This window comes from Capnocytophaga catalasegens (assembly GCF_026005215.1).
GTDB classification, from domain to species: Bacteria; Bacteroidota; Bacteroidia; order Flavobacteriales; family Flavobacteriaceae; genus Capnocytophaga; species Capnocytophaga catalasegens.
In genome coordinates this window covers 1-115,343 of record NZ_BPMA01000014.1, presented here as the reverse complement: position 1 = coordinate 115,343, position 115,343 = coordinate 1, and the positions used below count along the sequence as shown (strand labels likewise).

Annotated in this window: 106 protein-coding genes and 1 pseudogene (1 of these 107 running past the window's edge); 32 read left to right on the top strand and 75 right to left on the bottom strand. The window is 32.5% G+C overall.

Annotated elements, in window-relative coordinates:
- The 4 genes from OO775_RS04175 to OO775_RS04160 all read left to right on the top strand — a co-directional run.
- On the top strand, positions 1-1,959 hold the 3' portion of the coding sequence (locus OO775_RS04175; protein ID WP_264845759.1) for a patatin-like phospholipase family protein. Its footprint begins 267 nt before the window's first position; only the last 1,959 of its 2,226 coding nucleotides appear in the window; its start codon lies off the left edge, out of view; the stop codon is at positions 1,957-1,959.
- 110 nt (positions 1,960-2,069) lie between these two features.
- Positions 2,070-2,555: a lipocalin family protein gene (locus OO775_RS04170; RefSeq protein ID WP_264845758.1), complete on the top strand. Its 486-nt coding sequence runs from the start codon at positions 2,070-2,072 to the stop codon at positions 2,553-2,555.
- A 29-nt stretch (positions 2,556-2,584) separates the two neighbouring features.
- Positions 2,585-3,280, top strand: coding sequence for a YiaD family glycine zipper/OmpA-like lipoprotein (locus OO775_RS04165; protein ID WP_264845757.1), 696 nt, complete (start codon positions 2,585-2,587; stop codon positions 3,278-3,280).
- A 708-nt stretch (positions 3,281-3,988) separates the two neighbouring features.
- Entirely contained in the window at positions 3,989-7,177 is a 3,189-nt protein-coding gene (locus OO775_RS04160; protein ID WP_264845756.1) for a cytochrome c biogenesis protein, read from the top strand.
- A 448-nt stretch (positions 7,178-7,625) separates the two neighbouring features.
- On the opposite strand, the gene OO775_RS04155 is transcribed toward OO775_RS04160, so the two are convergent.
- Positions 7,626-7,775 carry a helix-turn-helix domain-containing protein gene (locus OO775_RS04155; RefSeq protein WP_264845755.1) on the bottom strand — a complete coding sequence of 50 codons (150 nt, stop codon included), beginning with the start codon at positions 7,773-7,775 and terminating at the stop codon, positions 7,626-7,628.
- A 90-nt stretch (positions 7,776-7,865) separates the two neighbouring features.
- On the opposite strand from OO775_RS04155, the gene glmM reads away from it, so the two are divergent.
- Positions 7,866-9,248 carry a phosphoglucosamine mutase gene (gene glmM / locus OO775_RS04150; protein WP_264845754.1) on the top strand — a complete coding sequence of 461 codons (1,383 nt, stop codon included), beginning with the start codon at positions 7,866-7,868 and terminating at the stop codon, positions 9,246-9,248.
- Between the two features lie 107 nt (positions 9,249-9,355).
- Here glmM and gpmI read toward each other — a convergent pair whose 3' ends face one another.
- From gpmI to OO775_RS04100, 10 genes are all read right to left on the bottom strand, one after another.
- On the bottom strand, positions 9,356-10,873 hold the full coding sequence (gene gpmI, locus OO775_RS04145; protein ID WP_264845753.1) for a 2,3-bisphosphoglycerate-independent phosphoglycerate mutase: 1,518 nt from the start codon (positions 10,871-10,873) through the stop codon (positions 9,356-9,358).
- A 145-nt stretch (positions 10,874-11,018) separates the two neighbouring features.
- Complete coding sequence (gene recN, locus OO775_RS04140; protein WP_264845752.1) at positions 11,019-12,674, bottom strand: DNA repair protein RecN; 1,656 nt, start codon at positions 12,672-12,674, stop codon at positions 11,019-11,021.
- Between the two features lie 28 nt (positions 12,675-12,702).
- Positions 12,703-13,179 carry an S-ribosylhomocysteine lyase gene (locus OO775_RS04135; RefSeq protein ID WP_264845751.1) on the bottom strand — a complete coding sequence of 159 codons (477 nt, stop codon included), beginning with the start codon at positions 13,177-13,179 and terminating at the stop codon, positions 12,703-12,705.
- 21 nt (positions 13,180-13,200) lie between these two features.
- A complete protein-coding gene (locus tag OO775_RS04130) occupies positions 13,201-13,665 on the bottom strand; it encodes a DUF2750 domain-containing protein (RefSeq protein ID WP_264845750.1) in 465 nt (154 codons plus the stop codon).
- A 5-nt stretch (positions 13,666-13,670) separates the two neighbouring features.
- Positions 13,671-14,129, bottom strand: coding sequence for a DUF2750 domain-containing protein (locus OO775_RS04125; protein ID WP_264845749.1), 459 nt, complete (start codon positions 14,127-14,129; stop codon positions 13,671-13,673).
- 9 nt (positions 14,130-14,138) lie between these two features.
- On the bottom strand, positions 14,139-15,485 hold the full coding sequence (gene ffh / locus OO775_RS04120) for a signal recognition particle protein (RefSeq protein WP_264845748.1): 1,347 nt from the start codon (positions 15,483-15,485) through the stop codon (positions 14,139-14,141).
- 71 nt (positions 15,486-15,556) lie between these two features.
- Positions 15,557-16,270, bottom strand: coding sequence for an SAM-dependent methyltransferase (locus OO775_RS04115; RefSeq protein ID WP_264845747.1), 714 nt, complete (start codon positions 16,268-16,270; stop codon positions 15,557-15,559).
- Positions 16,271-16,294: 24 nt separating this feature from the next.
- Positions 16,295-16,750, bottom strand: coding sequence for a pantetheine-phosphate adenylyltransferase (gene coaD / locus OO775_RS04110; protein WP_264845746.1), 456 nt, complete (start codon positions 16,748-16,750; stop codon positions 16,295-16,297).
- Positions 16,751-16,795: 45 nt separating this feature from the next.
- On the bottom strand, positions 16,796-17,767 hold the full coding sequence (locus tag OO775_RS04105) for a D-alanine--D-alanine ligase (protein ID WP_264845745.1): 972 nt from the start codon (positions 17,765-17,767) through the stop codon (positions 16,796-16,798).
- A 52-nt stretch (positions 17,768-17,819) separates the two neighbouring features.
- A complete protein-coding gene (locus tag OO775_RS04100) occupies positions 17,820-19,373 on the bottom strand; it encodes a lipopolysaccharide biosynthesis protein (protein WP_264845744.1) in 1,554 nt (517 codons plus the stop codon).
- 51 nt (positions 19,374-19,424) lie between these two features.
- Between OO775_RS04100 and tgt the strand changes: the two genes are divergently transcribed.
- Positions 19,425-20,555 (top strand): tRNA guanosine(34) transglycosylase Tgt, encoded by a 1,131-nt coding sequence (gene tgt / locus OO775_RS04095; protein WP_264845743.1) that lies wholly within the window; start codon positions 19,425-19,427, stop codon positions 20,553-20,555.
- A 105-nt stretch (positions 20,556-20,660) separates the two neighbouring features.
- Here tgt and speB read toward each other — a convergent pair whose 3' ends face one another.
- From speB to lnt, 18 genes and pseudogenes are all read right to left on the bottom strand, one after another.
- Positions 20,661-21,515 (bottom strand): agmatinase, encoded by an 855-nt coding sequence (gene speB, locus OO775_RS04090; protein WP_264845742.1) that lies wholly within the window; start codon positions 21,513-21,515, stop codon positions 20,661-20,663.
- Positions 21,516-21,530: 15 nt separating this feature from the next.
- Complete coding sequence (locus OO775_RS04085; protein WP_264845741.1) at positions 21,531-22,922, bottom strand: type III PLP-dependent enzyme domain-containing protein; 1,392 nt, start codon at positions 22,920-22,922, stop codon at positions 21,531-21,533.
- Between the two features lie 362 nt (positions 22,923-23,284).
- On the bottom strand, positions 23,285-24,532 hold the full coding sequence (locus OO775_RS04080; RefSeq protein WP_264845740.1) for a type IX secretion system plug protein: 1,248 nt from the start codon (positions 24,530-24,532) through the stop codon (positions 23,285-23,287).
- A gap of 411 nt (positions 24,533-24,943) precedes the next feature.
- The gene (locus OO775_RS04075; RefSeq protein ID WP_264845739.1) at positions 24,944-25,423 is read right to left on the bottom strand and encodes an ABC transporter ATPase; all 480 of its coding nucleotides are present in this window, start codon (positions 25,421-25,423) and stop codon (positions 24,944-24,946) included.
- A gap of 58 nt (positions 25,424-25,481) precedes the next feature.
- Positions 25,482-25,661 (bottom strand): annotated as a pseudogene (locus OO775_RS14110) (YqhG/Tai3 family protein); the annotation flags it as partial.
- Positions 25,662-25,719: 58 nt separating this feature from the next.
- Positions 25,720-25,956 (bottom strand): hypothetical protein, encoded by a 237-nt coding sequence (locus tag OO775_RS04070; RefSeq protein WP_264845738.1) that lies wholly within the window; start codon positions 25,954-25,956, stop codon positions 25,720-25,722.
- Positions 25,956-26,114, bottom strand: coding sequence for a hypothetical protein (locus OO775_RS04065; RefSeq protein ID WP_264845737.1), 159 nt, complete (start codon positions 26,112-26,114; stop codon positions 25,956-25,958). The genes OO775_RS04070 and OO775_RS04065 overlap by 1 nt, the downstream gene beginning before the upstream one ends.
- Before the next feature lie 125 nt (positions 26,115-26,239).
- A complete protein-coding gene (locus OO775_RS04060; protein ID WP_264845736.1) occupies positions 26,240-26,446 on the bottom strand; it encodes a hypothetical protein in 207 nt (68 codons plus the stop codon).
- A gap of 5 nt (positions 26,447-26,451) precedes the next feature.
- Positions 26,452-26,835, bottom strand: coding sequence for a hypothetical protein (locus OO775_RS04055; RefSeq protein ID WP_264845735.1), 384 nt, complete (start codon positions 26,833-26,835; stop codon positions 26,452-26,454).
- A complete protein-coding gene (locus tag OO775_RS04050; RefSeq protein WP_264845734.1) occupies positions 26,832-27,383 on the bottom strand; it encodes a hypothetical protein in 552 nt (183 codons plus the stop codon). Before OO775_RS04050 ends, OO775_RS04055 begins: the two co-directional genes overlap by 4 nt.
- Before the next feature lie 60 nt (positions 27,384-27,443).
- Positions 27,444-27,710, bottom strand: a complete 267-nt coding sequence (locus OO775_RS04045; RefSeq protein ID WP_264845733.1) for a hypothetical protein — start codon at positions 27,708-27,710, stop codon at positions 27,444-27,446.
- A 208-nt stretch (positions 27,711-27,918) separates the two neighbouring features.
- Positions 27,919-28,710, bottom strand: coding sequence for a (Fe-S)-binding protein (locus OO775_RS04040; protein WP_264845732.1), 792 nt, complete (start codon positions 28,708-28,710; stop codon positions 27,919-27,921).
- A gap of 62 nt (positions 28,711-28,772) precedes the next feature.
- A complete protein-coding gene (locus tag OO775_RS04035; RefSeq protein ID WP_264845731.1) occupies positions 28,773-29,273 on the bottom strand; it encodes an aminotransferase class IV in 501 nt (166 codons plus the stop codon).
- Positions 29,274-29,374: 101 nt separating this feature from the next.
- Positions 29,375-30,331, bottom strand: coding sequence for an aminodeoxychorismate synthase component I (locus OO775_RS04030; protein ID WP_264845730.1), 957 nt, complete (start codon positions 30,329-30,331; stop codon positions 29,375-29,377).
- 8 nt (positions 30,332-30,339) lie between these two features.
- Positions 30,340-31,464 carry a nucleoid-associated protein gene (locus OO775_RS04025; protein ID WP_264845729.1) on the bottom strand — a complete coding sequence of 375 codons (1,125 nt, stop codon included), beginning with the start codon at positions 31,462-31,464 and terminating at the stop codon, positions 30,340-30,342.
- A 49-nt stretch (positions 31,465-31,513) separates the two neighbouring features.
- On the bottom strand, positions 31,514-32,260 hold the full coding sequence (gene gpmA, locus OO775_RS04020; protein ID WP_264845728.1) for a 2,3-diphosphoglycerate-dependent phosphoglycerate mutase: 747 nt from the start codon (positions 32,258-32,260) through the stop codon (positions 31,514-31,516).
- A 17-nt stretch (positions 32,261-32,277) separates the two neighbouring features.
- Positions 32,278-32,787: an IS1096 element passenger TnpR family protein gene (locus OO775_RS04015; protein ID WP_264845727.1), complete on the bottom strand. Its 510-nt coding sequence runs from the start codon at positions 32,785-32,787 to the stop codon at positions 32,278-32,280.
- 228 nt (positions 32,788-33,015) lie between these two features.
- Positions 33,016-34,617: an apolipoprotein N-acyltransferase gene (gene lnt / locus OO775_RS04010; protein ID WP_264845726.1), complete on the bottom strand. Its 1,602-nt coding sequence runs from the start codon at positions 34,615-34,617 to the stop codon at positions 33,016-33,018.
- Positions 34,618-35,219: 602 nt separating this feature from the next.
- On the opposite strand from lnt, the gene capA reads away from it, so the two are divergent.
- From capA to panB, 5 genes are all read left to right on the top strand, one after another.
- On the top strand, positions 35,220-36,212 hold the full coding sequence (gene capA, locus OO775_RS04005; RefSeq protein ID WP_264845725.1) for a cysteate synthase: 993 nt from the start codon (positions 35,220-35,222) through the stop codon (positions 36,210-36,212).
- Between the two features lie 99 nt (positions 36,213-36,311).
- Positions 36,312-36,851 carry a GNAT family N-acetyltransferase gene (locus tag OO775_RS04000; RefSeq protein ID WP_264845724.1) on the top strand — a complete coding sequence of 180 codons (540 nt, stop codon included), beginning with the start codon at positions 36,312-36,314 and terminating at the stop codon, positions 36,849-36,851.
- A gap of 174 nt (positions 36,852-37,025) precedes the next feature.
- The gene (capB, locus tag OO775_RS03995) at positions 37,026-38,288 is read left to right on the top strand and encodes a cysteate-C-fatty acyltransferase (protein WP_264845723.1); all 1,263 of its coding nucleotides are present in this window, start codon (positions 37,026-37,028) and stop codon (positions 38,286-38,288) included.
- Between the two features lie 299 nt (positions 38,289-38,587).
- Complete coding sequence (locus OO775_RS03990) at positions 38,588-40,750, top strand: glycoside hydrolase family 32 protein (RefSeq protein ID WP_264845722.1); 2,163 nt, start codon at positions 38,588-38,590, stop codon at positions 40,748-40,750.
- Positions 40,751-40,793: 43 nt separating this feature from the next.
- The gene (gene panB / locus OO775_RS03985) at positions 40,794-41,612 is read left to right on the top strand and encodes a 3-methyl-2-oxobutanoate hydroxymethyltransferase (RefSeq protein WP_264845721.1); all 819 of its coding nucleotides are present in this window, start codon (positions 40,794-40,796) and stop codon (positions 41,610-41,612) included.
- A 63-nt stretch (positions 41,613-41,675) separates the two neighbouring features.
- On the opposite strand, the gene OO775_RS03980 is transcribed toward panB, so the two are convergent.
- Together OO775_RS03980 and OO775_RS03975 are read right to left on the bottom strand one after the other, a co-directional pair.
- Positions 41,676-42,470: a TerC family protein gene (locus OO775_RS03980; RefSeq protein WP_264845720.1), complete on the bottom strand. Its 795-nt coding sequence runs from the start codon at positions 42,468-42,470 to the stop codon at positions 41,676-41,678.
- A 77-nt stretch (positions 42,471-42,547) separates the two neighbouring features.
- Positions 42,548-42,985 (bottom strand): helix-turn-helix domain-containing protein, encoded by a 438-nt coding sequence (locus OO775_RS03975; protein ID WP_264845719.1) that lies wholly within the window; start codon positions 42,983-42,985, stop codon positions 42,548-42,550.
- A gap of 281 nt (positions 42,986-43,266) precedes the next feature.
- Between OO775_RS03975 and OO775_RS03970 the strand changes: the two genes are divergently transcribed.
- From OO775_RS03970 to OO775_RS03950, 5 genes are all read left to right on the top strand, one after another.
- The gene (locus OO775_RS03970) at positions 43,267-44,364 is read left to right on the top strand and encodes a M14 family zinc carboxypeptidase (RefSeq protein ID WP_264845718.1); all 1,098 of its coding nucleotides are present in this window, start codon (positions 43,267-43,269) and stop codon (positions 44,362-44,364) included.
- Positions 44,365-44,416: 52 nt separating this feature from the next.
- Entirely contained in the window at positions 44,417-44,902 is a 486-nt protein-coding gene (locus OO775_RS03965; protein WP_264845717.1) for an Lrp/AsnC family transcriptional regulator, read from the top strand.
- A 372-nt stretch (positions 44,903-45,274) separates the two neighbouring features.
- Positions 45,275-46,171, top strand: coding sequence for a CPBP family intramembrane glutamic endopeptidase (locus OO775_RS03960; RefSeq protein ID WP_264845716.1), 897 nt, complete (start codon positions 45,275-45,277; stop codon positions 46,169-46,171).
- 14 nt (positions 46,172-46,185) lie between these two features.
- Positions 46,186-47,271, top strand: coding sequence for an AMP-binding protein (locus OO775_RS03955; RefSeq protein WP_264845715.1), 1,086 nt, complete (start codon positions 46,186-46,188; stop codon positions 47,269-47,271).
- 119 nt (positions 47,272-47,390) lie between these two features.
- The gene (locus OO775_RS03950) at positions 47,391-47,960 is read left to right on the top strand and encodes an outer membrane beta-barrel protein (protein ID WP_264845714.1); all 570 of its coding nucleotides are present in this window, start codon (positions 47,391-47,393) and stop codon (positions 47,958-47,960) included.
- A gap of 171 nt (positions 47,961-48,131) precedes the next feature.
- Here OO775_RS03950 and OO775_RS03945 read toward each other — a convergent pair whose 3' ends face one another.
- Complete coding sequence (locus OO775_RS03945) at positions 48,132-48,899, bottom strand: DUF2797 domain-containing protein (RefSeq protein ID WP_264845713.1); 768 nt, start codon at positions 48,897-48,899, stop codon at positions 48,132-48,134.
- A gap of 82 nt (positions 48,900-48,981) precedes the next feature.
- Between OO775_RS03945 and OO775_RS03940 the strand changes: the two genes are divergently transcribed.
- Together OO775_RS03940 and OO775_RS03935 are read left to right on the top strand one after the other, a co-directional pair.
- Entirely contained in the window at positions 48,982-50,493 is a 1,512-nt protein-coding gene (locus OO775_RS03940; RefSeq protein WP_264845712.1) for a GH3 auxin-responsive promoter family protein, read from the top strand.
- Positions 50,494-50,566: 73 nt separating this feature from the next.
- The gene (locus OO775_RS03935; protein ID WP_264845711.1) at positions 50,567-51,148 is read left to right on the top strand and encodes a hypothetical protein; all 582 of its coding nucleotides are present in this window, start codon (positions 50,567-50,569) and stop codon (positions 51,146-51,148) included.
- 249 nt (positions 51,149-51,397) lie between these two features.
- Here OO775_RS03935 and dapA read toward each other — a convergent pair whose 3' ends face one another.
- Together dapA and OO775_RS03925 are read right to left on the bottom strand one after the other, a co-directional pair.
- Positions 51,398-52,285: a 4-hydroxy-tetrahydrodipicolinate synthase gene (dapA, locus tag OO775_RS03930; RefSeq protein ID WP_264845710.1), complete on the bottom strand. Its 888-nt coding sequence runs from the start codon at positions 52,283-52,285 to the stop codon at positions 51,398-51,400.
- Positions 52,282-52,797: a DUF6913 domain-containing protein gene (locus OO775_RS03925; RefSeq protein ID WP_264845709.1), complete on the bottom strand. Its 516-nt coding sequence runs from the start codon at positions 52,795-52,797 to the stop codon at positions 52,282-52,284. Before OO775_RS03925 ends, dapA begins: the two co-directional genes overlap by 4 nt.
- An 82-nt stretch (positions 52,798-52,879) precedes the next feature.
- Here OO775_RS03925 and OO775_RS03920 point away from each other — a divergent pair, with 82 nt between their 5' ends.
- Together OO775_RS03920 and OO775_RS03915 are read left to right on the top strand one after the other, a co-directional pair.
- Positions 52,880-53,635, top strand: coding sequence for a 5'-nucleotidase C-terminal domain-containing protein (locus OO775_RS03920; protein ID WP_264845708.1), 756 nt, complete (start codon positions 52,880-52,882; stop codon positions 53,633-53,635).
- 11 nt (positions 53,636-53,646) lie between these two features.
- Positions 53,647-54,546 carry a bifunctional metallophosphatase/5'-nucleotidase gene (locus OO775_RS03915; protein ID WP_264845707.1) on the top strand — a complete coding sequence of 300 codons (900 nt, stop codon included), beginning with the start codon at positions 53,647-53,649 and terminating at the stop codon, positions 54,544-54,546.
- A gap of 62 nt (positions 54,547-54,608) precedes the next feature.
- Here OO775_RS03915 and proS read toward each other — a convergent pair whose 3' ends face one another.
- A complete protein-coding gene (gene proS / locus OO775_RS03910; RefSeq protein ID WP_264845706.1) occupies positions 54,609-56,087 on the bottom strand; it encodes a proline--tRNA ligase in 1,479 nt (492 codons plus the stop codon).
- Positions 56,088-56,180: 93 nt separating this feature from the next.
- On the opposite strand from proS, the gene OO775_RS03905 reads away from it, so the two are divergent.
- Both OO775_RS03905 and OO775_RS03900 read left to right on the top strand, forming a co-directional pair.
- The gene (locus OO775_RS03905; RefSeq protein ID WP_264845705.1) at positions 56,181-57,161 is read left to right on the top strand and encodes a hypothetical protein; all 981 of its coding nucleotides are present in this window, start codon (positions 56,181-56,183) and stop codon (positions 57,159-57,161) included.
- A gap of 223 nt (positions 57,162-57,384) precedes the next feature.
- Entirely contained in the window at positions 57,385-59,085 is a 1,701-nt protein-coding gene (locus tag OO775_RS03900; protein WP_264845704.1) for an OmpP1/FadL family transporter, read from the top strand.
- A gap of 78 nt (positions 59,086-59,163) precedes the next feature.
- Here the strand turns inward: OO775_RS03900 and OO775_RS03895 are convergent, their stop codons facing one another.
- From OO775_RS03895 to OO775_RS03875, 5 genes are all read right to left on the bottom strand, one after another.
- Complete coding sequence (locus tag OO775_RS03895; protein WP_264845703.1) at positions 59,164-59,400, bottom strand: hypothetical protein; 237 nt, start codon at positions 59,398-59,400, stop codon at positions 59,164-59,166.
- 85 nt (positions 59,401-59,485) lie between these two features.
- Positions 59,486-60,181 (bottom strand): ComF family protein, encoded by a 696-nt coding sequence (locus OO775_RS03890; protein WP_264845702.1) that lies wholly within the window; start codon positions 60,179-60,181, stop codon positions 59,486-59,488.
- A gap of 94 nt (positions 60,182-60,275) precedes the next feature.
- A complete protein-coding gene (cysK, locus tag OO775_RS03885; protein ID WP_264845701.1) occupies positions 60,276-61,202 on the bottom strand; it encodes a cysteine synthase A in 927 nt (308 codons plus the stop codon).
- Between the two features lie 31 nt (positions 61,203-61,233).
- Positions 61,234-62,058: a serine O-acetyltransferase gene (locus OO775_RS03880; RefSeq protein WP_264845700.1), complete on the bottom strand. Its 825-nt coding sequence runs from the start codon at positions 62,056-62,058 to the stop codon at positions 61,234-61,236.
- Between the two features lie 266 nt (positions 62,059-62,324).
- Positions 62,325-63,563, bottom strand: a complete 1,239-nt coding sequence (locus tag OO775_RS03875; protein ID WP_264845699.1) for an NAD(P)/FAD-dependent oxidoreductase — start codon at positions 63,561-63,563, stop codon at positions 62,325-62,327.
- A 137-nt stretch (positions 63,564-63,700) separates the two neighbouring features.
- Between OO775_RS03875 and flxA the strand changes: the two genes are divergently transcribed.
- Positions 63,701-65,224, top strand: a complete 1,524-nt coding sequence (gene flxA / locus OO775_RS03870) for a flexirubin biosynthesis tyrosine ammonia-lyase FlxA (protein ID WP_264845698.1) — start codon at positions 63,701-63,703, stop codon at positions 65,222-65,224.
- Positions 65,225-65,352: 128 nt separating this feature from the next.
- On the top strand, positions 65,353-66,867 hold the full coding sequence (locus OO775_RS03865; protein WP_309297238.1) for an ABC transporter substrate-binding protein: 1,515 nt from the start codon (positions 65,353-65,355) through the stop codon (positions 66,865-66,867).
- 1 nt (position 66,868) lies between these two features.
- On the opposite strand, the gene OO775_RS03860 is transcribed toward OO775_RS03865, so the two are convergent.
- The 13 genes from OO775_RS03860 to ccoG form a co-directional block, all read right to left on the bottom strand.
- Entirely contained in the window at positions 66,869-67,477 is a 609-nt protein-coding gene (locus OO775_RS03860; protein ID WP_264845696.1) for a Maf family nucleotide pyrophosphatase, read from the bottom strand.
- A 147-nt stretch (positions 67,478-67,624) separates the two neighbouring features.
- The gene (locus tag OO775_RS03855) at positions 67,625-68,311 is read right to left on the bottom strand and encodes an RluA family pseudouridine synthase (RefSeq protein WP_264845695.1); all 687 of its coding nucleotides are present in this window, start codon (positions 68,309-68,311) and stop codon (positions 67,625-67,627) included.
- Positions 68,312-68,452: 141 nt separating this feature from the next.
- On the bottom strand, positions 68,453-69,337 hold the full coding sequence (gene porD / locus OO775_RS03850) for a type IX secretion system protein PorD (RefSeq protein ID WP_264845694.1): 885 nt from the start codon (positions 69,335-69,337) through the stop codon (positions 68,453-68,455).
- Positions 69,334-70,536 carry a bifunctional phosphopantothenoylcysteine decarboxylase/phosphopantothenate--cysteine ligase CoaBC gene (gene coaBC / locus OO775_RS03845; RefSeq protein ID WP_264845693.1) on the bottom strand — a complete coding sequence of 401 codons (1,203 nt, stop codon included), beginning with the start codon at positions 70,534-70,536 and terminating at the stop codon, positions 69,334-69,336. Before coaBC ends, porD begins: the two co-directional genes overlap by 4 nt.
- A 3-nt stretch (positions 70,537-70,539) precedes the next feature.
- Positions 70,540-70,875, bottom strand: coding sequence for a DNA-directed RNA polymerase subunit omega (locus OO775_RS03840; protein ID WP_264845692.1), 336 nt, complete (start codon positions 70,873-70,875; stop codon positions 70,540-70,542).
- Positions 70,876-70,881: 6 nt separating this feature from the next.
- Positions 70,882-71,679, bottom strand: coding sequence for an outer membrane protein assembly factor BamD (locus tag OO775_RS03835; protein WP_264845691.1), 798 nt, complete (start codon positions 71,677-71,679; stop codon positions 70,882-70,884).
- Positions 71,680-71,767: 88 nt separating this feature from the next.
- Positions 71,768-72,841, bottom strand: a complete 1,074-nt coding sequence (gene corA, locus OO775_RS03830) for a magnesium/cobalt transporter CorA (protein WP_264845690.1) — start codon at positions 72,839-72,841, stop codon at positions 71,768-71,770.
- A 501-nt stretch (positions 72,842-73,342) separates the two neighbouring features.
- Complete coding sequence (locus tag OO775_RS03825) at positions 73,343-73,822, bottom strand: META domain-containing protein (protein ID WP_264845689.1); 480 nt, start codon at positions 73,820-73,822, stop codon at positions 73,343-73,345.
- Positions 73,823-73,898: 76 nt separating this feature from the next.
- A complete protein-coding gene (locus OO775_RS03820; protein WP_264845688.1) occupies positions 73,899-74,546 on the bottom strand; it encodes a hypothetical protein in 648 nt (215 codons plus the stop codon).
- Positions 74,547-74,566: 20 nt separating this feature from the next.
- Positions 74,567-75,916: an MFS transporter gene (locus tag OO775_RS03815; protein WP_264845687.1), complete on the bottom strand. Its 1,350-nt coding sequence runs from the start codon at positions 75,914-75,916 to the stop codon at positions 74,567-74,569.
- Positions 75,891-76,997 (bottom strand): Wzz/FepE/Etk N-terminal domain-containing protein, encoded by a 1,107-nt coding sequence (locus tag OO775_RS03810; protein WP_264845686.1) that lies wholly within the window; start codon positions 76,995-76,997, stop codon positions 75,891-75,893. The genes OO775_RS03815 and OO775_RS03810 overlap by 26 nt, the downstream gene beginning before the upstream one ends.
- 1 nt (position 76,998) lies before the next feature.
- Positions 76,999-79,428 carry an SLBB domain-containing protein gene (locus OO775_RS03805; RefSeq protein ID WP_264845685.1) on the bottom strand — a complete coding sequence of 810 codons (2,430 nt, stop codon included), beginning with the start codon at positions 79,426-79,428 and terminating at the stop codon, positions 76,999-77,001.
- 164 nt (positions 79,429-79,592) lie between these two features.
- Complete coding sequence (ccoG, locus tag OO775_RS03800; protein ID WP_264845684.1) at positions 79,593-81,008, bottom strand: cytochrome c oxidase accessory protein CcoG; 1,416 nt, start codon at positions 81,006-81,008, stop codon at positions 79,593-79,595.
- 198 nt (positions 81,009-81,206) lie between these two features.
- On the opposite strand from ccoG, the gene OO775_RS03795 reads away from it, so the two are divergent.
- Positions 81,207-83,381 (top strand): endonuclease MutS2, encoded by a 2,175-nt coding sequence (locus OO775_RS03795; protein WP_422851671.1) that lies wholly within the window; start codon positions 81,207-81,209, stop codon positions 83,379-83,381.
- Between the two features lie 109 nt (positions 83,382-83,490).
- Here OO775_RS03795 and OO775_RS03790 read toward each other — a convergent pair whose 3' ends face one another.
- The 4 genes from OO775_RS03790 to OO775_RS03775 form a co-directional block, all read right to left on the bottom strand.
- Complete coding sequence (locus tag OO775_RS03790) at positions 83,491-83,748, bottom strand: DUF6952 family protein (RefSeq protein WP_264845683.1); 258 nt, start codon at positions 83,746-83,748, stop codon at positions 83,491-83,493.
- Entirely contained in the window at positions 83,729-84,040 is a 312-nt protein-coding gene (locus OO775_RS03785) for a thioredoxin family protein (RefSeq protein WP_264845682.1), read from the bottom strand. Before OO775_RS03785 ends, OO775_RS03790 begins: the two co-directional genes overlap by 20 nt.
- Before the next feature lie 2 nt (positions 84,041-84,042).
- Entirely contained in the window at positions 84,043-84,678 is a 636-nt protein-coding gene (locus tag OO775_RS03780; RefSeq protein ID WP_264845681.1) for a peroxiredoxin, read from the bottom strand.
- Between the two features lie 322 nt (positions 84,679-85,000).
- Entirely contained in the window at positions 85,001-85,681 is a 681-nt protein-coding gene (locus OO775_RS03775; protein ID WP_264845680.1) for a PQLLE family protein, read from the bottom strand.
- Positions 85,682-86,263: 582 nt separating this feature from the next.
- On the opposite strand from OO775_RS03775, the gene OO775_RS03770 reads away from it, so the two are divergent.
- From OO775_RS03770 to OO775_RS03760, 3 genes are all read left to right on the top strand, one after another.
- On the top strand, positions 86,264-86,437 hold the full coding sequence (locus OO775_RS03770; RefSeq protein ID WP_264845679.1) for a hypothetical protein: 174 nt from the start codon (positions 86,264-86,266) through the stop codon (positions 86,435-86,437).
- Between the two features lie 75 nt (positions 86,438-86,512).
- A complete protein-coding gene (locus OO775_RS03765; RefSeq protein ID WP_264845678.1) occupies positions 86,513-87,856 on the top strand; it encodes a UDP-N-acetylmuramate--L-alanine ligase in 1,344 nt (447 codons plus the stop codon).
- Between the two features lie 27 nt (positions 87,857-87,883).
- Positions 87,884-89,098, top strand: coding sequence for a Gfo/Idh/MocA family protein (locus tag OO775_RS03760; protein ID WP_264845677.1), 1,215 nt, complete (start codon positions 87,884-87,886; stop codon positions 89,096-89,098).
- Positions 89,099-89,114: 16 nt separating this feature from the next.
- Here OO775_RS03760 and OO775_RS03755 read toward each other — a convergent pair whose 3' ends face one another.
- The 4 genes from OO775_RS03755 to OO775_RS03740 form a co-directional block, all read right to left on the bottom strand.
- Positions 89,115-90,167, bottom strand: coding sequence for an ABC transporter permease (locus OO775_RS03755; RefSeq protein ID WP_264845676.1), 1,053 nt, complete (start codon positions 90,165-90,167; stop codon positions 89,115-89,117).
- A 28-nt stretch (positions 90,168-90,195) separates the two neighbouring features.
- Positions 90,196-90,852: a class I SAM-dependent methyltransferase gene (locus tag OO775_RS03750; protein WP_264845675.1), complete on the bottom strand. Its 657-nt coding sequence runs from the start codon at positions 90,850-90,852 to the stop codon at positions 90,196-90,198.
- Positions 90,822-91,304, bottom strand: a complete 483-nt coding sequence (locus tag OO775_RS03745) for a hypothetical protein (protein ID WP_264845674.1) — start codon at positions 91,302-91,304, stop codon at positions 90,822-90,824. Before OO775_RS03745 ends, OO775_RS03750 begins: the two co-directional genes overlap by 31 nt.
- A gap of 92 nt (positions 91,305-91,396) precedes the next feature.
- Positions 91,397-92,362 (bottom strand): KpsF/GutQ family sugar-phosphate isomerase, encoded by a 966-nt coding sequence (locus OO775_RS03740; RefSeq protein ID WP_264845673.1) that lies wholly within the window; start codon positions 92,360-92,362, stop codon positions 91,397-91,399.
- 86 nt (positions 92,363-92,448) lie between these two features.
- Between OO775_RS03740 and recQ the strand changes: the two genes are divergently transcribed.
- Both recQ and OO775_RS03730 read left to right on the top strand, forming a co-directional pair.
- A complete protein-coding gene (gene recQ, locus OO775_RS03735; protein WP_264845672.1) occupies positions 92,449-94,638 on the top strand; it encodes a DNA helicase RecQ in 2,190 nt (729 codons plus the stop codon).
- A gap of 79 nt (positions 94,639-94,717) precedes the next feature.
- On the top strand, positions 94,718-94,981 hold the full coding sequence (locus OO775_RS03730; protein ID WP_264845671.1) for a TM2 domain-containing protein: 264 nt from the start codon (positions 94,718-94,720) through the stop codon (positions 94,979-94,981).
- A 56-nt stretch (positions 94,982-95,037) separates the two neighbouring features.
- Here OO775_RS03730 and OO775_RS03725 read toward each other — a convergent pair whose 3' ends face one another.
- Positions 95,038-95,745 (bottom strand): LrgB family protein, encoded by a 708-nt coding sequence (locus OO775_RS03725; protein WP_264845670.1) that lies wholly within the window; start codon positions 95,743-95,745, stop codon positions 95,038-95,040.
- Positions 95,729-96,085 carry a CidA/LrgA family protein gene (locus tag OO775_RS03720; RefSeq protein ID WP_264845669.1) on the bottom strand — a complete coding sequence of 119 codons (357 nt, stop codon included), beginning with the start codon at positions 96,083-96,085 and terminating at the stop codon, positions 95,729-95,731. Before OO775_RS03720 ends, OO775_RS03725 begins: the two co-directional genes overlap by 17 nt.
- A 105-nt stretch (positions 96,086-96,190) precedes the next feature.
- On the opposite strand from OO775_RS03720, the gene OO775_RS03715 reads away from it, so the two are divergent.
- Positions 96,191-96,643 carry a hypothetical protein gene (locus tag OO775_RS03715; protein ID WP_264845668.1) on the top strand — a complete coding sequence of 151 codons (453 nt, stop codon included), beginning with the start codon at positions 96,191-96,193 and terminating at the stop codon, positions 96,641-96,643.
- Positions 96,644-96,836: 193 nt separating this feature from the next.
- Here OO775_RS03715 and metK read toward each other — a convergent pair whose 3' ends face one another.
- From metK to OO775_RS03675, 8 genes are all read right to left on the bottom strand, one after another.
- On the bottom strand, positions 96,837-98,087 hold the full coding sequence (gene metK / locus OO775_RS03710; protein ID WP_264845667.1) for a methionine adenosyltransferase: 1,251 nt from the start codon (positions 98,085-98,087) through the stop codon (positions 96,837-96,839).
- A 253-nt stretch (positions 98,088-98,340) separates the two neighbouring features.
- Positions 98,341-99,642, bottom strand: a complete 1,302-nt coding sequence (locus OO775_RS03705) for a quinol:cytochrome C oxidoreductase (protein WP_264845666.1) — start codon at positions 99,640-99,642, stop codon at positions 98,341-98,343.
- 2 nt (positions 99,643-99,644) lie between these two features.
- Positions 99,645-100,235, bottom strand: coding sequence for a c-type cytochrome (locus tag OO775_RS03700; protein WP_264845665.1), 591 nt, complete (start codon positions 100,233-100,235; stop codon positions 99,645-99,647).
- 12 nt (positions 100,236-100,247) lie between these two features.
- Positions 100,248-100,769 carry a DUF3341 domain-containing protein gene (locus OO775_RS03695; protein ID WP_264845664.1) on the bottom strand — a complete coding sequence of 174 codons (522 nt, stop codon included), beginning with the start codon at positions 100,767-100,769 and terminating at the stop codon, positions 100,248-100,250.
- A 3-nt stretch (positions 100,770-100,772) separates the two neighbouring features.
- Positions 100,773-102,173, bottom strand: a complete 1,401-nt coding sequence (nrfD, locus tag OO775_RS03690) for an NrfD/PsrC family molybdoenzyme membrane anchor subunit (RefSeq protein ID WP_264845663.1) — start codon at positions 102,171-102,173, stop codon at positions 100,773-100,775.
- A 25-nt stretch (positions 102,174-102,198) separates the two neighbouring features.
- Entirely contained in the window at positions 102,199-102,423 is a 225-nt protein-coding gene (locus OO775_RS03685) for a hypothetical protein (protein WP_264845662.1), read from the bottom strand.
- Positions 102,424-102,601: 178 nt separating this feature from the next.
- A complete protein-coding gene (locus OO775_RS03680) occupies positions 102,602-105,670 on the bottom strand; it encodes a TAT-variant-translocated molybdopterin oxidoreductase (RefSeq protein WP_264845661.1) in 3,069 nt (1,022 codons plus the stop codon).
- Positions 105,671-105,710: 40 nt separating this feature from the next.
- A complete protein-coding gene (locus tag OO775_RS03675) occupies positions 105,711-107,003 on the bottom strand; it encodes a c-type cytochrome (protein ID WP_264845660.1) in 1,293 nt (430 codons plus the stop codon).
- A gap of 203 nt (positions 107,004-107,206) precedes the next feature.
- Between OO775_RS03675 and OO775_RS03670 the strand changes: the two genes are divergently transcribed.
- Complete coding sequence (locus OO775_RS03670) at positions 107,207-107,560, top strand: rhodanese-like domain-containing protein (protein ID WP_264845659.1); 354 nt, start codon at positions 107,207-107,209, stop codon at positions 107,558-107,560.
- Between the two features lie 13 nt (positions 107,561-107,573).
- Here OO775_RS03670 and lpxK read toward each other — a convergent pair whose 3' ends face one another.
- From lpxK to OO775_RS03650, 4 genes are all read right to left on the bottom strand, one after another.
- Entirely contained in the window at positions 107,574-108,584 is a 1,011-nt protein-coding gene (gene lpxK, locus OO775_RS03665) for a tetraacyldisaccharide 4'-kinase (RefSeq protein ID WP_264845658.1), read from the bottom strand.
- A gap of 10 nt (positions 108,585-108,594) precedes the next feature.
- Positions 108,595-109,914: an anaerobic C4-dicarboxylate transporter family protein gene (locus OO775_RS03660; protein ID WP_264845657.1), complete on the bottom strand. Its 1,320-nt coding sequence runs from the start codon at positions 109,912-109,914 to the stop codon at positions 108,595-108,597.
- Positions 109,915-110,091: 177 nt separating this feature from the next.
- On the bottom strand, positions 110,092-112,407 hold the full coding sequence (locus OO775_RS03655) for a WG repeat-containing protein (protein ID WP_264845656.1): 2,316 nt from the start codon (positions 112,405-112,407) through the stop codon (positions 110,092-110,094).
- A gap of 52 nt (positions 112,408-112,459) precedes the next feature.
- Positions 112,460-114,880: a WG repeat-containing protein gene (locus OO775_RS03650; RefSeq protein ID WP_264845655.1), complete on the bottom strand. Its 2,421-nt coding sequence runs from the start codon at positions 114,878-114,880 to the stop codon at positions 112,460-112,462.
- Between the last annotated feature and the right edge of the window lie 463 nt (positions 114,881-115,343).

Sequence of the window (115,343 nt, the reverse complement as noted above, 5' to 3'; positions counted from 1 at the left end):
TCTATTTTTCAAAAAATTGATTTTGAAAAACTTATACAAGACGATGTTTCACGTTCTTCACAGACTTTTTATGAAAAAGAAAACAGAGACCGATATATGCTATCTCTTCCTTTTGATAAAGGAAAGATAGGTGTTCCTGTGTCTTTTACCAAAGGGAATAATTTGTATAATTTATTAGCACAACTGACCTATCCTGCGCGACATATTGATGATTTTTCTCAATTTCCGATACCTTTTCTATGTATAGCTACTGATATAGAAAAAGGGCAAGAAGTTATCTTAGAAAATGGAGACCTTGCTCACGCTATAATGGCAAGTGGCTCATTTCCAACACTTTTTTCACCTGTTGAAATAGATGGACAATTACTAACAGACGGAGGAGTTTTAAATAATTATCCCATTGATGAAGTCCGTGCCAAAGGAGCTGATGTTATTATAGGAGTTGATATTCAAGCCCCACTTCATAAACGAGACAAACTAAATTCAGCAATGGGGATACTGTTACAAATAACAAGTTTCAAAATAGCTAATGATATGACTGAAAAACGGATAAAAACCGATATTTACATAAAACCTAATATGGCTAACTACAATGTAATTTCTTTTGCTGAAGGACAAGCTATTATTGACTCTGGACGAGTTGCCATCGCTAAAGAATATTCTAAATTAGAAGCATTAGCCAAGAAACAAATTCCTCGTGTATTACCTCCTGTACAACTAACAGATTCACTACATATTACTGATATTACTTTTTTAGGAAATAATCATTTCTCAAATGCGTATTTACGTGGGAAATTACGATTCAAATGGGGCGAAACCATTTCTTTTAACAATTTGAAAGAAGGTGTTCAAAATCTTATAGCTACACAAAATTTTCAATCAATTCGTTATCAGATTTGCTCAAACGAACAAGGAGATGATATTAACTTTCGATTGATTGAAAATCCATACAGAACACATCTGAAAATGGCACTTCATTATGATAATCTATTCAAATCAGGAATACTTTTCAATTTTACCAAACGTGGATTTTTTCAAGGAGATAATATTCTTTCGGTAGATTTTGTAGCAGGCGACAATATTCGTTATAAAGTTGATTACTATGTAGATAAAGGTTTTTATACAAGTTATGGATTACGTTCTGTTTTAAATCAATTTACGCGTGAAGTATCGTACGAACAATTTCGTCATGCAAGTGGAGTCAATCTAAACGAGGTAGCAGAAATAAATGCCCAAACTTTTGATATAAATAATCAAATATATATTCAATCTATTTTTAGAGAAAAATTTTTGATTGGACTTGGTTTGGAACATCGTTATATTCGTTATCGTACCAATACATTACAAGATAATCAATTGTTTGAAAATACCCACTTTGCAAGTCCATACGGATACATAAGATATGATTCTTTTGATGACAAACTAGTTCCAACTACCGGATTTTATTTCGATGCCGATGCTCATTGGTATTTGCTCTCTTGGGGGATGAAAGAAAAACAAAATCCATTGATTTTGACAAAAGCAATGGTAGGTGGCGCTATCCCGATAACGTCTCGACTTTCGAGCAGACTAATGTTTTCTTCTGGGTTTAATATCGGAAATCCTGATACCAGTTCGCTTGCTTTTATTTTGGGTGGCTATGGAGAAAATTTGTTTGGAAATTTGATTCCTTTTGTAGGATATGATTATTTGAGCTTTGGTGGATATAATTTTTTAAAGGCAGAAGCCGTGTTTAATTATCGTTTTTACAAGAAAAATTATATAAACTTTACGGCTAATTATGCCAATCTGAGCAATGAGTTTTTTTATTTGAACAATTGGATTTCTTTGCCTCGTTATTCAGGTTATGCACTGGGAATTACCTCACGAACAATCATTGGACCTATTGAGATAAAATACAGCTATTCTCCTGAAATAAAACGTTCTTTGTGGTTCTTGAATTTGGGATTTTGGTTTTAAAAAATTCTTTTCTTTATATAAATTATTGTTAAATAACTTTGAGATGTATGTTAATTGAATAAAATAACTTAATTTTACCCCCGTTAAACAAAATTCTTAATTAAAAGAAAATGAGAAAAATTGTAGCTTTATGTTTCGCTGTGATGCTCCTTGCATCTTGCGGAGGAAATGTGGTAAAAAACACCAAAGGGACTCGAACTGCTAACAAAGTAATCAAAGGAGAATGGACGCTTTCTTCTATTACTTACAATCAGTCTGGAAAGTATGATATTACTTTGTTACGAGACACTTCTAAGGAATGTTTCGAAGGTAGCTATTGGAAATTTGTTCCAAATAATTATCGAGGGACATACACCATCAACAACGTAGGTTGTGCTGACGGACAACGTCATTTTATATTCGTGGTACAAGAAGTTGACAGAACTACGGGGTATTATGACTTTTTGTTAAAACCTACCAATGAGAAATATCAGTCTTCAAATAATGAGGGTATTCGCTTACATTTGGCTTATTTGACTGATAATGAAATGCGATGGGAACAAACTGTTCACGTTGACGGAAAACCGTTTGTCATTTCAATGAACTTTACAAAATAATTTAATTCGTATAATAAAACATTGACATAATGAGAAATATTTTAAAAAGAATAGGCATTTTAAGCCTTGCTGCTTCGTTTTTAATTAGTTGCGAAGCATATAATAATTCTAACAAAGCGCAGAGAGGAGCTGTCATAGGTGTTGCAAGTGGTGCATTGCTTGGGGCAATTCTGGGCAATAACGTTGGAAGTGGCGACAATAGTGAGTTAGGAGCGGTACTTGGTGGTGTTGTTGGTGGCGCTGCGGGGGCTATTATCGGTAACCAAATGGATAATCAAGCAAAGAAAATTGAAGAAGAAATACCTGGTGCTGAAGTAAAACGCGTTGATGAGGGTATTGTTGTTACCTTCGATGAAAACAGCGGTGTTACGTTTGCAACTGGGAAAGCAGATCTTACTACCGAAGCAAAAGGACTTCTTGATAAATTCGTGAAAATTCTAAAAGAATATCCCGATACGAATGTTCTTGTAGTAGGACATACCGATAGTACAGGAAGTGATACTTTCAATATGACGCTCTCTGAAAAAAGAGCAAACTCGGTTACAAGATATTTCACTACAAACGGACTTTCTGCTTCACGATTTACAACTAAATGGTATGGCGAAACACAGCCTGCTTACGATAACTCAACACCAGAAGGTCGTTCTAAAAACAGACGCGTGAATATTGCTATTGTTCCGAATGAAAAAATGAAAGAACAAGCTAAACAACAAGCTGGACAATAAACAGACATTAAGAAAATTTTGTGTCATTTATAAATAAAGTGAAAAAAGGTACGTAAATTCGTACCTTTTTTTTATAATAACCAGTGCTTTGTATAATAAAATTGGTGAAAGATAAATAAAAAGAATTGATTTGTAATAAAAATTTATAAAAAGTATAGACAAATCATCATATTTTATTTATTTTATTTGTGAATGAAAAATAAAAAAATAAACTATTTAATCAAACTTGTACATACTTTTTTTAAATATAGATTTTAGATATTATCTTTTATATAAAGTAAATTAAAAGTAAAAAATAATAACTATATAATTTATTAGTTTTATGAGAATAATTTATTTTTGCTATCAAATCTATCTATTTGTAAATAAAAATATATAATATTTTAAATTATTTATGATTGAGTTAATATAAAATAGAGATATTTGTAATAAACTTTGTATTGATTTTTATAGAAATTGTAATATTTTAATTCTATTCATAGTTGTATTTTTATAAAATAATGTGCATTGTAATAAACTCATACTTGAGTTTATTTAAAATAAGTGTATTTCAAATGAATTCAACAATGAATTTGTTTAAAATATAGTAATAAATAATACTATTAAGTGATATAAATTAAAAATTTATTTTTCTCCATAAAGAACTTGTCATATTTTATTTAAATATTGTATCTTTGTTGAGTTTTCAATTGAAAAATTTTGTTTCTGATGATGTTAAGATTATTAAAAGGAATGTTTTCGACCAAAATGTCTCTACTTTTGCTACTAATTTTAATTGTATCAATGGCAGTAGCTACTTTTATAGAAAACGATTATGGAACATTGGTTGCACGTACAGCTGTGTATGAAGCCTGGTGGTTTGAATTGATTTTAGTATGGCTTTCGGCTAATTTCTGTTTTCATATTCGAAAATACAAGCTGCTCAGTAAGAACAAATTGTCCATTGGGTTGTTTCACTTGGCGTTTGTTGTAATTGTTATCGGTGCAGGAATTACACGATACATAAGCAAAGAAGGTATCATTCATATGCGTGAAGGTCAAGTAGTTAGCCAATATACTACCAATGAAAAATATATGCTCTTCAAGTCGCCAACCAATATATACGAGAGACAAGTACAGCCCATTCCGTATCGTTTTGAACAAGAAACACTGCATATTGATGACCAAAACGAATCATTCGATTGTATTTTGACCGAATATATTTCTAATGCAACCCTAAAATATGTTGATGGCAATCAAACTTTTGTCGATATTACCACTTCTTTTCAAGGACAAGAGCAAAGAAAGTACGTGTATGAAAATTCGTATATTGTCATGGACAATTTTCATATACATTTTGCACAAAATAATTCGCTTCCGCTTCTTGATGAGCTGCACTCTATAAACGAAGAACCTTTTTACGACATTTATATAAACAAAAGAGATGATTTGTGGCAATTTTTCAGTGAAACTTATTTGCATAGCATTCAGCCACATGCGCAACAAATGGCAACAATTCCCAGCAAAACCTGGACAGATATAAAACCCAATACATTATACAAATGGGGCGAAAATTCATTTGTCATCAATGGAATTTATGAACGAAAGAAAATGATATATGTTTCTGATAATCAAAATAAAAAAACACAGAACGATACTGATAAAGTAAAATTAGAAATATACAAAGAAGGGCAGTTGCTCTCTCAAAAATATTTTGATGCTAAAAGCCAAGAACCTCAATGGGAAACATTTCATTACAAAGATAAAGAATATGCATTTGCGTATGCTTCTAAACAGGTTCCGCTTCCGTTTGCGTTGAAGTTAAATCGTTTTGAATTGAAACGTTACCCAGGTAGCCAGAGCGCTGAGAGCTACAAAAGTTATGTACAAGTGATTGACAAACATACAAATGGTACTAATGATGAAGATAAATTTGATTATCAGATATATATGAATAATGTTCTTGACTATAAAGGATATAGATTTTATCAATCTTCGTATGATTCTGACGAAAAAGGAACACTTTTGGCAGTAAATAAAGACCGAATAGGTACGTGGCTTACTTATTTTGGGTATGCATTGCTTTTTGTTGCTATGTTTTGGACATTGTTTAGCAAAGCAAGTCGCTTTCAATACATAAATAGACGTTTGCAGCGTATTAAAAAACATTTGTTAGTTGCCTTTGTACTAATCAGTTTTGCAGGATATAGTACTGAAAAAAGCAAAACGGCTTCTTTGAATACAATAGCAGAAGAACCAGCTCCTTATTTTGTTCCATTGGACAAAGCGCAAACATACGGAAGACTCATTGTGCAAGGGGCTGATGGACGTATGAAACCACTGACTACACTTGCTTACGAAATTACTCGCAAACTAACTGGGAAAACGTCTGTTATGGTTGGAAAACGACTATTGACACCAGAACAATTTCTCTTGGCGATACAACTTGACCCTGAGTTTTTCAGCCAACAACCATTGATTCAAGTAAATAAAGACAAATCAACTTTGATTGTTCAAAAATTGAATCTACCGAAAGTTAGCGTACTTCGTTTTGTTGATTTTTTAGATGAAAATGGAACATATCGACTCAAAAATGATGTAGAGCAAGTCAATCAATTGAAACCTTCGCAGCGTTCCGAATTTGAGAAAGAACTCTTGAAGGTTGATGAACGATTTAATATCTTGTATGCACTTTTCTCAGGAAATTTCTTGCGTTTGTTTCCCAATGCGAAGGCAGAAAATAATCGCTGGTATGCCGCCAAAGATTTTATGGAGTTTGCTGATGAAGATGCCAATTTCGTTAAGGATATTCATGCGTATTACCTGCAAGGAATTGCCGAAGGAATCGCTACAAATAACTTCTGGCAAGCCGATGAAGCGTGGTCTTATATGGATACTTTTCAGAAAAAAATGGGCAATAAGGTATATCCGACCGAAAATGAAATACGCGCTGAGTTATTCTATACTCGAACCCGAGTGGGCAATTATCTTTTTGCGGTGTGTATCGTGTTGGGAGCTATTTTGCTTGCAGTTAGTATATTACATTTGTTTTTACAGCGACAAATTTTTGCTCATATACTGCGAGTTGGTGCTATTCTGACATGGATTTTACTACTTGCTTTCACCTTTGACCTGCTTTTGCGTTGGTACATAGCCAAACATCCACCTTGGAGTGATGGTTTTGAGATGCTTTTGTTTGTTTCGTGGGGAGTTTTAGCCTTCGGATTGTTTTTCTGGCGCAAATCATCATTTACTTTGCCACTTGGGTTATTATTTTCAGGTGTATTGTTATTGGTTAGTTTTCTCGATTGGCTTAATCCTGAAATAACAACACTCAAACCGGTACTTTATTCGTATTGGCTCAAAATACACGTAGCGGTTATTGTCAGTAGTTACGCACCTTTGTCACTTTCGTGTGTTACAGCATTGCTTTCACTTTTATTACTGATATTCAAACCTTTGAAACCTTCAAAAAAATGGTGGAAAAGTATGCAAGAATTAGTCATTGTACAAGAAATGAGTATCACAATTGGACTTTTTTTGCTCACAGCAGGTACTTTTTTGGGCGGTATATGGGCCAATGAAAGTTGGGGGCGCTATTGGGCGTGGGATCCGAAAGAAACTTGGGCGCTTATTTCTATTCTGACCTACGCCATTGTGGCTCACTTACGCTTAATACCTTCTTTTAAAAATAGTTTGGTCTATCACTTGGCTACGATGTGGGCTTTTTCGGTCATTATAATGACTTCGTATGGGGTAAATTATTATCTGGTAGGCTTACACTCGTATGCTACGGGCGATCCTGTGCCAATACCTTCGTGGGTATATATTTTGGTAGGAATATTGGTTATTATAAGTTTATTTGCCACTTGGCAATATCGTAAATTGAGTCGTAAAGAGCGCAAAATGTTATATTAAAATTTTTTTCAAAGGAAAATAGTTTCTTTCTGTTGTCTTTTTATAATTTGTAAAGACAAAAAAATCTTTTGTTCATCAATTTATTACATTTTTTAGGCAAAAAATGTTTTGTACTTATGTGATTTGTATTTTTTTCAATGAAAAAAGATACTTAATTACCTCAATAGGCGAGGGGAGAGACCAATTAGCATGCTAAATCTGTTTAATGGGCAACTATTGAAGCTGTTTAGCGTGCTAATTTTTATCAATAGGCAATGATTGAGTCGATTTAGCAAGCTAAATCGACTCAACGGGCAGACGTTCTAAAAATATAGCGTGCTACATTTTGTCAATTAAAAATAAACAATACGTTTATACTGATAAATTATCTTAATGGGTGAATGTTTAACTAATTTAGCTTTCTTTTTTAGTTTATTTTTCTTTTTAAATAAAAATAAAGAATTCTAAATCATAACATCTTTTGATATTGAGAAGGAGTGAGTCCAAATTCTTTTTTGAACATACGAGAAAAGTAATTTGCATCAGCAAAACGACAAGCGTCAGAAATTTCAGTAATGGACATTGTGGTGGTGTGTAACATTCTTTTAGATTTGTTCAATTTTACTTTATTTCATTTGATATGAAGAATTCTCAAAAATAATTGGTCATAATTGAAAAAATTTATACCTTTGTTAGCAAAAAAAAGACAATGACACTTATCAAATCTATTTCAGGAATTAGAGGTACAATCGGAGGACAAATTGATGACAATCTTACTCCGATTGATGCTGTCAAATTTGCTTCGGCATACGGAACTTGGCTGAAAAATTCGCTCAACAAAAACAAAATAAAAGTTGTCGTAGGGCGAGATGCTCGTATCTCGGGCGAAATGATTCACAATTTGGTACAATACACATTGGTTGGTTTAGGAATTGACGTAATAAATATTGGGCTTAGTACAACACCTACCGTAGAGATTGCTGTCCCTCTCGAACAAGCTGACGGAGGTATTATACTTACAGCAAGCCATAATCCTAAGCAATGGAATGCACTCAAACTTCTTAACAATAAGGGTGAGTTTTTAAGCGCTCAAGATGGAAGCGAAATTTTACAAATTGCTGAGCAAAATATGTACGAATTTGCCTCTGTTGATAATCTGGGACAGGTTCAAGACAATGATGCTTATATGGATATTCATGTAGATGAAGTACTGAAACTTCCTTTGGTTAATATACAAGGAATTCGAGAAAAGAAATTTCGTGTGGTAGTTGATGCTGTTAATTCATCAGGAGGAATTGCTATTCCAAAACTATTGGAAGAGCTGGGCGTAGAAGTTATAAAACTATATTGCACACCCAATGGTCATTTTCCTCATAATCCAGAGCCTTTAAAAGAACATTTGGGTGATATTTGCCAAAAGGTTATACAAGAAAAAGCGGATTTCGGAATTGTTGTCGACCCCGATGTGGATAGATTGGCTTTTATTTGTGAAGATGGAGAAATGTTTGGTGAAGAATACACATTAGTTGCTTGCGCCGATTATGTACTTAGCAAAACCAAAGGCAATGTCGTTTCTAACTTGTCTTCTTCAAGAGCTCTTCGAGATATAGCACATAAATACGGCGTGGAATATTTTGCTTCGGCAGTAGGTGAAGTGAATGTTGTACAAGAAATGAAACGCGTCAATGCCATTATAGGAGGTGAAGGAAACGGCGGAATTATTTACCCTGAACTTCATTATGGGCGTGATGCGTTGGTGGGTGTTGCCTTGTTTCTTTCTCTTTTGGTAGAAAAAAATATTTCTGTGAGAAAACTACGCGAGAGTTATCCTGCGTATTTTATGTCAAAAAATAAAATAGAATTGACCCCAACTGTTGATGTTGATTTGATTTTGCAGAAAATGGCTAAACAATATGCTCAAGAAAAGATATCAACTATTGATGGCGTTAAGATTGATTTTGCTGATAGTTGGGTACATTTGCGAAAATCTAATACAGAACCTATTATTCGTATTTATACCGAAGCTCCTTCACAAGACCAAGCTGATAACTTAGCACAGCGTATTATGAGTGAAATTAAAAAAATTTCATAATCAAAAATTGAAACAAAAAAATCTATCTAGAATAAATAATATTCATTCTGGATAGATTTTTATTTAAAAAGAATTGTATAAACATTAAAAATTTATACAGATTTTATTTATACTAACGGATATTGCGTCATTTCTTCGGGTTGCTCTACGCCCATTAGTTTTAGAATTGTAGGAGCAATATCTCCTAAAATTCCATCTTTCACAGCAATTTTATCTTTATCAACCAAGATAAAAGGTACAGGATTGGTCGTGTGAGCTGTATTGGGAGAACCGTCTTCATTTTTCATCACTTCGCAATTTCCGTGGTCGGCAATTACAAGTGTTGTATATCCGTTATCAAGCCCCGTTTCGATAACTGCTTTGGTGCAAGCATCAACAGCTTCACAGGCTTTAACCGCAGCTTCCAAAACTCCTGTATGACCTACCATATCTCCATTAGCGAAATTCAAACATACAAAATCAACTTCTTGTTTTTTTAGTTCAGGAATGATAGCATCTCGTATATCGTATGCACTCATTTCAGGTTTTAGGTCATAGGTTGCCACTTTGGGAGAAGGACAAAGCAAGCGTTTTTCTCCTTCAAAAGGTTCTTCTCTTCCGCCTGAAAAAAAGAATGTTACGTGCGGATATTTTTCAGTTTCTGCAATACGAATTTGTTTTTTGCCTGCTTTGGAAAGAACCTCACCAAGTGTATTGGTCAAATTGTCATTATTATAAATAACTCTAATTCCTACAAAATTTTTGTCATAATTGGTCATTGTAACGTAATACAACGGAAGTTTTTTCATTCCTTGTTCAGGAAAATCTTGTTGCGAAAGTGCTTGTGTAAGCTCACGCCCGCGGTCAGTTCGATAGTTGAAGAAAATTACTACATCATCAGGTTGGATAGTGGCAAGCGGTTTGTCATTAGTCCCGACCATTACTATTGGTTCAACAAATTCGTCAGTTACTCCTGCATCATAGCTTTCTTGCAAAGCTTTTACAGCATTTGTAGCGTGTTTTCCTTCACCTTTAACTACGACATTGTACGCTTTTTTAACACGTTCCCAACGATTATCTCTGTCCATTGCATAATAACGCCCAACAATTGATGCAAGTTCTCCTGTGGTTTCTTGCATATAATCTTGCAAATCTTTGATAAAACCTACCCCCGATTTTGGATCACAATCACGTCCGTCAGTGAAAGCATGAACAAATACATTTTTAGCATTATTCTCTTTGGCCACTTTGAGCAATCCCTTCAAATGGTTAATATGTGAATGAATTCCTCCATCAGAAACCAAACCTAAAATATGAATACTTTTTCCATTTTTTTCTGCATAAGCAAGTGCATCAAGAAGTACTTTTTCTTTGCCCAAAGTATTCTCGCGGAGTGCTTTATTTATCATTACCAAATTTTGATAAACGATGCGCCCAGCACCCAAATTCATATGTCCTACTTCACTATTTCCCATTTGTCCGTCAGGTAGTCCTACAAACTCTCCATCGGTACGTAAAGTTGCGTGTGGATATTCTTTTTCAATAGCATCTATAAAAGGAGTTTTCGCTTGAAAAGGAGCTGAAACAGCTGGGTTCTGTGTAATTCCCCAACCATCTAAAATCATTAAAATTACTTTTTTATTCATCTTGTAATAATTTTTTTATTGTTCAAATTTTGCCAAAATTACGATGATTTCCTTATATTTGGAATATTTTTAGCGAAAATCATAGAAAAAAACTACTTTTAGGATTTCGTGAAAAATTTCTTTCTATAAAATCCAAAAATTTATTTTAAATTTGCAATAATTGTTTTGCGTGTTGGCGTGCTGTTTCTGTAACTTGTTTACCACCAAGCATTTGTGCTAATTCTTCTATGCGTTCTTCACTTGTTAATTGTTTTAGCAAAGTAGTTGTTTTTCCATTGATATCTTCTTTGAATACTTTAAAATGCTCGCTTCCTTTGGCAGCTACTTGTGGCAAGTGCGTAATGGCAAAAACCTGCCGATTTGTACTCATTTGTTTCATAATTTCTCCCATTTTTTGAGAAATTTCTCCTGAAACTCCTGTATCTATTTCGTCAAAAATAATTGTAGGAAGTGCTATTTTTGTTGCTAATATTGACTTGACACTCAGCATAATACGCGAGAGTTCTCCTCCCGATGCTACTTTTTTGAGCAATCCAAAATTACCGCCTTTATTAGCTGAAAACAAGAATTGTATTTCATCATTTCCATTAGTTTGAAAATCAGAAAGCGGACTTAGTTCTATCTGAAAACGAGCATTCGGTATTCCCAATTCGCTAAGCATTTGTTCAAGCATTTGGGTTAGTTTCGGAATAATTTTTTGCCGTCTTTCGCTAATTTGGAGAGCTAATTTTTTAACTTTTTCCAAGGATTGAGAAACTTCTTTCTCTTGCTGGGCAAGGGTATCTTCGATATTTTCAATTTGCGCAAGTTCTTCTTCTAACTGATTCTGAATAGCGATAAGTTCTTCAACAGACCCTACTTGATGCTTCTTTTGTAAATCATAAATTTTTTGTAATTTTTGCTGTACAGCTACCAATTCTCGTGGGTCAAAATCAACATTTTCAGCAAAACTATATATTTCTTGCGCAATATCGTCTAACTCAATAAAAGCATTCTCAATACGTTCTGAAAGTTCCGCATAGTTATTTCCGTAATTATTTAATTGTGAGAATGTTATCTTTAAATCTCGTAACTGATTTACAATTCCGATTTCTTCATCAGAGAGTAATTGTTCTGCTTGTGAAAGTCGTTCTTTTATATCTTCTACATTTGAGGCTTGCTCGTGGATTTCTTCCAATTCTTCTTGCATACCTTCTTCCAAATCAGCATCTTGTAATTCATTGAAAATAAAGGTATTATAGTCGTATTCTTTCTGTGTGTTTTTCTGAAAATCTTGTAATTCTTTGAGTTTTTTGATATTTTTTCTATGGATTTTCAATTCTTCTTGATATTGATTTAAAATAGCTTCATTTTGAGCTAATGTATCTACAATATGAAACTGAAAATCCTCATTACCAAGTAGTTGTGTTTCGTGTTGAGAATGAATATCAACCAATACTTTTCCTAATTGAGAAAGTACATCGAGTGTTACGGGGCTGTCATTGACAAAAGCACGCGATTTTCCCGAAGGAAGTATTTCCCTACGAATAAGTGTAATATCTTCATAATCAATATCTTCTTGGTCAAAAATAGGCTTTATGTTATAGCTTTTTACAGCAAACTCAGCCTCAATAATACATTTTTCGTCCGTATTACGAAGAGCTCCCAAGTCGGCACGCTTGCCCAAAATAAGCGAAAGCGCATCTAATAAGATAGATTTTCCTGCTCCTGTTTCACCTGTAATGATTGTAAAACCTTCTGAGAATGAGACTTTTATATCTTCAATCAGAGCGAAATTTTTAATAGCTAATGTTTGTAACACAATTTTTAATTTTAGAAAAAATCTATTTTTATTGCGGATAATTCAAATTGTCATAAGAAAGGTTGCGAAGTACTTCTTCCAAATATTTTTTGGCTTCATATTTTGCCATTGGCAAATTATTATTGTAGAAATTACCACATTCTAACGCCGAAGCTCCCGGTATTTCTCCTTCAAAATTAGCCATAAATTCAAATAATTGCGTTATCATTGGAACAATATCTTGTGATGTATAATCGCCAGCAAGTATAAGATAATTCCCCGTCATACAACCCATTGGTCCCCAGTAGATTATCTTATCTTTCCACGGGCTATTACGTAGCCAAGTAGCTGCCAAGTGTTCTATTGTGTGGATTTCTGCACCACCCAAAACAGGCTCTCGATACGGAAGTTTCATACGTATATCGAATGAGGTTATTACTTCACTGCCAACATAATCTTTTCTGGAAACGTAAATACCTCGTTGTAATCTTAAATGGTCTATTGTAAAACTTGCTATCTTGTCCATAAATGTGTCATTTTTTTTATTTTACAAATAATCTTCTTCTTCTAAGTCATCTAGATACATTTCAAAATCTTGTAAAGAACGAAATTGTTTAAAAATCAATTTTTTCTTTTGTTCTTTGACCTCGTGTATCAAATCTTTCAAAAGTTGTAAAGGAAGTTCTTCATGTCCGAAGAGTTGAGCATCAAATTCAATTCCAGTAACAACTTCATCATCATACATACCTAAACACCATAATTCCATAAACTCAGTCAAAGGAATCGCTTTGGGTACAAATTCAGCCCACTCGTCTCTCTGACAAGCCAATGCTTTGGCTTTTTCAGACCAATATACCAATACAGCAACGGGTTCCTCGTCTAATTCGTATTTATTGGAGGGACATACTGCCACAGATTGATTATCTTCTAATGTATAAATTATTTCGGTTTCTACTACTTTTTTTACAAAAGAATGATATCTATCAAGTAAAATTTGAGTGTTTTGTAACATTATTTTTAATCTTCAAAAATTAGTGAATTTAAGTATTTATCAAAATCTTGTACAGAATTAAATTTTTTAAAAGAAATCGATTTATTTTTTTCTTTTATTTTTTCTAATAAATCAAAAACTAATACGATGGGTTTTTCTTCAAATCCTATAAGTTGTGTATCAAAATCGAGCCCAACGATAGCATTATCAATCAATAAACCAAAGCACCAAATTTCCATAAACTCTCCCAAGGGAATAGCTTCAACTTGAAATGTTTTCCATTCGTTATTTCGACAAGCATCAGCTTTTGATTGGTCTGACCAAAATAAAAATACAGGTACTTGAAATTTATCTACTTGGAAATAACTTGACTGACACATAGCTATTTCTTCTGTATCTAACAAAGTATAAATTATCTGATTATCAACTACTTTTTCTATAAATAGATTGTAAATATCGGGTGTGTTGTTTAGTTTATCAGTCATTCGAATAATTTAGGCTCGAGGCATTCCTCCTTGCATACCCTTCATCATTTGCATCATTTTTTTGCCTCCACTTCCTTGCATCATTTTCATCATTTTGCTCATTTGTGAGAATTGTTTTAACAATTGATTTACTTCGTTAATATCTCTTCCACTTCCTTTAGCAATACGTTGTTTTCTTGATGTATTTATAATTGCAGGATTGGTTCTTTCAGTAGGTGTCATTGAATGAATAATTGCTTCGATATGTTTGAAAGCATTGTCATCAATATCAATATCTTTGATCGTTTTACCTACGCCAGGAAGCATACCCAAAAGGTCTTTCATACTTCCCATTCGTTTTATTTGTTGAATTTGAGCTAAGAAATCATCAAAACCAAATTGATTTTTGGCAATTTTCTTTTGAAGTTTTCGTGCTTGTTCTTCATCAAATTGTTCTTGTGCGCGTTCTACAAGCGAAACTACATCGCCCATTCCCAAAATACGGTCAGCCATACGTGCTGGATAAAATACATCGATGGCATCCATTTTTTCGCCCGTACCAACAAACTTAATCGGTTTATTCACTACCGACTTGATAGATATTGCCGCTCCACCGCGTGTATCTCCGTCCAATTTGGTAAGGATAACTCCGTCAAAATTAAGTACATCGTTAAACGCTTTGGCAGTATTTACCGCATCTTGTCCTGTCATCGCATCAACAACAAAAAGGGTTTCTTGTGGTTTAATCGCTTTGTGAATATTCGCTATTTCATTCATCATTTGCTCATCGACAGCCAAGCGCCCTGCCGTATCGACAATAACGACATTAAATCCTTTGTCTTTGGCGTATTGAACAGCTTTTTGAGCGATATCTACAGGATTATTATTTCCTTTATCAGAAAAAACATCAATACCAATTTGCTCTCCTACGATATGTAATTGGTCTATTGCGGCAGGTCGATATACATCACAAGCAACCAAAAGCGGTTTTTTATTCTTTTTATTTTTCAGAAAATTAGCCAATTTTCCTGAAAAAGTTGTTTTCCCTGAACCTTGAAGCCCTGACATTAGTATCACAGACGGCGTTCCGCTAAGATTTACGCCTGCAGCATCTCCTCCCATAAGTTCGGTCAATTCGTCTTTTACGATTTTGACCATTAGTTGCCCAGGTTGCAAGGTAGTAAGTACGTTTTGTCCAAGTGCTTTTTCTTTAACTTTGTTTGTAAAGTCTTTGGCTATTTTGTAATTAACATCGGCATCAAGTAAGGCTCTACGTACTTCTTTGAGCGTTTCAGCAACGTTAATTTCAGTAATTTGTCCATGTCCTTTCAGTATATGTAAGGCTCTATCTAATTTATCACTTAAATTATCAAACATAATCAATCAATTTTCTTTAAAAAGGCAAAAATACAAAATTTTATGAAAAAAGTAAAAATCTATAAAATATTTCAATAGCCAATAATAAAAATAGTTGGGCGTTTGTGCAACTCTATTTTTTCATTTTTCCATTCTGAAATTTTTTGAGTTTTAATAAATTCAGTAGGAAGTGTAATATCGGTAGCTACACAAATTTTCATTTCGTTCGGGAGAAAATGAAGCATATCTTGCAACAATTTGTCATTTCGATAAGGTGTTTCAATAAACAACTGTGCTTGATTTTCGCCTCTGGCTTTTTGTTCCAATTTTTTCAAGACCATTTTTCGTTCATTTTTATCAATGGGTAAGTATCCATTGAAAGCAAAATTTTGACCATTCAATCCACTTGCCATTAGTGCTAAAATGATAGAAGAAGGTCCAACCAATGGTTCTACTTTGATATGTTTTTGATGTGCCAAAGCGACTATATCGGCACCAGGGTCAGCAATGGCAGGGCAACCAACCTCAGAGATAATTCCCATTGAAAATCCCTCTAAACAAGGTTGCAGAAAAGTAGCAAATTCTTGTACAGAAGTGTGTTTGTTTAGTAGAAATAATTGAAGTTGAGATTGCATTTTTTCAGGGCAGATTTTTTTGATGAAATGCCTTGCTGTTTTTTCGTTTTCAACAATAAAATGATTACAAATCATGATAATTTCTCGGACTTTCTGCGGAAGTACATCAGGAATTTGGGTTGTTCCCAAAGTAGTCGGAATTAAATACAAAGTTCCAAAAGTTATCTTCATTTTTTATTTCTTTTGACAATGTTCTCAAATAACACGTACACTCTTAGGAACAAGTACTTTGTAATCACCACAATGGCGAATAACATCGCGTACAATGGACGAAGAAATATGAGAAGTTTTGACCGCTGTAAGTAAAAAAATAGTTTCAATACCGCTCAAATCACGATTGACGTGAGCAATGGCTTTTTCAAATTCAAAATCGGCAGGATTTCGCAAACCCCGCAAAATAAATTGTGCATTTACTTCTTTGCAAAAATCAACTGTAAGTCCTTGATATATAACCACTTTTATTTTTTTTTCATCTTCGAAAGCCTCTTCAATAAATCGCTTTCTAACTTCGGCAGAAAACATATATTGTTTATCAGTATTCTCGCCAATAGCTACAATAATTTCATCAAAAAGATGAACTGCACGGCGAATAATGTCATAATGTCCTAAGGTAATTGGGTCAAAAGAACCAGGAAAAACTGCTTTTTTCATTATTATTTACTATCAAAATTATAAATTTCTTAAAAAAATCATTTGTTACAAAACCTCTTCGATTGCATTGGCAAAAAGTTCCGAAAGAGAAATACCCGCTTGAGCTGCTTGTTGAGGCAAAATACTTGCTTTGGAAAGTCCCGGAGTTGTATTCATTTCGAGTAAATAAGGCTCGTTATCGACAATGATAAACTCACTCCGGCTGAAACCTTTCATTTGTAATATTTTGTAAATTTTCCGAGCTAAATTACTGATTTTTTGCGTCATTTCAGCAGAAATTCGCGCCGGAGTTATTTCTTTGGATTGGCCTAAATACTTAGCTTGATAATCAAAAAAATCATTTTCCGAAACTATTTCGGTAATAGGCAAAACTTTTATTTCTCCTTTGTAAGTAATCACTCCCACCGAAACTTCGATTCCTTTTAAGAACGATTCGATAAGAATTTCGTTATCAACTTCAAAGGCTTTTTGTATAGCAACTACCAGATTTTCAGTATCATATACTTTATAAACACCAAAACTACTACCAGACTTATTCGCTTTGACAAAACAAGGTAAGCCAACTTTTTCAATAATTTTTTCAGTTGAAAAATTATCACCTTTATTCAAATAATAGGCTGTTGCAGAGCGTATATCGTAAGGTTTCAGTACCGAAAGCATATCACGTTTGTTAAAGGTCAATGCCGAAGCATACATACTACACCCTGTAAGTGGCACACCTATCAAGCTAAAATACGCTTGTAGATATCCGTCTTCGCCTGGTGTGCCGTGAATGGCATTAAAAGCACAATCAAAAGTGATTTTTTCGTGATTTATATGTAGCGAAAAATCATTTTTGTCAATGGGAAATTGCTGATTTTGCTCATCTATATACACCCATTTTTCACGTGTTATATGAATAGGATAAGGCGTATAAATTGATTTGTCTAAACTTTCTATTACAACTGCGCCACTTTTGTAAGATATTTCGGCTTCATCGGAATATCCGCCCATAAGAACTGCTATTTTCTTTGTCATTTTATATTATTTTAAGTGCAAATGTATAAAAATTTGTTGAGTAATTATTATTTTATTCTACTTGTAAGCGTTTTATTCGGTTAATACACCAATACAATATATTTTTTAAAAATCCATTAGATTTTCGGTACAAAAATATTAAAATAGATAAAGTAGTACTAATAATTTCAGCTGAAAAATGAAAATAAATACCACAAACTACTGATAATAAAACGATTATAGAACTTCTGAAAATCAAATTATAAACCGAAGAAAAAGGCATCGGAATAACAGAAAAAATCCCTAATAGTAATAATAAAAATAATGTAATTTTGCCCACTTCATAAGAGAATGGTTGCAACTGATTATTGCGATATACAAAATAAATTTTGAGCAAATTGTACAACAAAAAAGCGATAAAAGTAGCTATGGCTGCACCCACAATTCCCCATTTTGGAATAAAAATTATGTTAAAAATAATCATTAGAGCAACCAATGCTATTCCTAAGTAAAGTACAATTCGATAGTACGAAGCATTGAGCAAAACAGCATTGGAAGTACCCGTGAGTGTATCCAAAAGTTTCACTACCGAAATAAGCCACAAAACCTCGATTCCTTGAGCATAATTGGTAGAAGGAATAAGTGTATATATATCTTGTGCATTGAGAACTATCAAAAGGAAAATAATACTTCCTACAAAATATACATTATCGGTCGTTTTCTTATAAAACAAACGCAATTCTTGATTTTTATTTTGGTTTAATAGTTGGGCTATCATTGGACTAACAAGCTGATATACAGCTCTATTGGGAACAGAAATTACTGTTGCTATAAAAACAGCTACTGTATAAATGGCTATTTGAGACAATGGTAAATACTGATTAAGCATAAATTTGTCAATATCAATAAAAAATGTAGCTACCGACCCAGCTAAAATAAGAAAAAGTCCGTACCAAATAAGCGATTGATAATTAGTTGGTATTTTCAATAATATAGTAGGCTTTTTTATTTGAAAAGAAATCAAAATCATAAGTAGTGTTCGTAGCAAATACACTCCACACAACGCCTGTATAAATTGTTCAAAATTTATCCAATTGATATGTACCAGTACTAATAACAAAGTAGTAAAAACACGAGGAAAAACTTCTTTAAGAAAATTACCTTCTACCGTTTTAAATTGAACGCGTACCCAAGCATAAAAAACTTCAAAATATGCCATTATGGCTGATAATCCAAATATAGTCCAAATATAATAACCTACAATTTCATTTTTTTTTGATATAAATTCATATATATGTTGATATAATAACAAGGTTATTAGTCCTGCTATTAGTATCATAAATAATGGTAATATCAACATAAAGGTAACAAACTTATTTTGTTCTTTACCAATGGAATATGACCAATAATATTTAATAAAAGTAGTATGTACTCCAAAAGTCAGAATAGGAGTTAAAATCGTGCTTACTGAAAGTACATAACTAACAAGTCCATATTGTTTATCGCTTAGAAATGAAGTAAATAAAAACAATACATTCACTGCCCCGATTATAAAACCGAGATAGGTTACAAACATATTTTTCATTGATTGTCGAAGTACAATACCCATTTCTAAAATTTGCGACAAAGATACTGGGTTTTTCTAAATAATTTGTATTTTTGCATTCAAAAAAACAGAATGCAATTTGAATTATTATATACAGATATAGCAACCAAAGCCCGAGCAGGGAAAATCACTACAGACCACGGCGTGATTGAAACACCTATTTTTATGCCCGTAGGTACGGTAGCCTCTGTCAAAGGGGTGCATCAGCGTGAACTCAAAGAAGACATCAATCCCGATATTATTTTGGGCAATACATATCATTTGTATTTACGTCCGCAAACGGCTATTTTGGAAAAAGCAGGAGGTTTGCACAAGTTTATGAATTGGGACAGAAATATCTTGACCGATAGCGGCGGTTACCAAGTGTATTCCCTTTCTGCAACCCGTAAAATAAAGGAAGAAGGCGTCAAATTCAAAAGCCATATTGACGGTTCGTATCACGTATTTACACCCGAAAATGTAATGGAAATACAGCGTAGCATTGGGGCTGATATTATGATGGCATTTGATGAATGCACACCTTATCCGTGTGATTATCAATATGCTAAAAAATCTATGCAGATGACACACCGTTGGCTTGACCGCTGTATTTCGCATTTGGAAAAAGTTCCTCCGATGTATGGCTACTCACAAAGTTTATTCCCGATTGTGCAAGGGTCTGTTTATAAAGATTTACGCAAAGAATCCGCTGAATATATCGCCAGTAAAGGAGCCGATGGAAATGCCATTGGTGGGCTATCCGTAGGCGAACCAGCTGAAGAAATGTACGCTATGACCGAAGTGGTTTGTGATATTCTCCCGACAGACAAACCTCGTTATCTGATGGGGGTCGGTACACCTGTAAATATTTTGGAAAATATCGCTTTGGGAGTGGATATGTTTGATTGTGTGATGCCTACGCGAAACGCTCGTAACGGAATGCTATTTACTTCGCAAGGAATTATCAATATCAAAAATAAAAAATGGGAAGATGATTTTTCACCCATCGACCCTGATAATCACACCTATGTGGATACGTATTACACCAAAGCTTACTTGCGACATTTGTTTGCAGCTAATGAATTTTTAGGCAAACAGATAGCTTCGATTCACAATTTAGGATTTTATTTGTGGTTAGTTCGTGAGGCACGAAAACATATTTTAGCAGGTGATTTCAGTGTGTGGAAAGAGCAAATGGTACGACAGATGAGTACACGCTTGTAAATTTTTAATATACTGATTATTAAATGTTTAATATAATATATTTCTACTAAAAAATTAAAGGCAAAACTATAAAGTTTTGCCTTATTTTTATTTTAAAATGTAATATTATTTTTTAGCCGTAAAATAATAAGCTAACATTTTGTAATATAGTTTGGCTGCTAAAAAAGCTGTAGGTTTTGGATTGGCAGAATCCATTAGCTCTACAATATCAAACGCAACAACATTACATTTTTCAAAAACTTTTCGCAAAAGTTCCAAAGTTGGATACCATTGTAGTCCACCTGGTTCTGGTGTGCCTGTTGAAGGAGCAAAAGCAGGGTCAAAGGCATCTAAATCAATCGTAATATACACATTATCAGATACTTTTGCTAAAACATCATCAATCCAATTTGGATTTTGAGCAATCTGATGTGCAAAAAAACATTGCCCTTCTGGGAGATATTGTTTTTCTTCAATGTCCATTGAACGAATACCTACTTGTACTAAATTGTGTTTTTGATTAGCTTCAAAAACAGCACAAGCGTGATTACAAGCCGACCCGTGAAACTCTGGGCGCAAATCGGTATGGGCATCTAATTGTAAGATGGTTAATTTATCATATTTTTCGCCCACAGCTCGAATTGAACCAATAGAAACCGAATGTTCACCACCAAAAAGAGTAAATAATTTGTTGTATTCCAATAATTCTTTCGTTTTTTGATAAACGGCTTCGGTCATTGCCTCTGGAGAAGAATTCTCAGAAATTACACCAGCTAAATAAACTCCGTGTAAGTAAGGCTCTGAATCGGTTTCAATATCATACAGTTCCATATTTTCCGAAGCATTTAAAAATAATTCAGGTCCTTTATCAGCTCCTTTCCCCCAAGTAGAAGTACCATCATAAGGCACCGTAATTAGCGTTACTTTCGAGTTTTCAAAAGTGGCATTTTCTTCAGGAATTCCTGCATATGTTCTCTTCATTTGTCTAAAAGAATTTTAATATCCTAAAATTTTCAACATTTCATCAGCTTTTTGTTGTTCCATAAAAAGATGAGAAACTATATTATCATTTTTATCTTTGTCAATAAGTACTATTTTGGGTTGCGGAATCAGACAATGTTGCAATCCGCCTACACCTCCTATAGTATCTTGATAAGCTCCTGTATTGAAGAAACCTATATATAAAGGTTTGTTTTTGTTATACTTAGGTAAATAAATCGCATTAAGATTCTGTTCGCTGTTATAGTAATCATCGCCATCACATGTAAGTCCGCCCAAGAGTACTCGCTCATATTCGTCGTACCAACGATTGATAGGGAGTAATACAAAACGCTTGTTAATAGCCCACGAATCGGGTAGGGTAGTGATAAAGGAAGAGTTAATCATATTCCACTTTTCGCGGTCGTTTTGTTGTTTTTGATACATTATTTCATAAATAGCTCCACCTGCTTCGCCCACAGTAAAACTTCCAAATTCTGTAAAAATATTGGGAACAGGTACTTTTTCTTGGTCGCACGTAATTTTTATCTGGCGAATAATCTCATCAACCATATAAGCATAATCATAGTCAAATGCCAGCGAATGCTTGATAGGAAAGCCTCCACCAATATTCAGACTATCTAACTCAGGTGCTGCCTTTTTGAGTTGAATATATACTTTCAAACATTTCAAAAGTTCATTCCAATAATAAGCATTGTCTTTTATCCCTGTATTGATAAAAAAATGTAACATTTTAAGCGTTACTTTTTTATTATCTTTTATTTCTTTGTTATAGAATGGAACAATATTTTTATACCCGATGCCCAATCGGCTGGTATAGAATTCGGAACGTGGGTCTTCTTCCGAAGCAATACGAATACCGATGCTATAATCTTTTTCAATTTTTTGATCTAAAAGGTGAATTTCTTCGTAATTGTCAATGATAGGCATGCATTTGTCAAATCCGCGATTGATTAAATCGGCTATACCATCAATATAAGCATCGCGTTTAAAACCATTGCAAATAATATAATTGTCCTTGGTCATTTTGCCTTCTTTTATCAAATTGTTGATAATGTTAATATCAAAGGCCGAAGAGGTTTCTAAGTGAATATCATTTTTCAAAGCCTCAACCATAACATGCTTAAAATGAGAACTTTTGGTACAATAACAATAATTGTATTCACCTTTGTATTTGTGTTTTTTGATAGCTTTTTCAAACCAGCGTTTTGCCCGTTGGATATTTTCTGAAATTCGTGGTAGATACATAAATTTCAAAGGAGCACCATATGTACGAACAAGTTCCATCAAGTCGATGTTGTGAAAACGAAGTTCATCTCCTTCCAATCTGAATTCATCTTGCGGAAAGTAATAAGTCTGGTCAATTAAGTCAATGTATTTATTTTTCATATTGATATATTTTTTCTATTTAATTTTTAATTTAAAAATAAAGCGATAATCCTTTGATTTATAAGGATTTTTTAGAAAAAATACATCTCAAATACGAAGGTAAGAAAAACTTTTTTGTGGAATATCAAAAATGTTTTTTTCGGTCAAAAGCAACAAAGAGACTTGACCAAATAAATATTTTACCTTAAAATGAATTGTAGTGAAATAGAATATTTTACTAAGAGGCATATTCATATATTACTGATAATCAACAAAATACAATATATTTAATAAGTATATTCTTATACAAGAATAATTGGGCAAAGATACTTATTTTTTTGAAAAAACAAATAGATTTCATTTAGTTTAAAAATATTTTTTGATTATTGACGTGTAACTTGTGTACTATTGAGGCTACCAACTCCAATGACTCTATCGTACAAAGCACCTGTTGGACGATAATATACCAATATCGTATAGTTATTTTCGGTCTGATAATGATTTCCTGAAAAAGCGTTATAATCAACTTTTCCTTTTGATTTCAAAGCAAATTTGTAATTATAAAATCCTTGTTTTAGATACACTTTCCCTTCAAAAATATTTTTATCCGAATTATAATGCAGACGATAGGCATCTGTCAATCTATTTTCTGAAAAACCTCCGTATACATACACTTCATCTGTAAGCCATTGATTATAAGCCTCTACACTAAAATATACTTGCGAATATTCTGCTTCAATAGTTGGGTTTCCTTGTGTGGTCAATATACGAAAATCTCCATCAATATCAGGATTATAAGTGTATGTTTTGTATCGTCTATAAGGCGCAGTATAAAGCACTGAATGATACATATTATTGGTTTGTTCAACGTGATAAACTCCTGTGGTTGCCAATCTTATATCTTTATTTTCGAAATAAAAATATTCATTCCCTCCCCAAAAAGCTGTTTCTTTATCATATTTATATACCAATTCGTTACCCAAAACATATTGTGGAGCTACATTGGTAATCATATTATTCCAATTAAAATTTTGTAAAATAGCAACTTTAATATTGATTTGAGGATTTTCAAATTGTAATGACTTAGAACTAAGTTTGAATTGTACAACTTGTTTTTCTTCAACAAATTTTAAATCTCGATTTTGTTTTATAGTCATTTGTACCAAAGCTGTATTAGAATATACAACAAATCGGCGGGTGAAAACAGGCTTTTGCTCAGTGTCGGTTATAGTTAAAATATAATTTCCTGTCAGAAGAAAACCCGTGTCAGAATTGGGCAATGTAAGTTCATAATGTGTGTAAGGTTGTAAAGTAGCATACGAATTAGTAAAATTTGTAATACGCATGTCATCCATTCCACTAAGATATTCACTTTTTATAAGTTGAGAAGGTTTCCAATCGTAATCACAATGAGTTATTACATAATAATAATCATTTTCTTCGGCACGCAAATCATCGAAAGATAATCGAAACGACTCACCTAGCTGAACAATAGGGAATTGCATATCGTTTTCCAAAGAACGAAAAATAATTGATTTGATATAATCAGGTTCTATTTTTTCTTGCGAAAATACATTTTGAATAACCATAAATGCTATAATCAAATTCAAATATAAAAACAATTTTTTCATAATTTATAACTTATTTTTATTGATACATGCCATACATATAAAATTAATTATTGCCAATGGTATCCATACAAAACTCATTACTACAAAGGCAAATGGAAAAAGAACAATCCCTTCAAGAAATTCTAACTGATTTTCATTAACTATTCCTGCTATAAAACAACAAACAATAAGCATTGCCTATCAGAGACAAAAATATTGCCCATAAAATCAATTTTAAAATAGTATATTTTTTTGGGATTTATGATGATTTTATAAAAAATATAACTATATAGTAAAATAATAATTAGATTATTCGCTAAAAAATAAAGACTTAATTCTGGTAATAAGATGAAAACAGTACTATTGCCAATTAACAAGTTAATACAGGTACATAAAATTGCCAAAAAAAAATCCATTTTCATAATTTTATTTTTATAAAAATCGACTATGCCAACTATCTTCAAGTGGAACTTCCCAATCGTTACGATATTCGTAAATATTAGTAACCAAATTATTGAAAACAATCGTTTTTGCCGAAACAGATTTCTGTTGAACCATTTTTTTAAATTCGTTCAAAGGTTTATAGGCGATAAATTCGCCTTGTTTGAAAGAAACATTCATTTTGTCAAGCAAATCTACTTGATATTTTTTCTCTAATTCTTGAATTATGCGAACCATATCATCAATGGAACAACCACCCAAATGCTGGTTCTCATCGGCAGCTACAATCAGAAAACGTTTGTATCGAAGCTCAAAAGAGGCTCTTAAAGACGTTCCATGTGAAGTCCAATTATTTATATATTCTTTCATAAAACCTTCTATTTCAGCAAGTTCTTCTTCGGTAAAACTGCGATTCGCTTGGAATATCCATACACGGGAAGTCTCGGAAAGTTGGTCAAAATCTACATACATAATTTTTTTATTTTAAATAATATATTTTTTTCTAAGTAAAATAATTATATTTTATATTTTAATATTCTACATTATCTATTTTATAAGATTGATTTTCTTTTGTAATGGTTAAGTTAATAGCAATAAGTTTATTAGTAAATTTATCTAAATAGTGAACAATATAATGTGTATCATCTACTTTTTTGATTTTCAAGGTTTTTAACCACTCAGAAGAAGCATCTTGTGCATTTATGAGAGGATCCCAATCTAATTCTCCATACTAACATCATTTTTTAGTTTTAAAATCAACTTTTTTGTTAAATATTTTTGTTTAATTTTTTTGCTCTATCTCCGAAAAATTCGAACTGATTTTGTATATAATGATTATCCATTATTGTTTCATTAGAAATTTTTAGTTTAAAATGTTCATTTTTGAGACCATTTATTTGATATGCATTTTTTTCTAATTTTTCTTTTTCTGAAAAAATATCTCTAATATCATTCCATATTTTTTCAGGTAAAGTTCCCATAACATCATCAAAATTTTTATACATCAAAACAATATCTGGCAATATATTATCTGATATGTCTTGTCAGGTAAAGTTATTTTGAAATCTTTATTGTCTGCCGGAGAAAAATGTAAAACTCTATCAATCTCTATTCCTTGTTTCAATAATCCTTGTACAATACCTTCTGCATGAGCTCCACCCATACCTTCGTAGTTAAATCATTTTTTAAAAAAGAAAACTCACTTGGCAAAAAAAAATGATATTCAAACATTTTTTTAAAAATATTCAGCATAATAAATATATTTTTAGTTCTCATCTATATAATCAGCTACCCAACTCCTAAGTATCCTCCTATACCAAAAATGATTGCCCCTGGACCTGTTTCTATTCCTAAAAAAGCCCCTCCGACAGCCCCTATCTTTGCTCCTGCAATTGCTCCTCCCCAACCTCCTACTTGTCTAATAGTTTCAGCTGCAATTGGTTTAATTCTCTCTTTTTTTATAGATTTTTCAACAGCTTGTTCTACTTCATACACTGATATTAAATTCCTATTACATTTAAAACTCTCAATCCTTTTGTTATTTTCATTGCATTAGAAGATTTTATAGCTTCTGGAGGAATATCTCCTTTTATTAAAACTTCTTGTTCAACACTTGATATAGTTTTTATTAACTTTTCTAAATTTGTTTTTGCATTTAAGGAAGGTGCTTCATTTTGCATTCTTCTTAAATCCAAAATTATTTCTGCTGTTGTGTATATTTTGCAGCCAGCAGCTTTTGCCTTTGCTATATCAATATATTGAGATTGCCCCATAATATTAGGAGCTCCTTTTGGAAGAGTGCTAGCCGATAAGTATGGACTTGGTTTTATGCCAAAAGCGTGTTCTCCTATCGTAAGATTTGACAATGGATCTGTTGCCTTCATACCAAAAATTTCAAATTGATTACTTCTAATAAAGTCAAATATTTTTTTGACGGAGGAACAACTACTTTTCTAACAAGTTTTCCAGAAGGTAAAAGTTCATCTGTTAATATAAACATCATAGCTCTTCCATAATTAAAAATATTCACCTTCACCTTCTTACTCACTTTTTCTTCATTGGGTTTTACCAAATAAGGCATTACGATAATTTCTTTTCCTGCCCATTCTTCTTTAATGGTGAGTGTGAGTTTCTCGCCTTTTTCTTTTAAAACTTCTTGTTTGTCATCAATTTTTATTGACCATTGTATGCGTTTTTTGTTGTTTTCGCTAACTTTTTCTTGGCTGTATTTGGTTACTGTAAAAGTTACTTTTTCATTGGGTTGCGCTTCGGCTTTATCGGCTTTTAAATTTGTCACATACAAAATAGAGCTTGTGTCTCCCTTTTCCTTCTTTTCTTTGGTTCTTTCCACAGGATAATAGTACGGTTTTATAAAAAAAGCTTCATTATAAACCAACATTTTGTTAGCCGAAAGCGTCATATTGATAATCAAACCTTTTTCGTGATGAAAAACACTTTCGTAAGCAATCGGTTTGGCAATAAAATCATATTGTTATATTTTTTTATCCAATCCCGAGCTGTCATAAATCACAATTTTTCCTCGCTCGTAAAATCCACATTCTTGTGTTTTTTCATCTTTTAAAAGCATCCAATTTAAGAAAACTTCATCACCAAACTCTTGAACAAAACTAATGTGAAGTTTTTCACTTCCCAAAGTAAAAGACAAAGGCTTGCCATCAAAAGCTGTATTTTTGTGGTGCGAAACATTGAATGAAAGTAAGGTTCTTTCTCGTCCTAAAACAGAAATTATTGTTTTCATATTATTATTTTTGAAATTAAAAATCTAAAAAAAACATACAAAATCATCTAAAATTAGCGAGCAAAAATTTTTTACTTCATTTGATTACATCAAACAGTAGAAATTTTTTAACCGCTTCGCTTCATTGAATTTTTATCACATACCCTGCTCATTACCCCTCCAATGCCGCTTGCCGTACGGAAAACACGTGTTTTATACATTTAAAGTTTTAATTATTTAACTTACTATTTTCTACAAGAATTTCGGCAATATCTTTAACCTGAATTGTTGTTTTTTGCTTGAATTTCAGTCCATCAGAAAACATGGTGTTGCAAAAAGGGCACCCAGTAGCAATAATATCTGGTTGAATGTCAAGCGCTTGTTCGGTGCGTTCAATATTAATTTCTTTATTTCCTGCTTCCGCTTCTTTAAACATTTGTGCGCCACCTGCGCCACAACACATAGCATGTGCTTTGCATTTTTTCATTTCAAGTACTTGAGCTTCAATGGTTTCTAATAAAGAGCGAGGTGCTTCATATTCATTATTGGCTCTGCCCAAATAACAAGGGTCATGAAATGTAATTCGTTTTCCTTTGAAAAATCCACCTTCTACCTTTAAGCGACCTTCGTCAAGTAATTGTTGCAAAAGTTGCGTATGGTGGAGTACCTGATAATTTCCTCCCAAGGAAGGATATTCGTTCTTAATGGTGTTAAAACAATGCGGACAGGTAGTTACGATTTTTGTAACTTCATAATTATCAAGCACTTGAATATTTGTTAGAGCTTGCATTTGGAATAAAAATTCATTTCCTGCACGTTTAGCAGGGTCTCCTGTGCAACCTTCTTCTGTACCCAATACTGCAAAACGTACGCCCGCACGATGCAAAAGCGTAGCAAAAGCACGTGTTATTCGTTTCGCCCGTTCATCAAAACTTCCTGCACACCCCACCCAAAAAAGAATTTCAGGTTTTTCTCCTTTGGCAAATAGTTCTGCCATCGTAGGGATATATATTTTTTGCATTTTAACTAAAAATAATTCGTTAATACAAGTATATACTAATTTTTCAAATTACAAATCTTTTTTCAGTTAGAAATGAATGGATTAACCATCTGAACTTCTCCCAAATCAATCATTGCATTGATAATTCCTATTTTTTCAAAATATTTTATATCTGTTTGTTTTATAGGTTTTTGCTGTATTTTTCTTTCAAACAGAAGTCTTTTTCTACAAGTTCCATTTAGTAAAAAACTATTGGGCGTAAACCATTGATTTTCTTTATAAAATACCAAATTAGAAAAACTTGTATCTGTTACTAAACCATTTTTGATTATAATAATTTCATCAGCAAAACTTCTATTTTTCAATTCAGAGAAAATAGCTCTATTAGTTGATTTGAAAGGATAGCTAATTGTATCACAATGTATAATTTGAATAGTTCTTATTGTTTTTATTTGATAAGGAAAAATTTCTATCTTATAGCTTGTATGGTCATATTCCAAACGAATTTTATACAATCCAATAGGAGGGAGGGCTATTTTTTGCAATTCGTGTTCCAAATTTAATACATTAAAATTAGAAAACATTGTTAAAAATGTCTTTTCAACTCGTTTCTGATGATATGACAAATGATAAATTTTCCCATTTTTTAATTTTATACTTTCGATAAAGCGCACAATAACTGAATTTAACAAGTTGGGATATATATTTTTTGCTGAATTTCATCGTATTCTGTTTGTGCATTACTTTGTGAGGTAATTCCTCCACCACTTTTGTAAAAATACTGATTTCCAATACGTTCTATAAAACGAATAAGCACGCAGGTATCAAGTGTGTTTCCATCAAAAACTCCTGCTATTCCTGTATAAAATCCACGTTGATAATTCTCCGCCAAATGTATAACTTCTAATGCTTCTGCCTTGGGAGCACCTGAAATAGACCCAGCAGGAAGTATTTTCTTTAATAAATCTCCTAATGAATTTTGCCAATTGGTAGGTAAGTTTCCACAAATTTCAGAACTGGTTTGTATAATATCTCCTCGTTTTCGTTTAATTCTTTCTGTATAACGAAAATTTATAACTCTCACATTATCAGATATTAACCTTAAATCATGACAAAGTAACTCAACAACATCACGATGTTCTTCTATTTCTTTTGGATTTTGCAAAAGTTCTTGTTCTGCATTAGGTCTTGTAGCATCAATTGTACCTTTCATAGGATATGTAGATACTTGATTATCAGCATTTATTTTAATGAAAGTTTCAGGAGAAAAGCACACCCATTTGTCTTTGTACAAAACTTTATACTTAGCATACGATTCTTGATAAACCAATTGCAAATCAATAGGTTGTAAAGGTGTTGCAAAAGTTAAATTGACTAAATGAGATGTTCCTTTTTCGATAGATTTCATAACGATTTCAAATGATTTGGAAAAATCTTTGAAATCAATTGGTTGCGAAACTATTTTAGGAAAAGAGACTGTATTTTTTGAATTATTTTTACCTGAAAAATCAAAAAAAATATTGCTTCTTTCTATATTGTCTAATGAATAAACTTCTCCTATATTTCCTTGAAAATCAATAATAAAAAAACAAGGTTTTCTAAGTATTCCATAATAATTTAATTCTTCTACCCAGTTTTTCATTTTAAAATTTAATTTTTTTCTTCTCGATTGAAATACACCAAATAATAATACATTTGACGCTCTTCGTCCCAACCTTTTTCAACAAATTTTTCTGCGGATTCGGGATTGATAAAATCTAAACGAATTTGAATATTTGTATCCAAATCAATTACATTTTTAATTTTCTTACGTGCATCACTTACCGCTTTGTTAGCAATAGGAAAAGAGGAAACATCTTCAATATTATATTTTTTTCCTTTTTGTTCTTTGAAGTTACGAAACTCGGATACAAAATCAATTGTTTCAGCACTTTGTGGAGCAAATTCTTCTTGTTCAGTGGGAATATAATCTCGTTTGAAAACTTTATCTCCCAATACATCATTTAAGAAATTTGTCTCTTGAAATTCGTCATTTTTAGCAAAATGATTTACAGCGCGATTCATAAACAAAATTTCTTGCTGTTTATCTTCGGCAGGGAGCACTACTTCTTTGGCAAAATCTTGACAAAATTTCAAATATTTTTTTGTAAAAAAAGTTTCATCAACCAGAGCATCAATATTTAGAAAATTATTTGTCCAATATTTCGTATCATATCGATTACTATCAATTGACAAAACTTTGTATCCGTCATCTTTATTGGTATTGAAAATCAGGCAACCTTTGTCCAATTTGTGAATATTTACACCCTCTTGAATGATAATATCTAATTGGCTTTCGTCTTCTTCAAATTGTAAAAAATTGTGCTTCATTTCTGATTTAAAAATTCCAATAGCATCAACCATTTCATTATCTAATGTGATGTTGGTCAGATACGTAACATACAATTCGCCAGATTTGATATGTGGGTGATTAGATTGTTCAAACAGATGTTGAGCAATACGTAAAGAATGAGTATGAATTGTATTTGGATTAGCAAAAACTTCTTCTGCAATGGTAAATAACGGATTGAATTCTAAATCCATCTCGTGTGTAAATCGGAAATAATTTTCTTCTTTTTCTCGAAAAGGTTTGAAGAAATATTCTTTGAGAATACCGATAATTTCATCATTAAGTGAGTAAGGGTGTTGCGAGAGGAATAGATTTTCTCCTTTTTGCATATTTCCTACCCGATGAATAGAAAGATTTTCAATATGTGTATTATATAAGTTAAGCATTTTTTATTCTGATTTGTTGAATTTTTGTGTCAAATAAATCGCTTTTGAGTTATTTATTTTTTCCTTGATTAGCTACCGATTCCATTAGTTTTTTTATTTCTTCTGGGTCTCCTAAGAAATAATCTTTGATAAAATTCAAATCATTATCAAATTCAAAAACATAAGGAACAGCTGTTGGCAAATTAAGTGATACAATATCTGTATCAGAGATATTTTTTAAATATTTTATAATACCTCGTAAAGAATTGCCGTGTGCAGCTACTATTATTTGATTATGAAACATTAAGGATGGGAAGATAATCTCTTGCCAATAAGGCAAAGTACGTTCGATACAAGTTTTTAAAGATTCTGTATCTGGAATATATTTTTTAGGAATATTATTATACCGAATATCGTTAAAAGCTGACCGAACATCTGTTTTATCTATTGGAGAAGGGGCTATATCATAACTTCTACGCCAAATAAGCACTTGTTCTTCTCCATATTTTTGAGTAGTTTCACTTTTGTTTAATCCTTGCAAACTACCATAGTGTTTTTCATTTAAACGCCATGATTTTTCGATAGGGATATAATCCAAATCCATTTTATCTAATATCACATTCAGTGTTTTATTAGCTCTTTTTAGATATGAAGTGAAGGCTTTTTCAAATCTAAATCCCGAATTTTTTAATAATTCTCCTGCTTTTGAGGCTTCTTCTACTCCAAAATCGGTTAAATCTACATCAGTCCAACCTGTAAATCTATTTTCTTTGTTCCATTGACTTTCTCCGTGTCGGATTAAAACTATTTTTTTCATACTATTATATTTTATATTTAATTATATTCTTCTTCGTTATAACCATAAAGTTCGTCAAACTCATCTTGGTCAAATTCAAAATCGTTGAATTCACTTTCAAATTCGTCAAAATCTTCGGCTTCAAATTGTTTTTCAGGAGCCTCGTTGGGAACAAATCCGTGTGACGAAAGTACGTTCGGATATGAGACCCCCAACTGATAATCAGCCACTTCCATTAGTTCAACGAAAAAAATCCACATATTGAAAAAATCATAAATATACAAAAGATTACGCTCTTGCTCGCTAACTACTTCCTGCAAAATAGTTTCAGACATAAGCGAAGCTTCACTCATCTCAAAAAGGCTATATTCTTGACCTTGATGCCAATTATCGTCACTTTTGTAAAACGATGCCATTTCATTTCCGTCAAAGCCAAAAGCCTGTACGATAACATTGTGAAAATCTTCCAAAGTAGTTTCACTTTCTATTTCAATATCACGGAAAACATCTGTTTCCACATCTAAAATTACTCGAAATCTGTAAATCATAAATACTTTTTGTTAGAGATAATTGAGGGCAAAGGTAATGAAAAAAAATAAAAAATTATCTTTTTCCTATGTCTTTTTCTTTTATTTTCTTATAAAAATTTTCTCGAAAATTTCGTGATTTACGATTATAAAATTTCTTTTTATTGCGTTTATTGTTCCAAATTACAATCAATAATACAAAAAATAATCCTATGAAAATTAAAATAACATCTCTCATAATTTTATCGTTTAATTTTTAAAAGAAAAATATTCTTTTTTTCTAGCAAAAGCAATTAAAAATATACCCACAGCAATAAAAATAGCCATACGAGCTATATAATCTCCATATTTTACATAGAAAGTTATTTTGTCATTGAGCAAAATAGTTGCTTTTAAACTTCCCTGAGTACCATAAGGCAATGTTTTTCCGATGAAATCTCCTTTTTGGTCAATAAAACATGATATTCCGGTATTGGCACTTCGAGCTACACTTTTGCGCGTTTCAATGGCACGAAGTCGTGTATAACTGAGTAATTGTTTATGTCCTTGTGTATTTCTCCACCAAGCATCATTGGTTAGAATTCCTAAAAATTGAGCTCCTTTTTGCACATAGTTGGTAACATATTGACCATAAACCGTTTCGTAACAAATGATAGGTGCCATAGATTGATTATTATTACTTGTAAAAACACTTGGTTCGGGTTGGGTTGTTTTCAGTGCTACTGTACCACCAAGGTCAATCATTACATTGCCAAGAATTGGTTTTATAAAATTTTGATAGGGAAGATTTTCTACACCAACAACCAATTTAGATTTGTGATACAAAGGTATCGAATCATTTTTATTAAGCAAAAAAGCCGAATTATAATCATTGAACCAAGCATTTTTATTAGGAAATTTATTACTCTGTGCAGTAGTTTTACGCTTATCAGTAATAATTTGATACATCGCTACACCACCAACAAAATTTACTTGTGGATATTTTTCTATCAAATGGCGAATTTGTTGTATTTCTTGTAAATAAGGCAAATAATTATACGGAATATTCTGTGCAAAAACCGTCTCGGGAGTTATTACAAAATCAACTTCTGAATCTATTTTCTGTTGGGTCAAATCAATCAACAAATCAGCTACTTGATTATTAGAGAGTTCATATTTCTCAGCATATGGGTCTATATTGGGTTGAAGAACAATTACTTGTGTAGGTTTGCCTTGATTGGTATAATTCTTATACATAAAAAAAGATATACTAATAGGTATCGCTATAACAAGGGTTGCTTTGGCAAAACCTAAGGTTACGAATTTTCGATTTTTAGTTTTTTCAAATTGTAATAAACTGATATACACAATACTATTGACAAGTAGTACCCAAAGTGTTCCGCCAAATGTTCCTGTATATTCATACCATTGAATCCATAGGATATCTTCTGAAAAAACATTTCCTAAGTTCAACCAAGGCCAAGAAATATCCCACCATAAATGAAATTTTTCAAAAGAAATCCATATAGCAAGCAAAAAAATAAGCGATTGTATAACCGAGACACGTTTGGCTATTATGTGATAAAACATAAAAACAATTGTCATTAGCAAACTATTAACCAAAATAGCAAATAAAGCACCTACTTGTGTTGAATACCAAATCCACCAAGTGGTTATTGCATTCCAAATAACAAATGTACTATACGATACAATAAAAATAGTTCGTTTTGTTTTCACGCCACGCTCACGAACTTTTTTCTCTGCCCAAAGTAGCGGAACAAAAGCAATAAAAATGCACAAAGACACTCCATACGTAGGCCACGAAACAGCCAACAATACGCCTGAAAGAATAGCTAAATATAGGTTTTTCATATAAAGACATTGGATAAGTAGCCGACAAAGCTACGAAATTTTATGATAAATAAAAAGAAATTGAAAAAAATGATAATCTATACAAATTTGGGCATTGGGCAGCAAATATTCTTCATAATGCATAATACGTTCTTTTTTTATAACATTTGAAGCGTCTTTAGATAGAAATAAAGATACATTTACATAACAATTATAAGCAATTTACTTATCCAAATAAGCAGAAAGCACGTAGATATAAGCAATTTACTTATCCAAATAAGCAGAAAGCACATAATTATAAGTAATTTACTTATCCAAATAAGCAGAAAGCACATAATTATAAGCAATTTACTTATCCAAATAAGCAGAAAGCACATAAATATAAGCAATTTACTTATCCGAATAAGCAGAAAGCACATAAATATAAGCAATTTGCTTATACAAATAATCAGAAAGCACATAATTATAAGTAGAAATACAATAAAAGAAATATTTGACAAGTTTTACCTTTACAAAAATTAGATATTCATAAAGATATTGAGTATTCAATAAATTTTTTACATAAAATGATTTATTATTGATAAAAATTTGTACATTTGCCGAGTTTTATTAAGTCCCCAATAATGAAAAATATACACTATTACAACAATGTATTGGAATTAGTCGGTAATACACCGCTTATTTCTTTAGAAAAAATTACGAAAGATTTACCAGGGCACTATTTAGCTAAGGTAGAAGCTTTTAATCCAGGGCATTCGGCTAAGGATCGAATAGCTCTTTATTTAATAGAAGATGCTGAACGTAATGGAACGCTCAAACCAGGAGGCGTAATTGTTGAAAGTACTTCTGGAAACACCGGTTTCAGCCTTGCAATGATAAGTGCTATAAAAGGGTATCGCTGTATTTTGGCAATTAGCGACAAATCTTCAAAAGACAAAATAGATATGCTTAGAGCTATGGGAGCAGAAGTTCACGTATGCCCTTCAAATGTACCTGCTGACGACCCACGTTCGTACTACAAAACAGCCGAACGTCTACACAATCAAACCCCTAATTCTATCTATATCAATCAGTATTTCAATGAGAAAAATATTGATGCTCATTTTCACTCTACCGGAAAAGAAATTTGGGAACAAACAAACGGAGAAGTAACTCACGTAGTGGTTTGTAGTGGAACCGGTGGAACTATTTCGGGAATTGGACGCTATCTCAAAAGTAAAAACCCCAATGTAAAAGTGTTAGGTGTTGATGCCGATGGCTCTGTTATAAAAAAATATCATGAAACAGGTGTGCTTGACCCCAACGAGTTACATTCGTATCAAATTGAAGGCTTAGGGAAAAATATGATTCCTTCGGCTACCGATTTTGATATTATTGACCAATTTGTCAAAGTCAATGATAAAGAAAGTGCCTTAGCTGCTCGCACTATTACCACTCAAACAGGTATTTTCTGCGGATATACCAGCGGTTCTGCTTTTGTCGCTACTGAAAAATATGCTCAAAAAGGTACTTTTGACTCCAATAGCGTTGTTGTTATTCTATTTCCCGATCATGGCTCTCGATATATGAGCAAAATTTATAATGATGAATGGATGAAACAACAAGGTTTTTTGTAGAAAAATTAGCTTGAATAACGATAACCATACATAATAAATGTATTAGAATCGTTACACTATGTTTTTTTGCTAAATTTACCCAATACTACATAGTAGCCTATGTTTAGATACGATATACAAAAAGCCAAAATACAAGACTTCGATACCATATGGGATATTATTCTCTTTGCCAAAGAAACCAGAAAACAAGAAGGAAGCGACCAATGGCAAGACGGATATCCAAGCAAAGAAACCATTGAACAAGATATACTCAATGGATACGGCTATGTATTAACATCACCTACCAATTCAGAAATTTTAGGATACATGGCTATTATAATGGATATAAAAGAACCTCCATATGCTTTTTTAGATGGCTATTGGCTAAACGAACAACCTTATGCTACCGTACATCGTATGGCAGTATCCAAAAATGCAAAAGGAAAAGGAGTGGGTAAGATGTTATTAACTATAGCCGAATTACTTGTAAAAGAAAAAGGCATTCATAATATACGTATTGATACCAATTTCGATAATTTGCCAATGCTTCGAATTCTTGATAAACTGGGATATACATATTGTGGTATCATTTATCAAAGAAATTCACAACGAAAGGCTTTTCATAAAGTTTTGGGAGATATAGTTTATTGGAATACATAAATAGAAGAAATATAATTCTATCAATGTTGGGGAAAATAACTATTTACCCTATGTGAATTCATAGATTATACAATAAAAATACAAATTTTCTGAAATTAATTTTTAAAAACACTTTATTTTATAGAAACAAATACAAAAGAATTAATACAATAATATTAAAAATAAACAAAAACGATGACAGATTTATTTGAAAGAATCAGAGAGAATAAAGGAAATATCGGGCGTTGGGCATCTCATGCTGAGGGATATTACGTATTCCCAAAATTAGAGGGCGAACTGGGACCACGAATGAAGTTTCAGGGCAAAGAAATCCTCAACTGGAGCATCAATGACTATCTTGGGTTGGCAAATCACCCAGAAATCCGTAAGGTAGATGCAGAAGCAGCCGCTGAATACGGAGCGGCGTACCCGATGGGAGCCAGAATGATGAGTGGACACACTTCGATGCACGAAGAGTTGGAAAGAAAATTGGCTGAATTCTCACAAAAAGAAGCTGCGTATCTGTTAAACTTCGGGTATCAAGGAATGGTTTCTATCATCGATGCGTTAGTAACCAAGAATGACGTAATCGTCTATGATGTGGACTCACACGGATGTATTATCGACGGGGTTCGATTGCATTTTGGTAAGCGTTTTACGTATAAGCATAACGACGAAGAGAGTTTCTTGAAAAACATCGAACGTGCTAAGAAGATTGCCGATGCTACGGGCGGAGGAATTCTGGTAATTACCGAAGGGGTGTTCGGAATGCGTGGACAACAAGGTATTTTGAAGGAAATTTTGGCTCACAAAGAGAAATATGGTTTCCGAATTTTGGTAGATGATGCTCACGGATTCGGTACACTTGGCAAAACGGGTGCTGGAGCAGGTGAAGAACAAGGTGTTCAGGACAAAATTGATGTTTATTTCTCTACTTTTGCCAAATCAATGGCTGGAATTGGTGCTTTTGTTTCCGGAGACAAGGAAATTATCGACTATTTGAAGTACAATTTGCGTTCGCAGATGTTCGCCAAAGCCTTACCGATGATTTATGTGAAGGGAGCATTAAAACGTTTGGAAATGTTACGCACAATGCCCGAGCTGAAACAAAAACTTTGGGACAATGTGAACGCCCTGCAAAACGGCTTGAAATCCCGAGGGTTCAACATTGGTAATACGAACACTTGTGTAACGCCTGTTTTCTTAGAGGGAAGCATTCCGGAAGCAATGGCAATGGTAAATGACCTACGCGAGAACTACCGTATTTTCCTTTCTATCGTAGTGTATCCCGTAATTCCGAAAGGGATGATTCTGCTACGTATGATTCCGACTGCATCGCACACGATGAAGGACATCGAAGAAACCTTGGAGGCTTTTTCTGCTATCCGAAGCAAATTGGAAAACGGTCAGTATCGTGAGCAAAATGCGGAACTTGCTCAGCAAATGGGGCATATGTAATTTTTGGATTGTTTAGTAACGATTTTAATAAAAATGAAAAATTTATTTTGCTTAAGCATTAGATTCAGATTGTTCAAGATTACGTAAATTCTTGTAAATAATAAAATTTTAATAGGGGCTATTTCATAAAATAGTCCTTATATTTTTTCTTTAATTTTGTATTTTACAAAAAATACTTTAACTTCTATAAAAATGAATTTTTAGTAATAGAAGATTTCCTAATTGAAAACATAAAACACTTATATTTTTATTTGTATATTTGCTTTCTATTTTTGATTTTTGTTAAAAGAGAATTTACAATGTACAAAAAAATAATTTACGGATTTTTAATTTTAATTGTTAGTTGCTCTTCATCTTCTGAATCTATCAGTATAGACGATTTTGAATTAGGAAACTTTGACAAATGGACTATTTCAGGAAATGCTTTCTCTCAAAAGCCAGCTAAATCGACTGATATATCACCCAATATACAAGGATTTGAAGGTAACTATCTCGTTAGTAGTTATCAAAATCAAGACCTACAAGGAATACTTTATTCCAAAGAATTTGTTTTGAAACGTGATTATTTGAACTTTCTAATTGGCGGAGGTGTTTCAAAAGAAATGTATATTGAACTAATTATCAACGGGAAAACTATTTACAAATCAAGCCCTACTATCAATAGTGAGACCTTACAATGGCACACGTGGAATATTAAGCCTTATCGTAACCAAACGGCGTCACTTCGTATTGTTGATAACCAAAAAGGGGAGTGGGGATATCTACTCATCGACCAAATTGAGCAAAATAATTTACCTAAAAATGTGGAAATGACAAATTATTTTATGTATTTTGACATTTCAAAAAAATACTTATTACTTCCTATCGAAGAAGAAGCTCCCGAAATTTTGATTCAACTTATGACAAATCAACAAAATAAAGAAGAACCAATACATATTCGCCTTGCTAAAACAAAAATTGATTATTGGGTGCCTATTTCCGTTGAAAAATTTGAAAATCAAACCATTGCGATTGCATTTAGTTATATCGAAAAATCAGATATTGGTTTTTCTCAAATACAACAAGCCGATACATTTGACTTTAATTATTACGAAAAATACAGGCCATCGTTTCATTTTTCGCCTTATTACGGATATATGAACAAACCTATCGGAATTTTTTACAAAGAGAATTATCATTTATTTTTTCAGTATAATCCATATGCATCTGTTTTAGGAAATGGGCATTTAGGACACGCTATTAGTTCAGATTTTATCGACTGGAAATATATGCCTATTGCTATGAGTCCTGACAAATTGGGAGCGATTACCTCTGCAAGTATTGTCTCTGATAAAAATAATACAGCTGGATTTGGTAAAGAAGCTCTGATTGCTATTTATACAGTTGGCGAAGAACAACAAACGTTATCTATTGCATATAGCCTTGACGGTTGTACCTTTGCCAAATATACCAAAAATCCGATTTTGATTGATAAAAATACAGCAAGTTTCGATGGATTAAAGATTTTTTGGTATGAACCTACCAAGCAGTGGATTATGGTTGCAGCTTCCTTACAAAACATTGATTTCTATGGGTCTAAAAATCTGAAAAAATGGAATAAATTAGGTGAATTCAAACAAAATACGACACATCATTGGCAGTATCCTGATTTGTTTCCATTGCCTTACAAAGGTAAAAATAAATGGGTTTTACTTGTCGGTGAAAAAGAAAAGAATAGTACACTATATTTTATTGGGAATTTTGACGGAAAAACCTTCACACCCGACAATTCGTCATATCCGCAACTACTTGATTATGGGAAAGATAACTATGCAGCTACCACGTGGAATATACCTTCAAAAAATGGAGAAAAATTACTTACTGGCTGGCTGAGTAATGAGCAATATGAGTACTTTATTCCTACCAAACATTTTCGAGGAGTAATGACTCTGCCTCGTAATTTATCATTGGCAAGCGTTGAGGAACAATTATTTTTGCAAAATGCACCTACCCAAGAAGTTACTTTATTTCGTCAAGAAGTTTCTCCTTTGCAAGATATGGAAATTATCAATATACAACAAACAATAATAAATAGTCAAGGGGCTTCTTATGAAATCGAATTTTCTATAACTCCTACTGAACAAGCTCGTATTTTCGGATTTGTTTTGGCTAACAAACATTCGGAACAAATTAGCGTACAATTTAATTTGGATACTCAAAAACTTTTAATTGATAGAAGTCAAAGCGGAGGTAATCTTAAAGATTCTTTTACAGAACCTATCGAAGCGCCCATCAAACAAAAGATAACTTATAAAATTCGTCTCTTCGTTGATATTGCTTCAACCGAATTATTTATAAATGATGGGGAAATAAGTCTTACCAATCTTGTTTTTCCCACCGAACCTTACAATTTACTTTCCTTTCAAACTAATGAAGGGCAAATCCAAATAAGTAAAGGTTTTATTTATAAACTCAGTCGATAAAATATTTTCTGTATATTTGCACTTGACTTATAAAAAATAAAAAATGTCTATATCAAAGAAAGATTTAAAACAAATAACAACATCTACTTTGTTAGAAATGAAAAAATTAGGTAACAAAATTTCAATGCTTACTTCATATGATTATTCGATGGCAAAAATTGTAGATAAAGCAGGAATTGATATTATTTTGGTAGGAGATTCTGCTGCTAACGTAATGGCAGGGTACGAAACCACACTACCTATTACACTTGATATGATGATTTACCACGGAGCTTCAGTTGTTCGTGCGGCAGAAAGAGCATTGATTGTTGTTGATTTACCTTTTGGAACTTATCAATCAGACCCTTTGCAAGCTTTACATTCGGCTGTAAGAGTAATGAAAGAAACAGGAGCTCACGCACTAAAATTGGAAGGAGGTGAGGAAATTGAAGAAAGTATTCAGAAAATTTTAAATGCTGGAATTCCTGTTATGGGACATTTGGGACTAACTCCTCAATCTATCAATAAATTTGGAGGATATGGATTACGAGCCAAAGAAGAAGCTGAAGCGGAAAAACTCAAAAAAGATGCTAAATTATTAGAAGATTTAGGTTGTTTTTCTATTGTTTTAGAAAAAATTCCTTCAAAACTTGCTCAAGAAGTTGCTCAAAATGCTCATATTCCTATCATAGGTATTGGTGCAGGAAATCAAGTAGATGGACAAGTACTTGTAGCTCAAGACCTTTTCGGAATGAATATAGATTTTAAACCTAAGTTTGTTCGTCGCTATGCCGACTTGAACGAAATCATGTTCAACGCTGTACAATGTTATATTGATGATATAAAATCAGGTAATTTCCCCAGTGAAAAAGAATCTTTTTAAGAAGTTTTAAAAGAAAAAGCGACTAATTATTACAATAGTCGCTTTTTTGTTAGTTTTAAAAAATTAAACTTTTTTCTTATTTTTTTGTATCCGCATATTAACAAATTCTACAAAAAGTGAAAACGCAATAGAAAAATACAAATAACCTTTGGGAATAGAACCTATTTCATTTCCAAAAACAACCGTATGAGAAAGGTATGCCGCTTCGGTAATCAGCATAAATCCGATCAAAATAAGAAACGATAGTCCCAATATCTGCATTGAAGGATGTTCATTGATAAAATTGCGTATCGGATTGGCAAAAGCCATCATAATTCCTATCGAAATAACCACCGCTGTAATCATCAGAATAAGAGCATAATTCGGATTTTCAGAAATACCATTGGTCATACCCACAGCTGTCAGTATAGAATCTATTGAGAAAATAAAATCGATTATCATAATCTGTGTAATAGCTCCACTGAGCGAATGTATTTTCTTAACAGCCTCATTGCTAGCCACTTCTGCTTTTTCATCAACTTTGGTGTGAATTTCGTGTACGCTTTTGTACAACAAAAATAACCCACCCACAAACAGAATTATTGTTTGCCCACTTACAGACGAGTTAAGCCAACCCCATCGTATATGAAAAAGAGGCTCTTTAAGACTTGTGAGAAATGAAACGAAAAATAATAAAATAATTCGTTGTACCATAGCTCCAATCAATCCCCAATTGGTAGCTTTTTTACGTTGTTCTTCAGGCAATTTATTTGCTGCAATTGAAATAAACACAATATTGTCTATCCCCAAAACTACTTCCAAGAAAGTAAGTGTTACTAAAGCGCCCCAAACCTCGGGAGTCGATAAAAATTCTATCATAATTGTCTAAATTTAAAGTTTACATTTGTAACATAGATTTTTTATTATTTTTTCTAATATAAAACGCAAATATAAAACTAATTTTCATATATTTCAAAAGAATTATCATCATAAAAGAAAATTATTTTTTGTATCTTTTTATTAGATAAATGTTCTTCAGATTTTTCAAGAATTTTCAGTATATCTAATTTGTTTTTTTCATTAAGCGTTGCATATGAAAATAAATCGAATGTATCTTGTTTAATATTCTTATTTTCAGTTTTTTGTAAAGAGCTATCTACACTATCAATAGGAGGGAAGTTTCCTTTTCCTTGTGTAAGCCATTCGATTGTTACTTCTGGAAATTTTTCATTCATTTTCAAAACAAAATCAAGACTTGGTTTGTTTCGCTCCGAAAGCAAATGTGAAATTCCTGAACGCTGTATTCCTAATTCATCTGCAAGAGCAGAGGCACTTAATTCGTAATAGTTCATCACTTTAAGTAATCGTTCTGTAAAAGCTGTTGTGTTTACCATTGTAACCAAGATTTAATTCAACCAATATTTTACAAATGTAATATTTTATTTTTAATTACACAATATTATAGTTACAATTTTATACACTTTTATTTTATCTCATTTTTTTATTTTAATATATTGATTTTAAGTTATTTGTTATTATTATACATCTTATATATTATCTATTTATTTTTAGGGATATTGGAAAATGCTGTCAATTTTATTACAAAAGTAAATCGCTTTATTGCTTACATTTGTAACCTGATTATTATTTACATTTGTAAAAATATTTATAACTTATGTCATTTCTTAAAAAAGATACTCGAATTACGGGGCGATACATAACTTTGGAAAAAATAACACCTTTATTAGCTGATTATAAACATTGGAAAATGGAGCAGGAGGGAAGCTCTGTTTTAGGTTTACCAATTCCTTTATATAAAATAGGAAATGGTGCTACAAAAATCTTAATTTGGTCACAGATGCATGGTAATGAAAGTACAACTACCAAGGCTTTGTTAGATGTTATACTTTTTATTAAAGAAACCATACCTAATATATTGAATAAGTGTTCTTTATATATTATTCTTATCCTTAATCCTGACGGAGCTAAAAATTACACAAGAGTTAATGCCAATGGCGTTGATTTGAATCGTGATGCGCAAAACTTAACTCAACCTGAAAGTCAATTTTTACGACAGATATTTGATACTATCGAACCTGATTTTTGTTTTAATATGCACGATCAACGAACTATTTTTAGTGCAGGAAAAACAGCTAATCCAGCAACTATTTCATTTTTAGCACCCGCAGGCGATTTACAACGACACGTTACTGAGGCTCGAAGAAAAAGCATGCAAGTTATTTCGGTAGTCAATTCGTATTTGCAAGCATTTATTCCAAATCAAATTGGGCGTTTTGATGATAGTTTCAATATCAATTGCACAGGAGATCAATTCACAACCAGGCAAGTACCCACGATACTTTTTGAAGCGGGACACTATCCGAATGATTATCAACGAGAACAAACTCGGCAATATGTAGCTATGGCTATTTACAAGGCGATTGAATGTATAGCAAATAACGAATTTATCACCGAAAATTATACAAATTATTTTCAAATTCCTGAAAACGAGAAGCTATTTTGCGATATTTTAATAAAAAATGATACAAATCCGAACGAAAATTTAGCCATTTTCTATCAAGAAGTACTAAAAGATGGAAAATTAGTAGCTGTTCCTCAAATTCTTTCCGAAGGAAAACTTGAAAATTTACACGGGCATTTAACTATTTTATTATCAGATATTTACAAAGAAGATATTTATAATTTTGATAATATAAAAAATAATATTTTACATATAATAGAAGAAAAAATAAAAGATACTATTATTTTTTAGCAAAAAAAATACAATTATTTTAATTTATTTACTATCTTTGCTAAAAAAAATTATGGCACGATTTAAACTTGATGAAACAGACCATCAAATTCTTGATATGCTTATTGAGAATGCAAGAACTCCGTTCACTGATATAGCCAAAGCTTTGGATATTTCGGCTGGAACGGTACATCTTCGAGTACGTAAGATGGAAGAAGCAGGTATTATACAAGGTTCGACATTAACTATTGATTATCAGAAACTTGAATATACTTTTGTTATGTACGTAGGAATTTACATTGAAAAAAATCACCAAACACAATTTGTGATGGAGCGTTTGTATAATATTCCGTACATAACTGAAGCAAGTGTAATAAGTGGTGTGTATAATATTTTCTGCAAAGTGCGCGCACGTGATACCAAACACGCTAAAGAAATTCTTTTTCAAGTAGATGATATACAAGGTGTTACACGCACAGAAAGTATGATTTCACTGGAAGAAATTATCAATGACACAAAACGCCTGATGCATACCGTTTTCAAAGAAATGAAAGACTAACAACAATTATATAAATAACAAAAAATACTAATTAAGAAAAGATATGATTTTTTACAATTTGCCTTTGTATAGCCATACTAATGGAACAGTTATGATTCTTGTGTTTGCGCTTGTTTGTTTATTACTAACATATGCAGTAGCTTCAATTATCAGCAAAAATAAAAAATAGTTTTATTTATCAATACTTTAGCAAGTGAAAAATAGTCTTGTTTTATTAATATAAAAATTTTATTTTACATAATATAAATTATAGGACAAATTAGAAATGTAAATTATTCATAACTACGGATAAATATTAATCTTTTAATTTTTAAAAAGCTGTTTTTTTCTTTTCAAAAAAATTGTATTTTTGCCAAAAAATTATTTTAAATAATGTATATAGCACAAGGACGCAATTCAAGCAGAAAATGGATGTATTGGTTTTTTCCTTCATTGTTTTTTTTAATGGTAATTTTCAATTATTTAGTAAGTTTAACTATCAAAATTGATTATAAAGAACTTATTGCCAAAACGGGCGAAATTCCTTTTTTAATTATAATGATTTCGCAATTTGCTTTTTTCTTATTTGTTTTATTTTTAATTGTAAAACTTATTCATAATCAGCGAATTACATCTTTAACTACAAGTCGAAAAAAAATTGATTTCAAGCGATTTTTCTTTGCTTTTGGTGTTTTAGGATTTTTCCTAATTACGATAACACTTATCCAGTATAGGTTTTCTCCGCAAGATTTTGTTTGGAACTTCAAGCCACTCCCCTTTTTCTCTTTGGTAATTATTTGTTTTTTGCTACTTCCGTTGCAAACAAGTTTTGAAGAATATTTTTTCAGAGGATACTTGCTACAAGGCTTGGGAATTATTTGCCAAAACAAATGGTTTCCGTTGCTTTTCACCTCTGTTATGTTCGGACTGATGCACATTGCTAATCCTGAAGTAGAAAAAATCGGTTACGGATTTTTGAGTATGTATATTGTCATTGGGCTTATTTTTGGAATTGTAACCCTGATGGACGAAGGGCTTGAATTGGCTTTGGGTATGCACGCATCAAACAATATTTTTGCAGCACTTTTAGTTACTTCTGATTGGAGTGTTATTCAAACTCCGTCTTTGTTTAAAGAAGTCTCAGAACCTGATTTTAATTTTGCTTATATCTGCATTACATTATCTGTTTTTTTACTGACTTTATTTATTTTTGCTAAAAGATACAAATGGACTAACTGGAAAGAAAAATTATTTGGCAAAATAACCTTTTCTTCACAAGGGAATAATTAAAAAACACTTTTTTTATGAACAAAATAACGTACAGAACCATTAACTCAGCTTTGAAAATCAACGGATTTTCTTGTGATTATGACCGCCTACGTATTATTGGGATTACCTATATTAAAGAAGGTTATCCGTATATGAAACAAATAGGCAATTTTTTGCTCAGTTGGCTGGACAATAAAGACTATATTGATATTAGCACCTCAGGAACTACGGGAGTTCCAAGGGCTGTTCAGATAAAAAAACAACATATGGTCAATTCGGCTTTAGCTACTGGCAAATATCTTAACCTCAAAGAAGGAAATACAGCGCTCTGTTGTCTGCCAGCTTCGTTTATTGCAGGAAGAATGATGATTGTTCGTGCCATTATTCTCGGGTTAGAAATTGATTTTATAGAACCTTCTTCTATTCCGATGAAACTAACTAACAAATCATACGATTTTGTTGCAATGACTCCTATGCAAGCCTCAAAATCGATTGAAGAATTACATCGTATCAAAAAACTTATTTTAGGAGGTTCGCCTATTAGTAATGATTTAGAAGAGAAACTACAATCTGTTGATTGTCAGGTATATGCCTCTTACGGAATGACAGAAACCGTATCACATATCGCCATTCGTAAGGTCAATAATCGCAAGAAAGAAAAGAAAACATACAAGGCAATGCCTCACGTAAGTTTTGAACAAGACAATCGTAATTGCTTGGTTATCAACTGTTTCAAAGTAAGTGATAAACCTATTATTACCAATGATGTAGTAGAACTTATTGATGAAACCGAGTTTGAATGGAAAGGACGCTATGATAATGTTATAAACTCCGGCGGATTTAAAATTTTCCCTGAAAATATTGAAACAAAACTTATAGGATATATCAAAAACAGATATTTTATTTGGCACGAAAATGACCCAATATTAGGGCAAAAAGCAGTTCTTCTGATAGAAGGCAAAGAAGACAAATACCCCAATTTGCTCGAAAAGTTACAAGAAGATAGAAAACTTTTGCGTTACGAAATTCCTAAAAACGTGTATTTCGTACCCAAATTCATTTTGACCGAAACGGGCAAAACCAAGCGAGAAGAAACTGCCAACTCAGTAATTACTTCTTAAATATGCTGAATATCAATGATTTTTACTTAAAAACCCAAAAAAATATTTAAAAAATTTGGTTGTCTGAAAATTATTCGTATCTTTGCAATATCATTTAACAAATTAAATTTAAAAAAAAGATGAAAAAATTTTTGTTTTTAGTTGCAGTAGCTCTTACAGGAGTTACCTATGCACAAACCGAAAAAGGTGGCTGGATGGCAGGTGCTGACTTAGGTCTTTCTTACACATCTACATCAACAACTGTAAAAAATGGTAGCTCTTCAAATGATTTGGGTGCTACTAATGTATTCAAATTCACTCCTAATTTGAATTACTTTGTAATTGACAACTTGGCTGTTGGTTTAGGTTTGTCTTATACCAATACAAAGAAAAAAAACACCGATGCTGTAAATGAATTTGCTGTTATGCCCAATGCTACGTATTTCTTCCCATTAGGAGGTGATTTGGCTCCGTTTGTAGGTGCTGGAGTTGGTTATGGAACTTTTTCTAATGGAAGTCAGGATTCTCAAAAAGGTAGTGGGCTTATTTTTGGAGTAAAAGGTGGGATTGCCTACTTTGTTAACTCTGGGGTTGCTCTTACAGGCTCTGTTGGGTATGACTACAAAAACTACACTAACAAAGCCGATAGTAACGCTAAATTAAATACAGGTACTTTGGGAGTAGGTATTGGAGTTGCTGTATTCTTCTAAAAAAAAATACTTTTTTATAAAAAAGCTGTCATAATTGACAGCTTTTTTTGTTTTTCCTCCCCTAACCCCTCCGAAGGAGGGGAATTGCGGTGCGTATTCCGTACCTAAAAAGTTGGGTGTAGCTTTCCATTCTGCGCCCTCTCTCCTTTGGAGAGGGCTGGGGAGAGGATTTTATATTATTTCCATTTTTACCTTAAAACCTTCGTAAGCACGTATGTTAAGTACCGTTCCATCTGCAAAAATAAGGTATTGCCCTTTTATTCCCTGCAAAGTTCCTTGATAAAAAGGTGTTTTTTGCAAATTCAAACTACTGATTTTTTTCGGATACACAAGCACCGGAAAGTTTATATATATATTAGGTTCATTTTCCAAAAAATACGATGCTACTAGGCTAGGCAAGTGTGGTTTTAAAAGTTGTTTTATATGCTGTAAATCAACAAGCTGTATATCATTGGTTAGCATTTTACGCCAGTTTGTTTTGTCTGATATATAGTTTTTAAAAGCCACTTCAGTAATGCCAGCCAAGTATCTATTGGGAACTTCAACCAAAGGTAAAGCCTCGTGAGCACCTTGATCAATCCACCGTGTGGGAATTTGCGACTTGCGAGTAACTCCTACCTTTACATTACTCGAATTAGCCAAATATACAATATGAGGTTGCAATTGCGCTTGTTTTTCGTAAGCCAAATCTCTATCTTCAATGCCTAAATGAGCTTTGCTCAGTTCGGGTTTCATAATCCAATCGCCCACTAAGGGAGATTCAAAAAAACATTTTTTACAAAACCCTTGTCTGAAAATTTCTTTTTCTTCTCCACACGAAATACATTGATAACCAATGTGTTGTATCGATATTTTTTTTTGTAAAAATGTATTTACGTGCAAGAAATCGGCTCCCAAAATCAAATAATATTGCACAGGAGCAGAAAATTCTGTCTTCATTTTTTGTAAAACACCTTCAAACATATCAATTTTTTTATTATTTTTACACTCTCAAATTTTAAGCGGTAAAATTAGTAAAAAAATGCCACTAACCATAATAAATTCGATTGCTTCTTGGTTTTTGAAAAAAAGAATTGACCAAATAGAAGAATTTGTAGAACGCCCACACGAAGTTCAAGAGCGTGTTTGTGCCAAATTGTTCGAAGCAGCACACAATACCGAATTGGGTAAATTATATGATTTTACAACCATTCGCCATTATGATGATTTTGCCAATCGCATTCCTATTTCTCGATATGAAGATTTGGAAACGATTATTGAACGCTCTCGAAAAGGTGAACAAAATCTATTTTGGAATACGCCCATCAAATGGTTTGCCAAAAGTAGCGGAACAACCAACGCTAAGAGCAAATTTATCCCTGTGAGTGAAGAAGCCTTACAACATTGCCATTACAAAGCAGGCAAAGATATGCTCTGTCTTTATTTGCATAACAACGAAAATTCAAATCTTTTCAAAGGGAAAAGCCTTCGTTTGGGCGGAAGTAAAGAATTATACGAAGAAAATGGAACTATTTTTGGCGATTTGTCAGCCATTTTGATTGATAATTTGCCTTTTTGGGCAGAATATAGTTGTACGCCTTCAAGCAAAGTTTCTCTAATGAGTGAATGGGAAACAAAAATGAAAGCCATTATAGAAGAATCTCAAAAAGAGAATGTTACAAGCCTTGCTGGTGTACCTTCGTGGATGCTCGTTTTGATAAATCAGGCATTGGAACTTACGGGTAAAGATAATTTGTTAGAGCTCTGGAAAAACTTAGAAGTTTATTTCCATGGTGGTGTCAGTTTTGTTCCTTACAAAGAACAATATAAGCGAATTATTCCTTCCGATACGTTTCAATACTACGAAATTTATAATGCTTCGGAAGGTTTTTTTGCCATTCAAGATAGAAATGCAAGCGATGAAATGCTGCTGATGTTAGATTATGGTATTTTCTACGAATTTATCCCAATGGATACTTTCGGTACGAATAAACAGAAAGTCATACCCATTTGGGAAGTTGAACAAGGCAAGAATTATGCAATGGTTATTTCAACCAATGCTGGACTATGGCGCTACCTTATCGGTGATACAATTCGCTTTACCTCTACCCGCCCCTATCGTATCAAAATTACAGGAAGAACCAAGCATTTTATCAATGTTTTTGGAGAAGAATTGATTATCGAAAATACTGAACAAGCACTCAAAAAAGCCTGTGAGCAAACCCAAAGTTCTGTTATTGAATACACATTGGCTCCTATTTTTATGGAAGGAAAAAGCAAAGGCGGACACGAATGGATTATCGAATTTTCTAAAAAACCTACTGATATTCATCTATTTACACAAGTACTTGATGATGAACTCAAAAAACTCAACTCCGATTACGAGGCTAAACGCTATAACGATATGACACTGGCTTTTCCTAAAATACATATAGCTCGAACCAATCTTTTCCACGATTGGCTCAAAGAAAATAATAAATTGGGCGGACAACACAAAGTACCTCGCTTGTCCAATAGTCGCGATTTTTTGGAAGTTTTGCTACGTATGCAGTAGGTTTTATAAATAAAGGCATAGTTTTTGATAAAATTTTGATATACCTATCATTGATTATCAAAAAACAGAAAAAATGAAACATTTATTATTTATCACAAGTTTTATATTTTGTCTGCTAATAAGTGACAAAGCAAGTGCCTGTTCCCCTATAAAACCAGATATTGCAGATTTAATTGCAGAATATAATAATGGTAACCTTAGCCTTGTTGAGGGATATTTTGTACCTTCTAAAACAGGAATTTTTACTTCCACATTTGTAGTTACTCGCTCTTCCGACGCGAATATAAAACCTGAACAAGCATATTATACTCTTGAATATGGCCCCTTTGGTAGCCAATGTGAAGATTATGAAATGGAAGTAGGTCTTGATAATAAAGAAGCCCAAAAAAACAAACTACGAGTACTTTTTGTTTATAAAGATAGAAGCAAAAACGGCAAGTTAGTAACGCCTATTTTTTGGGGAAGTGGAATTAAAATAGTAGAGCATAAACTAATAATCAAAGGAGAAAAGGAAGAATATGATTCAAAAAAAGATAAATTTATTCGTATTCGTTATCAATATTCCATTCCTTATATAGTTTTTTGGAAACAAATTTTGGAGAATAGAAAACTAAATTTTGACGATTGGAAAAAAGAAGAAATCATTGAAAAATAATCTTTGGTTTTGGTATGTTTTTAAAGTATATGTAGAGACACAATATTGCACCTGTACGTTTTATATGGAAAAAGATAATGGAACTAAAAAAGCTATCTCACAACAGAGACAGCTTCACTTAGTTTAATTCATAATTTTTTTACGGTGCAAAAATAACATTTTTTTTTGATATTACAAACTTTTTATGTGTTAAAATTTTATTTTTTTGTAAAAAACACTAAATATTATACAAATTGTATTTGTTTGATTTTATAATTTTTGTTGTATCATATATTCTTTGAGAAGATTTTCAAGTTCTGAGGAGGCTTCAACCAAAGGCAAACGAACAAAATTGGAAGTAATATTTTTTAGTTTCAGTAACGATTTAATTCCTACAGGATTTCCTTCTTTGAAAATTAAATCAAATCCATTTAATAATTTGTATTGAAAAACTAGTGCTTTATCAATATTATGATGTAACCCCTCACGAATCATTTGAGAGAAATCATAAGGTAAGCCTTGTCCAATGACTGAAATAACGCCATCTCCGCCCATTAGAACTGTTGGGAGTGCTGTGCAATCATCACCTGAAATTACAAGAAAATTCTGGGGTTTTCGTTGTATTATCTGCATAATCTGTACGATATTCCCCGAAGCCTCTTTTATTCCTATAATATTTGGGCAATCATAAGCCAAACGAAGTGTCGTTTCAGCAGTAATGTTAGAGCCTGTACGCCCAGGCACATTATAAAGCAGTATATCATGTGATGTACTTTGAGCAATCGCTTTGAAGTGCTGATAAATTCCCTCTTGCGAAGGCTTATTATAATAAGGAGAAACCGAAAGAATGGCACTATAAAGAGTCAAATCGGTTTGAGCTATTTCGTCAATAATAGCCTGCGTGTTATTTCCTCCTATGCCAAGAACCATAGGCAATCGCCCATTATTAGTTTGGGTAATTGTGCTTTTGACCAATTTTTTTTCTTCTTTGGTCAAAGTAGTTGTTTCGGCAGTTGTTCCTAATACGACTAAGTACTCAACCCCTCCTTCTATTACATAATTAACCAATTGTATAAGTGACTGTTTATCAATAGTTTTGTTCGACTGAAAAGGAGTTACAAGTGCTACTCCTGTTCCTCTTAATAATTTGTTTTTCATTGTATGGTTTGAATTACTTTTTTTACTTCTTGTACAAAAATATCTTTTTCGATTGGCTTTGAACTAATAATCAAATCGTTATATATTTCATCTATTCCATAAAAGCCAATGCGTAACTTAGCTTTGATAGACGAAGAAAGCAAAAGCAAAGGGAGTTTAGGTGTGTTAAAATAATTTATCAGGATATCATAATCAAGTTCCGAAAGTCTATCGGCGTGATAATTACGAATATTTCCCGAAAAATTGATATCTTTCCACGTAAAAACAGGTGTTCCATCTAAGTGTGTATCTAAACTTTGCTCTTTATACCCCAAAATAATATAATTTTCAGCACGAATTTCGTACGAATGAATCAAATTTTCTAAAAATTGTACATTAGAAACTTGGTCTAAATCAACAATACATGCTATTTTTTTGATATGTAATGAGCTAAAATTAGACGATTTAGAAGTGATGTTTTTCAAATTCTTACGTATTTTCCTCTGAATGATTTTGTCTTTAAAGAATTTCACAATACTAATTTTATATTGATTTATTAGCGCAAATGTAAATATTATTTCTTAATTTCGCACAATAATTTAATTCTCAATTAAGATGAAAAGAATTTTTTTTGTTGTATTTGTAACAATAAGCACTCTTATATCTTGTAAATCAAATAGATACCACATACAATCTATTGAAGGAAAACAGATAAATATCAATAAAAAAATAGCTTCTGATACCCAATTTTTGGAATATATTGCCCCATATCGTACCCATATTGAAGAAGAACTCAATACAATTTTGACATATAACCCAACAGACTTGGTTAAAGATATCCCACAACTCAATACACCTCTTAGCAACTTGATGGCAGATGCCGCTTACGAACAAGCACAACCTGTTTTTTTGGGTAGAACAGGCAAAAATATTGATTTTGCTATGTTCAACTGGGGTGGTATTCGTTCCGATTTGCCCAAAGGAAATGTAACTACACGCTCTGTTTTTAACCTGATGCCTTTTGAAAATCGACTTGTTATTATAGAAATGACAGGTGAAAAAATAATGGAATTGGCTCATTATTTGATACAAATGAAAAAATCACATCCACTTTCAAAACAAATAGAATTACATTTCGCCCAAGATACAATTATTTCTCTGAAAATCAACGGAAAAGATGTTAAGAAAGACCAACACTATTTTGTCTGTACGTCTGATTATTTAGCAAACGGAGGCGATAAAATGGATTTTTTCAAAAATCCGATTAGTTTGTTAGATATTGATTATCTTTTCAGAAATGCACTCATTGATTATTTTACAAAAATTGATACCATACAAGTTCAGTCTGATAATCGTTTTAAACAATTATAAATATATTTCTTATGAAAAGACGACTTTTTATACAAAATATAAGTACTTCGGCTTTGTTTTTAAGTCTTGGAGGTTGGTCATTTGCACAAAATAAAAAACAAGGCAAACATATCACAATATTACATACCAACGACACACACAGCCATATAGACCCATTCCCAAGTGATGACCCCAGAGTACCCAACCAAGGAGGCATAGCACGCCGTGCTGTACTTGTTGAGCAAATTCGCAAGGAAAATCCCAATACTTTATTGCTTGATGCAGGAGATATTTTCCAAGGAACGCCTTATTTTAACTACTATGGAGGCGAATTGGAAATAAAACTAATGTCTATGCTTAGATACGATGCAGCAACAATGGGAAATCACGATTTTGACAATGGTTTGGACGGATTTTTAGCGCAACTTCCACATGCCAGCTTTCCATTTATCTGCTCTAATTATGATTTTAAAAATACTATTTTGAACGGACATACGATACCCTACAAAGTTTTTGTAGTTGATGGAGTTCGTATCGGAATTTTCGGATTGGGTGTAGCACTCAAAGGCTTAGTCGATTCACGATTGTACAAAGAAACCCAATATCTTAACCCCTTGGAAATTAGCCAAGATATGGAACAAAAACTTCGATTTGAACAAAAATGCAACTTGGTAATTTGCCTTTCACATTTGGGATATGAATATAAAAACGACCAAGTTTCTGACCTTATTTTAGCTAAAAATTCCACAGAAATAGACCTGATTATTGGAGGACACACACATACTTTTTTGCCTTATCCTACAATAGTTAAAAACAAGCAAGGACGCGATATATTAGTCAATCAGGTAGGGTGCTACGGAATCAATCTTGGACGTATTGATTTTTACTTGAATACACAAATTCCTACACAGGGAGCAAGCATTGCAGTTTGAAATAAATTTAAAAATTAAAAAAATAAAGCTGTCCTGCAAAAAAGACAGCTTTATTTTAATTTTTAGTAAGCCTTAGCAAAAAGTACACGCCTGTTAGAAGGTTTCCCTGAATAAATACACACACCTTTTTCATTTTTTACATCAAGAGGAATGCAACGAATAGTTGCTTTGGTTTCTTCCTGAATAGCCGCTTCGGTTTGAGGAGTTCCGTCCCAATGTGCTGAAATAAATCCACCTTTGGTTTCCAAAACCTCCTTAAACTCTTGGTACGAATTGACTTCGGTTATATGCGTATTTCGATAAGTAAGTGCTTTTTGATAAATTGTATTTTGTATATCAACTAATAGATTTTCAATATGTTCTACAATATTTTCTCCTGAAATAGTTTCTTTGGTAAGCAAATCACGGCGTGCTACTTCAAAGGTATTATTCTCCAAATCACGTTGTCCAATAGCCAAGCGAATAGGTACTCCTTTTAATTCATATTCGTTAAACTTAAATCCAGGTTTTTGGGTATCTCTATCGTCAAACTTAACCGAAATATTACGTTTTTGCAATTCGTTTATCAAAGGTTGTATGCGTGCTCGTACAGCTTCTAATTGTTCTTTACCTTTGTATATCGGAATAATAACTACCTGAATTGGAGCTAGTTGTGGAGGAAGTACTAACCCATTATCATCACTATGTGACATAATGAGCGCTCCCATAAGCCGTGTTGAAACACCCCACGAGGTTGCCCAAACATAGTCTAATTTTCCTTCTTTATTGGCAAATTTCACATCGAAGGCTTTAGCAAAATTCTGCCCCAAAAAGTGCGAAGTTCCCGCTTGAAGTGCTTTTCCATCTTGCATTAAAGCTTCTATACAATAGGTTTCGTCTGCTCCTGCAAAGCGTTCCGTTTCGGTTTTTAAACCTTTTATTACAGGAACGGCCATATATTCTTCAGCAAATTTGGCATATACTCCAAGCATTTTCTCTGTTTCTTCAATAGCTTCTTCTTTGGTGGCGTGAGCTGTATGTCCTTCTTGCCAAAGAAACTCTGCTGTACGCAAGAAAAGACGCGTACGCATTTCCCAACGAACTACATTCGCCCATTGGTTAATCAAAATTGGTAAATCACGATATGATTGTATCCAACCTTTGTATGTATTCCATATAATAGCCTCACTGGTAGGGCGAATAATGAGTTCTTCTTCAAGTTTTGCTTCGGGATCTACCATCAATTTTCCTTTTTCCTCAGGATTATTTTTAAGACGATAATGAGTAACTACAGCACATTCTTTGGCAAAACCTTCGGCATTTTTTTCCTCAGCTTCAAAATAGCTTTTGGGAACAAATAAGGGAAAATACGCATTTTGATGTCCTGTTTCTTTGAACATTTTGTCCAAAATCTGTTGCATTTTTTCCCAAATAGCATATCCATAAGGCTTTATAACCATACAACCACGAACACCCGAATTTTCGGCAAGTTCAGTTTTTACAACTAATTCGTTGTACCATTTTGAATAATCTTCACTTCTTTTTGTTAAATTTTTACTCATATTGAAATATTTGGCATAAATATTGTACTTTTGTATTCGAATAAATACACGTGTGCAAAAGTACACAATTTAATACTAATAAAAAAAACAATGATGAAAAAAAGAATCTTAAACTATGTTTTGAAGGGAACAATTGTAGTTGCCCTTCCGTTGCTCTTGGATTCGTGCATTGGTTATTATGGTGTAGGATACGATGATGGTATCTACGGAGAAAGACCTGTTCGGTATGTATCGGAATCGCCTCGTTATGAAACACCTGACCCACGAGGGCAACATTCACAAGGAAGCTATAAGGCTTATTTGCAAGAAAAAGCCAATGGGTATCAAAAGTTTCAAAATGAATTACAACCTTCTTATACACCATTTGCCGATGTAAATAATTATCGCACACCTGCTGATAACCAAAGACCTACGTACAACTCATATGCTGGTTGGGGAGAAAATCCGAGACAAACCTCAGTAAATATCTACAACTATGCTGGTGGTTGGGGTTATGACCCGTATTGGGATTGGAATTACCACCATTCGTACTTCTGGGGTGCAGGTGCTTGGTATCCTTATAGTTATTATTATCCATATTACGGATATAATTACTATTATCCATACCGAAGTGGTTGGAGTTTCTCAATAGGAACTTATAGCCCTTATTGGAGTTGGCGCTATGGTTATGGCGGTTACTATAGAGGCTATTATTATCCTGATTATTATCCATATTATAGAAATAGATATGATAATAATCGTTATTACAGAAATTATCAAGTTGATGGTTATTATTATGATAATAACAAAAATAGATATAGAGCCGATGAATATCGTAATTATTATCAATATCAAAATAATAGAACTCAATCTTATGATAATAATAGAAGTTATAATAGACAACAAAATTATGATGCAGGAAGATTTGAACGAAGCTATAATACACAACAACCTCAAACCAGACCTCGATATCAAGAAAGCCCCTCTCCTTCATACAATTCAAATAGAAGCTATGATGCAGGAAGATATTCGTCACCTTCTTCAAGTTCGTCAGGAAGTGGTGGTAGTACAGGAAGACCTCAAAGAGATTATTAAAATTTCAAACTACTGAGATAACAAATTTAAAATCTGTTAAATCTTGAACAGAAGATTTTATTCTTAAATATTGAGTTATTTATTATAAGTTCCAAGAATGAATAATATTTCAAAATAAAACATTTTTATTAGTGATTTATGGAGATCATAATAGAAATTATTTCTACTAAGAAAATTTATAGAAAAAAACTTAAAAACAACTTTGAATTTTAATTTTTTAAAAATGAAAATAATAATATTATCAATAACAATACTCATAAGTTATTTTGTTTCAGCACAAAACGTAACTAATATCTTGCAATATTCCGTGCAAGACTTAAACGGAACAGCCCGTTACAAGGCAATGAGTGGAGCTTTTGGGGCTTTGGGAGGAGATTTTTCTGCAATTGGATTAAATCCTGCTGGAAGTGCTGTTTTTTCAAGTAGTGAAATAGGTTTTTCATTTGGAAATGTATCGCTCAAAAACGAAAATACTTATTTTGATAAAAAAACAAATAATAAAACCTCCGATTTTGATGCAGGACAATTTGGGTTTGTATTCACAATACCCAATAATAATCAAAATTCTCAATGGAAAAAAATATCCTTAGGCTTTAATTATCAAAAAACTAATAATTTTGATGCAAAAGATTTAAAATTTGAAGGAATAACCTCAGAAGCCAATTTAGGAGATTATTTTTTATATTATGCTAACGGAATAAGACAAGGAAATTTTTTGTTAGAAGATGTAAATGATAGAGGAATAATAACAAAAAGATATACATTAACCGATATATATAGAGATATGGGAAGATCTCCAAATAGAGTTGCTTTACGGAATGCTTTCATAGGACATTATGTAGGTTTAATAAATCCTAAGAATGGTTATAATATTGAATCATTAGACGAAAGAAAACCTAAAAAAAATATTACAAATTCTAACTATACAGATTATTTAAAAGGGTTATCGGATAGTGAACGGAAAAGTATTGATAATAAAACCAATGTAAATGAAAAAGTAGCTCTTTTAAGACAAATTGTAGCAAATAAAATAAAAGAAGAGACCAACTATAATAGTGGCGTATTAACTAATTCTACTCTACAAGAGTTTGAAAAAACAACTAAAGGAGGAATAAGAAAATATAATTTTAACATTGCAGGACAATATGGTGATAATCTATTTTGGGGATTAAACTTAAATTCTCATACAGTTAATTATAAAGAAACACTTAAACATTGGGAGAGTTATGGCATTAGTGGAAATATTACAAATGCTTTTTTTCAGAATGAAAAAAATACAATAGGTAGTGGATTTTCGTTCCAATTAGGAGCTATTGCCAAAGCAACTAATAATTTACGATTAGGATTAGCGTATGAATCTCCTACTTGGTATAGTTTAGAGGAAGAATATCTTCAATATCTTAGTACAAATAATGGAGTTTCTTATGCAAATCCTAATCATATAGCTTTATTAAAATACAAATTCCGTACATCAGGAGCTTGGAATGCAAGTGTTGCGTATATTTTTGGTAAAAATGCTATCATTAGTTTAGACTATATTTACAAAGGATACGGAAATACCTATTTTAGAACTGATTATCTAAAAGGTGAAAATGATATTATACAAAACGAATTGGGTGATAGTAATGCTATTCGTTTAGGAGGTGAATATCGTTTTATTTTAAATCAAAAGAATTCTTTTAGCCTTCGTGCTGGATATCGTTATGAACAAAGTCCGTATAAAAACACCAAATATATAGGCGATTTGAATGGATATTCATTGGGTGCTGGTTTTGCTTTCAGTGGGATACGCCTTGATGTTTCGTACGATATTGCTAAACAAGATAATCAATATCAAATGTACGAAAGTGTGCTAACAACACCTGTTAAAGTAGCTTCTACTCATAACAATTTGTTATTCACTTTGTCTGCAAAATTATTTTAAATCAAAAGATTTTTTTATTCACATAAAAATAAAAACACGAATGAAAATTCATTCGTGTTTTTGTTTGAAAAAACTAAATTATGCTTTTTTCTTTTTGTCTTTGCAACAAGATTTTTTTCCATCTTTTTTAGAACAAGATTCAGCTCCAGTAGAGGCTTTATCTTCTTTACTACATGATTTTTTACCATCTTTTTTGCAACAAGCTTTCTTCTCAGTTGCAGGTTTTTCTTGTTGTTCTGGGGCAGGTTTCTCTTGCGCATTGGCGAACGAGACAGATAATACTCCCACTACAAATAATGCAAATAAATTTTTCATTGTTACTAAATTTAAAAGTTTAACAAGGCAAAGATAGTATATAAAAACCAATAAACCAACAAAAAATAAAATTTTTAACTATTTTTTATTCGTTCTCAACATAAGCCATACAAGCAATACCTATTGTTACTCTTTCTGCTTGCAAAAGGGCATTGGCACAAACCTCTATGGTAGCTCCTGTAGTAATTACATCATCGACCAAAAGGATGTTTTTGCCTATGATTTTTTCTGTATTCTGTATTGTAAAAAGATTTTGATTATCTTTTTGGCGTTCAAACCAATGTTTTTTTGCCTGAGCTGTATTGCTATGTGTCTTTATAAGTACGTTATCAACATAGGTTGCATTTAACGATAGAGCAAGTTCTCTTGCAAAAAGTTCTACTTGATTGTAGCCTCTTATTTTGAGTTTTTTCGGATGAATAGGCACTGGAATGACCGTATCTATATGTTGATAATACGGAGATTGTTGTAATCTATTACCCAGCCACTTACCCAACCATTGTCCAATATTTTCTTGCTTATGATACTTCAAATGATGTATCAATTGTTGTGTAACACCTTGTTTTTGAAAATAAAGTAAAGCTGTTGCACAAGATAATGTTATTTTTCCAAAAAATTTATGATATAACGGATTTTTTTCTAATAAATGAAAATTTGTTTCTTTAAGTTTGTTACTACATTCAACACACAAGAAATCTTCAAAATCATTGATTATTGTATTGCAACCCAAACAATATTTTGGGAAAAATACAGAAAAAATATCCTTAAATATGCCTTTCATTTGGTATTTTTAAAAAAAAGATACTTCTAATATTTTATTTTTTACAATTTACAAAAATATAAGTACCTTCCCTCCTATTTCATATTTATTCTTTTTACTGATATGGATTTTCTTCAAATAAATCAGGAATTGACCAATAACGTTCCCCTGTATCATAATTAAATGTCAGAATTTGAGCATTTTTTTCAAATTTATTTATTTTTTGAACAATTGCTGCAATAGATGTTCCTGTGGAAATTCCTGCCAAAATACCTTCTTCTGTGGCTAAACGCTTTGTGTATTCAAAAGCTGATTCTTTATCTACCTGAATAACTTCATCATAAATACTTGTATTTAGCACTTTTGGAACAAAACCAGCGCCAATACCTTGCAAAGGGTGTGCACCTGCCTGTCCTCCACTAAGTACCGGCGATGCTTGAGGTTCTACGGCAAAAACTTTTAGTGAAGGAAATTTTTGTTTTAAAATTTCTCCTACACCCGTAATATGTCCTCCTGTCCCCACTCCAGTAATTAAATAATCGAATCCGTTAGGAAAATCTGCCAGTATTTCTTGAGCCGTTGTTAATCGATGTATTTGTGGGTTTTCAAGATTTTCAAATTGTTGAGGCATCCAAGCATTGGGAGTATTAGCTACAATTTCTTTTGCTTTTTCCACTGCTCCGGGTGTCCCTTTTTCTCTTGGAGTTAGCACAAATGATGCTCCATAAGCAGACATTAGCTTGCGACGCTCCACACTCATTGATTCAGGCATTACAAGTACTAATTTGTATCCTTTCACGGCGCAAACCATTGCCAATCCTACTCCTGTATTACCCGAAGTAGGCTCTACTATAATTGTGTTTTTGTTGATAACTCCTTGTTTTTCAGCTTGATCAATCATAGCCAAAGCAATTCGGTCTTTGATACTCCCACCTGGGTTTGTTCGTTCTAATTTTATCCAAACATTATTTTTTGGAAAAATTTTCTCTAACTTGACTATCGGAGTTTTTCCAATAGTTTCTAAAATACTAACAAATTTCATAATATGTATTGTTAAAAATTATTTAAAAAAATTAAATTGAAAAAAATATAGGTTGTGATGAAGTTTCTTTTTGCTTTATAATCATTTCACTTTTGTAATAAACAATTGTATAAGGCTCAATACTTTCAGTAAGCCATACATTTCCACCAATAATACTATCGTGTCCAATTTCGGTATTGCCTCCTAAGATGGTTGCCCCCGAGTAAATTACTACATTATCACCTATTTTGGGGTGTCTTACTTTATTGGCTTTATCTTTGGATACAGACAAAGCTCCCAAAGTAACTCCTTGATATATTTTAACATTGTTGCCTATTATTGACGTTTCTCCAATAACAATTCCTGTTCCGTGATCTATACAGAATTTTTCTCCAATACTTGCTCCTGGATGTATATCAATACCCGTTTTGCTATGAGCATATTCTGACCAAAGGCGAGCTAATAATTTTAAATCTATTTCCCAGATACAATGTGCCAATCTATAAACAACTGTTGCATAAAACCCTGGGTATGATATATATATTTCTTCTAATTGTTGCGTCGCAGGGTCATTTTCGTACAAGGTTTTGGCATCTTCTAAAAGTAATTGATACAAATGAGGTAATTGTTTAAAAAAATAAGAGGCTTTTTCTTCTGAAATATGACTATTGTTGATATTTTGATAAATAATTTCAACTAATTCTAATTGTATTATTTTAAGTTGTTGTTCAATTTCATATTTGCAAGAACAAGAATTAACATCAAGACGGAAAAACAACCTGTATAATTTATCTACAAATTGTTCAGCTCTTTGTTTGTTAAGAGCGACTTCTAAGCCCTGATGTTGCTTGTGTAATAAATCAACCAATTTTTCCATCTTTTTATCCCAAACACTTTATTTTCAATTAGTAAACAAACAAATTATATTATAAATTTTCCGAAAAAACATGAAATATTGTTTTTAAATAAAATTGATTCTTACTAAATCAATTTTAGATATTTTTTTCCTATAAAATCAATCCATTGTTGAAAAATATCTTGCTTTTTTAATGTTATAATATGCAAATATGCATTATGAGCCATGGTTTGTTTTAATTCTGTAAGTTTAAAAAGAATTAACACGTTTTCTTTGTAAAAATCTACTTATATTGTTTTATTTTCCAACAAATATGCCATACTTTCAATTATAGTATTATGTTTTTTGACAAAATTATTTTGTTCGTCCCAAACATAACCCGCCAAAACAGAACATATTTTTTCTTTAATTTCTGGATTTTCAGGCTGATGAAAAAACAATGTTTGCAAATTACCCGTATACCATTCTTTCACATACGAAGTAAAAACGGCAATGCCTCGCTTCATATAATCGGAATATTCTTTTTCCCAATCTACTTTTTCGCTACTAAGTTGTCGTTTTACTAGTTTAGCGGCCAACATTCCCGATTCGGTTGCAAAAGCCACTCCTGAAGAAAATACAGGGTCAAGAAACTCCGTGCTATTACCTGTTAGAACATACCCTTTGCCGTATAATTGTTTTACCGAACACGAATAACTTTCTATTTTATGTGGTTCAAATAGAAAATCAACATTTTCAAAACGATTTCGGTAAAAATCGGAAGAACGAATTACCTTTTTAAGTGCTTGGGTTGTATTTCCGTTGGAGGAAAGCGAATTGATATAATGTGTAGGACCTACCACTCCAATACTTGTATTTCCGTCAGAGAACGGAATAACCCAAAGCCAAACTTCTCGTTCGAGAATATCAAACGAAATCAATGTTCCTTCGCTTCCTTCGGGTCTATTTATATCCTTCACATGCGAAAATATCGAAGAATGGTCATCAAGTTTAGAAGGAGCATTCAGATTGAGCAAACGCGGAAGCACACGCCCATAACCGCTGGCATCAATTACAAATTTTGCTTGTATTTCACGTATATTTCCTGTTTTATCTTTAACTGTAACTACCTGATTTTCATCAGAAAAAGAAACATCTATCACTTCGGTTTCAAATTCGACATCTACCCCTTTTCGAATTACCTCTTCAACCAAAGTATTATCAAAATCAGCACGAGGTACTTGCCAAGTCCAATCCCAACCTTGGGAGAATTTTTTGCTAAAATCAAAAAGACAAATCTCTTTGCCTCGAATAAATCTCGCTCCAAATTTCTTCTGATACCCCTTGGCATCAAGCGCTGGAAATAAACCTGCTTCGTCAAAATGATCCATAACACGCGGGATAAGACTTTCACCGATAACCAAGCGAGGAAATTTGGTTTTCTCAACAACTTTAACTTTTACACCATTATTGTGCAAATATGCAGCAGATACACACCCCGAAGGTCCTGCGCCTATTACCAAAACTTCAGCATTTTCTAGTTTCATAATTATTTCTTTTTGCTTTTAAATATGTTAATCTATTGTATTTTGTCTTATCAAAAAGTTACCTTATATTTGCACACAAAAATACAACTTATTTTTTAATCGTAAATTAATAGTATATTTAAATTTATTTTTCACAGATGAAAAACCCTGTTTTTATGACTTTTGACCAATTCAAAGCTATTATTTTTAAAGGAAAAAAAGTAGAAATAACTCCTGAAACACAACGAAAAGTTGAAGAAAGTTTTCTTTTTTTAAAACAATTTGCTAAAAATAAAATTATTTATGGTGTAAATACAGGCTTTGGACCTATGGCTCAATATCGTATCAATCAAGAAGAGCAGTTACAATTACAATATAACTTGATACGAAGTCATGCATCGGGTATGGGTGACTATTTTGACACCGAAGTGGTAAAAGCTGTTATTTTGAGTCGCCTCAATACTCTTTCGCTCGGCAAATCAGGCGTTCATTTTTCAACTATCGAACTAATGAAAGAACTTATCAATCGAGATATAATTCCACTTATTTTCAAGCATGGAGGTGTTGGCGCAAGTGGCGATTTGGTACAACTGGCACACTTGGCATTGGTGCTTATTGGCGAAGGAGAAGTTTTCTATCAGGGCAAACGCTCTTCTGCTGCCGAAATCTTCAAAAAAGAAGGATTGAAACCTCTACAAATACATCTTCGTGAAGGGCTTTCACTAATGAACGGGACTTCGGTTATGACAGGTCTGGGAGCTATCAATATTTTTTATGCTGAAAAATTGTTAGATTGGTCTATTAAATTCTCATGTGCAATCAACGAAATCGTACAAACATACGATGACCATTTCTCATACGAATTAAATCAAGCAAAACAACACCAAGGACAGCATATTATAGCTTCGTTAATGCGTAACTATTTGTCAGATAGCAAACTAACTAAAAAAAGAGCAGACCATTTGTATAATGGTGAGCGAAACGAAGACATTTTCAAAGAAAAAGTACAAGAATACTATTCGCTTCGGTGTGTTCCGCAAATATTAGGTGCTGTGTATGAAACAATTAGTTCTGCTAAGGAAATTGTTGAGAACGAACTAAATTCAGCAAGTGATAATCCTATTATTGATGTAGAAACAAAACAAGTTTATCACGGAGGGAACTTCCATGGTGATTATATTTCGCTAGAAATGGACAAACTCAAACTAGCCATTACACGCCTCTGTATGTTATCAGAAAGACAACTTAACTATTTGCTAAATCCTAAAATAAACGAACTCTTACCTGCGTTTGTCAATGCGGGAAAACTTGGTTTTAACTTCGGTATGCAAGGAGTTCAATTTACTGCAACATCAACAACTGCCGAAAACCAAACACTCTCTAACTCTATGTATGTGCATAGTATTCCTAACAATAATGATAATCAGGATATTGTAAGTATGGGAACAAATGCTGCTACACTCACGCACAAAATTATCGAAAACACATTTGAAGTATTAGCAATACAAGCGGTAACCATTGCACAAGCTATTGATATTACAAAGAATTACGAAAAACTTTCATCAACAACCCGACAATGGTTTGACAAGCTTCGGCAAATAATTCCTTTTTTTGCAGAAGATATGGTAATGTATCCTTATTTAGAAAAAGTAAAAAATTTTTTAATGAAAAATAAAATTTAATTTTTTATTTTGTACAAAATCATATTGAAATCAACAACGTAAATTTTATGCTTAAACAACAATTTATAATCTTTATTGGCTTTTTTCTGTTGATTTCATGTCAAAAGAAGATTGACAAAACCGCACACTTGAAAATATTTCGATACAACGAACACGCCAATATTTCATCATTAGACCCTATTTTTGCTCGAACACAAAGTAATATTTGGGCTGTTAATCAGTTATTTAACGGATTGGTACAACTTGATGATTCACTAAATATTCTTCCAGATATTGCAAAAAAATGGACAATTTCAGACGATGGAAAAACCTATGTTTTTACACTTCGCAATGATGTTTTTTTTCATAAAAACCAATGCTTTCGTACCGAAAATAACACGCGAAAAGTTACAGCGTATGATTTTCTATATAGTTTTAACCGCCTCAAAGACGATAAACTTGCCTCTTCGGGTCGTTGGATTTTGCAGAATGTAAAACATTTTTCAGCTCGTAATGATAGTATTTTTCTATTTGAACTCAAAGAAAATTCTCCTGCTTTTTTAGGACTTTTGACAACAAAATATGCCTCGGTTGTTGCCCGCGAAGCTGTTGATTTCTATGGGAATGATTTTCGAAGAAATCCGGTAGGTACAGGAGCGTTTCGGTTTCAATTTTGGGAAGAAAATACCAAATTGGTTTTACAAAAAAATCCGTTGTATTACGAAAAAGATGATAAAAATGAGCCACTCCCCTATCTGGACGGAATTTCAATTACATTTTTGAGTGAAAAACAGAGCGAATTTTTACAATTTGTACAAGGCAATTTAGATTTTATCAATGCGGTAAACGCTTCGTACAAAGACGAAATACTTACCACGCAAGGAACTCTACAACCCAAATACAAAGATAAAATCCAGATGATTAAATCGCCATATATCAATACCGAATACTTAGGAATTGTAATGGACAAAACGGATGATATAGCTACTAATAAGCAACTTAGAGAAGCTATCCATTTGGGATTTGACCGAGAGAAAATGATGAAATACCTGCGAAACAATATTGGAAAACCTGCCTTAGGTGGATTTATTCCCAAAGGGTTAAACGGATTTACAGATACTATTACAAAATATCAACCTGAAAAATCTCGAAAAATTGTTTTGGATTTCACTAAAAAGAAACAGCGAAAACCCATGGTTACTATATCTACCGATGCCAATTATGTTGATGTGTGCGAATATATTCAAAGAGAATTACAATCTATTGGTTTTCTGTGCAATATCGATATTGTTCCATCGGCTACACTTCGACAAAGTAGAGCCACAAGCAAGTTACAAACCTTCCGAGCTAGCTGGATTGCCGATTATCCGGATGCTGAGAATTATTTATCCTTATTTTATAGTGAAAATTTTGCCCCAAATGGTGCAAATTATACACATTTTAAAAACGAAACTTTTGACCAATGGTATAAACAAGCAATCAGCGAAAATTCTTTAGAAAAACGAGTTTTGCTTTATCAGAAAATGGATAGTTTAGTAATGCAACACTTGCCTGTAATCCCTCTTTATTATGACGAAAACATTCGGTTTGTACAAAAAAACATACAAGGACTAACGCCCAATCCTATCAATTTATTACATCTGAAAAAGGTAATCAAAGAGTAAATCAGTTTTTCATTTTTTCTTCTACAATACGATTCAATTCATTGAATAATCGATGTGTAGGAAACCCCACAACATTGTTATAAGAACCTTCAATACGGGTAATTCCAACAAAGCCAATCCACTCCTGAATGCCATACGCTCCAGCTTTGTCATAAGGTTTGTATGTTTGCAAATAAAAATCAATTTCTTCTTGAGAAAGTTCTCTGAAAGTAACCAATGTTGTTTCGTTGATAGTTCGCTGCGAAAGAGTGGTTGTAAAACACACCGAGGTAATAACTTGATGCGTTCTACCTGATAACCATTTGAGTAATCTCTCAGCTTGATGATAGTTAGAAGGTTTGCCCAATGCCTGATTGTCAATCCACACGAGCGTATCGGAAGTTATCAGAATATCCTTCTCAGTAAGTTCTTCGTAAAAAGCAGTTGCTTTTTTTTGAGCAATATAATCAGTTATTTGACTAGCTTTTAGCTCTGAAGGATATTGTTCATCAATCGGTTTTACTCGCGATTCAAAAGCAATATTCAAATCTTTGAAAAATTGATGTCTTCTTGGTGAAAGTGTAGCCAAAATAATATTGAAATGAGCTAATTTTTCATAAAGTGATATCATTTTTTTCTATTTATTATTTAAAGAAAATTAAATATATTTGATAATCTGCTATCAATTTTTTTTAAAGTCTTATCATGTTGTTTTTTAAAATAAAATCAAATTTGTCATTTCGAGTGAAATCGAGAAATCTTACATGCTTAAATGTAATTATACAAATGGTTTCCATAAATCGGGAACGGGAGCAATTATATGAATTTCTTCTTTTTTAATAGGATGCAAAAAACGAATTTCGCGAGCATGCAAGTGAATGCTTGCATCGGAATTTATTCGTTTCGCTCCATATTTTACATCTCCTTTTATAGGACATTGCAAGGTTGATAATTGACTCCGTATCTGATGATGTCGTCCTGTAAATAACTGAACTTCAACCAAATAATATCTATCCAAAGTTTGTAAAATACGATATTGTAAAATTGATTTTTTACTATCTGAAACTTCTTTATCAAATGCTTTCGATTTGTTCTGCTTAGGATTACGTACAAGCCAATGTGTCAAAGTTTCAGTTGTTTTTAGGGTTTGGTTTTTTTCCAAAACTGCCCAATATTTTTTCAAAACTTTATCTTTATCTGCAAAAAGACTATTTAGTCGAGGCAATACTTTGGAAGTTTTAGCAAATACGACAATTCCCGTAGTAGGGCGATCAAGACGATGCACAACCCCCAAATATACATTTCCTTTTTTATTATATTTCTCTTTTAGATATTGCTTGGCTATTTCACTAAGAGGTACATCTCCTGTCTTATCTCCTTGTACGATATCTCCTGCACGTTTGTTAATTATCAGTATATGATTATCTTCGTACAAAATTTGTAAATTGTCTTTGGTTGAAACCATTTTTAATAAAAAACATTCAAAACAAGACAAAGATACGAAATTCTGAGAAATAATCTATACTTTTTCTATTTTGAAACAATAAAAAAGAGATTTCTTTTTGAAATCTCCTTTTATTTAATAAATCCATCTTTTATTTTTTTATTATTTCAAAGTTTGCCATTTGTTAGTTGCCAAAGGAACTAACCTTTCTAAGGCAGATTTTAGCTCTTGCATACCTGTAATGGTTTTTCCCGATGAGAAAATCTGTGCTATTTCATCTGATTTGGCATCAAAAAATAGTTGTGGTAACATTCGATTTAATCTATTAGTATTTTTTTTGTCAAATAGCAAAATAGTTTGCTTAATTACTTCTTTGCAAGCTGTTTCATCAGTTGTTAATATATCCAATCCTTTACGATGATAATTATACAATACTTCATGAAAAAAATCATTTTCGGCTGCTAATAAATCTGTTACTAATTGCCAACGATTATTATCTCCTGATTGTTGCCAAGCTGCATTTCCACTAACTTGCGCATTGAGAACAACCGAATGTGCCTCTCGATAATATGGATTTCCGCCACCAAGTGCAAAAGTATCTGCATCGAAGCCTATTATCAAAAGTGCATAATAAGCAACTAATGAAGTAAGTTCCGATGTATAGGTATTGAGATTAAAAAACAAAGGCTCGTTTTCCAAGTATGTGAAAACTACCGATTTCTCTCTGTAATTCAATATATTGGACTGATACACACTATTATAAACAGGACGTGAAGATTGTATTTGAACATCGGCAGTTATTCGATTGTTTTCATAACCGGTTATTGTAAAAACAAGCGAACATTGTATTTTTTCATTGGGTAATACTTTCAGAGAAGTCCATTGCGTACGATTGACCAATTCTTGTACCGATTTTTCCAACGTTTTAAATATTTGCTGATTGGTCTGATTGACTTGTTGTGTATTTACAGTTATTTGACAAACCAATTCTTGTCCTGAAACAATAAGACTTACAAAACAACATAAAAATAAATATATCTTTCTCATTTACAATACTTTATTATTAAATTTATAATCTCATAAGCAAGCTCTGTTTTAGGTTTTAAAGGTAAAGGATATTCTTCCATTTGAGCTGTGATAAACGTTACCTTATTAGTATCTGTGGCAAAACCTGCGCCTTGGTCATTGAGCGAATTCAAAACAATAGCATCTAAATTTTTACGGAGAATTTTATCTTTGGCATTGTCCAATTCGTTTTGAGTTTCCAATGCAAAACCAATAAGTTTCTGATGAGGTTGTTTTTTTTGCCCCAGAGAAGCCAAAATATCTTTTGTTTTGACCAATTCAAGAATTAAATTTTCGCCTGATTTTTTTATTTTATGTTCTGCTTTTTCTTTTGGAGTGTAATCTGCCACTGCTGCTGCCAAAATAGCGATATCCATATAAGTAAATCGTTCATTAACAGCCTTATACATATCCGAAGCACTTCGCACTTGTATTACTTGCACACGTGGATCAATATATTGTTGCGAAACAGGGCCTAAAACAAGCTCCACCGAAGCCCCCATAGCTGCTGCGGCATTAGCAAGAGCTATTCCCATTTTTCCAGAAGAATAATTGCCTACAAATCGTACAGGGTCTATATTTTCGTAAGTAGGTCCTGCCGTAAGAAGTACTTTTTTACCTACAAGCATTTGATTATCCGAAAAATACGCTTCAAGGCGGGTCAATATTTCTTCGGGTTCTGCCATTCTCCCCTCTCCTATCAGTCCGCTTGCAAGTTCACCATAATTACTTGCAATAAGCTGATTTCCAAAAGATTGTAAGGTTTCAATATTCTTTGTAGAGGTAGGATGTTTGTACATATCTAAATCCATTGTAGGAGCAAAAAAGACAGGACATTTTGCTGATAAATAAGTGGCAATTAGTAAGTTATCACATATTCCATTTGCCATTTTGGCTAATGTATTAGCCGTAGCAGGAGCTACGACCATTGCATCAGCCCATAGACCTAACTCTACGTGGCTATTCCACTGATTATCAGTAGTATAAAAAGTATCGTATATTTTATTTTTGGAAAGTACCGAAAGTGTAAGCGGAGATACAAATTGTTTTGCATTTTCGGACATAACGACCTTAACGTTTGCCTGTTTTTTGACAAGCAAACGTACCAAATTCGCTATTTTATAAGCGGCAATACCTGCCGATATTCCCAGCAGTATATTTTTGCCTTGTAGTGAAGTCATTACTTAGTTTGCTTCTTTTTCATCATCGGTATAACGATAATAAATTTCGCCATCTAACCATTCTTTTACAGCAATAGCTTGTGGTTTGGGTTGTCTTTCGTAATATTTAGAAACTTCGATTTGTTCTTTATTTTCAAAAACTTCTTCCAAACTATCGTTATACGTTGCAAATTCTTCCAATTTTTCAACCAATTCTTTTTTAATTTCGGTATTTATTTGAGCAGCTCGCTTAGAAATTACAGAAATTGCTTCGTAGATATTACCTGTTGGTTCATCAACTTTATTCTTATCGTAGGTAATGGTAGATTGAGGTACTTCTTTTCTTTTTAATTCACTCATAATATATTATAATTCATTTATTCTTTTAATAATCAAACTGTTCATCTTGTCTGCTTTTTCCTTGAAGTGCGTTTCAGGATAATTTTTTACAAACCCTTCATAAATCAATTTTGCATCTTGCAAACGTTGCTTTTCTTTACTTGCTACACTATTGATAGCCAATTCATAAGCCGAATGTAGTTTTAGGTACATTGCCTCTTCTTTGAATGTAGTACCTGGATTTTCTATCAGAAAATTGTCCAATGCCTTGATAGCTGCTTGATAATCTTTTATTTTGTTATATCCTTTGGCTATTTCAAAACTTTTTTGTTGCAATTTGGTCAAAAGCTCAATCATCATATTATTAGCTTCGCGCATATACTGCGAATTTGGATAATAATCAATAAAATTCTGTAATTTATCCACTGCTTTGTAAGTATCTGTTTGGTCTAAGCTATATCGTGGTGATTCTATAAAATAGCATTTGCCTTCTAAAAACATTGCTTCTTCAGCCTTTTCACTTCGAGGATATTGCTGTACAAGTTTTTCATAAGTAGTGGCAGCAAGCAGATAATTTTTTTTCTGATAATAAGTATCTGCAAGCATATACAAAATACGTTCACCTTGTGGTTTTCCTAAGTAATGGCTACGAATTTGGCTAAACAAGCGTTCGGCACGCGAATAATCGCCCTGTTTGTAGAGCTTCTCTGCCATTTCGTATTTAACTGCCATATCTTCTGTTTTGAGAACTTTTTGATATTGTCCACAAGAAGATAACATTACAGCAGTTATTCCTAAAACAATGTATATTCTTTTCCAATTCATTCGGCAAAAGTAATTAAAATATTCGTATTATTCAAATAATATTTTTTCCTTTATTTTTTTTCAAATCAAAAAAAACATAACTTACTGATTACCACCATTTTTTCTTTTTAAAAAACCAAAACATTCCCAGTACAATGCTTACCATAATACCCCACACAATAGGGTATCCCCACGGATGATGCAACTCTGGCATATAGTCAAAATTCATACCATAAACCCCAACAATGAATGTTAATGGCATGAAAATCACGGAAATAATGGTTAGTGTTTTCATTATAATATTCATTTTATGACTCATCGAACTCATATACATATCCATCAGTCCCCACGTAATTTCTCGATACACATCAATCGTTTCAGTTATTTGCAAAATATGATCACCAAGGTCAGCAATATATGTTTTGGTTTCGGGCAATAAAAACGGATGTGATATTCTTTCTAATCGATTAATAACCTCTCGCATCGGGAATATAGCTCTACGTATAGCAATGATTTCCCGCTTGAGTTCTTGTATTTGAGGAATTAGTTCTTTGCTTGGATTTCCAATCAAATTATCTTCCTGATTTTCAACTTGTTGAGATAATTTTTCAGAAATTATATAATAATGGTCAATCACAGCATCAAGCAATCCAAAAACTAAATAATCAGCTGATTTTTGTCTAATATTTGTACCTTCACCTTGTGATAATCGCTTACGAAGTTGTCCAAAAACATCTCCATCGGCTTCTTGAAAAGTAATAACGTAATTCTCTCGAAGCAATATTGCTAAGTGTTCTATTCGGAGCTGTTCATCATCTGTGAAATATAACATTTTGATTATCAAAAATATATTTTGGTCAGATACTTCAAGTTTAGGACGATGCTCCGTATTAAGAATATCTTCCACAAAAAGAGAGTGTAATTGGGCATATTTACCCAATTCTTCTATTACTTCCGTTTGTGTAAGTCCATTGACGTTAATCCATGTAACGGAGTTCTTTGTCAAATACGAAACAGCTTCTTGGACAGTTGTTACATTTTTAGATATACAAAAATCTTTATTGTAATTAAAAACTTCAATAACTGCATTTTTATCAGTTTGATTTCCGATATAAACAAGCGAACCGGGAGGCATTCCTGTTTTTCGTGATTTTGATATTTTCCGTTTTTGTTTTTTACCCATTTGAGTTAAAATTTGGGCAAAGATACCATTTTTTAATCAAAAAAACATTTATTTTTATTTTTATAAATATAAAATACTGATTTATAATAAAATAAAATATATTATTTAAAGTTTTAAAACAAAATAATTAATAATTAAGAAACATAAAAAAAGTATTATTTTTCATTATTAAAATAGTTTAAAACATTAAAAATCAACATATTAACATAAAAACACTTTTTATAATTGAATTATTTATTTATATTTATACATTTAATAATTTGAAAATCAATATTTTAAAATTAAATTTATATTGCAAAAAAGTTATTTTTAAGACTTATAAAAACTACAAAATATTTCAGCCTTTTCTTTTTTAATTTTATATTTCAGAGGTAAAAAATAATTAAAATAAAAAACGAAGTAAAGTATATCTACTCTACTTCGTCTGAATAATAACAAAACTATTTCGTTAATTTATTAACATTTCTTCGTGCTATGATGTATTATATTCTTTTTAATAAATTATTTTTTAAAAGTCAAAATAGGTTTATTTTCTTTATTTAATAAAATTAAATTTTCTTGATCTACTTGAAAATAATGTGTTTTTTCTAATAACATAAAATATTCGTTTTCAATATTTTCTTCATAACACATTTTTTGAGTTGAACCAATAACACCAAAGAGAAGAGTTTTAGAATTAACTTGTTCTATATCTGCAAAATAAAGATTACACCCTCCCGTGCCATTAATTCTTTTTTCTTCTAAATTTATTTCCAATTCTGGTCGATTAGTAACTATTATAGAAGTATTGGCCATCTTTTCTAATACCCATTTTCCTTCGAGAAATTTAGTTTTTTCTTTATTTTTTTCAATTTCTTCTACCATACATTCTGATTTTATACCATTTATCCTATAAATTTGTTTATAGGTAGATGTATTTGTTGTACAAGAGGTTAGCCCCATTAAACTCATCATCAGAGTTATACTTTTTAATCGCTTCATTTTTTTTTCTTATTTTTTTATTTAATATTATTATTATAATTTTTATTACATTAATTATTTATTATCGTCAAAAAAACTATTCATTTTTAACAATAATAAATCGAGCCTTGTACCCTGCAGCCAAATTCCACAATTCATTGACCAAGGTTTGTCCATTTTCATCAATAACTTTGAACTGAGCTGTATTAGGCTGATATTCACCTTCATTTATAGCTCTAACTTCAATTTTGTTAAACCCAGGTTTTAAGGGTATGTAATACCCTACAAAATTTCCTGTTAGATATACATTACTTATTACAACCTCATCATTGAGAAGAATATCAACCAAATCACCATCTATAGTTGAATGATCTCTGCAGTAAATATTAACTATTTTGCCATTATTAACATATTCTCCAAAATATTGATCTTGTTTAGTAGCTTTATAATCTGAATCTTTTTTCTTTTCGACACCTGTGGCATTTTCAGGCAATTCAAATTTTTTCTGTATATATTTACTTTTATTAGCTCCTATGAAATCAATTCCTTTTTCTGTTGATTTCATAAACTGATTTTCTTTTTTGTCAATATATGCTTTCCACCATGACATATTTGTCTTGGGAGCCTGCCAAGTAGCATCTTCTTTGGGAGTTACGACAATAGTTTGTTTCGACTGATTTTCAATCGGTTGGCTATAAACTCCAATGCTTATAAAAAATAATCCTATAATTAGTAACTTTTTCATACTTAATTCAACAACAATAATTATGCCGAAATTTCATTATTTTGTTTTCTTTGTTCTTGATATACAAAAATTAGTAAAATAACTCCAACAAAAAAGAACATTGCTAAGAAAATCAGCGAATTACGCATACTTCCTGTTAATTGGTCTATAAGTCCATAAATACCCATACCTATAACAATACCTATTTTTTCAGCCACATCATAAAAACTAAAAAAAGAGGTTGTATCAGTCGTTTCAGGCAAAAATTTGGAATAGGTTGAACGACCTAAAGCCTGTATTCCTCCCATAATAATTCCTACAAAACCAGCCATTATGTAAAATTGCAAAGGCGTTGTTACCCAGAAGGCCAATATGCATAATATAGTCCAAACAATATTTATACCTATTAGAGTAGATATATTTCCATATTTTTCAGAAAGTATTGCTGTACATTTTGCACCTAAAATAGCTACTAATTGAATTAGTAAAATACTGATTATCAAACCTATTGCTTTTTTATTTTGTGTTTCCCAAGCAATTTCTTGTTCTCCAAAATATGCTGCAACAAGCATTACAGTTTGTACTCCCATACTGAATACAAAAAAAGCAACTAAATATTTGCGTAATAACTTGTTGTGAAACAATTTTTTTTGAACACTTACTAACTCTTTATACCCGTTGAAAATAATATTGGTTTTAATCTTATTACCTGATTTATTTTCTGGCAAATAATAAAATGTATATTGAGCAAAACCTATCCACCAAATCCCCACCATAAGGAACGAAATAGGCATTACTTGTAATACAATATCGTTTCCTTGGGAGGAAAATCCGAAATATGTTGGATTCTGTATCATTATCAAATTGAATATCAACAAGATAACACTTCCTATATATCCCATTATATATCCTTTGGCACTTAAATTATCGTATTGATGAGCAAAAGCTATATCAGGCAAATATGAATTATAAAATACAATACTGCCCCAAAATCCAATTACTCCAAAAAAATAACAACTAAGTCCAAAATAAATATTTTCAAGCGAAAACCAATACAATCCTATACAAGAGAATCCCCCTAAAAAACAAAAAAATCGCATAAACGATTTTTTATTTCCTAAATAATCGGCTATTCCACTAAGAATTGGAGATAATACAGCCACTACACCAAAAGCTAAAGCAGTTACGAAAGTAATTACTGCAGTACTTTTGAACATATAACCAAAAAGTTGTATCTGATTTGTTTGAGCTATTTTGAATAAAGCTCCATAAAATACAGGAAAAATAGCAGAAACAATTGTTAAACTATATACTGAGTTTGCCCAATCGTAAAAAGCCCAAGCATTAAGTAATTTTGAATGCCCCTTAGGCAAAACTTTCGCTGTTTTCATTTACAATCTGATTTTTTTTGAAACTTGAAATAAAATCCTTAACAAAAATAACTCCAATACCTATAATAATGCCCAAAAAACTCCAAATAGCCAGAATCATAATTCGCTTTGGTTTTGATTTTTGAAAAGGAATGCTTACTGGTTCAATTATTGTAAATACAGGTGTATCTTCTTTAACTTGTATCTTCTGAGTTTCTAATTGTTTTGCTAATTCTGAATATACATTGTAAGCCAAATTATACTCTGATTGTAGCTGTGTTACACGTGTCTGCGAAAGCGATGAAATAAGTCCGCGATTACTATCTTGAAACGAAGCTAATCGTATTTGTTTTTCTTTAAAATCTTTTTGGGCCTCGTCGTAACGTCTCTGAATAAAATCAAGTTTTTCTTTAGCTCTTTGAATTTTGTATTCAGTAATTGTTTGTTGTAAATACTCCTGAGCATGAATAGCCATTTGAGCAGCAGCCAAAGGCTCTTCCATTGAAAATGACAATATTACAATACCTTCTTTTTCATTAACATTAAGTTGTAACTGCTCTTGTAATTTATTAAAAATTACTTCTTCCTCACTAGATATTTGATAAATTTGAGTTTGTGATTGTGTTTGAGATGTTGATGTTTTTCCACTTTGCAAAATAAGACTAGGCAAACCTATAGTATATTTTTGAATTGTTGTCAATACATTTTTAGGTGGATATTTTTGATAATATTCGGTATATGAAATAGGTTTTTCAGATACTTTTACTTGTATCAAAGTCTCTGATATTTTTCTTAAAAAAGGAATACTTTGAATTATTTTAGGGTAAATTGATGGTGATATTTCTTCACTTGCTCCACCTGTTAAACTTATACCTGCCATAGCAGCCAACCCTCCTAACCCACTTGATAACTTATTCCCCGAAGATAATTGTGGTACAAAAATTGTTTTAGCTGTATATTCTTTTGGAGAAAATATAGCAATAAATACTCCCAAGATAAAAAAAATAACAAACCAATAAAGAATTGTTTTACGCCCTGTCCATATTTTTGCCAGAAGTTCTAATAAATCTATTTCTTCTTTTTTTTCAATATCTTGTTTCATTTTATTTAGCAAATGTATTATATATTAAGATAGCCAATGTGGTTAAAGCTGTTGTAATACTTACAGTTTCGGTAGCTGTAAGTCCTTTTCTCTCTGGTTTTTCAGGAACTACTACAACGGCTCCTGGAGCTACTTTGGGATAACCTTTGAAAAATAAAAATTTCTTTGTCCCTTTTACATCTCCATTAGCGTAAATAACATATACAGAGCGTTTTTGGGCATTATTTGCAAATCCGCCTGCATTGTTAATGTACGAACGTGTTGTTTTTCCTTTTTGATAACGAATCATTGAAGGAGAAAGAACATTCCCTTTAACCTCAACAGTTTGTTTTTCAGATGGAATAAGTAATACATCATCTTCTTTTAAAATCAAATCTTGGTAAGAACCTTTATTTTTAATTATTTGTTCCAAATTTATCCCTACACGATAAGTTGTTTTTTCTTCTTCTAACGAAGTTAATTTTCCTTGTGAAGCAAGTTTTTCAAGTTCTTTTATTAGTTTTTCTTGTTCTTTTTCACTTACATCTATTTTTTTACGAATAAGAGTACCTCCTTGCAGATACGCATATGGAGAAAAGCCTCCTGCACGTGCAATAATATCAGAAATTCGTTCATCTTTGTTTTTAATCACGTAGAATCCCGGATACAAAACTTCTCCTTGTATATGTATAGTTTGTTGTTTTGTATATCCTTTTTTATAGCGAACTGTTACTATATCATTAGGTAAAAGTTCTATACTATTAGAAGAATTTTTCATATCATCAGAAAGGGATACGTCATACACTTCACTAATAGTTTTGAATGTTTCATCATTGGTTTGTCTTCCCACCTGAATCGTTGTAGGATCTGCTCCTTCTTTAAATCCACCTGCAATAACAATTAAATCTTCTATTTTTATTCCTTGCATATAAGGAATTCGTTGAGGATTTCTCACGGCTCCCTCTATACTTACAAAATATCGTTTGGTAATACTATCTCGATGAAAAATATGAATACTATCGTTCTGTTGCAGTAAAATATTTTCTGATTTATTTAACAAATTACGCACCGAAAAATTGATAGATTGTTTTTCAACACCATCATTCAAACGGAAAATAATTCCTCTATCTAAATAGGCTTCTTGACGAAGTCCTGCCGCTCTTTGTATTAAATCTAAGGCAGACATTCCCTCGCTATATGCATAATTTCCAGGTTGATACACGGCTCCTCCGATACTTAATCGGTTATGGAAAACATCGGATAATTCGTGTACTATGAGTTTATCTCCACCTTTCATTTCAAAAGAAGAAGCTAACGAATACGGAATTTCTTTCACTTCGCGTCTAGCACCTGTAATACGTTCTATAATTAAATTTTCTTTGTAAGCATTTGATTTGAATCCACCAAAATAACGCTCTAAGTTCGTTAATGTTTCTCCTGCTTTCAGTTCGTAAATTCCTTCTCGTTTTACATTTCCTTTAACTTCTACCTGATTTTCATATGCAGGAACTAGTATTACATCTTGGTCATTGAGAGATAAATTACCCTGCTCAGAGCCTGCCATCAAAAATTCATAAATATCAAATATAGCTATTTTTTTTCCATTACGAATAAGTTGTACATTACGAAAAGAACCCGATTCGGTTGGACCTCCACTAGCATACAGAGCGTTAATTACCGTTGATAATGCACTAAGAGAATATGTACCTGGCGCTGCAACTTCTCCTATAATATTCACTTTGACCGTACGAATATTAGCAAGTGAAACACTTGTATATACTTTATTATAACTTCCGTCAGCAGCTCCTATTCCTGAGTATATTTGTCGTAATGCAGATTTTATTCTTTCTTTGGATTGACTAAAAGTAAGCCCTCCTACACGAATTTTTCCAACCATATCAAATGTTATATCTCCCTGATTATCAACCTTCTGTGTGGAATTACTTTCAGTTGCTCCCCATACTTCAACCAATAGTTCATCGCCAGTACCTATTACATAATTTTCGGGAGTAGGCATATTTTGATTGGGAGTAAATGATATCTTAGGATTTTGAAAAAAATTATAGCCAAAAATTTTACTTTTATGGTTTTTATAAACAGAATCTTTGGAAATAGAATCTCTTTCATATCCTGTTAAACCAAAAGAATCTTCTTTTTTTATATCTGATTTTTTTTGATTTCGAGAAGTTGTTGTAGTAACAGGAAGCCTCAAAATACGTTGTTTGAGTTTTGTAATTTGTATTTCGGGAACTTGTTTTATACGAGCTGCCATTTCCAAATCATCAAGAGTGTATCCTCCTTTTTGGGCTTTTTCCCAATATGCACGTATCTGATTATCAGATAGTTTATCTACATTCACATTGGAAAATTGCGACAAATCTATCTCTTGGGCTGTAATTTGCCATATTCCCAATATGAAACTAAACAAAAATACTAATCCTATTTTTTTCACTTCAAAAGTCTTATATAGTAATGTGCAAAAGTAAAAATATAAACTGAATATTACAAAAAAAAATCATTTTTTTATTTAGTTGCATTTACCACTAAAATTTAAAAAATCATTTTGTAAAAAGAAGTTGCCTTACATTTGAAGCAACTTCTTTTTCAAAAAAATAATCAAAATGTTTTAGGTCCTGTAAAAATAGTTGTTGTGCTTTCGATACGCTGTTTTTCACTATAAACTTCTATTTTTACTTTTATTTTTTTCTTATCAAGAAAAGCCTCATCAAGTCTTATAAAAAGAGTACCTTGTGCTAATCCTTGTTTAGGAAGTGTTATATTCTGATCTCCAACAATTTGTATTGTTGCTTGCTTGGGTTCTACGATTTTGAAAGTAATATTATCAAAACTATGTGTGGTTTTATTAATAATTTTGTAAGTATAAACATTACTTATTATTTCTCCTTCTTTCTGATATAACTGCCCAGGTAATCGGAGTATATTGGCTTGTACATCACTTCTTAGGAAAAGCATACCGATAAGTATCCCTATAAGAATAGAAAGTACAGCAGTATAGCCTTTCATACGAGCTGTAAATCGGAATTTTTCTTTTTGGGCAATTTCTTTTTCGCTAGCATAACGAATAAGCCCTTTGGGCATACCTGATTTTATCATTACTTCATCACAAGCGTCAATACAAGCAGTGCAATTGATGCATTCGAGTTGTGTTCCATTACGGATATCAATATTTGTAGGACATACGTGTACGCATTGGAAACAATCAATACAATCGCCATATCCAAGTGCTTTTCTATCTTCATTTTTACGGAACTTTTTGCGTCCGTTTTCAGCTTCTCCACGCTTGTAATCATATGCTACCACTATCGATTGTGTATCTAAAAGTACCCCTTGTAATCGCCCATAGGGGCAAGCAATTATACATACTTGTTCTCGAAACCAAGCAAATATAAAATAAAAAACACCTGTAAAAATAAGAAGAGATACAAAAACACGCCAATGATTTAACGGCCCTTCACTAATGTACAAAAGTAATTGATCGCTACCTATCAAATACGCTAAAAATATATTGGCAATTACAAACGAAATCAGGAAAAAAATCAGCCATTTGAGTGCACGTTTGCGTATTTTTTCAGCATTCCAGGGTTGTTTATCCAATTTCATTTGTGCATTTCTATCACCATCAATCCAATACTCAATACGGCGAAAAACCATTTCCATAAAAATAGTTTGCGGGCATATCCAACCACAGAAAATACGACCAAAAGCCACTGTAAAAAGTGTAATAAAAACTACTCCTATGATAAGTGAGATTACAAAAAGATAAAAATCTTGTGGCCAAAAAGGAAAACCAAAAATATTAAACCGCCGTTCCAAAATATTGAACATCAAAAACTGATTTCCATCTATTTTAACAAAAGGAGCTGCAAATAAAAAAATCAATAATAAATAACTTACATATTTGCGATATTTGTAATATACTCCCTTGGGTTTTTTAGGAAAAGCCCAAAGTCGCTTTCCGTCTTTATCAACCGTTCCTATCGTATTGCGAAATTCTTCTTCTTGAATGACCATAATAATCTTACTTAATACGGGGCAAAGGTACATATTTTTCACATTATTAATTCAAGTTTTACCCAAATTTTTCAAAAAAAATAGCTTATTTGGAATAAATCTATTTCCCAAAAAGATTTATTTATATTTCTTTCAATACATTTTATTTTTTATGTATTTTTGTCGCTTGCTAAATTTGGATTTAATCTTAAAAATACAATGAAAGACATACATAACAAAACCTTACAAGATTTAGAATTTGACACACTTCTTTCTTTTGTTTCACAATTGTGTATCACTGATTCTGGGAAAGATAATACACTGAATATCAAACCTTTTGTAGATAGAGAACAACTCTTAATCGCTTTGCAACAAACCAACGAATATCTCTCTTCATTTGAAAATAATAATAGTATTCCATCTCATTATTTTGATTCTATTTCGACTGAAATAAAATTTTTGGCAATTGAAAATACAACCTTAGAAATAACAAGTTTTCGCAAAATAAAAACGATTTCGGAAACCGTTAATACGCATATTGCATTCTTAAAAAAATTTAACGACTACTACCCTAAGCTATTCCAGCTCTCTGAAAATGTGATTTTTACAAAAGATATTAGTACTGAAATTGATAAAATTATTGACAAATTTGGCGAAATAAAAAACAATGCTTCGCCTACATTATCTTCTATTCGAGAGCAAATTAGTAATTTAAAAGTTAAAATTAACCAAAGTTTTTCGAAAGCTTTATCTGAATATTTTACAGCCGATTACTTAGATGATATTCGCGAATCAGTTATTGAGCATCGACGAGTTTTAGCTGTCAAATCTATGTACAGACGCAAAGTAAAAGGCTCTGTATTAGGAACTTCCAAAACAGGAAGTATCGTTTTTATTGAACCACAAACAACTGAACATTATTCACGTGAATTGAATAATCTTTTGTTTGAAGAAAAAGAAGAAATCTTGAAAATTCTTCAAAATTTAACTAATTTTTTACGACCCTACGCAGAATTATTACAAAATTATCAAGCGTATTTAACTCAAATTGATACGATTTCAGCCAAAGCTCAATTTGCTCAAAAAACGAACTCTCTGTTACCAGAAATAACCCAAGAGCGCCTTTTGGAATTAAAAGATGCTTTTCACCCTTTGTTATTTTTGAACAATCAGAAAAAGGGCATCCAAACATTTGCTCAAACCATATCATTATCAGATAATTCACGTATTATTGTGATTTCAGGTCCTAATGCTGGAGGGAAAAGCATTACTCTAAAAACCATTGGATTATTGCAACTAATGCTCCAAAGCGGTATGCTTGTGCCAGTGCATCGCCTTAGCAAAATGTGCCTTTTTGAGCTAATTCTAACCGATATTGGTGACAATCAATCCATTGAAAATCACCTTAGTACATATAGTTATCGCCTCAAAAATATGAATTATTTTTTGAAAAAATGTAACGATAAAACACTTTTTCTAATTGACGAATTTGGAACAGGTTCAGACCCTGAACTTGGTGGTGCATTGGCAGAAACATTCTTGGAAGAATTTTACCATCGCAAGGCTTTTGGAGTTATTACAACCCACTATGCCAATCTGAAAATCCTTGCTGATGAACTTCCCCATACAAGCAATGCTAATATGCTTTTCAATAACAAAACGCTCGAACCTATCTATAAGCTAATTGTCGGTGAAGCTGGTAGCTCTTTTACCTTTGAGGTGGCTCAGAAAAATGGTATTCCTTTCGGGCTTATCAATCGGGCAAAAAAGAAAATTGAAACAAACAAAGTCCGCTTCGATGCTACGATTGCACGCCTGCAAAAGGAAAGAAGCATTATGGAAAAAAACTCTTCATCGCTCAAAGAAGAAGAAACCAAAGCTCGGGAAGAAGCCAAGCGATTGGAGCAACTGAATGACAAAATTCAGTCGAAACTCGTTAATTATCAAGAACTTTACGACCAAAATCAGCAGCTTATTTATTTAGGTAAAAAAGTAAATGATATTGCCGAAAGATATTTTGAAGATAAAAAAAGACGCCCACTTATTTCTGATTTTTTGAAAATTGTTGAAACAGAAAACAGCAAACGTAAAATCAAAACTAAGCAAGAGAAACAACAACAAAAAGAGTTACAAAAATCTCTTGAAAAAGAAGTTATTCAAGAAATTAGCATTATCCGTGAGCAAAAAAAAGTAGAAAAAAAGAAACAAGAACTATCAGAGAAAAAAGAAAAACTACAACAACAACGAGCTCTAAAAATAGGCGATAGAGTACGAATAAAAGAAAGTAAATCTATCGGGACAATTGACAAAATAGAAAAACAAAAAGCTGTTATCAACTACGGACTTTTCACAACAATGGTTGATATCTCTCAATTAGAATTTGTAGGAAAATAAATTCTATCTAAAAGTTTTTCACTTCTATTGACTGGCAAATAAAAAAACTAAACCTCAAAATGAGATTTAGTTTTTCAAAAAAATTTAAAATCAAAAAATTATGAAACTTCTATTTATCTATTGAGCCAACAACACGCTTCATAAACGTATTGAGTGCTTCTTTCTGCGGAATACCTTGTTTTATCATTGTATCAACTTCAATAGCTCCATAAAAATTGGATAACAATTCACCAATAACATCAAGCTCTTCATCTTTCAAATTATCACACTCTATCAAGTTTTCGAGTGTTTCAATAGTTTCAATGATATAATCTTGGTCATTATCCGCAATAAATTGCGTAATATGCTTAATTAGCGGTAATTTCATCAATAAATTGTTTTAACGATTCTGCTTTATTTGTTTGTACTTGACATACAAGTGCTCCATTTCTGAAAGCTGCAAATGTTGGCAAGTTATCGACCTTAGCTAACTGGCGCGATTGAGGAAATTTTTCAGCATCTATATAATAAAATTTTGCAGTTGTTATTTCAGAAGCGAATTTTTTAAATTTTGGCTTCATTATTTTACAATTTCCACACCAACCTGCTCCGTATTGAACAAAAATAATATCATTTGAAGCAACAATTTCTTGCAAATTGTCTTGTTGTAATTCTTCCATACTTAGTGTGTTTTTAAATAATTAGCCACTCCATTTCTATCGGCATTCATCGCATCTTTACCTTCTTCCCAGTTAGCAGGGCATACTTCTCCGTGCTTTTGCACATGAGTATAGGCATCAATCAGGCGAAGATATTCTTTTACATTACGTCCAAGAGGCATATCATTGATACTTTCATGGAAAACTTTTCCTGTTTCATCAATTAGATAAGTGGCTCGATAGGTTACATCATCACCTATCAATTTGTACGTTTGTGTTGTTTCATCAAAAACTTCTTCTGAATCTAAAATTCCGAGTATCCGAGCCAAATTCCGATTGGTATCAGCTAAAATTGGATACGTAACTCCTTCTATACCTCCATTATCCTTGGTAGTATTAAGCCACGCAAAATGAACTTCGGCTGTATCGCACGATGCACCGATAACACGGGTATTACGTGCTTCAAATTCGCTAAGAGCTTCTTGAAAAGCATGTAATTCAGTGGGACAAACGAAGGTAAAATCTTTCGGATACCAAAAAAGAAGTACTTTTTTCTTTTTATTAACTGCCTCTTCAAAAACATTTATTTTGTGAGCATCTCCCATTTCGCTCATTGCATTTACATCGATGTTTGGGAATTTTTTTCCTACAAATGACATATAACTTTATTTTTTTAATTAAACTTTTATTTTCGATGCAAAATTAAAACTTTTTTCTTAGTAGAAAATCATATTTATATTGATTTATTCTATACGTAAATAGATTTTATTTATATTTTTATTTTTGAAATCATAATACTTTATAAAACATCAAATAGTAAGACGTTAGCGATTCTCACTTGGAGAAATACAAGTTTAGCTAATAATAAACTGAAATAACAAATAAATTTTAGTTACTAAAAAGTTTTTATATTTATTTCTCATATACAGATACAAATAAAAAATACTAGATAATAATATATTACTACTTTCTTTTAATTATTTACTTTCTTTTAGTAATAATTCCCAGTGCTTCAAGGTCTTGGTCGTGAGAGAAAGCAATTTTGGCATATGCTATAAACTCTCTATACTTTGGATAAAGTTCATCGAAGAATTGATTACGAATTTTTGTCGATTTCTGAGCTTGTGCGATTTCTTTTTTCTGACTTTCTTTTAGTTCGATAATTTCTGAGAGCTTATATTGTACCAACTTTAAATCTTCTTCTTTGATATTTATTGTTTGGAGTTTAGTCATAAATACTATGTTTTTAAGTAATTGCGAATAGAAATTACTAACTTGTACAAGCCAATCACCGTATGCCATTTTTCGTTTACCAGAGAAGTCTAATGAAGTTCTTGCTAACATATCTCCCTTGAAAAGTATCTTACAGAATGCTAAATGTTTGGTATATAAATCATTGATTTCTTTAAATTTTTTATCAAATTTCTGTGTTTCTACATATTGCTCTGCATATTTAGTTTTTTGATTTTGATGTAATTCTTCTAAATGAATAACTTTTAATAATAGTTCATCTAGTTTTTGAGGTGTATACCCTAATAGACTTAGTTTTTCCTGAATATTAGGTAATTTTCCATTTGAAAATGCTAATCTCATCTTCTGAATCCATTCTTCTATTGAAATTCTTTTATTTTTATTTAGAACTCGTGTATTATTTTCTCTCATAACTTAATAATTTTTATATTATACAATAAATTTACGATTATTTACAATAAAATAATTATATCAAATAGTATTTTACCAGTAATAATTCATTTATTATCTGTAAAAATTTATTTGTAATAGATAATAATTTATATTTTATTAGAATATATCAATTTGTCATCTATAGTAATTCATTTATAATCAGTAATAATTTATTTTTAATTAGTAATAACTTAATTATTTTATATAAAAATTGTTTATTACTAATTATTACTTCTATTAAATAGAAATAAACTTAAATATTTTAAATATCTATTAAGATATTTGATATAATAATAATTTATAATAGATATTTCTAATTAAATAAGTAATTCTATTTAAAATATTTATAACAATATTCGTGCCATAAATAGTAAAATTTATAAAAATAATTGTAAAATACTATTGAAAAGATAACATGTGAACCAACATTCAAACTTTATTTTTAATAAAGAACTTTTGAGCAATTTTCGGTAATTTTGTCAGATTTCAATATAAATTATATACTATTTTAAATATTTTCCCTACTTTTGTCCCCTAATTTTAAAATAATATTCGTATCATATGGCAACAGAAGGTGCAAATAATTATAGCTGCTTTTATGATGCCATTGATAGAGCAGTAATAATGGCACAAGGAGGTGAATTTGCTTTTGTTTTGTTTGCTATAGCTGATAATCAACGAATTGCTGAATTGCTCTTGAAGAACAAGGTGATGAATATTCAGCTTGTGCACTAGTTCTTAAAAATACCGATGATAAAAAAAGAATAAGCTCTGAAAAAGCGAAAATCATTCATAAAAATAATAAAAAATATGCATGTACATTTTATATCAATAGCAGGAGCCGCAATGCACAACTTAGCTTTGGCTTTACATCAAAAAGGAATATACGTTACAGGAAGTGATGATGCTATTTTTGAACCCTCACACTCACGTCTATCAAAAGCAGGATTACTCCCTGAACAATTAGGCTGGTTTCCTGAGAAAATAACTTCTGACATTGATGCAATTATTATAGGAATGCACGCCAAAAAAGATAATCCAGAGCTAATTCAAGCACAAAAATTAGGTATCAAAATATATTCTTATCCCGAATTTATCTACGAACAAAGCAAACATAAAACTCGGGTAGTTATCGCAGGAAGTCACGGAAAAACAACCATTACTTCAATGATTTTACACGTAATGAAATATCATGACAGACGAGTAGATTATCTGGTTGGAGCTCAATTGGAAGGATTTGATACAATGGTTCGTCTTACCGATGATGCTGAATTTATCGTTTTAGAAGGCGATGAATATTTGTCTTCTCCGATTGACTTACGCCCCAAAATACATTGGTATCTACCCAATATTGCGCTTATTAGTGGTATTGCTTGGGATCATATCAATGTATTTCCTTCACAAGAAAATTATCAAAAGCAGTTTGAAATCTTCATAAAACAAATTACACAAGGAGGAATTCTTATTTATAATGAAGAAGATACTATACTCAAAACGCTTGTGAAACAAACTGAAAATGCCATTCGGAAGATTCCATATTCTACTCCTGAATATATCGTTGTCGATGGACAAACCTATTTGCTAACTCCTGATGGACAAATGCCTTTGACTATTTTCGGGCAACACAATATGAATAACTTGGCAGGAGCCAAATGGGTTTGTCAGAATATGGGTATTGACCAAGAAGATTTTTACGAGGCTATTGCTACATTCAAAGGGGCTTCTAAGCGTTTAGAAAAATTAAAAGATACTCCACAACTCATTGTTTTTAAAGATTTCGCTCACGCACCAAGTAAAGTTTTTGCTACGCTTAGCGCTGTACGTGAACAATTTCCAAAACGAAACTTGATTGCTTGTTTGGAACTCTATACATATAGCAGTCTGAATCGTAATTTTTTACAACAATACAAGCACTCTTTGGATAAAGCCAATCAAGCTGTGATTCTTTACAATCGAGAAGCCTTGTCTTTGAAAGGTAATTCAGATATAAGCGAAGATGATATACGTACAGCTTTCGAACGAACTGATTTACAAATTTTCACAAACACTACTGATTTTCAAAAATTTATATATTCTTATCCGTATCAAAATGATGTCTTACTGCTGATGAGTAGTGGAAATTATGGAGATATTGATTTTTCTTTAATCGGCTAATAAAATAATAATGAAAATCTGGCGAGAATGAGAAAAAGTGTTTTTAACCTACAAGTAGCTCCTATTGAAAATTTATCAGTTGGTTTTATAGGAATTGGTGTGCGAGGAATAGAAGCCGTAAAGCGCTATATGCTGTTAGATGTTACCATTAGAACAGTTTGTGATATTGAAGAAAAATATGTTGAATTAGCAAGGCAAATCACTAAAAATCAATCAATTATTCCTATTTTTTACACGCAAACAAATGATTGGCAGAAGCTCTGTCAATTACCCGAAATTGATTTGGTTTATATTTCAACCCAATGGGATTTGCATACCGAAATGGCAATTTTTGCAATGAAACAAGGCAAACACGTAGCCATAGAAGTTCCATTAGCAATGTCCGTTTCTGATTGTTGGAAAATTATTCGTACTGCCGAAGAAACACAACGCCATTGTATGATGCTTGAAAATGCCTGTTACGACACCTTTGAGCTTATCACATTGGAACTTATCAAAAAAGGATTGTTAGGCGAGATTATCCACGGAGAGGGTGCTTACATTCACGATTTGCGACGACTGAATTTTCAGCAAAACGATCGAGATAGCTTACGTGGCGAGTGGCGCATCAAATATAGCCAATCTCATAACGGAAATCCGTACCCAACCCACGGAATAGCTCCTATTTGCCAAGCTATGAACATCTTGCGAGATGATTATTTAACGCATTTGGTTTCAATGTCTTCACTATCTTTGGGAATGAAACGTTATGCCGAAAATACTTTTGGTAAAAATTCGCCCCAAGCTCAAATACCTTTTGTAATGGGCGATATGAATACAACTTTAATCAAAACTCAAAAAGGAAAAACCATACTTTTACAACACGATATTACCAGCCCTCGCCCCTATTCTAGAAAATATTTGTTAAGTGGTACAAAAGGTTTCGTACAGAAATATCCTTCGTACGAAATAACTTTTGACCCAGAGGGAATGCAGCCTATTCCCATCGAAAAAATAAATGAACTATTTGCTGAAAATGAACCTCTTTTGATAAAAGAAACTTCATCACTCTGCCAAAAACTTCCTGAACAAAAACCAATGGACATTCGTATGGATTATCGTTTGGTTTATTGCCTAAAAAACGGATTACCTCTTGACCAAAATGTATATGATGGAGCGCTTTGGTCTTGTCTTGCTGAACTGACAGAACAATCGGTGAATAATGGTAATGCTCCCATAAATATCCCTGATTTTACACAATAATAATCTGTTCATATCCTCAAATACGAGGGTCTAACAAGCGATATAGAAAATCAACCAAAATATTTATAAAAATAAAAATAGTTGATATTACCAGAACAGCTCCCATAATTACAGGCAAGTCCAACGTGTTGAGCGCTGTTACGATTTCTTTACCAAGTCCGTTCCATCCAAAAATATATTCAATAAAAACGGCTCCTGCCAACATTCCTGCAAACCAGCCCGAAAGTGCTGTTATCACAGGATTTAAAGAATTTTTAAGTGCATGTTTGTAAATAACTTGCCAGGTTGAGAGACCTTTGGCATAAGCCGTACGTATATAATCTTGTGAGAGAACCTCCAAAAGCGAATTACGCATCAGTTGAGTAACTACTGCAAGAGGACGTATTCCCAAAGCAATCGCTGGAAGTAGTAAATTACTTATTTTCAAATATTTATCTCCCGTATAATCATCTATTTCGTATAGACTTCCGCTCATTGATAACCCCGTATAATCTCGAAGCAAAAAACCAAATATCCAAGCAAACAATATAGCACTAAAAAAAGAAGGAATGCTCATTCCTAAAGTACTGATTACCTGAATTGTTCGGTCTATCCACGTATCTTTTTGCAAAGCAGAGACAATTCCGAACAAAATACCTATTAACAAGGCTATAAAAATAGCTGTACTTGCCAAAACTAAGGTATTGGGTAAAGTTTCGGCTATAATTTGAGTTACTTTTTTTCCATTTTTCTGAAACGATTCGCGAAGATAAGGCATTTTTATTACAATATTTGTATTTTTGATTGAAAAAATAGATACTCCATTATATTTTTTTGAATTAAAAAATGTATAATCTGCTTTCTGTTTTGAATGAAATGAAATAAGCGAAAGATCGTTAAGGTAGTAAGCATATTGAGTAAGCAAAGGTTTATCAAAACCATATTTTTGTTTTACCACACGAAGTTGCTCGCTATTTTCGTTTTGGTCAAGCATCATTCTGGCAGGATCACCCGGTAATGCGTGAAATAAGAAAAAAATAGTTGTTACAACTCCCCATAGCGTTATGATTATTGTACTAAATTTTTTCAAAACTAAATTATATAATATTGATTTTTTATTATTTTTTCAATGTAATCGTTGTAAATTTTCTCTGAAAAATTTGTCCTTTTTTGCTTTTTACAAATTCTAATTCAGAGACTTTATTCTCAATATGAAACGATACTTTTCGAGCAAGTTGCATTACTTTCTGGTTATCATAAAAAGTAAATCCGTATTTAGAAAAAGGCATTTTTTTCAAAAATTCTTCTTCAATGAATGTAATACATACAAGTCCGTTAGGTTGTAATACACGATAGATTTCTGAAAGAAATTCTGCCGGATTTTCCCAAAAATAAATCGTATTCACTGAAAATATTTTATTAAAAAATAAATTTTTGAACGGAATTCGTTGCCCGTCATACAAACCAAACGAAAGATTTTGTTTTTGACTGAATTTCTCCCAAAAATTGCTGGCTTGTTGGCACATCAGAGGCGAAATTTCAAGTCCATAATACACTATGGTTTGATTTTGTTTAAAAATAAAATCAATATGGTTAGCATTGGCGTATCCGATTTCTAAAATTTTGTTTTTGGGCTGTATATCTAATTGTTTTATAGAATGAAAAATCATATTTTGATTGGTTTCACTCATCATTTGAGCTACTTCAATTCCGTTTTTGCCTTCGGGATTTTTCAGTTGCCGTGCTAATTCTTTTGTGGCTTGTTCTTTTCCCATTCTTTGAAAGCTATTATAAAAATTAAACTAATTAAAAGACCTAATATAGCTGGAAAAATAATTGATTTTGCTGTACTTCCGGCATAAATAACACTCCATATTATTTTTCCAAAAGCCATTAGAACAACAATTAATATCCCTAAAAGCCAACTTCGTTTCCAAAAAGAAACACATAAAATTACAAGTGAAATAGGTATCATTGCTGTCAATATCCATTTTTCGGCATTCCAATTATCTAAAAGCCATTTTTTTTCAAATTGTAAAAACATTTCGGCTCTTGGAGAAAATTCTTGAGGAATAGGAAACCAAAACATACTTGTAAAAATACAAAACAGCGTTATTGATATACCTAAAAAATGACGTTTATATGAAAAAAAACATAAAGGAATAATAAAAATAGGACGAATATACCAACTCCATAAGTTTTGATGTCGCTCAAAAACCCAATCCATAAAGGATGTATTCAAAAAACACATTACGACAAACAAAATTGACAAACTTAGAAATAATATGGCAAATATCGTTTTTTTCATTCAAACCAAAATCAAATAATTCCTTCCTGAATAAGATTATGCAAATGAATGATACCTTTATATATATGATGGTCTGTAACCAAAAGCTGAGTTATCTTATGATTTTCCATAAAATCAAGAGCATCAACAGCAAGTACCTGACTATCAATCGTTTTAGGATTATGAGTCATTATATCTTTGGCTTTCAAGTCTTTAATATCATCATATTTGTTAAGCATACGACGAATATCTCCATCAGTGATAATTCCCACAATAGACTGATTATCAATCACTGCGGTAACTCCTAACATTTTTTTAGAAATTTCAACAATTACCTGTCGAATATCTGCCTCGGGACTTACTTGTGGAATTTCATTTTTGGCAATCACATCGGCTACTTTCAAATATAGTTTTTTGCCCAAAGCACCTCCGGGGTGATATTTGGCAAAATCACCACTTTTGAAATGTTTCATTTCCATTAGACAAACAGCCAATGCATCACCCAAAGCTAACTGAGCCGTTGTACTTGTGGTTGGCGCCAAATTGTTGGGGCAAGCCTCACGTTCAACATACGCATTGAGAATAAAATCAGCTTGCTGACCTAAGAATGATTCTTTGTTTGCCGTAATAGCAATCAGTTTATTTCCTTCTCGTTTAAGCAAGGGGACTAAGGCTTTTATTTCGGGAGTATTTCCACTCTTAGAAATACAAATAATAACATCTCGCTCTTGAATAATCCCTAAATCTCCATGAATGGCATCGGCAGCGTGCATAAAAATAGCAGGCGTACCTGTTGAATTGAGTGTTGCAACAATTTTTTGAGCTATAATGGCACTCTTTCCTATACCTGTTATTATAACTCGCCCTTGTGATTCGATGATACTTTCAATAGATTTAACAAAATTTATATCTAATAAATATGTTAATTTTTGAATAGCATCAGCCTCCATTTGAAGCGTTTTTCGGGCAATTTCAAGAATTTTCTCATTTTTTTTCATTTTTTCTTGCAATAAATTTGATTAGTTATTATTTTTGTGCTACTTTTGAAGTGCAAAAATAGACAAAATTTAGGATAAATACCAATATGAGTACATCAAAAATTGATTTACAGAAATCATTAAAACAAGTTTTTGGGTTTGATTCCTTTAAAGGAAAACAAGAAGAAATAATTGAAAGTATCATTGAAAACACTGATACATTCGTAATAATGCCTACTGGTGGCGGAAAATCACTATGTTATCAACTTCCTGCTCTGGTTAAGGAAGGAACAGCTATTGTCATTTCTCCTTTAATTGCTTTGATGAAAAATCAGGTTGATGCCATTCGAGGAATTTCTTCGTCAGATAGCGTGGCTCATGTACTGAATTCATCATTGAGCAAAAGTGAAATACGTACCGTGATTGATGACATAAAAAAACAAGAAACCAAACTCTTGTATGTAGCCCCCGAATCACTTATCAAAGATGAATACGTAAGTTTTCTTAAAGATATTAAAATCTCGTTCGTGGCTGTTGATGAAGCCCATTGTATTTCGGAATGGGGACACGATTTTCGTCCAGAATACCGAAATATCAAAGCCATAATTGAACGATTGGGTAAAAATATTCCTGTAATTGCTCTTACAGCAACAGCAACTCCCAAGGTACAAGAAGATATCTTGAAAAACCTCAGTATGCCCAATGCAAATGTTTTTAAATCGTCTTTCAATCGCCCAAATTTGTATTATGAAGTTCGTCCAAAAACAAAAAATGTAGATGCCGATATTATCCGTTTTGTAAAACAACACACTGGTAAGTCTGGAATTATTTATTGTTTAAGTCGGAAAAAAGTTGAAGAACTTGCCCAAACCTTGCAAGTAAATGGTATTACCGCTGTACCCTATCACGCTGGACTTGATGCCAAAACACGTGCCAAGCATCAAGATATGTTTCTGATGGAAGAAGTCGATGTTGTGGTGGCTACTATTGCTTTTGGTATGGGAATTGATAAACCCGATGTACGTTTTGTAATTCATCACGATATCCCCAAAAGTATTGAGAGTTATTACCAAGAGACAGGACGCGCAGGTCGAGATGGTGGCGAAGGACATTGCCTTGCTTTCTATTCATATAAAGATGTTGAAAAATTAGAAAAATTTATGGTTGGAAAGCCCATTGCCGAGCAAGAAATCGGACATGCTCTTTTGCAAGATATTGTAGCATATGCTGAAACTTCTAGTTCGCGCCGAAAATTTATTCTACACTATTTCGGAGAAGAATTTGATGAAATCAATGGTGAAGGAGCTGATATGGATGATAACATTCGACATCCAAAACCTAAGGTAGAAGCTAAAAAAGAAGTTTTAAAACTTCTCAAACTTATTGATGAAACTAAACAAAAGTATAAAACGAAAGAATTAGTTAATATTCTCACAGGAAAAGTATCTGCCTTAATTAAAGCGAATAAAATTGATGACCTCCCTATTTTTGGAAGCGGTAGCGAACACGAAGCTCCTTATTGGACAGCGCTTGTCAGACAAGTTATGGTCAATGGACTTATTCGTAAAGATATAGAAACCTATGGAGTAATGTTTCTAACAGACAAAGGAAAAGATTTCATCAAAAAACCATACTCATTTATGATGAGTGAAGATCATACTTTTGAAGAAGATTATGAAGAAAAAATAACAACAAATGTGGCAGTTATGGACGAAGTTCTTCTTAAAATGCTCAAAGACCTTCGCAAGAAAGTAGCAAAAGATAAAGGTGTACCGCCATTTGTTGTTTTTCAAGACCCGTCTTTGGAAGATATGTCGCTCAAATATCCTATTACGTATGAAGAACTAGCCAATGTTTTCGGTGTGGGAGAAGGAAAAGCAAAAAAATATGGCAAAGATTTTATCGCTCTAATTGCTCAATATGTAGACGAAAACGATATTATTCGTCCTGAAGATTTAATTGTTAAAACCACAGGAGCCAATTCGTCATTAAAACTATACGTAATACAAAGCGTTGATAGAAAACTTCCGCTACCTGATATTGCTGCTGCCAAAGGACTTACGATGGACGATTTGCTCAAAGAATTGGAACAAATCGTATATAGTGGAACTAAACTCAATATTGATTATTGGGTCGATGAAATGTTCGATGAAGACCAGCAAGAAGAACTTCACGAATATTTTCTCGAAGCCGAAACAGATAAAATATCAGTAGCTTCACAAGAATTTGGTGGTGATTATGACGATGATGAATTACGTTTGTATCGAATCAAATTTATCAGTGAAATGGCTAATTAAATATAAATTTTTGTATTTTTAATTCATTATTTTAAATAAACTTCTTATCTTTGTATCAAATTATTAAATAATATCAAATATGAGTAATGAAATTACACAAACCAATCAAAAACCCGAAAACAAAAAGGTAGTTGCTGGAATACTTGCTCTTTTACTTGGAGGTTTCGGTGTTCATAAATTTTATCTTGGATACACCAACGAAGGAATTATTCAGCTTGTACTGACATTTGTCTCTTGTGGAATAGCGTCTTTTATTCCTTTTATAGAAGGAATTATCTACCTTACCAAGTTAGATGAAGATTTTTACAACACATACCAAGTAAATAAAAGAGGTTGGTTTTAAAATGAAAAGAATGTTTCTCTTGTAAGAGAAACATTCTTTTATACATCTATTTTTACTCATATCCAACCGAAATACTCCATTATTAGTATTGTATAAGGAGCTAATAGAGCAGTAAATACACCATTAAAAATAAGTCCTAAACTTGCAAAAGTGGCGTGTTTTTCACTCAAACGCATCGCTGTTATAATACCCATTCCGTGTGCAGCAGCCCCCAGAGAAACACTTTTACCAATGGGGCTTTGTATTTTGAATAGTTGTAAAATTTTCAATCCGAAAAGTGTTCCTATAATACCTGTTATGATAACAACTGCCGCTGTAAGAGCAGACTCCCCTCCTATTGTTTGAGAAACTTCGATTGCTATAGGAGTTGTAACCGACTTAGGAGCTAATGAAAGAACTATTTGTTTATCTGCACCTAACCACTTGGCTATCAGACACACAGATACAATTCCTACAAGACTTCCGGCAAACTGAGAAGCTAATAAAGGTATAAGTTGTTTTTTTATTTTTTCAAGTTGAATATACAAAGGAACTCCCAAGGCTACAATTGAAGGTTTTAACCAAAGTTCTATAAAAATTCCTGACTCAGCATAAGTCTCATACGAAATATTGAAAACCAAAAGATACCCTATAAGTACAGACATCGTAATAATTATAGGACTGAGTAATGCTGATTTAAAACGGATTTGCAAACGCATACTTGCATAATAAACTGCAAACGTAATAGCTAATAAAACCAACGGACTACTAAGAAACTCTTTCATCTTTATTTTTTTTTCGTAAAACTTGATACACAATTGCTGTAATATAAATAACTAATATGGTACTGAGTACTACCGAAATGATAATTGACCAAAAATTAGCCCTAAATAAGTCGAAATATAAAATAATTTTAACACAAGGAGGAATAAAAAATAATCCCAAATTAGCTATTAAAAGGTCTGAAATACCTTTAACCCAATGTAATTTTATCCATTTCAAATGTAGAAAAAGTGTTAAAAGTAACATGCCTACCATGCTTGAAGGAAATTGTATTTTTGTAAGGAAAATCAATAGTTCCCCGAGAGCTAAACAGCCAAAAATAACGGCACAATATCGTATCATTTTTTAATATTTGAATAATATTGCAAAGATAAATAATAATTTTTTTAAAAAAATATTTTTTTATTTGAAAAATTATGCTTAGATTTGCCCAAAATTTAGAGTATTATGGATTCAAATTTGTTTAACAATTATGTAAAAGCAATGCACCAAGAAGTGCCAGGCTTTATTTCAATTACTGTAGTTAGTACTAATGATGGTAATGCAATTGCTTATGAAGCAGCTTCGAATGTTGATAACAGACTTTCAAGTGCGTTTCAGGTAGAAATTTTACGTCAAGCTACTAAGGCATTAGGGTATGTTGAAAACTTGAATGACAAAAACATCGACCGTATTGAAATTGCTCTTAAAGAGCAAATACACGTACTGTTTTCTTCAAGTAATCGTCAGTTTTTAGTTCATCTTATCTTAGATGAAGCGAATTATAATATCGCTATTACTAAAATGCTTCACGCAAAATTATTCAAAGCAGTTGAAGAAAGCTATGCTGCTGCACCTGCTACTGGCGCTTCAGTAGAAGAAGGACAGCAACCAGCTGTTAGAAGACGCTTATTCTTCTAAGAAAATAATTTGAAAAATTTAAACACAACATTAGCTCGAATATCTCGGGCTTTCGTTGTTTGTTTTAATTTAAGTTTTTGATTTTATTATATACAAAATAAAAAAGATTGCTATTATAAGCAATCTTTTTTGTAATATGTTTTTATTATTATTTCGTATATGAAAGAAATCTTGAAAATATTCACATATATTTTTATATCTGAAAATTCTTTTTCACTTGTTCAACATAATCTAACTTTTCCCAAGTGAACAATTCTACTTCAAGCTCTTTTAAAGGTTCGTACGGAGAGGTAAAAATTTTTTTAACAATTCGAGGTATTCGTCCCATATGTCCATAAGCAGCCGTTTCACTATAAATAGGATTACGAAGTTTTAGTCGTTTTTCAATATCGTATGGACGCATTGGGAATATTTCTTGTATTTTTTGAGCAATTTCTCCATCAGACAATTTCACTTTGGAAGTTCCATATGTATTCACATAAATTCCTACAGGATTAGCAACACCAATAGCATAACTTACTTGTACCAAAATTTCATCAGCAACCCCTGCAGCTACTAGGTTTTTTGCAATATGTCGAGTGGCATACGCTGCACTTCTATCAACTTTGGAAGGATCTTTTCCAGAAAAAGCACCACCTCCGTGAGCTCCTTTCCCTCCGTAAGTATCTACAATAATTTTTCTACCTGTAAGTCCCGTATCTCCGTGAGGGCCTCCAATAACAAAAATACCCGTGGGATTGATATGATATACTATATTTTTATCAAAAAACTTAGCATACTGAGGATACTTTTGCATAACTCGGGGTATCAAAACTTCTATAATATCTTTTTTTATTTTTTCAAGCATTTTCGCTTCTTCATCAAAAGGATCGTGCTGGGTTGAAATGACAATCGAATGTATTCTAATTGGCTTATTATCATCAGAATATTCAAGAGTTACTTGACTTTTAGCATCAGGGCGAAGGTATGTAATTTCTTTATTTTCTCTACGAATTTCTGCTAATTCGCGAAGTAAAGTATGTGACAAATCTAATGCCAAAGGCATATAATTTTCCGTTTCGTTAGTTGCATAGCCAAACATCATACCTTGATCTCCTGCTCCCTGATCTTCAGGATTGGCTTTATCAACACCTTGATTGATATCCTGAGATTGCTCGTGAATAGCCGAAAGAATACCACACGAATTGGCTTCAAACATATATTCGCTTTTGGTATAGCCTATTTTTTTAATAACATCACGTGCTATTTGCTGAACATCAAGATAGGTTTTTGATTTTACTTCTCCAGCTAAAACTACTTGTCCTGTAGTAACGAGCGTTTCGCAAGCTACTTTCGAAGTTGAATCAAAGGCCAAAAAATTATCAATTAGTGCATCGCTTATTTGATCTGCGATTTTGTCAGGATGTCCTTCTGACACCGATTCGGAAGTGAATAAATAACTCATAATATTTAAAAAATTTATGAGGAATAAATTTGTAAAGTATTGAAAAACTTACAATTACTGGTTTAGCATTTATCGGTAATCCGATGAGGTTGCAATCAGTCAAATCTATCCTCTTGTTAAAGTGATGCAAAGGTAAAAAATATTTTTAATATAACAATGATAAATTATTTATAATAAATTGATTATTATAATTTTTTTAACTCAACAAAAAAGCTGTCTTTGTTAGACAGCTTAAAAAAATATATTTTGTATTTTAATGATGATGCTTACTTTCTTCAATAAATGGATTTTGTTTTGGTAAAAGAGGAGCTTTTGTAAGACTTGCGAATACTACATAAATGAACAATCCAAAGAAGAAAAGAACCGAACAAATCTCTGCTATTCCTATACTCCATTGATTACCTACTGTTGCTGGCATTATCATAACATAAAAATCAATATAATGTCCTATCAAAACTACAAATCCTACCAAAGAAACTACAAAACCTTTACGTTTCATATCCGAATCAACCAAAACAAGTAACGGAAATAAGAAATTTAGTATAACCATACCAAAAAATAATAAATTATAATCTTGAATACGAGTTACATAGTAAGTCACTTCTTCTGGAATATTAGAATACCATATCAAAAGGAATTGTGAAAACCACAAGTAAGTCCAAAAGATAGAAAATCCGAACATATATTTTGCCAAATCGTGCAAATGGCTACTATTAACATATTCTAAATATCCTTGTCTTTTCAAATAGAGTGTTATCATAATAATAACTGCCATAGCAGAAGTTATCATACTTGCAAATACGTACCACCCAAAAAGTGTACTAAACCAGTGAGGATCAACACTCATTATCCAATCCCAAGACATCATAGATTCTGACACTAAAAAGAATACTAAAAAAGCCGCTGTCCATTTAAAATTCTTTACAAACGGACGATTATCTTGCGAAGTGTCTTGTTGAATTGAAAGTTTACGAGAAATATATCGATAGCCTATCCAACCTATTAAATAAAAAGCTGCTCTGATTAAAAAAAATGGTACATTCAAATACCCTTGCTTTCCTTGTAACAATTTATCAGTAACTACTACTTTATCATCCATCCAAACAAACAAATGATTGAAGTGCAATGCTGATAAGACAAGCAATACAAAGAAGATAATTCCCCCAGGAAGTATATATGCTGTAATTCCTTCCATCACTCGGAACAAAACTGGTGACCATCCTGCTTGAGATGCTATGTTAATTGCATAAAAAGCTAATGTCCCTAATGAAATCAATAAAAAGAATAACGCTGCTACATAAAATGCCGTCCAAGGTTTATTCTGCAACTGATGTAATATATGTTCATAGTGATTATCTGAATGATGATGTAAATGTGTATCAGTTGTAACCTGTGAATGGTGGGTATGATGGTCTGATTTATCTTGCAGTGCTATAATTATTTTAACTTCCTCTACATTTTTTGGTGTGCTAAGAAAGCTATATCCCACTCCAAGAACACCCACAATCATACAAATTATTGCTACTAATTTAATTTTGCCAGTAAATGTATACATAACTAATTTTTCTTGGAATTATTGATTAACTTTTCTCTTAATTGTTCAACATATAAAGCCACTTGCCAACGCTCTTGTTCTGTAATTTGTGAAGCGTATGACCCCATTGTATTACGACCGTAATACATTACATGATAAATACTCCCTTGTGTAATTTGTCGGTCTTTAAAACTAGGAATTCCTAAGATTTTTTCACGTTTTGCTAAATTTCCTTGTCCATCTCCATCAGAGCCGTGACATATCATACAATAAATATTATAAAGTCCTGCTCCTATTTGTAAATTCTCCTTCATAGCCAAAGAATCAGCTTTTAGTGGATTATGAAAGTTCTCTTTAGCTTGTTCGTATCCATCATTAGTATTTTCATACAAGTAAGGCATCCAACCTCTTCTAATTGTCTTATCTGCGGGAAGTTGTGCTTCCATTCCATTTGGAAATACCTCTTGAGGTGCTGGGTAATAAGTCTCATAGCCCACAGGTTCATACATATCAGTACTTGCCATAAATTGATAGTTGGGCTTTTCTTTGTTAAAACACGAGGTTAGTAAAAATCCACTTGCAAAAAGGAATGATATTTTTATTATATTTCTCATATCTTTTCTAAATTATTTTTCGGCTATTTTTACCTCAACAGCCCCAGTTGTTCTTAAAAAATTCATCAGTTCGATAGAATCTCCTTGCAAGGCAACTTCCATCAAGAAATGGTCATCGGTAGTTCTTACATCAGGATTTTCAGCTTTTTTATGAGGCCACAATTTACTTCTCAAAAAGAAACTAATGACCATAAGATGTGCAGCAAAAAATACTGTCAATTCAAACATAATAGGCACAAAAGAAGGCATATTCTGAATGAATGTAAAACTCGGTTTTCCTCCAATGTCTCTTGGCCAATCTTCTATCATTATGTAATTCATCATAAGAGTTGCCACACAAAGCCCAATGCACCCGTACACGAACGAAGCAATTGCCAATCGTGTGTTTTTCAAGCCCATAGCTTTATCCAATCCGTGTACTGGAAATGGTGTATAAACTTCTTTTATCTGATGATTAGCTGCACGTACTTTTTTGACAGCATCCATTAGAATATCATCATCATTATATAGTGCTTGTATTATTTTATTATTCATATTTTAGTGATGATTTTCGGCATTAGTATCTCTTAATTTTTTATATTTTTCTCCTGATGATTTCAGAATTGATTTTACCTCTGCTTGGGCAATTACAGGGAATGTACGAGAGTATAACAAAAACAATACGAAAAAGAACCCTATCGTTCCTGTATAAATTCCAATATCGACAAAAGTTGGTGAGAACATCGTCCAAGATGAAGGCAAATAGTCGCGGTGCAATGAGGTTACGATAATCACAAAACGCTCAAACCACATTCCTATATTAACCACAATAGAAATAATGAATGAGAACATTATACTTCTACGCAATCTTTTAAACCACATAAATTGAGGAGAAAATACATTACAAGTCATCATAAGCCAATATGCCCAAGCATAGGGACCTGTGGCACGATTCAAGAAAGCATATTGCTCATACTCAACTCCCGAATACCACGCTACAAAAAGTTCTGTAATATAAGCACAACCTACAATGGATCCCGTAATCATAATTACAATATTCATCAATTCTATATGTTGAAGTGTAATATAATTTTCAAGATTTGAGACTTTTCTCATTATAATAAGCAAAGTATTCACCATCGCAAAACCTGAAAAAATAGCACCCGCAACAAAGTATGGAGGAAAAATTGTCGTATGCCAACCTGGAATTACCGAAGTGGCAAAGTCGAAAGATACAATTGTGTGTACTGAAAGCACCAAAGGAGTTGCTAATCCTGCTAAAACAAGCGAAACTTCTTCAAATCGTTGCCAATCTTTGGCTCTTCCACTCCAACCAAAACTCAATAGACTATATATTTTCTTTTGAAAAGGTTTTACAGCTCTATCACGAAGCATCGCAAAGTCTGGTAAAAGTCCTGTCCACCAGAAAACTAACGATACCGATAGATAAGTCGAAATTGCAAATACATCCCACAATAGTGGCGAGTTAAAATTCACCCACAACGATCCAAATTGATTTGGTATTGGGAGTGTCCAGTATGCTAACCATGGACGCCCCATATGGATAATCGGGAATAAACCTGCTTGAACAACCGAGAAAATTGTCATAGCTTCTGCTGATCGGTTAATCGCCATTCTCCATTTTTGTCGAAATAACAACAATACTGCTGAAATAAGCGTTCCTGCGTGTCCGATACCTACCCACCATACAAAGTTAGTAATATCCCATGCCCAACCTACAGTTTTATTAAGTCCCCAAACTCCAATTCCTGTAGAAACGGTATATATCATACACAATAATCCCCACAGAAAAGACACAAGAGCTATCGAAAATACTATCCACCACAATTTATTAGCTTTTCCTTCCACAGGGCGAGCTACATCGACTGTTATATCGTGGTAGTTTTTGTTTCCTACAATTAACGGATTTCGTATAGGTGCTTCGTAATGCGATGCCATATATCTATAAATTTATCTTTTTATACTAATTTAAAGTAATGTTTAATAAGCTATTGTTGTGCTTGGTTTGATTTATATTACCTACCATATACAGAACACCTCCTATAACAACCAGAGCTATTTTTATAACCCAAGCAATCGTATCTCCCCATGAGTATATCCAAACCAATATTTTAGGAACTCTACCAAAAAAATCTAAAACTATGGCTAAAATTCCTATAATAACCATAAAACTTCCTATACTTTTCATATTTTTTTTCTAATTTATATACCAAAATATATATTTATTACCAACCTATTTATTTTTCTGTCCTGGTTGATTTTTCTTTATGATTTTTGTTAAGTTGTACTGATTTTTTCAGTTTTTTACTTAAATTCTATTATATGCAAAAGTTCAATCAACTATCAACCTAACCTAATTTCTGTATTTATATATCAGCAGTATTTCTCACTTTTACCTGATACAATACATTTGGTTTTGTACCAACATGTTCAAGCAAGTGATATGCTCTTTCATCTTGTACAAGTTTAGCAATCTCACTATTTTTTTCATTAACATCACCGAAAACCATAGCACCTGTACCACAAGCTGATGCACATGCACAGGCATCGTTAAATTCTCCTTCACGTACAGCTCTTCCTTCTCGTTTAGCTTTAAGAATAACTGCTTGTGTTGATTGAATACAGAACGAACATTTTTCCATAACTCCTCTGGAACGAACTACCACATCAGGATTGAGTACCATTTTACCCAAATCGTTATTCATATTATAGTCAAATTCGTTATTGTTACTATATACAAACCAATTAAAACGACGTACTTTGTATGGGCAGTTGTTAGCACAATAACGCGTTCCCACACATCTATTGTATGCCATATGGTTCTGTCCTTGTAAACCATGAGAAGTAGCTCCTACAGGGCAAACCGTTTCACAAGGTGCATTGTTACAATGCTGACACATAACAGGTTGAAAAGCCACTTGCGGATTTTCAGACGGATCTTCCATTTCACCGAAAGTAGTTAAAGCCGCTCCCAATCCGTTGATATTTTCTTTCTTATAAATATCTCCTGCAAAAGTATCTTCGGAAGAATAATAACGATCAATACGCAACCAATGCATATCTCTCGACTTACGAACTTCATTCTTACCTACTACTGGTACATTATTTTCAGCATGACAAGCAATAACACAAGCGCCACAACCTGTACAAGCATTTAAATCAATTGATAAATTGAAATGGTGTCCTGTAGTATGATCGAATTCTTCCCACAAAGAAACCGAAGATGCTTTTACATTTTGGTGATTTAAAGATACTTGCAGTTTAGGATTCCATATTTTTGCTGATTTATTTATAAAATCTTGCAAAGAGGTTTCTTTTAATATGTCTCCACGTCCCATAAGGGTATTATGCAACTGAATACAAGCATATTCGTGTACTCCCGAAGCCTTGGCAATAGTTACATTTTGAACATTTGAAAAATTATGATATAACGAATAGGCATTTACCCCAACCTGCATTTCTTTTTTCATTCCTATTTTTCTTCCATATCCAAAAGCCAATCCAAATGAACCTTGTGCTTGTCCTGGCTGAATAAATACAGGTACTTTGAGTTTTACTCCATTAGCAGTAATTTCTGCATAATCTCCGTCTAATGCTCCATTGGCAACATGCCAATTTTTGAAGCCTAATTTTTTAGCATCTGAAGCAGACATCGTTAAATAATTATCCCACGATACGCGAGATATTGGATCTGGAAATTCTTGTAACCAAGGATTATTGGCTTGTTGTCCATCTCCCATTCCAACTTTTGAATATAAAACAAGTTCATATCCTTGTGATGAAGTCATTGCCAACCGCGAAACCATTGCTTCAACTGAAAGCTCTTGCTCTATGGGTTGTAATATATTAGGTGTCACCATTGAGAAAAATCCATCATGAAGAGCTTTTTCCCAAGAGGCGCCCATCAATATAAATTCATTCCAATATTTTTTTAAATAATCATAATATTCACCTTTATCAAGCCATTTAATAAGAGCATCTTGTAGCTGACGAGTATTAAACAATGGGCGAATTGTAGGCTGTATTAACGCAAAATCACCTCTTCTTATTTCTACATCGCCCCACGACTCTAAATAGTGAGGAGTTGCAGCTGTATAGGTTGTTTTTGTCGAAGTTTCGTCTTCTTTCATTGAAAAAGCAACAGAAAAATCAACCTTTTTAAGTCCGTTTTCAAATTCAGAAGCGTTTGCTAATGAATATAAAGGATTTACATTGGAAGTAATTAGAACTCCTACCTTTCCAGCATTCATATCAGCAATGAGCTCCGATATCTGAGCTATATTTCCTTGTCTTACTTTAAGATATTGTTGTACATTGAATGCCTCAGAGTTTAATTTTTGATTGATTTCCAAAGCCAAACTTTGAGCATCAACATCTTGTATTCCTGTGAGAACTACGGCTTTTGTCCCCATTTTTTTAACTTGTTCTGCAGCTTTTTTCAAGGCTACTTCTACTTTATCAGGAAGCGAAGCATTAACAACTTGTCCGTTTAGCAAGCCGTAAAACTTAGCAAAAGCTACTTTCAATTGAGAAGGAGTAAGTGCCACGCGTTTGTCAGCATTAGCTCCTGAAAGTGTCATATTAGTCTCAAACTGAATATGTTTGGACATTCTTCCGTTCTTAGGAATTCGTTTTTTTGCATAACCTTCTTCGTACCCACCTCCTTGCCAATCACCAAGAAAATCTGCTCCGAAAGAAACAATCACATCTGTATTTTCCAAGTTATAATCTGCTAAAGCACGAACGCCATATTTCTTATTAAAAGCCTGCAAAGCTGTTTCCTCCGATATAGCATCATACTGAATGTGTTTTGCATTAGGATATTTCTCTGAAAAGTCTTTGATAAGTGCATATGTTGATGGACTTGCCAGAGTTGTTGTAAGCAAAATAATTTGTTTTCCAGAAGATTGAGCTATATCTAATGCTTTTAATATATCAGCATCTAAATTTTCCCAAGAAGTTTCTTGTCCTGCCTTTTTAGGGGCTTTCATTCGTAAATCATCATATAATGACAATACTGAAGCATGCACACGAGCATTGGCACATCCTCTAACAAGCGCCTCTCTATTATTTTCAATTTTGATAGGGCGTCCTTCACGAGTTTTTACCAAAACACTTGCAAAATCATATCCATCAGCAATAGTTGTTGCGTAAAAATCGGGAATACCTGGGCGAATTTGTTCAGGCAAAACTACATACGGAATAGCCTTTTTAACTGGTCCTTCGCAAGCTACAAGAGCTGCTGCTGCAGTAGTAAATCCGACATATTTCAAGAAATCTCGTCGTGTTGTTGATGAGTTTTCTAATTTTTCTTTATTTCCTAAAAATTCATCCGTAGGAATTTCGGATACAAATTCATTCTGTTTAAGTGTCTCTAATATAGAACTATCTTTTAGTTCCTCTACACTTCGCCAGTATCTTTTGTTTGACGCCATATTTTATCTAAAATTAGCTTTTATAAAGTTTAAAATAATTTTAATAATGACACTTACCACACTCTAATCCTCCTAACTGAGCAATCGTAAGTTTTTCTACTCCGTATTTTTTAGCAAGTTGTTGATGTATTTTCTCATAATTTTTATAATACGGATTATTATTATCTATTTCTGTTTTTCTGTGACAATTGATACACCAGCCCATAGTAAGTGGCGCTTGTTGCTGAACAACTTCCATCGTCTCTATAGGCCCATGACATTCTTGACAAGCCACTCCTGCTACGGTAACGTGTTGAGCGTGATTAAAATATACGTGATCAGGCAAATTATGGATACGTGTCCATTTAACAGGTTTTTGATGCCCTGTGTATTTTTGATTTTCTGCATCCCAACCTACTGCATCATATAATTTTTTAATTTCTCCATCATAAAACTCTTTAGTCAAACCTTTTTCTGGCTCAACCACTCCTTTGTATTCACTAATGGTTTTATGGCAATTCATACAAACATTTAAAGATGGAATACCTGCTGTTTTTGAAGTACGAGCAGCCGAGTGACAATATTTACAATCAATTTGATTATCTCCCGCGTGAATCTTATGGGAATAGTGAATTTCTTGAATTGGTTGATATCCCTGGTCTATTCCTACTTGCATTAAATAACCAAACAGTAAGTAAGTTGAAGCAAAAAACAAAACAGCAATAATTGAAGAAATGATAATTTTATTTTTTAAAAAGATATTCCAAAGAGGATAGTATTTATGATTTTTTAAAAATTCTTCTTTATTATTAGCTTTTGCTAAAGATGTAAGAGTTCGATTAGCTTTAATTACTACGAACACCAAAGCCAATAGTGTAATAATTGCAGCTATACATATTATTATTTTTGTGTAATGAAAAGGCTCAGGTTGTGAAGACGCCACCTCTTCTGTCTGTAAAGACTCTGTTGATACAACTTTTTCCTCAGGTGGATTGGTAGTAAAAGCAAGAATATCATTTATTTCTTCATCTGAGAGAATAGTTTCATAAGCAATCATAGGTACTTTGTTATACTCCTCAAAAACAGCAATTGCATCTTTATCTCCCGATTCGATGAGTTTGGCACTATTTTTAATCCATTTATGTAACCATTCGTTAGTTCTTCGTTCCTCTACTTTTCCCAAAGCCGGACCGATAGATTTAGCTTCCAACTTATGACAAGCTACACAATGTGTATTGAATATAGTTTTTCCTTTCTCGGGGTCGCCTTGTGCAAAAGACTCTAATGAGAATAAAAACAAAAAAAGTACACTAAAAATAATCGTAAAAAAAGTAGGATTTTTCACCTTTTTCATATGTAAAACAAGTTTAAAACTTACAAATATTGTTTTCACAAAAATCAACTAAAACGATTTACGGCACAAAGTTATAATTTCTTAATGAACTTAAAAAAAATAATTTACTTTTTTAAGTAATTTATATAAATTCTAAATAATTAAATTTTTCATATAATATTTCATCAAAATAATTTATATTTGCACAAAAATTTAGATTTCTTATGAAAACACCTTATTTTTTATTTATTTTTGCTTTGATGTCGAGTTGCAAATTATTCTCACAAGTTACAAATCTACCTATTGAATCGTATAAATATGCTCCAAATAGCATACTTATAGACGTACGTACTTCAAAAGAATACACACAAGGTCATATGGACAATGCCATAAATATTGATTTCTTGGCTACGAATTTTGAAGAAGAATTAAATAAATTGGACAAAAAAACACCCATTTATTTATATTGTAGAAGTGGAAAACGGAGTGCTATGGCGGTAAAAACAGCAAAAAAATTAGGATTTAAATATATTTTCCATCTAGATGGCGGATATTTAAAATTAAATCCTGTAAAATAATTTAAAAAAAATATTAGTTTTTTTCTATAAAACCCATTATTACCTGATTAAAACTTCTTTTTTCTTCGTCAAAAATAAAATAAGTTTCTATAGAAAGATAAAAAATAGAAGGTATTTCTTTATATAATCGTACGTAGTCTTTTTCGGTAGTTAGTATGCGTGATTCTTTTTGCAAAGAAGCTATTTCTTCTGGCGAAAAATGATGATGATCAGAGAAAGAAACTAATTTATATTCAGCTCCCAACCCTGTCAGATAATCTGTCAAGGGTTTGGGGTTAGCAATTCCTGTAATAAGTGTAAAAGGCTTTTGTATCCATTCTAATAAATCTTTTTGCTCTGTTTCTGAACAAATTTTTTCTGAATATTTTATACCTGTAAAATATACCGCTTGTCTATTCTTAGGTTTTATTCTATAAAGAATTTGTTTTTTATCTGCTTCACTTAATTGAGTTGGGCATTTGGTAACTATAATACAATCTGCTTGCGAAACTCTATGAATAATATCTCTCAAATTACCTGTTGGAAGCAAAAAATCATCTATATATAAATCATCATACGCTGTGAGCAGTAAAGAAAAACCTGCTCTTATTGCCCGATGTTGAAAAGCATCATCAAGTATAATTGTTTGTAATTCTGGATATTTTTGTAATAAATACTCAGTACCTCGTATGCGTTTTTCATCAACAGCAACAAGTATCTCGGGAAATTTTTTATGATACTGAAATGGTTCATCTCCTAATGTTCGAGCTGTACTTTGAGCATCAGCAATAATCAATCCTTTAGTTTTTCGTTTGTAGCCACGACTAAGAATTGCTATTTTGTACGAAGGTGTCAAAAGACGAATTAAATATTCGGTCATAGGTGTTTTCCCTGTCCCTCCTACACTAAGATTTCCAACGCAAATTATCGGAAAATCATATTTTTTTGATGAAAAAAAACCAATATCATACAACCAATGTCGTAGATATATCACCCCTGCATATACCAATGTAAAAGGTAAAAGCAAATACCGAATTATTTTCATTTTTTAAACCTTAGAAAAATATAGTCACAATCAAATAACCCATAATAAGTGTCACAATAGTTACCACAAAACCAGGTAGTTGGAATGAATGATTCAATACATATTTTCCAATACGTGTTGTTCCTGTTCTATCAAAATTGATAGCCGCAACCACTGTTGGATAATTGGGAATGAAGAAATATCCATTCACAGCAGGGAACATTGCTACCATCGTCATTGGAGGAATACCCAATGCAATGCCCAATGGATATAAAGTTCTCACCGTAGCTGCTTGACTAAATAATAAAATAGACATCACAAATAAAGCTACTGAAAACAAAAACGGATATTGCGTAACCAAGTTTTCAATACTCAATTTGAAAAATTCTATATTTCCTTGAAAGAATGTATCACCCATCCAAGCAATCCCAAAAATAGCTATGACGGCTTGCATCCCTGCCAAGAAAACACTTCCTTTTACAGCATTGCCAACATCAGCCTTTGAAAAAATAAAAATTAGTCCCGCTACAGTCATCATTACTATTTCGATTACTTCGGGCATGCCCAACTGGCTTCCATCAGTAAATACAGGACGAAGTGATGAAAAAGAACCAAAAATAACGATTGAAATAACTCCAAGCAAAAATATCCATACAGCTATTCGTGCTTTACGAAGATTTTTCCCTTCTATTTTTTTGGTTACTTCCGAATTATTCAACAAATTTTCTGCCAATCTACGTTGATATTCGGGGTCTTTTTCAAGAGGAATACCTACAAAGCTAACAGCAATAGCTCCAACAATTACTCCAATTAAAGTTGCAGGAATACATACCATCAGAATATCACTCAACTCCACACCATACGTCCCAAGCAAATCTTTACTTAGAAGTGCTGCCGTAGCTGCTGAAATAGGACTTGCCGTAATGGCTTGTTGTGAAGCAATTACTGAAATACTAAGCGGACGTTCTGGGCGAACCTTACTCTCTGTTGCTATTTCAGAAATAATGGGCAAAAGCGAATATGCAACGTGTCCCGTTCCTGAAAAGAATGTAAATGTATAACATACAATTGGTGCTAAAAATGTAATCATTGCCGGATTTTTTCTTAAAATCTTTTCGGCAACTTGTACCAAATATTCCAGTCCTCCTGCTGCTTGCAAGGCTGAAGCGGCGGTAATTACCGCTACAATCATTAACATTACATCAATGGGAGCATTCCCTGGTTTTAGTCCAAAAACTAAAACTAAAATAGCCAACCCCATCATACCAAAGATCCCCAATCCAATGCCTCCAATTCTTGCACCAATAAAGATAGCCAATAGTACTATCAATAATTGAATATAAATGTCCATTGCTATGAAATTTTTGACGAAGATACAAAATATTTTTCAAAAAAATAATTTTTATTAAAAACTTTAGCTACGGAAACGCAATGCGTTACTTTTCTACGTACAAACTAATACATAATCTGAGAAAAAATGCAAAAAATGTTATTTTAATTGAATTCTTCCCTTTGAGCAAAGTAAGATTTATTTTTTTGTCTTTTCAACGGGTAGCACACACTTTCCTCGGGTATCAATGTAGAATGATATGCCATTGAGTTCGGCAATCGCCTTTCCTTCTGAAAACTGCGTAACACTTTCATACTGACAAGGAATAACCTCTTTGCCCATTTCGTCAATGAAACCCCATTTGTCAAAAGCATCTTTCACTTCAAGCAACCCTTCAACAAAGGAATTGCCATATTCTTTGTAATTTTTGGTGTTAATACGCTGATTGAGTTTGTTCAATGAGCGTGTTTTGCGACTTGGTCTGTCTTCAATTACAAAAATATCAGAGGAAACAAAATGAAAATATTGGTTAGCACGTTCCACCAATTCTTTGCCTTGCATATCCACCAATGTATTATATCCGTCAATTTCGGCAATAGCAAAGTTATGTTCAATATAGCGAATATCATCGTATTTGAACGGAATAAGCTGTTCTCCCGAAGTTGAAATAACACCATATTTTTTATTTCTTACCACAATCAACGGGGTGTTTTCTTTCAATCCAGTTCCGGTATGAATCCAAGCATTGTCAATCAATACCATTATATTTCCATTGCTATCGGCAATTCCTTCTCCCTCTTCGGCAAACAAGGTATAATACATTTTTTCAGATTTATGGTTTTCGATATCTCTGTAATAATCAGGTTTAATATCTTTAAACTTACACGGAAGCACTTCCTTGCCTTGGGTATCAATCAATCCTTTTTTGCCGTCACGGTGAACGATAGCAACATTTGCATTTCCTTTGAAATCTTCAATTTTGTCATATGTAGCATTGGGAATCGGTTGATATTTTTTGTTGTAAAGAATGTGTTTGCCGTTTTTTAGCGTTTCGATAAAATCGTAATTATAGCTCAAATCGTCGTATTCGCATGGGATTAACTCCTTAGCTGTAACATAATTTAAAATGTCATCTTTGCCATTAATAGATACCCAAGCAAGGTCATCTTCTTCAAATTCTTCGGTATAAAATGAAGTATATTTGGGTGCAATTATTTCTTTTCCGTTTTTATCGACTACACCCCATTTGTCTTTTTTTACATTAAAAAATCCACTTTTGGGAAGAGGGTCAATATTTTCGTATTCAAAAGGTATTATGATCTCTCCTTGGAGATTGACTACACCCCATTTTTCGTCCAAACGAGCTATGGCAAATTCGTCTGACATCCAAAGAAAATCATACTTGAAGGGCAAAACGATTTTCCCTGTATTCATTTGAACTACACCCCATTGGTTGTTCATTTTCGCAATGAGGTAATTTTCATCAGGAAAATCAACCTTATCATAGATAAATCCTGAGATTTCCTTTCCGGTTCTGTTGTTTATGATGCCATACTTCCCTTTGTGCCCTACCACGGCTACATTTTTAAAAAGTTGTATCGATGCGGTTTCGCCTTCTTCGTAAAAACCTTCTTCATCAAGTTCTCCCATATCTTCATACCGAATACCGTTATACGTAGGAGCAATTACCTCTTTGCCTGTTCGGTCAATGATACCATATTTTCCTTCAAATGCCACTACGGCTAATTGTTTATCTGTTATCTCTTCAAAATAGATAGGAGAATCATAATTTGCTCTGGCTATGGTTTCTCCTTTTTTGTTTGCCAAGCCATATCTTCCTGCTGTTTTTACCCAAATTAAATCATTGTCGTCAAAATTACCTACTTCTTCAAACAAAAATGGCAATTTTTCATTACCTTTATGGTCGATGTAGCCCCATTTCCCCCATTTTTCAGCTTTTATGAATTTGTCTTCGGTATATGCCTCAATGCTTGTATACTTAGTATTGATAAGTGTTTCGCCCTTAGCATTGATGTATCCGTACAGACGATTATACAAGGAGCCTATCCTTACTTCCACTTTGGCAATATCTGTACCGCTTTGCCATTCTATGGATTCATATATAACAGGAATTACTTCTTTTCCATTAAAATCAACATATCCTTCTTTTTCGCCAGAGAGATGAAGCAAATCGCGCTTTGTATCAACTTCAACCGAATAATACTTACAAGGAACAAGTTCTTTACCTGCTTTGATACTGAAAACGCCTTCCATTTCATTTTCATTTTCATTGAACTGCGTAACGATAAATAATTGGTCATTTATTCGCCTAATATCTTCATACGCACACGGAATCACTTCCTTACCTTTGTGATTAATAAGTCCTTTTTTGCCCTTTTTTTGAACAGAAGCGAACCCATCTTCAAATAGCTCAATATTATCATACTGACGAATAGGTTCGGAACAACTCCCTATAAATAATAGTATAGAGATGATTAGCATTATTTTTTTCATTGAAATCATAATTGTATTTTTAAACTAATTTGAGATTTATTTATAGGGAAAACTACCAAAATTTTTCATCATTTTCTTCTTTGGCAGTAACGTTAGGCAAAATTTCACCTTTGTTGTTGATAAACATCCATTTACCTTTGGTTTTCACTTTCCCGATGCCATTCCAAAACCGTCGAGCCTCGTCATAAATACACGGAATTACTTCTTCGCCTTGCAAATTCATAAAACCCCATTTTTGTTTTTTTTGCACTGCCATTAGTCCTTCACTACTTATGTTTTTACTCACTTGGGTATAGTCTTTTTCAAACAAAATTTTCCCTTCTTCGTTCATAAAAAGTGTTTTTTTCGTTTGATTATCAAGAATGATAACACTATTTTCAGTAAAATTATGAATATCAGCATTTTCAAATTGAAGCAATTGTTTGCCATCTCCATCAAACCAAAGGAGTTTGCCATTTTCGTGTTTTGCCAAGATGTAAGAATAAAAAGTATCATACCATTCATATTTACACGGAATAATATGTCCTTTTGTTAGGTTATAAACACCTGCTTTGCCTTCATAATCTCGATAGATGACATTGCCAGCTTTATGACCAATATAATCATATTCCAGAGGTAGATGCATTTTTCCATTGCCATCATACAATCCATAAGCTCCTCCGTGATTTATGACTTTGAATGCTTTTAGGTCATAGTCATAATTGATAATGCGATATTTACACGGAACGATTTCTTTACCATTTTTGTCCATAACCCCTGTAAAACCGCCCTTATCAACGATTAAATAAGTATGAAAAAAACGATAATCAGCATTATCATATACTCCTATGGAAATCGGCTCATATTTTTTAGAATAAAAATCAACTGAGTTTTTTTCTCCGCCCTTCTTTTCCCTGACTTCGCCCACAATTAAGTAAGGAATATCATCTGTATCAAGAATTCTATAATATTTGCAAGGAAGTAACTCTTTTCCTATAACATAATCATAAATACCTTCGAGCTCTTCATTGCCTTTTGTTACTAAAACCGTGTTATCCTTATCTCGGTCATAAACATTTTCAAAAGCTATCGGTACGGTAATTTTGCCTTGTGCGTTTATCACCCCTTTTTTGTTGTTTTGTGTTACTATAAAGTGTTTGTCATCAAGTTGTTGCACATTATCATAAGTAGCGAATACGTTATTTTTTTGTTTTGCTTTTTTACTATCATTAAAAGGCTTTACTGTGTATTTATTATCGAAATCAATCACATATTTTTCACCGTTTTTAGTAAAAATATATTCCGAGCCTTCTTCAAAAGTATCATACTCATAAGGGATTAATATTTTTTCTTCTAAAAGACTGACCATTCCCCATTTCCCATTTTTTTTGGCAATTATCCAATCTTCGTCAAATGCTACTGCTTCATCAAAAGAATATTCAATTTCTTTATTATCTGCATTAAACTTGTGGAGAACGTATTTTCCGTCCTTTCGAACCACATCAATGGTATAAATTTGATAAACAACTTCATCCCATTTAAAATCAGTAAGTTGTGTACCGTTCACATCAAAAATACCATATTTTCCTTGGCTATTTTTTGCAACTACTCGGTAATGTTCATTATAGAGCTTATCTTCATAGATAGGTGGGATAACTTCCTTACCCTCTTCAATATAGCCATATTTGCCGTCTTTTTGACACCAACCTGAAAGATATGAATATTCCAAAGACATATCAGCAAGATCGTCGTATTTTATCGGGACACGTTCATTATTCTCGGTATCAATATAGCCGTAAAGTCCATTTTTTTGCACTTTCAAAAGAGATGGAATTTTTTCAATTTTTGAAGGCAATTCGGTGTAAATAGGAGGGATTTTTTCGTTACCATTTTTATCAATATATCCATAGTAATAAATACCGTTTTCTCTATCAAAAATGGTAACACGTATATAGCCATTGTCGTCCAATACACCAATGTCGGTATATTTTTCAGGTACAATAACCTTACCTTCGTAGTCATAAACCATATCATAGTCGCTCCGCACCACAATCCAGCCATTGTCGTAAAAATCAATGTCATCAGCCGTAGAGGAAAGAATTTTTTCGCCCGTTTTTAAGTTAAAAATCTCGGTGATTTCTTCGTTTTTGTTGTTCATTTTTATGGCAGTACAAAAGCCTTTTGCTTCCCAAATTTTTTTGATAGAAATATATTCACAAGGTAGTATTACATTGCCCAATGAATCAATTATCCCTGTAAAATTATCTCGAAAAACAGGAGCATAACCAGAATAAAAATCGCCAATAGCATCATATGAATATTCCTCTTGCTTTGTTTTGCACGAGAATACTCCTAAAAGTAAAATAAGAAGTGTTAGTTTTTTATACATCGTGTTGATGTTGTCGTAATAAAAACCCTTGATAGCATTGGAAATAAAAGATAAATATAATTTTTCTCTTGCAAAAGATTGAGATTGTTTTGAATTGAAAATCATAATAGTTTTGGCAATTGAGTCAATTTTATTTAAAATTTAAAGCAAAGGTATTGAAAAAAAGTTGAAAAAATAAAAAAGTGTATCAAATTTATTTTTTCAATGTTTGTTACAAAAAACTTCTATTTTTGATTTATTTCTACGAAAAACAGAAATATTTATACAATTATTATCTATCAAAAGTAAAATATATCAGATTAACAATAGCAATTAATTTTATAATTATACAAAATTTCATCTATTTTTTTATAGATAAAATTTGTAAAATCAATTTCCAATTATATTTTTATCCAAATTATTACAATAGATGGGGACTTACTCTCTAAATTTTTCTGAATTAGTGAAGCAATCGACCAAAAGAATACACACCATTAAAAACCAAAAAAGTCTGATTTGTTTGAATCAGCCTCTTTACATAAAGAAGGTGGCGACTTGAGTTCTGCGAATTGCGTCGCACTTATGAATA

What these genes read in the sequence shown, in the direction of transcription:
- OO775_RS04170 (WP_264845758.1), top strand. Translation starts at nt 2,070, where the DNA reads ATGAGAAAAATTGTAGCTTTATGTTTCGCTGTGATGCTCCTTGCATCT.
- OO775_RS04165 (WP_264845757.1), top strand. Translation starts at nt 2,585, where the DNA reads ATGAGAAATATTTTAAAAAGAATAGGCATTTTAAGCCTTGCTGCTTCG.
- OO775_RS04160 (WP_264845756.1), top strand. Translation starts at nt 3,989, where the DNA reads ATGATGTTAAGATTATTAAAAGGAATGTTTTCGACCAAAATGTCTCTA.
- glmM (WP_264845754.1), top strand. Translation starts at nt 7,866, where the DNA reads ATGACACTTATCAAATCTATTTCAGGAATTAGAGGTACAATCGGAGGA.
- gpmI (WP_264845753.1), bottom strand. Translation starts at nt 10,873, where the DNA reads ATGAATAAAAAAGTAATTTTAATGATTTTAGATGGTTGGGGAATTACA.
- OO775_RS04135 (WP_264845751.1), bottom strand. Translation starts at nt 13,179, where the DNA reads ATGGACAAGATAGCAAGTTTTACAATAGACCATTTAAGATTACAACGA.
- OO775_RS04130 (WP_264845750.1), bottom strand. Translation starts at nt 13,665, where the DNA reads ATGTTACAAAACACTCAAATTTTACTTGATAGATATCATTCTTTTGTA.
- OO775_RS04125 (WP_264845749.1), bottom strand. Translation starts at nt 14,129, where the DNA reads ATGACTGATAAACTAAACAACACACCCGATATTTACAATCTATTTATA.
- ffh (WP_264845748.1), bottom strand. Translation starts at nt 15,485, where the DNA reads ATGTTTGATAATTTAAGTGATAAATTAGATAGAGCCTTACATATACTG.
- OO775_RS04115 (WP_264845747.1), bottom strand. Translation starts at nt 16,270, where the DNA reads ATGAAGATAACTTTTGGAACTTTGTATTTAATTCCGACTACTTTGGGA.
- coaD (WP_264845746.1), bottom strand. Translation starts at nt 16,750, where the DNA reads ATGAAAAAAGCAGTTTTTCCTGGTTCTTTTGACCCAATTACCTTAGGA.
- OO775_RS04105 (WP_264845745.1), bottom strand. Translation starts at nt 17,767, where the DNA reads ATGACAAAGAAAATAGCAGTTCTTATGGGCGGATATTCCGATGAAGCC.
- tgt (WP_264845743.1), top strand. Translation starts at nt 19,425, where the DNA reads ATGCAATTTGAATTATTATATACAGATATAGCAACCAAAGCCCGAGCA.
- speB (WP_264845742.1), bottom strand. Translation starts at nt 21,515, where the DNA reads ATGAAGAGAACATATGCAGGAATTCCTGAAGAAAATGCCACTTTTGAA.
- OO775_RS04085 (WP_264845741.1), bottom strand. Translation starts at nt 22,922, where the DNA reads ATGAAAAATAAATACATTGACTTAATTGACCAGACTTATTACTTTCCG.
- OO775_RS04080 (WP_264845740.1), bottom strand. Translation starts at nt 24,532, where the DNA reads ATGAAAAAATTGTTTTTATATTTGAATTTGATTATAGCATTTATGGTT.
- OO775_RS04075 (WP_264845739.1), bottom strand. Translation starts at nt 25,423, where the DNA reads ATGTATGTAGATTTTGACCAACTTTCCGAGACTTCCCGTGTATGGATA.
- OO775_RS04070 (WP_264845738.1), bottom strand. Translation starts at nt 25,956, where the DNA reads ATGTATAAAAATTTTGATGATGTTATGGGAACTTTACCTGAAAAAATA.
- OO775_RS04065 (WP_264845737.1), bottom strand. Translation starts at nt 26,114, where the DNA reads ATGGGTGGAGCTCATGCAGAAGGTATTGTACAAGGATTATTGAAACAA.
- OO775_RS04055 (WP_264845735.1), bottom strand. Translation starts at nt 26,835, where the DNA reads ATGAAGGCAACAGATCCATTGTCAAATCTTACGATAGGAGAACACGCT.
- OO775_RS04045 (WP_264845733.1), bottom strand. Translation starts at nt 27,710, where the DNA reads ATGAAAACAATAATTTCTGTTTTAGGACGAGAAAGAACCTTACTTTCA.
- OO775_RS04040 (WP_264845732.1), bottom strand. Translation starts at nt 28,710, where the DNA reads ATGCAAAAAATATATATCCCTACGATGGCAGAACTATTTGCCAAAGGA.
- OO775_RS04035 (WP_264845731.1), bottom strand. Translation starts at nt 29,273, where the DNA reads ATGTTTTCTAATTTTAATGTATTAAATTTGGAACACGAATTGCAAAAA.
- OO775_RS04030 (WP_264845730.1), bottom strand. Translation starts at nt 30,331, where the DNA reads ATGAAAAACTGGGTAGAAGAATTAAATTATTATGGAATACTTAGAAAA.
- OO775_RS04025 (WP_264845729.1), bottom strand. Translation starts at nt 31,464, where the DNA reads ATGCTTAACTTATATAATACACATATTGAAAATCTTTCTATTCATCGG.
- gpmA (WP_264845728.1), bottom strand. Translation starts at nt 32,260, where the DNA reads ATGAAAAAAATAGTTTTAATCCGACACGGAGAAAGTCAATGGAACAAA.
- OO775_RS04015 (WP_264845727.1), bottom strand. Translation starts at nt 32,787, where the DNA reads ATGATTTACAGATTTCGAGTAATTTTAGATGTGGAAACAGATGTTTTC.
- lnt (WP_264845726.1), bottom strand. Translation starts at nt 34,617, where the DNA reads ATGAAAAACCTATATTTAGCTATTCTTTCAGGCGTATTGTTGGCTGTT.
- capA (WP_264845725.1), top strand. Translation starts at nt 35,220, where the DNA reads ATGAAAAATATACACTATTACAACAATGTATTGGAATTAGTCGGTAAT.
- OO775_RS04000 (WP_264845724.1), top strand. Translation starts at nt 36,312, where the DNA reads ATGTTTAGATACGATATACAAAAAGCCAAAATACAAGACTTCGATACC.
- capB (WP_264845723.1), top strand. Translation starts at nt 37,026, where the DNA reads ATGACAGATTTATTTGAAAGAATCAGAGAGAATAAAGGAAATATCGGG.
- OO775_RS03990 (WP_264845722.1), top strand. Translation starts at nt 38,588, where the DNA reads ATGTACAAAAAAATAATTTACGGATTTTTAATTTTAATTGTTAGTTGC.
- panB (WP_264845721.1), top strand. Translation starts at nt 40,794, where the DNA reads ATGTCTATATCAAAGAAAGATTTAAAACAAATAACAACATCTACTTTG.
- OO775_RS03980 (WP_264845720.1), bottom strand. Translation starts at nt 42,470, where the DNA reads ATGATAGAATTTTTATCGACTCCCGAGGTTTGGGGCGCTTTAGTAACA.
- OO775_RS03975 (WP_264845719.1), bottom strand. Translation starts at nt 42,985, where the DNA reads ATGGTAAACACAACAGCTTTTACAGAACGATTACTTAAAGTGATGAAC.
- OO775_RS03970 (WP_264845718.1), top strand. Translation starts at nt 43,267, where the DNA reads ATGTCATTTCTTAAAAAAGATACTCGAATTACGGGGCGATACATAACT.
- OO775_RS03965 (WP_264845717.1), top strand. Translation starts at nt 44,417, where the DNA reads ATGGCACGATTTAAACTTGATGAAACAGACCATCAAATTCTTGATATG.
- OO775_RS03960 (WP_264845716.1), top strand. Translation starts at nt 45,275, where the DNA reads ATGTATATAGCACAAGGACGCAATTCAAGCAGAAAATGGATGTATTGG.
- OO775_RS03955 (WP_264845715.1), top strand. Translation starts at nt 46,186, where the DNA reads ATGAACAAAATAACGTACAGAACCATTAACTCAGCTTTGAAAATCAAC.
- OO775_RS03950 (WP_264845714.1), top strand. Translation starts at nt 47,391, where the DNA reads ATGAAAAAATTTTTGTTTTTAGTTGCAGTAGCTCTTACAGGAGTTACC.
- OO775_RS03945 (WP_264845713.1), bottom strand. Translation starts at nt 48,899, where the DNA reads ATGAAGACAGAATTTTCTGCTCCTGTGCAATATTATTTGATTTTGGGA.
- OO775_RS03940 (WP_264845712.1), top strand. Translation starts at nt 48,982, where the DNA reads ATGCCACTAACCATAATAAATTCGATTGCTTCTTGGTTTTTGAAAAAA.
- OO775_RS03935 (WP_264845711.1), top strand. Translation starts at nt 50,567, where the DNA reads ATGAAACATTTATTATTTATCACAAGTTTTATATTTTGTCTGCTAATA.
- dapA (WP_264845710.1), bottom strand. Translation starts at nt 52,285, where the DNA reads ATGAAAAACAAATTATTAAGAGGAACAGGAGTAGCACTTGTAACTCCT.
- OO775_RS03920 (WP_264845708.1), top strand. Translation starts at nt 52,880, where the DNA reads ATGAAAAGAATTTTTTTTGTTGTATTTGTAACAATAAGCACTCTTATA.
- OO775_RS03915 (WP_264845707.1), top strand. Translation starts at nt 53,647, where the DNA reads ATGAAAAGACGACTTTTTATACAAAATATAAGTACTTCGGCTTTGTTT.
- proS (WP_264845706.1), bottom strand. Translation starts at nt 56,087, where the DNA reads ATGAGTAAAAATTTAACAAAAAGAAGTGAAGATTATTCAAAATGGTAC.
- OO775_RS03905 (WP_264845705.1), top strand. Translation starts at nt 56,181, where the DNA reads ATGAAAAAAAGAATCTTAAACTATGTTTTGAAGGGAACAATTGTAGTT.
- OO775_RS03900 (WP_264845704.1), top strand. Translation starts at nt 57,385, where the DNA reads ATGAAAATAATAATATTATCAATAACAATACTCATAAGTTATTTTGTT.
- OO775_RS03895 (WP_264845703.1), bottom strand. Translation starts at nt 59,400, where the DNA reads ATGAAAAATTTATTTGCATTATTTGTAGTGGGAGTATTATCTGTCTCG.
- OO775_RS03890 (WP_264845702.1), bottom strand. Translation starts at nt 60,181, where the DNA reads ATGAAAGGCATATTTAAGGATATTTTTTCTGTATTTTTCCCAAAATAT.
- cysK (WP_264845701.1), bottom strand. Translation starts at nt 61,202, where the DNA reads ATGAAATTTGTTAGTATTTTAGAAACTATTGGAAAAACTCCGATAGTC.
- OO775_RS03880 (WP_264845700.1), bottom strand. Translation starts at nt 62,058, where the DNA reads ATGGAAAAATTGGTTGATTTATTACACAAGCAACATCAGGGCTTAGAA.
- OO775_RS03875 (WP_264845699.1), bottom strand. Translation starts at nt 63,563, where the DNA reads ATGAAACTAGAAAATGCTGAAGTTTTGGTAATAGGCGCAGGACCTTCG.
- flxA (WP_264845698.1), top strand. Translation starts at nt 63,701, where the DNA reads ATGAAAAACCCTGTTTTTATGACTTTTGACCAATTCAAAGCTATTATT.
- OO775_RS03860 (WP_264845696.1), bottom strand. Translation starts at nt 67,477, where the DNA reads ATGATATCACTTTATGAAAAATTAGCTCATTTCAATATTATTTTGGCT.
- OO775_RS03855 (WP_264845695.1), bottom strand. Translation starts at nt 68,311, where the DNA reads ATGGTTTCAACCAAAGACAATTTACAAATTTTGTACGAAGATAATCAT.
- porD (WP_264845694.1), bottom strand. Translation starts at nt 69,337, where the DNA reads ATGAGAAAGATATATTTATTTTTATGTTGTTTTGTAAGTCTTATTGTT.
- coaBC (WP_264845693.1), bottom strand. Translation starts at nt 70,536, where the DNA reads ATGACTTCACTACAAGGCAAAAATATACTGCTGGGAATATCGGCAGGT.
- OO775_RS03840 (WP_264845692.1), bottom strand. Translation starts at nt 70,875, where the DNA reads ATGAGTGAATTAAAAAGAAAAGAAGTACCTCAATCTACCATTACCTAC.
- OO775_RS03835 (WP_264845691.1), bottom strand. Translation starts at nt 71,679, where the DNA reads ATGAATTGGAAAAGAATATACATTGTTTTAGGAATAACTGCTGTAATG.
- corA (WP_264845690.1), bottom strand. Translation starts at nt 72,841, where the DNA reads ATGGGTAAAAAACAAAAACGGAAAATATCAAAATCACGAAAAACAGGA.
- OO775_RS03825 (WP_264845689.1), bottom strand. Translation starts at nt 73,822, where the DNA reads ATGAAGCGATTAAAAAGTATAACTCTGATGATGAGTTTAATGGGGCTA.
- OO775_RS03820 (WP_264845688.1), bottom strand. Translation starts at nt 74,546, where the DNA reads ATGAAAAAGTTACTAATTATAGGATTATTTTTTATAAGCATTGGAGTT.
- OO775_RS03815 (WP_264845687.1), bottom strand. Translation starts at nt 75,916, where the DNA reads ATGAAAACAGCGAAAGTTTTGCCTAAGGGGCATTCAAAATTACTTAAT.
- OO775_RS03810 (WP_264845686.1), bottom strand. Translation starts at nt 76,997, where the DNA reads ATGAAACAAGATATTGAAAAAAAAGAAGAAATAGATTTATTAGAACTT.
- ccoG (WP_264845684.1), bottom strand. Translation starts at nt 81,008, where the DNA reads ATGGTCATTCAAGAAGAAGAATTTCGCAATACGATAGGAACGGTTGAT.
- OO775_RS03795 (WP_422851671.1), top strand. Translation starts at nt 81,207, where the DNA reads ATGAAAGACATACATAACAAAACCTTACAAGATTTAGAATTTGACACA.
- OO775_RS03790 (WP_264845683.1), bottom strand. Translation starts at nt 83,748, where the DNA reads ATGAAATTACCGCTAATTAAGCATATTACGCAATTTATTGCGGATAAT.
- OO775_RS03785 (WP_264845682.1), bottom strand. Translation starts at nt 84,040, where the DNA reads ATGGAAGAATTACAACAAGACAATTTGCAAGAAATTGTTGCTTCAAAT.
- OO775_RS03780 (WP_264845681.1), bottom strand. Translation starts at nt 84,678, where the DNA reads ATGTCATTTGTAGGAAAAAAATTCCCAAACATCGATGTAAATGCAATG.
- OO775_RS03775 (WP_264845680.1), bottom strand. Translation starts at nt 85,681, where the DNA reads ATGAGAGAAAATAATACACGAGTTCTAAATAAAAATAAAAGAATTTCA.
- OO775_RS03770 (WP_264845679.1), top strand. Translation starts at nt 86,264, where the DNA reads ATGGCAACAGAAGGTGCAAATAATTATAGCTGCTTTTATGATGCCATT.
- OO775_RS03765 (WP_264845678.1), top strand. Translation starts at nt 86,513, where the DNA reads ATGCATGTACATTTTATATCAATAGCAGGAGCCGCAATGCACAACTTA.
- OO775_RS03760 (WP_264845677.1), top strand. Translation starts at nt 87,884, where the DNA reads ATGAGAAAAAGTGTTTTTAACCTACAAGTAGCTCCTATTGAAAATTTA.
- OO775_RS03750 (WP_264845675.1), bottom strand. Translation starts at nt 90,852, where the DNA reads ATGGGAAAAGAACAAGCCACAAAAGAATTAGCACGGCAACTGAAAAAT.
- OO775_RS03745 (WP_264845674.1), bottom strand. Translation starts at nt 91,304, where the DNA reads ATGGATTGGGTTTTTGAGCGACATCAAAACTTATGGAGTTGGTATATT.
- OO775_RS03740 (WP_264845673.1), bottom strand. Translation starts at nt 92,362, where the DNA reads ATGAAAAAAAATGAGAAAATTCTTGAAATTGCCCGAAAAACGCTTCAA.
- recQ (WP_264845672.1), top strand. Translation starts at nt 92,449, where the DNA reads ATGAGTACATCAAAAATTGATTTACAGAAATCATTAAAACAAGTTTTT.
- OO775_RS03730 (WP_264845671.1), top strand. Translation starts at nt 94,718, where the DNA reads ATGAGTAATGAAATTACACAAACCAATCAAAAACCCGAAAACAAAAAG.
- OO775_RS03725 (WP_264845670.1), bottom strand. Translation starts at nt 95,745, where the DNA reads ATGAAAGAGTTTCTTAGTAGTCCGTTGGTTTTATTAGCTATTACGTTT.
- OO775_RS03720 (WP_264845669.1), bottom strand. Translation starts at nt 96,085, where the DNA reads ATGATACGATATTGTGCCGTTATTTTTGGCTGTTTAGCTCTCGGGGAA.
- OO775_RS03715 (WP_264845668.1), top strand. Translation starts at nt 96,191, where the DNA reads ATGGATTCAAATTTGTTTAACAATTATGTAAAAGCAATGCACCAAGAA.
- metK (WP_264845667.1), bottom strand. Translation starts at nt 98,087, where the DNA reads ATGAGTTATTTATTCACTTCCGAATCGGTGTCAGAAGGACATCCTGAC.
- OO775_RS03705 (WP_264845666.1), bottom strand. Translation starts at nt 99,642, where the DNA reads ATGTATACATTTACTGGCAAAATTAAATTAGTAGCAATAATTTGTATG.
- OO775_RS03700 (WP_264845665.1), bottom strand. Translation starts at nt 100,235, where the DNA reads ATGAGAAATATAATAAAAATATCATTCCTTTTTGCAAGTGGATTTTTA.
- OO775_RS03695 (WP_264845664.1), bottom strand. Translation starts at nt 100,769, where the DNA reads ATGAATAATAAAATAATACAAGCACTATATAATGATGATGATATTCTA.
- nrfD (WP_264845663.1), bottom strand. Translation starts at nt 102,173, where the DNA reads ATGGCATCGCATTACGAAGCACCTATACGAAATCCGTTAATTGTAGGA.
- OO775_RS03685 (WP_264845662.1), bottom strand. Translation starts at nt 102,423, where the DNA reads ATGAAAAGTATAGGAAGTTTTATGGTTATTATAGGAATTTTAGCCATA.
- OO775_RS03680 (WP_264845661.1), bottom strand. Translation starts at nt 105,670, where the DNA reads ATGGCGTCAAACAAAAGATACTGGCGAAGTGTAGAGGAACTAAAAGAT.
- OO775_RS03675 (WP_264845660.1), bottom strand. Translation starts at nt 107,003, where the DNA reads ATGAAAAAGGTGAAAAATCCTACTTTTTTTACGATTATTTTTAGTGTA.
- OO775_RS03670 (WP_264845659.1), top strand. Translation starts at nt 107,207, where the DNA reads ATGAAAACACCTTATTTTTTATTTATTTTTGCTTTGATGTCGAGTTGC.
- lpxK (WP_264845658.1), bottom strand. Translation starts at nt 108,584, where the DNA reads ATGAAAATAATTCGGTATTTGCTTTTACCTTTTACATTGGTATATGCA.
- OO775_RS03660 (WP_264845657.1), bottom strand. Translation starts at nt 109,914, where the DNA reads ATGGACATTTATATTCAATTATTGATAGTACTATTGGCTATCTTTATT.
- OO775_RS03655 (WP_264845656.1), bottom strand. Translation starts at nt 112,407, where the DNA reads ATGAAAAAAATAATGCTAATCATCTCTATACTATTATTTATAGGGAGT.
- OO775_RS03650 (WP_264845655.1), bottom strand. Translation starts at nt 114,880, where the DNA reads ATGATTTTCAATTCAAAACAATCTCAATCTTTTGCAAGAGAAAAATTA.